The organism is Stieleria magnilauensis, from assembly GCA_007753675.1.
Lineage (GTDB): Bacteria > Planctomycetota > Planctomycetia > Pirellulales > Pirellulaceae > Stieleria > Stieleria magnilauensis.
Map to the genome: position 1 here is coordinate 7,855,802 of CP036432.1, position 115,343 is coordinate 7,971,144.

The following is a 115,343-nucleotide window of genomic DNA, read 5'->3' on the forward strand; positions in this document are numbered from 1 at the left end:
GATGGCGGCCGGCAATCAAGTGGCGGTTTGGAATCTCCAGTCCGCCGGTATAGAGATGGAGGAAACCGTCGAAACGCCGATCGGGCGGTTGGTCGGCTGGGTGGGTGACGATGCGTTGCTCAGCCAGTTCGCGTTGATCGATCTGGAGATGGCCCAGGCGGTCTGGAAATATCACCTGCCCTCCGGCGGGAAAGAAATGACCGTTCCCGGCGGATTCGTTTGCATCGACAAAAATGCGCGCCCGGCCATGATCACCAGTCTTCCGCTGCCGCATGGTGCGATCGCCAAGGTCAAGCAACAGCTGAAGAATGCCGGCAACGACATGTTGCTGCTTGGACCCGGCGGCAAAGTCTCCTTGGAAGTCAGCGGCATCAAGGGCGTCGACGAACAAGTGATGGAAGACGCGCTTCGAGAGGCGGTGGAAAAAGCAGGCTGGAACGTGGTTCCCGACGCCGACATCAAAGTCGTTGCGACGATCACGCGCGGTGAAAAACAAGTGCTCAATTACCGCCCCATCGGAGCCTCGTTCCGCAGCGAAGGCGAAACGGTCAATCTGAAACCCTATCGCGCCAGTTTGAAAGTGGTCCAAGGCGACACCACGCTGTGGCAGCGCAGTTCAGAAAACATGGTCCCTTTCATCATCCGCTTGAATGCGGGCGAGTCGATCAAGCATGCCGTGAAACGTTATGAAAAGGCCGATCCGGAGTATTTCAAACGCGTCAACATTCCGCCCAAGATCATCAAACCGGAACACCGCAGCATCGTTGGAACCAGCCGCATCCAAAACGGACGCTGGGTCGATTTCTGAAGCTCTGCCCTATCGTCTTGCCCCTATCGTCTTGCCCCTATCATTCTGCCTTCCCTCCCCTAATTCCTCACCGACGCGACAAACCGTGCGATCTGCTCGGCAATCTCGCCGGCGCCGGGGGATTTCACCATGCTGTGATGATACCCGCTGACCGTGCCCACGGTGACGTCGCCGGTCCAATGCCCCCAACCACGATCGGGACGCTCATCGGCTTTTCCGGGAACATCACGCGGTCGCAACAGCAGCACCGGGACGTCCATCGGTCGGATCTGATACCCTTGGCACAGCTCGACGTGGTGGGCGAACAAACGCCGTAGATCGGCGATGGCTTTCTGCACGACCGCCGTCGGAGTGTCTTCTTGCAGCACCCCCAAGCGTTCGGCGTGCTCGTACAGGAACGGCAACTGGTCGTCTTCGGACAGTTCACTCAGCTGCTCCAGCGATAATTCGATCCCGTACTCCAGTCCGGCTGCGGGCGCGTCGGAATCACTGCGCTCTGGTACCGTGGAATCCAACAGAATCAATCCCGCCACGTCCCCGCCGTCGGCGGCAAGCCGCCGTGCGACTTCGAAGGCGATGACGCCGCCGAGTGACCAACCGCCGATGAAATAACGCCCCGACGGCTGGCGACGCCGGATCGACCGGACATAGTCGCTGGCCATTTCACTCAACGTGCTCGGCAATCGTTCATCACCGTGTAGTCCCCGCGAACGAATCGCGACCAGCGGCTGATCGTCGGGAAGCATCCCCGCCAGTTCGCGGTAACAGACGACGATCCCGCCCGGCGGATGGATCATGAACACGGGGGCAGCATCGCCGGCGCGTTTCAGTTCCACCAACAACGCTTCGGCATCCTTCGTCGATTCATTTTCCGTTTCCGAAACGGCAGCGCGACATCCGTCGATCGCCGCGTCTCCGAATCGGGCTCGAAGGCTCGGTTCATGCAGATCCACCAACCGGATTGCGACCGAACGGACGTCGCCCAAATCAAACAGCAACGCGGTGGGGATCGCGAAACCAAGCTCATCGGACAACTCAGACGTCAACACCGCAGCCTGCAACGACGTTCCCCCGGCTTCGAAAAAATTGACATCGATTCCGATGGATTCCTGCTCCAACGCAGCGGCGAAGCGCAGCTCCAAAAACTGTTCCAAGTCGTTACGCGGCGGCAACACATTCTCGGTCGATGCGTCCTTGGACACCGGTTCGGGTAACCGCTGGCGATCAATCTTGCCGCTCGTGTTGAGCGAAAGTTGATCCACAAGATGGATCGACGCGGGGCGTTTGTACGGGGGCAGGCTGGCTGTGAGATGACGGGTCAGCGCGTCGTGTTGCGAAGCGTCGACCCCGGCAACGAAAGCGGCAAGTCGTTCTCCTGGCGTTCCGGACTGGATCACTTTGACCGCCGCACGCTCGACGCCTGGGAAGCACTCGATCGTCCGCTCGATCTCTTCCAATTCGATGCGATAACCCCGCATTTTGACTTGGTGATCGACGCGGCCGAGAAACTCGATCGTGCCATCGCCGCGCCGCCGACCGAGATCACCCGTCAGATAGACTCGGCTCGGCTTGCCCTCGCCGTCGAGGATCTGTTGCGAGGTGATGAAGGCTTGCTCGGTCAATTCAGGTTGATTGAGATAGCCGTCGGCCAAACCGCGACCGCTGATCACGATCTGTCCAGGAACGCCCACGGGAACCGGGGCCAGCAGCGGGTCGACCAGATGAATATGCACCCCATCAATCTCACGGCCGATCGGAATGCGACTCCCCGGTAGGACTTTCGTCACACGATGCGCCGTGACTTGGCAAGCGGCCTCGGTCGGGCCATAAAAATTCCAAAGTTCGCCATCGACTTGGGAACGAATTAATTCGGGCAACTCCGTCGGCATCGTTTCGCCGCCCGTCCAGATTTGCCGCACCGAAGTGCACTCGGCAAATCGGGGATGCGCTGCGAGCGCCCGCAAGACGCTCGGGACGGCTTGCAGAATCGTGACGCGATCGCGAATGATTTGTGTGATCAATTGGTCCAGATCCAGACGTCCCGGATCATCGGGCCACACCAGTGACGCGTTCTGTTGGGCGGTGGTCACGACCAGTGGCAACGTCGCATCGAACTGATGGGACAACACGATGAGCGCACGGTCGGATTGTGAAAAGGGCGTCGCACGCTGTTGCCATCGCATCGCATTGGTGATCGCGGCGTGGGAAACCATGACGCCTTTCGGACGTCCGGTCGAACCCGAGGTGTAGATCACGTAGGCAAGGTCGTCGGGCGAACAATGATGACAGGTCGGCGTCGCCTGGTGGTCCAATTCGTCCACTGAAATGACGGCCACGTCGAGAGCGTTTGCCCATGGATCGTTCGCTGTGGCCACGACGAATTCAATCGCCGCATCGCGTTGCAGCATCTCGGGCGCGACCGCCGGTTGTTCGGCGTCGATCGGAATCGGCGTCGCTCCGCAATACATCACGCCCAGGATACCGACCCAGGCATCGCGGCCACGTTTCATACAGACCGGGACCATCGCGCCGGGTTTGACGCCGCATTGTTGCAGACTTGTTGCGAAGCGTTGTGCGTCGGCGACAATTTCGTGTTCCGAATCCCCGAGCAAGTCGATCAACGTTTCACGCGGCTCGTTCAAATCGTCTGAATCGAATCGATGACCATCAGCCCAGCGGACATGCTTCACCGGACATTTTGGATCGGCGACCAGCTGACCAGACAATGCAACAAATTGATGGGCCATCGAGTCGATCGTGTCAGCGGCAAACAGGTCGCGGCAATAACAGATCATGCCGCGGAGTTCATCGCCATGCAGTTCAAAGACAAACTCAACGTCGTAATGACAGCTCGTGTGCTGGACCGGAAAACTTTCTTGCCGCATGCCGGCGAAGTCGTCAAAGACGTGTTCGTTGCCGATGACAAATCCCGCTCGTCCCTGTTCGCTGGCGATCTGTGATTTTTCAAACGTGCAGGAGACTTGAAACAGCGGATGGCGACGTGGGTCACGCCCGACGCCACTCTCGCGAACGATTTCAGCCAGCGGCAGGCCTTCGCCCGCCAAGGCATCGATCATGTTTCGCCCGACCGTCGCGATCAGTTCTTCCAGCGTCGGATTGTTGGACAGATCAACGGTGATCGGAAGCAGATTGACGAAGAATCCAACTGTCTTTTCGAACTCCCGCTGGCTGCGACCCGAAAACGGGGTCCCGATCGAGAACGAATCCTGACCTGCGAACCGTCCGACCAGCACCTGTAGCAACGCCATCACCACGACGTTGGCGGTCACGCCCAATCGACGCGCCAGCGCGGAAACCTTTGCCCCCATCTGGGGCGGAAACTTCAGCGGAACCACCGACGCACGATGCGTGAACGCTGCGGGGCGAACAAAATCCGTCGGCCATTCGATCACCGGCGGGACATCGGCCAATTGACGTTGCCAATACGCAGCGATCTGCTTTCCCCGGTCGCTGGACACCAGGTCGGCTTGGGCACGCACGAAACGTTCGTAGTTGCACGGCGCAGGCGGCAGATTCGGTTTCCGGCCGCTCGCCAGCGCTGGATACAACTGGCGGATTTCATCCATGATCAAGACCAACGACCAGAAATCGACCACGATGTGATGTGTGGTGGCAACCATGACGACATCATCGGCGGCGATTCGAAAGGCTGCCAGACGAAGCAGCGGGCCACGCGTCAAATCGAACGGGCGGTTGATCTCTTCGGTCACCCGTGCGGCCAGTTCGGTTTGGCTTGCCGACGGCGTCTCCACCACACGAAACTCCGGCGTCAACGTCGTCTGAATCCGCTGGACGGGCTGATGGGTTGAATCTGATTCGGCAAACACCGTCCGCAACGCACTGTGCCGATCGACCAACGCTTCGACGGAGCGTCGCATCGCGTCGAGGTCGATCGCCGAGCGAATCCGAGATGGCAGCGAGACGTTGTACGCAGTGACCTGTGGGGCCCGCTGGTACGCGTACCACAACGCTTGTTGCCCCGCCGAAAGCGGGAACTCGTCAGCGGAATGTTGCTGCCGTTCGCCCTGCGCGGCCGCCTTTTCCTTTAACAAGCGGGCCAGCAACTCGCGTTTTTCTTGGCCTGACAGACCATCCAACGCATCATTCACGGGGCTGTCCGGGGACCGTGCCATCGAGCAGTTGTGCCAACAGCGCGTCGACGTTGGCATCGGACATCGCCGGCAATTGCTCCAGCAATTCCGCCGCCGTTGCGCCGTTCTTCTCCGCGTCATCGGTCTCCGCATCGGGCGTCGCCGCCTGGTTCGGCTGCGATGTACCCGCGTCGATGATCGTGGTGACGTTGCGACAGACTTCTCGCAAGCTTTCGCTCCGCATCAATTCGGAAATCGGCAAATCAATCTCCAGTCGGCTTTCGATCCAGTTTCGCATCTCCACGGCCATCAGGGAATCCAGCCCCATCGACAACAGGGGCCGGTCCCAAGGCATTTTTTCAAGGGCGATCCCCAGCAACGAGGCCGCCTTGAATCCGATGATTTTAGCAACCATTGCGTTCTTTGCGTCGGCCGTCGCCTCGCGGACTTCCGTCGCGGTGGCCAAGCGGTCGCCGTCGGTCGTTTCCTCCGGCATTCCACGCAACAAATGCACAAATCGTGGAGACACTTCTCCGGTGATGCCCAGCCCCCGCCAACGCATCCAATCCATCCTCAAGACACTTTGTTGGACGGCGTCGGTTTGCATCGCCTGTTCCAAACAACGCATCGCCTCGTCGGCGGAGAACGTCAACACGCCCTGCCGCTCCAGGCGCTCGCTCAGCTCACTGCGCTGGGCCAGGTAGCCGACCTGACCGACATGTCCCCAATTGACCGCCAAGCCGGGCATGCCGAGAGATCGCCGGTAATGGGCCAGCGAATCCAGGAACGCGTTCGCCGCAGCGTAATTTGCCTGTCCGGCGTGCCCGAAGACACTCGACAGCGACGAGAACAACACGAAGTGATCCAGATCATGACCGCAGGTCGCCGCGTGCAGGTTCCATCCGCCCAAGACCTTCGGACCGAGGACCCGCTGCAACGTCGCACGGTCCAGATCGACCAACAGGCGGTCTTCAAGAATCATCGCCGTGTGAAAAACTCCGGCAAGTGGCGGACAATCGCGATCGATTTGATCGACCACCGATTGCACCGAAGCGGTCGACGTCAGGTCCACCGGCATCACCCGCACATCAATCCCGGCCTTCGTCCACTCATCCAAAACCGATTGCGTGTCCGCCGCAACGACCGCGCTGCGTCCTCCCAGCACCAAGTGCTTGGCACCGCAATCGACCAGCCATTGAGCCACACGCAATCCGAATCCGCCCAATCCGCCGGCGATCCAGTACGTCCGTTCGGCGGACAAGCGAACAGGTTCGTACTGTCCGGCAAACACGTCCGACGGGGCTTGGCGGTAATCCACGACGACCTTGCCGATGTGTTTTCCCTGTTGCATGAATCGAAACGCATCGCGTGTTTCATCGGCATCAAACGTCGTGACCGGCAGCGGCGACAGTTCACCGGTTTCGAAACGCGTGACCAGATGGCGAAGCAGCTGGCCCATCCGTTCGGGCTGTTCGCGAAACAGTTGATCCAGGTCGATGGCGAACAGCGCAAGGTTGTTTTTGAAAATCTCCAACCCCAACGAGGCGTCCGAATAGATGTCGCGTTTGCCGATCTCCAAAAAGCGTCCGCCCGTTTTCAGAATCGACAATCCTTTCGTGATCGCTTCACCGGGAAGCGAATTCAAAATCGCATCGACACCTTCGCCATCGGTCTGTTCCAGCGTCTCGCGTGCGAATTGTAGATCGCGTGAATTCATCACCACTTCGGCGCCCAACTGGCGAACAAACTCTCGCTTCTCATCTGTACCGGCCGTGGCCAATGTCACCGCACCGGCCAGTTTCGCCAACTGCATCGCGGCGATGCCCACACCGCCGCTGGCCGAATGAATCAAAACGCGTTCTCCCGACCGAATGCGGGCACACTCGCCCAGTGCATACTCGGCCGTCAAGAAAGCGATCGGGATCGTTGCCGCTTGCGGGTGTGACAGCGCTCGGGGTTTCGGCGCGACCAAGTGTTGGTTGACGATGACGTGGGTCGCGAACGAGCCCGGCGCGACGGCGATCACTTCATCGCCGACGTTGAACTCGGTGACATCGTGTCCGACACGACTGATTCGCCCGCTGCATTCGGCACCCAGCAAGACGGGACCATCGGGTAATCCCGGGTACAAATCCAGCGACTTCATCACGTCACTGAAATTCAATCCTGTGGCTAAAATCTCGATCTCAACCTGTCCATCGGCGGGACCGACCGAAGGAACCGATTCGTATCGCAATTGATCGATCGACGACGAATCACCCAGCCGCAGTACGCTCGGAGTACGGCGGCGGCTCTCGGGATGAAGCGGTTGTTCCTCGACCGGGACAAACCGCCGGACCCAACGAATCGAATCGCGAATCAGCACTTCGTCTTCGTCGTCGATTCGCCCCACCAGCTCTGCCAGCAAGTCGTCGGCAATCGGTGAAGCGACATTCGGCGTCTCCGTGGGGGCCAAGTCAATCAGCTTGGTCTTGAAACGACTGCATTCACTCGCGATCACTCGTCCAAAACCGATCAGTGGACCGGCCGCGACCGAAATCGGCAGCATCGTTTCATCCGGCGGCTGAGCTCCGCGGGTCACGAGGGACAGTCGAGCGATCTTGGATTGCCGGTTCGAATCCGCGGCCGATTGCCAGGCGGCGACCAGGTGCAGCGGTGCCAACGTCGTCAGCACGGTCGACTTGTTCAGTGTGTCGCCAGAGAGTTCGACGTTGTCGGGCGAATCCAGACCCCATAGATAGACCGCGTCGGTCACGCCATCCCCGATGTCCGTCAACAAGCGATCGAACTCGTCCCGGTTCTCGGGATCGATGATGAATGATTTGTCACGCAACCGTTTGAAATTGGCGCCGTGCTGGACGGTGACGATTTTCTCGCCGGCCGGCAATCGCTCCAGCAGTTCATCGGCAAGTCCGCTTTGGTCGCAAAAGACCAGCCATTTTCGATTGTCAGTGTCGGCATCGTTCGGCTGCGCCGGGGCTGCCGGCTTCCAAACGTATCGGTACAACAATTCGTCCACGGAACCTTCCAGGTTCATTCGCGTCACCGAAACCGATTCGAATCCGCGGATCGCAACGCAGTGGTTTTGATCGGCGTCATAGATGTCGATATCGGCGACCATCCGATAGTCGTCTTTCGAGATCAAACGCACATGCGCCGTCAACGGCGAACACGCTTTGCGAAAGACGTCGAACGATGCGATCTGTTGGGGCAGGTACAAGCCGTCGATGACGTCGTCAAAATTGGGACTGGCGATGATCATGCCGTGAAAGCAACTGTCCAAGAGCGCCGAGCCGAATCCGAGCGGATCCGCGGCATCGCCAAAATTCTCCGCGTCCGGGAATTCGACCGCGACGATGGCTTCGTACGGTCCACGCCAGGCTGCATTGACGCCGCGGAAACGTGGCCCGTAGTTCAGCCCCAACTGATTGCAATAGCGGTACAGCCGGTCGGCGGAAACCGATTCGGTGGCTCGTCGTCGGGCGTCATCCAGCGCCGAGCGATCTGACAGGCGTGCGCTGGCGATACTGCTCAAGTCCGCCACGGCCAACGGTTGCCAATTGGATTGATCGATTCCGCTGCAGGTGAGCGAAATCTGTCGACGCTGTGGTGCATAGTCGATTTGAATTCGTACCGGCGAGTCTTCGCCCAGCAGGCAAGGGTTTTGCAATCGGAATCGTTTCAGCGAGACTGCATCCTCGTCGCCGACGACTGCGCCCGCCGCGATGGCCAATTCCAACATCGCTGCGGCCGGCATCATGCACGCGTTGCGAACACGGTGATCGGCCAACGATTCCTGCAAGCGAAGGTCGATGCGAGTCTGCCAACTGGGGTCCGGGCCATCGAGCCTTTGACCCAGAATTGGTTCACCCGGGTTTGACTGGCGACTCAGTTTCGATTCGTGAGATTCGAACCAGAGCGATTGACGGTTCATCGCCATGTCTGGCAGTTTGACGTACTGGGCATCGGCCGGTGCGTTCAAATTCCAGTCGATCGGATAACCCCAGGCATACAGTTGGCCGACGGATTCGGCCATCACGGTCGCATCGTCTTTCTTTCGATTCAGCGACGCGACTGCCAAAATCGATTGTTGATGTTTGGCAAAGCACTCGGCGATCGCGTAACGCAACACCGGGTGCGGTCCGATTTCGATGGCCAACTCGATGCCTTCAGTCGCCAGCACATCCATCGCGTCGGAAAACAGCACGCTTTTGCGAACGTTCTGCCACCAATACTCTCCGTCGACTTCCGTGCCCGCCATCACAGCGCCGGTCACCGTGGACACAAACGGCGTGTGCGTCGGCTTCGGCTGAATCGTCGCCAACGATCGTAACAGTTCGTCGCGGACGGGATCCATCTGGGCGCTATGGAACGCGTATTCCACTTCCAGACGCCGACAGAAGATGCCTGCCTGGTCCAGGCGGTGAACCAGCGTCTCGATCTCGACGGCGCATCCCGACACGGTCAGCGACGCGGGGCCATTGATCGCGGCGATGGAAACACGGTCACCGAGCGGCGCAATCCAGGGTTCAATTTCCTGAGGCGACAGCCCGACCGCGATCATCGCGCCCTTGCTGGTCGCGGCGTCCATCGTGCGGCCGCGATGGATCGCGACCAAACAGGCGTCGGCAAAGTCGAGGGCGCCGGCGACGTGGGCCGCAGCGATCTCGCCCACGCTGTGCCCCACGATGATTGAGGGGCGAATGCCTTTGGATTGCCAAACCGCTGCCAATGCGACTTGCAAGGCAAACAAACTCGGTTGAGCGATCGCGGTTTCATTCAGTCGCGATTCGTCTTCGCCACGACACAGTTCGTCGATCAACGACCACGCGACGTGCTTGGAAAATTCGCGATCACAACGTTCAATCGTGTCGCGAAAAATTGAGTTGGATTCCAGCAAGCCGCGTCCCATCGCCCACCACTGCGGACCCTGGCCGCTGCACACGAATGCGACCGGAGGCGACGACGCGTCGGTTCGGCTGGAGACATTTAAACGCACTCTTTGGGCATGCGTGTCGCAATCGCTGGCGATTTCACGAAGCCGGCGAGCCCAATCGTGACGATTGCGTCCCACCACCACGCCGCGCCAATCATGATGGCTGCGTCGTCGCGCCGCGGTTGCGGCAACGTCGGCACAGGCAACATCATGTTCGTCCATCCAATCGGCCAGACGTGACGCGGTTTCGGCCAACGCGGTCTTGTCGTGCGCCGAAATCGGCAGCAACATCGGTGGGTGGTCGACCGCTGGCGCTGAACGTTTCGCTACTTCTTGGGGCGGTTGTCCCAGAATCACGTGGGCGTTCGCCCCGCCGTAGCCGAAACCATTGACTCCCGCCAACCGTGGTCCGTCGCAATCCCACGGTTCGGTCGAACGGGGAACCCGCAATCCGTTGGCGTCGAAATGAATGTCCGGGTTGGGCGTTTCGAAATTCAAATGCGCGGGGATGGTTTGATGCTTCAAGGACAGTGCGACCTTGATCACACTGGCGATCCCGGCACCCGCTTCGAGGTGTCCGATATTGGTTTTCACGCTGCCGATGCGGCAGGCGTCTGAGCCGCTGCGGCCGTAGCAATGGGAGATCGCGCGGGCTTCGATCGGATCGCCGATCGGCGTGCCGGTCCCGTGGGCTTCGACGTAGCTGATGTCGTCACCTGCCAAGCCCGCCGATTGCAGTGCGGATTCGATCAAGGCTTGTTGGGCTGATTGACTGGGCACGGTCAATCCGTCCGTGCGGCCGTCTTGATTGGTCGCCGAACCATGAATCACCGCGTAGATCGAATCGCCATCGGCAATGGCGTCTTCGAGTCGCTTTAGCAGCACCATGCCGGCGCCTTCGCTGCGCACGTAGCCATTGGCCGAGGCGTCAAAGGTCTTGCAGCGTCCGTCCGGTGAAAGTACCCCGAGCTGGCTGAAGGCGACGAAGAAGTCCGGCAGAATCAACGCGTTGACGCCGCCGGCTAACGCCATTTGATTGGCACTCGATTGCAGGTTCTGGCAAGCCATGTGGACCGCGATCAGCGACGAGGAACACGCCGTATCGATCGCGACGCTTTCGCCACGCAAGTCAAAACAATACGAAATGCGATTGGCGGCGATGCTGCTGCTGCCGCCGGTATTGCTGTAGGGGCCGACCACACCGCGGTCACGATAGCTGAGCGCACCGACGGCATAGTCAAAACTGGAGATCCCGACGTGGACGGAAATCGGCCGGCCGGCCATCGATTCGAGCGGCACCCCGGCGTCCTCGGTTGCCCGATACGCCGTCTCCAGCAACATCCGCTGCTGGGGATCCATCGAGGCCGCTTCGCGCGGCGAAATCCCAAACAGCTGCGGATCAAATTGGTCGATCCCGTCGACGTATCCCCCCCAGCGACTTTGGGTTTTTCCCGGTCGGGCGTGTCCCGGGGCGTAAAACTTCTCCAGGCTCCAACGGTCTTGTGGAGTCAAAGTGATGGCATCGCGTCCCAATTCGAGCAACTGCCAATAGCTCTCGGGGGAATCGCAGCCACCTGGAAATCGGCATCCCATTCCGATGATGGCGATCGGGCGAAAATCTGTCGTCACGGGTTTATTCAAGGGTGCAGAGTCAAGAAATCGTAAGGGGCCGAACTCGTCGGGGCATGCCGTCGCGACCACAAAATACCTTCATGCGAGGTGGATTGCCGCGTCGGCCGCATCACTCCCTGCGTCGAAAGCGGGGGAATCGCTCAAGTCATACAGACAAAATTGAAGCGATTGGGGAAGCGAGAGGCGCCGCGATGCTTGACGAACCCAGGCTCAAGAAACCCTGGCTCAAAAAATCCCGTGCCTACCCACCCCCGTTGCGGACCGCAAGTGCCGTTCCACTCGCCCGAAATTCGGGCCACCGATCCGCCGGTGACGCCCTTCAGGAGTTTCGCAGTGCTTCGGTCGGCATTACCGAAGCGGCACGTTTGGCTGGCAACAGCGCCCCGAGCAGCCCGATAAAGACCGCCAAAACCGTACCTTCCAACAACGTCGCTGCGTCGATTGCGGGCACCAGCACCCCGCGAACCGCGGGATGTCGGCTCATTGCATCGGTGGCAAGGATTGCGAGGCCGCCGCCAAAAAAACTGGCCAGCAACGCCAGCATGATCGATTCGGAGACGATCATCCGGATCACACGCCGCCGCGGCCAGCCGACAGCGCGGAGCACGCCGATCTCACGCGTCCGCTCCAAAACACTGGTCATCATCGTGTTGAGTGTCCCGATCGCTCCGATCGCCAGGGCGATGATCGACGTCATCCAGGCCATCGCCGACGCGAGTTGCATCCGTGTGTCGGTCCCCACGAATTCATCGGTCGTCATCGCGTGCAGGCGGCTGTCGACCGCGTGAATTTGGTCGACAATCGATCGCGCGTCCTTGCCGCCGACCGCCCGATCCAGCACCACGTTGATGTACGTTACTTGCCCACTGCGGTCGGAAATCGCCTGAAGCCGCTCCAGCGGCATGATCATCGAGCCGTTTTCCCAAACACTGGAACTTTCGAAAATCCCGTCCACGACGTATGGCTCTTCGAAAATCATTACGTTCTGGCCGACCGAAATCCCCGCGCGATCGGCCAGATGGATCCCCAGCGAAAGCTGCTTCGGGGGCGTTTCCGCCGAGCCGGCCGCCACCGCCGAACCTCGCTCGCGCCAGCGGAAATCCTCTCGCAGCCAACTGTCCGCTGCGATGCCCATCGTGGGGACGCCGAAAATCTGTTGGTCTTCCAGCGAAAGTGTGTCCAGCAGAACGCCGGCGGCCCGGGCTACGCCGTCGAGTCGTTCGATCTGCCCGACCGCCTCTTCGCTGACACTGCTGCTCAATCGGTCCGCGGTGCCCTGGCGGGAAACCACGATGTCGATCGAGTGGGATTCATAGATGGCCGCAAACGACTCGGTGAACCCCTTGGCGATCCCCCGCAGTGCGACGACTGACGCGACCGCCATCGTCAATGCGATCAGGGTCAACGCGGCCCGCAGCGGGCGGCGAGTCAGGTTTTTCAGGATTAACGCGCTAAATCGCATCGTGCCAGGCAAAATCGGGAGATTGGTGTTGCAGCGGACGGTCCGCAACCGGCAAAAGCAAAGTTTGGCCGACGGGAGCCAGTTTCACCGATTTCAACCCAGCTGTCGATTCACCCGACCCATGAACCTGCATCCGACCACCGACATGGAAAGGCCCCAGCAGGTCGCTACCGGCAACAAGGAAACCGACACGATACCGCTATGGCGGTGCGATTCCACGCTGTTCCTATTGCTTTTTGTCGTGTTGCTTTCCAGCGGTTGCGGAAGCAAAGTGTTTCGCCACAACGGAGCGGTCAACATGGCTGGCGGTTTCAACATGACCGGCGACATGACCGTCGACGGCAAGATGGACATGGGCGAGTTAAAAACGACGGTCAGTCTCAGCCCCAACAGCCGCGTGACACCGCTGACATCAGTCGTCGTCTCCGGCCAGGCGACGCGGAATGGGAAACTTGCGGTCTTGGACGTGGACGACTTCCTGGTCGATCGCAACGTCGGCGGGATCGGTTCGATGGGCGAAAACCCGGTCGCCCTGTTCCATGAAAAGATCGACGCGATACGCAACGACAAAGACGTCAAAGCCGTCGTGCTGCGAATCAACTCGCCCGGCGGCGGCGTCACGGCGTCGGACATGATGTGCCATGAATTGGCGAGGCTGAAGCAGGACCGCCAGCTGCCGATCATCGCCAACATCATGACCGTCGGAACCGGCGGTGCCTATTATCTAGCCAATCACTGTGACGCCATCATCGCGCACCCGACCAGCATCGTCGGTGGAATCGGCGTGATCTTGAATCTCTACAACCTGCAAGACACGATGGGGCAGTTCAACGTTTTGTCGATGCCGATCAAGAGCGGCGAAAAAATCGACGCCGGAACGCCTGAACGCCCGATCGAAGCGGACGAACTGGTGATGTTGCAGCGAATCGCCGATGGGTTCCACCAGCGTTTGATTGATCAAATCAAATCGAAGCGGCCCAAGCTGGCCGAGTCGCAAGACCAATGGTCCGACGGCAGGGTGATGAGCGGTAGCGACGCCCAGTCGATGGGGTTGGTCGATGGCGTCGGCTACATCGACACCGCAATCGAATGGGCCAAACAGCAAGCCGGCTTAAAACCTGACGACCGCGTCGTGATGTATCGACGCGAAAACGACCCCGCCTACACGCCGTTGGATGTCTCGCCCAATCAGCCCGTCTTCAGCTCGCTGATCCCGCTCCGCGTGCCCGGCCTCGACCGCAGCACCATGCCGACGTTCCTGTACCTGTGGCAAAGCGACCCCGCGATGGCGACCCTGGCGCGACCCTAACGGCGACCGGCTGCGTACCAAGCGGTTATGTCTGATTCCGAACGCCATCATTCGAGCCAACCGTCGCGCGATCCATCGCTGTTGGGCGACATTCAAAACCCCAACTTGATCTGGGCAAAGGGCACGCTTTTTCTCGCGCTGGGAATGCTTGCCGCCGGGATTCTGATTTCCCGGATGCCGGGGCTGCCAGAGATTGCATTGTTGTGCATCTGCATCTGGGCATTTTGCCGAGCCTACTACTTCGCGTTCTACGTGATCGAGCACTACGTCGACCCGACGTACCACTTTGCCGGGCTCAGTTCATTCGCCAAGTACGCCTGGACCCGCTGGCGATCAGGTGACCGCGATTCATGAGCCCCCGCATTCGTTCGCGCCGCCAGTGTCCCGTCTCACCAAGCGTCTGAATTAGACCGTAGTGGATGAGGCGACGAGTCCTCGCTTAGCGACTGGCGTAGACGGTCGTGGACGAGGCGACGAGTCCTCGCCCAGCGACTGTCGCAGACGGTAGTGGACGAGGCGACGAGTCCTTCCCTTACTGCCGACGGCAGAAAACGCGTTGCCTCGCCCACGACCTGAAATCTGAGCAGGCGATGTTGTCATGGACCAACTCTTCTCCGTTGGTTCCGTGAATGCCCAACGCCTGACATCCCGACCATAAAATGGGATTCTCAGTTTTCACACGGCGTTTCGGATGGAGTAGATTGGCCATCAACAGCGATGACTCCAACTGTCGTCGTGGCCGGACGCGAGAACCATCCGCCCGCACGCGCAGCCGCGGAGTCGGTGTCCATCGAAAACACAATGTCGTTCACCGTGCCGCGGTGACCCCGGTGGACGTTACCCGTCAAATCCTTAGGTCGACTCCTACGCAATGTCGTTTCCTGGACGCATTCTATTCTATCTCGGTACGGGCGCGCTCCTCATGGGCGGCTACAAATCGTCACTGCTGCTACGCGGTAGCGTTATCCCCGAGCGCGCTATGCTCACCAGCATTGGAAAAGTCAACGGAACGTCAAATGTCCACCTGACAGTTACGGACTTCGAGTTCGGCAAACACATTGTCACCTTAAAAGACGATGGCACTTGGCAACGCGTCTGGATACCGTTGCTGTTGCCCGATGGCTCTTGGCCCGATCGCAAAGTTGTTCTCCATTCACAACACATCAAGAATCCTGCACAACTAAATGCTGTTTTGAAACGAAAGACTGTCACGGGTGTCGCAACAAATTTCTTTCAAAGCCTCGGCAAGAATCAGCAAGAACAGTTTGCACCTCTCTACCCGAATGTAAATCTGAGCGGTGCCATCGCGCTGGAACTCGATGGTGCGATGCCGTCACCGTGGGTGGCTTACCCGCTTTTGATTTTTGGGCTCGTGGGATTTCCATGGGGCATCAAACTAATGTTTTTCCCACGACGAGAGTCGCCAGAGGTACTCACAGCAGACGATGGCCAAGCGGTAAACGGGCCCCGCCGATGACGCGAGTTTTGAAACCCAGTGTTTTGTCGGCGGCCCCGTTACCGCTGTCGTTCTGTGACAAAGAATTGAAAAACGCGAGAAGATGGCGAACGTCGAAAACCGTGACCGCGACGCACCGATGTTTGTGATCTACTGCAACGAGCGACGCGTCGCCACGATGTTTGATCCTCAATTCGAAGACATGTTTTGGTGTTCTTACCGACTTGAGCCAATAGACGAGTTTGGCGACCGAGTGATACACGACGTGACGATCTGGGAACATGTCGCGTTCGTTGTGAAGGACATGCAAGGCAATCTGCCCAATTCAAACACATTCTCGGGTGGCTTTGCAGATTTTTGTGATCGCAAAACCGACCGACTCTCGTTTCGTTCATTGTGGCCTCCGAGACCGTCACTTACCTCACGAGTCTTTGCCGCGTTCGCCGGACTAGTCGGATGCAATTCACAGACCCGAAAAAACACTGAACCAGAAACTGCACGTGGGTCGCGGGGTTGAGTTTGTTGAAGTGGCGAGTGGTCCGCGGCGACTGCGTGATCGTCAACGTTGAACACAATCGAACTGCTTGCCGCTTCGACGGTTGATCTGGGGTGTTGGGCGGCGACGGTGCATTACGTGGGACTCCGGAGCGTCAGGCTGGCGCCGGCTTCTTGAATCCTCTGGCCGCAGGGCGTCAGCGTTTTGATACGGCCGCCGTCTTGATCTCTTGTGGCCCATTGAGTGATCCGCAGGCGCATGACTCCCCCGTGACTCGCGTCGTGTGGCTGAAGGGTGTTGTTCTTTTACTCAAAGACGATTCCATCCAATCGCACGACGCGTCGATCGTTGCGAGTCGAGCGGCTTTGGATGCCGGAAGTGACGATGGACTGGAACTCGCTGCGCCCCCGTCCGGCAACGCTGTGAAGCATTTATTCCCTGCGTTTTTCGAGGTGTTAGCGGCAGGGCGCAAGCCCTCCGGTCCCTCATCGTTCCTGAAATACCGGAGGGCTCGCGCCCTACCGCTAAAAAAATGCTTCGCAGCGTTGCCGTCCGGGGTCGTGGGGGGACGTGGACGCGTGGTCCGGAGGTGGCGCTGCGCCTTAGGTTTGACCACATCTTTTTACAATCTTCATTGCGTCAACGCCGCAGAGCATCGCTTGGAGGTCGTTCCAGCCTCGCCAAATCGTTTGCCATCCCGGTGGGTGATCGGATTTGCGGTTCTGATGACCGCCGAGTCTCGCCAGTGCATAGAAGAAATCGTGAATTGACCAGTCGGGTTTGATTTGGCCATGTCGCCAAGCGCTCAGCACACTCACGTAGTCGCTGCAGATAACTTCGGTCGCTTTGCGTTTCTTTGCGTCCCAACGACGACTGGCATCACGCATTTGCAGCAGAGTCAACGCCACCACTGAAATCAAAGCGATCGCTGGCTGCAAACGTTCTTCGCTAGTGAATTGCGGGCTCTCAATGCTACATCCTGTTTTCATCCCTTTGTGATACTCTTCAATGATCCAGCGACATTCGTACCAACCGACAACCTGATAGGCATCTTCAAAATCAAGTACGGGTTGGTTTGTAATCAAAAACCATTCCAGACGCTCTTCTCCGGCGGGCGGATCTTCTTCCCAGACTCGAACAACCCAGACGGCAAGCGGATCGTTGCCGTGTTCTCCTAGTTTCTTCGCGGGTGGTTTGATTTGAACCGGGGCAAATGAGACAGCCATCTTCGCCTCACGAGCCCGTCGATTGGCTGATTTCTTTTTGCCTTTGCGAACCCGTACTTTCTTGTCGACTTTGCTCGTTACCGATAACGTCCAGTGTCCTGCTGGCGGAAGGCTGGCAGCATAGTTGCGAAGGTAACAGGCTTGATCGCTACTGCCTTGATCGCCATGTCCAGGAATGATCGCCCGATTATGAGAGGCACGAATGACGAACCTACGGCCGCTGGCCAATTCATGTTCGAGGAACTCGAACGTGTCAGCTCCTCGATCACAAACATCAACGAGTTTCTCGCTGTTAGCCAGTGGATCGGCACCGCGCAACCACAATCGACTCTCTCGTGATTCACGCTTGCGTTTCTGAGCGGTCAGTTCGTCTTTGGGAGCATCCTCCCGATGGTGCAAAACCTGATTGCACAATCCAATTACTTGCCGTGTTTTCGGGTTCACGGCCAAGCTGTTTTGCGCGATGTACCCACGGCGATTGCCGTTGCCAATTTGGCCCATGTCATCGGAAAGTGACTTGTGATTGGTAAAATCCAGCTCGGTGGCATCATGAAGAATCAGGACTGGGCCTCTGATTTGCTTGATCTTGTGCCAGGTTGCCTCACGATGAGATGCGAGAATTGCCTCATGCGTCACCTGGTCACGGTCCATCAACCGGTAGAAAGCCCTGAGGTCTTTGGGGCTATTGAATTTCTGTGGCAATGTTCCACTTGGTCGTCGAGCCATTGAGTCAGCAAGTTGTACGAGACGATTTGTTCTACGTTTGTCGCCGAGTTGAGCGTTGGCAAAGTTGACTTGTCCAAATGTTTGCAGGGGCAAAACCATGGGGGGCCTTCCGTGATACGAGTGCTGGTAGCCATTCCGTCACCAGCAACCATCTCAACCCGCCGTCGCGAATCAATCGCAGCGTGTGTTCCACGCCACGGTTCCCACAGGGAAAAAACTCCAGGCATCGCCAAATTACCAGATCAACCTTACCAAGCTTGACTCATTTACAAAGATCAACAATTGGTTTCACAGCCGCGCCAACTCGACACATCCGCCGGCAAACAAAAAGATGTGGTCAAACCTAAGCGCTGCGCTGACCTCCGGCTACTGGCTGGGATCCCTTCGGGATGTCGAGTCCCATCACCGGCCTACGTGAGGTTCGGCAAAGTTCTGGCGCCCGATGGATCCTCGTTCCTGCGCATGTGCGGATAGATCGCAATTCGTTCCCCGGCACTAATTGTCCCCACGGAAAGACAGCAAGACCAACAATGATTGCTCTATGATTTTGAGACGCTAGAATAGGTTCGTCCACGAAGTCACAGGGATCCTGATGTCAACGTCTTCAATACCGCCGCTTTCAGACAAAGACGCCGCTGCCGATATCATCGCTCGCCAACCGTCAGACGCTAGCTTTCAATCGATCTTGCGAGAGCTCGCTTATGCAGAAATGGTTCGTCGCGGACTTGCTGATAGCGACGCCGATCGAACTGTTTCCAGCGCCGAGCTTCGCGAACGCATCGACTCATGGCAGAAGTAGAGTGGACTGACGAAGCAGAGCGTCGGTTGCGTTCTGTTTACGACTACATTGCTGAACACAATCCCACAGCTGCCAGCAAGGTTGTGGTCGAGATTTATGAAAAGGTTCAGTTGCTCGCGTCGTATCCTCAACTTGGGCAACGGTACGAACCCATTGCCGACCGCGAAATTCGCGAGATCCTCTATGGACACTATCGAATTCCGTATTTGGTGGTCTCAGAGGACTTGATTCGAGTGCTTGGAGTTTTTCATTCGGCTATGGATCTCGGCCGCTACCTGGAATAAGGCAGAGCCAAGTGGTGCGCTGCAGTCGGCGAGTTAAATTTATTTTTGACTTCCGATCCATCGTGGCGACGCGGTGACCACCGACGTTGAACTTCATCGAACTGCTTGCCGCTTCGGCGGTTGATCTGCGGTGATGGCCGGCGACGGTGCTTTACGTGGGACTCCATCCCGGAAGGCTGACGACGGCGTTTGGAACCCTCTGGCCGTCCGTCGTCAGCGTTTTGATACGGTCGCCGTCTTGATCTCTTGTGGCCCGTTGAGTGATCCGCAGGCGCATGACTCCCCCGTAACTCGCGTCGTGTGGTCGGAGGGTGTTGTTCTTCTACTCAAAGACGATTCCGTCGAATCGAACGACGCATCGATCGTTGCGAGTCGAGCGGCTTTGGATGTCGGAAGTGACAGGGGACAGGAACTCGCTGCGACCCCATCCGGCAACGCTGTGAAGCATCTATTTCCTGCGTTTTAAGAGGTGTTAGCGGCAGGGCGCAAGCCCAATACTGCTAAATCGAGAAGGTGATTGACCAGCGCAGGGCCCGTATGCTCGCGCCAAACGGCTGATCATCAACTGACATCAGCCGGTTCGCGCCAACGCTAGCGGCGCCCATCAATGTCGATTTAGCGGTATTGGGCTCACGCCCTACCGCTAAAAAAATGCTTCATAGCGTTGCCCGTCCGGGGTCGTGGGGTGGATCGGGCGTCTGTTCCGGAGGTGGCGCTGCGCCTTAGGTTTGACCACATCTTTTTACAATCTTCATTGCGTCAACGCCGCAGAGCATCGCTTGGAGGTCGTTCCAGCCTCGCCAAATCGTTTGCCATCCCGGTGGGTGATCGGATTTGCGGTTCTGATGACCGCCGAGTCTCGCCAGTGCATAGTAGAAATCGTGAATTGACCAGTCGGGTTTGATTTGGCCATGTCGCCAAGCGCTCAGCACACTCACGTAGTCGCTGCAGATAACTTCGGTCGCTTTGCGTTTCTTTGCGTCCCAACGACGACTGGCATCACGCATTTGCAGCAGAGTCAACGCCACCACTGAAATCAAAGCGATCGCTGGCTGCAAACGTTCTTCGCTAGTGAATTGCGGGCTCTCAATGCTACATCCTGTTTTCATCCCTTTGTGATACTCTTCAATGATCCAGCGACATTCGTACCAACCGACAACCTGATAGGCATCTTCAAAATCAAGTACGGGTTGGTTTGTAATCAAAAACCATTCCAGACGCTCTTCTCCGGCGGGCGGATCTTCTTCCCAGACTCGAACAACCCAGACGGCAAGCGGATCGTTGCCGTGTTCTCCTAGTTTCTTCGCGGGTGGTTTGATTTGAACCGGGGCAAATGAGACAGCCATCTTCGCCTCACGAGCCCGTCGATTGGCTGATTTCTTTTTGCCTTTGCGAACCCGTACTTTCTTGTCGACTTTGCTCGTTACCGATAACGTCCAGTGTCCTGCTGGCGGAAGGCTGGCAGCATAGTTGCGAAGGTAACAGGCTTGATCGCTACTGCCTTGATCGCCATGTCCAGGAATGATCGCCCGATTATGAGAGGCACGAATGACGAACCTACGGCCGCTGGCCAATTCATGTTCGAGGAACTCGAACGTGTCAGCTCCTCGATCACAAACATCAACGAGTTTCTCGCTGTTAGCCAGTGGATCGGCACCGCGCAACCACAATCGACTCTCTCGTGATTCACGCTTGCGTTTCTGAGCGGTCAGTTCGTCTTTGGGAGCATCCTCCCGATGGTGCAAAACCTGATTGCACAATCCAATTACTTGCCGTGTTTTCGGGTTCACGGCCAAGCTGTTTTGCGCGATGTACCCACGGCGATTGCCGTTGCCAATTTGGCCCATGTCATCGGAAAGTGACTTGTGATTGGTAAAATCCAGCTCGGTGGCATCATGAAGAATCAGGACTGGGCCTCTGATTTGCTTGATCTTGTGACAGGTTGCCTCACGATGAGATGCGAGAATTGCCTCATGCGTCACCTGGTCACGGTCCATCAACCGGTAGAAAGCCCTGAGGTCTTTGGGGCTATTGAATTTCTGTGGCAATGTTCCACTTGGTCGTCGAGCCATTGAGTCAGCAAGTTGTACGAGACGATTTGTTCTACGTTTGTCGCCGAGTTGAGCGTTGGCAAAGTTGACTTGTCCAAATGTTTGCAGGGGCAAAACCATGGGGGGCCTTCCGTGATACGAGTGCTGGTAGCCATTCCGTCACCAGCAACCATCTCAACCCGCCGTCGCGAATCAATCGCAGCGTGTGTTCCACGCCACGGTTCCCACAGGGAAAAAACTCCAGGCATCGCCAAATTACCAGATCAACCTTACCAAGCTTGACTCATTTACAAAGATCAACAATTGGTTTCACAGCCGCGCCAACTCGACACATCCGCTGGCAAACAAAAAGATGTGGTCAAACCTAAGCGCTGCGCTGACCTCCGGCTACTGGCTGGGATCCCTCCGGGATGGAGACCTCGCTTCGGCGGATTGGAGTGGCATCACGTCGATCCTCGTAGGGTTGGCGGGCGGTCGACGTGGCTGCGCTGGTTCGGCGCCCGACGATGTCAACGACGACTGACGACGGCATGTCGGCTGCAGATGGGGAGGCTGGAATTTCCCTCAGCGATAGCGATCGAGTACAGTGTTCGTCACTGACAATCGATTCGACCGTTGAGCGACCAACAAAATTTGAGGCGCCGAGCGGATCGCGTTTGTCCGTGCTGGTGTTACGTCGTAAAAGCGATGACGACAGTCCGCGTTCCGAACCAGCAGATGCACGCTAGCCGCAAGGTTGATTTCTGTGGAAGTGGTGCGTCGTTCGCGGCGACCACGTGATCGTTACCGTTCTGTCTTCTATTGCAGCCAGGAATCTTTCGATGTCGATCGCATCAATGAATGGCCAATGGCAACTCGAGCGGTACCACCATCTCGTCGATGAGATTCCCTGGGGTGACGACGAGGATACCGCTTGTTTGGCCAAGATTCAGGCGTGGCTCCGCGGCAACGGCGATGCACAGATTCCTGATGCCGTTCCGATGGCCGGGTTGGTGATGAAAATACAAGGCAGCGCGTTTTCTGAGGAGACGATCGAATTCGATGCCTTGATGTTCGACGTCAGCGGCGTTCAAGTAAACGCTTACGTCCCCATGATAGGCACAGTCGTCGACCGTGATGGACTAACGATCCTTGAACCCGCAGGCGTACCGGACTGGGCAACGCCGAATGCAATGGACGCGTCCGCATTGCGATATGACGACGGAGACACCAAGGTTTGTGACAACCTGAGGCTGATCGATGACAAACTGGTACGACAGGTCTCGGTGGTGACAGATGAAATTTATCTGGAGCGAATGGTTCTTGTGTACGGTCGCGTCCGCTGAGGGAATGACACAGAACCATGTCGTGGACCGGGCCCTGATCGAGTTCGCTTGGGATGAAAACGCTGGCACCCTCTGTCGGGATCCGTTCTAATCGAGATCCATCATTGGCCCGCCTGAGGCTGAAAGCGTTTTGCATCGTGATCCATTCCCGATCCTCCGGGGACGCGGATAGATCGCAATTCGTTGCAAAATTCGAACACGGGGCCTTCTATTCGTTTGAAACTTCTCCGGAGAAGAGACGATGAAAACCTTGTCACTCCCTGCGAAACTGAGCCAAGCAATCCTATCAAGTCTCGGCAAGCTAAGCGGGGTGACCGAAGTCAAGTCTGAGTTGTTTGAGCTGTTTGCGGACAAGCGTTAACCTATGATGCGACCAATACTGACCCTATTCGTCCTGCTCACATCGCTGACGCTTGCGCAATCGCAGGACGCGGATCCATTTGGTTCCGACCAAGACGATGCCAACACTGAATCGGAATGGACGCCGACCCATCCTGATGGTGACACGCCGCATGAGCGGATGTTGTCGCTTGCCCACACCGATTCGCTTCCGCGGTTTGATCGTGTCGAGTTGTATGCGGTATCCTTACCCAAACGAGATCCTTTCAGCGACGAGGCACCGAAACGCAAGCCGACTGGCGACACGTTTCCGGTGCACCCCTACGGCGTACACGCGGATATTCATGCGCACGTTTCAATCACGGGCCGCGACTGCGACAAACTGCGGATGGCATGGCAGTCAATGACCTTCGATCGTCTTGGTGGTGCGTTCTGCCACCTCCCCGTTTACGGCTTCCGACTGTACCGCGGTGATGATTTGCTGTTCGAAACAACCGTTTGCTGGGAATGCCAGAACTTCTACGTTCCTCGGTACGATTCCGAGAAAAAACAGCATGCTCATGGCTGGTACGGATTTGTCAGCGATGACCACGCGAAGTCGCTACTGAAGCTGTTTCGGTTGCACCTGCCGCATCCCAAATTGTAGATGCGGCGAACCATCTACTTGTCGTGCAGTCAGCGGGACGTCGATTGTATTACTGAGCGACTCTTGGGCAGGCACCGCTCTGCGGTGCACACCGCAGAGCGGTGCCACAACAAAGCCCGGAGTCGCGAAGCGCACTCCGGGTGGGAGCTTTGATGTGGCACGCCGCTGGCGTGCGGGCCGCAGGAGCGGTTGCCGCTCGCGAGTCGTTCCCACAACGCGGTACGGCGAGTCATTCGTCAGTAATACAATCGACGTCCCCTGGGCATTTGTATCCTGGGGTAGCGGTCACTTTGCTTCGCTCGCTGACCCGTGCGACGGGTTTGCTGGAATTTGCTGCGACCCCGTCCGGGGTCGTGGGGTGGATCGGGTGCCTGGTCCGGAGGTGGCACTGCGCTGACCTCCGGCTACTCGCTGTGATCCCTGCGGGATGTCGGTCTAACTACTCTGGAGAGTGAGCCAGAACGTGCAATGGAGGAGACGGCGCAGGGGCTTGTCTTTCCGTCAGTCTGCTTGGGATGTAGTGGTCAGATCTTTCGCCCCTGCCAGCGCATCGTTATCGTTAGTTGGAAACCATGAATGACACATTGGATCTAAGACATGATCGACGAGGCGAACCCATCGCAAACGCCTGTGCCCCGACGATTTCAATTTTCAATCGGTACTTTGTTGCTGTGGATCGCGATTGGCGCGCTCGCGGCCAATACCGTGATCATGAATCGTCAGGTCACACGGTTGAAACAAGACCTCGCATCGCAGCAGCCCTTGTCTCCCAAGGAAGTCGCTCGGCAATTTGAGAAGAGCACCACACTCGGGACGATGACGACCACGGTGAAAGATGTTCGCTATTCGGCTAAGGCTGATGCCTACCGAGTCGATTTCTCATGGGTTGACTCGGCGAGCGGGAAAACGTGGCATTCGGATGTTCGACTGAACCATGACGGTTTCGGGGTGTACTACGGTCAAATTCGAAACGGACCGTTCATTCAACCACTGGGATACAAGGAAGCATTCCCAGTTGCCGTTACCACTCCGTCGTCTTTTGAGGACTAGCCGTCCAGAAGCCGACGAAACGATAGGCGCCTCTCAAGATGCAGATAGAAGCGAGTTGTTACCTTGCGATTGTCGCCTTGGCGAGCGTTCTTGAGCGTCCATTTGTGACCTGCTCGGGAGTCGAGAAACACGCGTTGCGGACTTCCGTGTTTTCCAATGTCATCGCATCACCGACTTGGCTTGTCTTCGGCAGTTTTATCGAGCTTTCGATGAGCCTCAATTCCTTTCGCATGCATGGCAACTTGTTGGCGGTGCTCTTGTTCGCATTCGCCTTCCAAGTCGCCGCAAAGGTGCTCGTCGTTCGGGTCTCGGCGAGAAAGCCGATCAACGTGGGGTGCGTCTTCGCGGGCAACGGCTTCGGCTTGGTTTTGATCTGGGCCCTGTATGTTTCGCTCGTGTCGTTCAACGATCAGCACCCGCATGTTTGGGTCAAAATGGTGCGTTATGTTCCACTTTTTTCCATGCTCTCGTACGCCGTGTTCTTTGGGATCGCGGTGCTGATCGCGATCGAATCCCTGTCTGCTTTCGTGGGAAGGAGGAGGATTCCGGATGACAGCGACGAATCGAGCCGTGAGAGCGACCAATAGTTCTGCGATGCAATGCAACGCTGGTGGGAGAGGATTTTTGGTGATGGGGCGAGCGGGAGGTGTGGCCGCTGTTGCGCGGGGGTGGGGGCGAGTGCTTCGCGACTCGGGGGTGGCAAGCAGGATGCTTACCCCACTTTAGATGGCGAGTGGGATGCTTAGGCCGCTTGTGAAGATGACGGGAATGTTAGCGCTGTTTTAGCGTCGTTAACTTCAGTTTGTGATTCGGGGCGGTTGAGATGTCGGCGTTTGGTGTCCGGCTGCGGAGTTTCGTCCAAACCGCGCCGGCGAGGATCAGGACCACGGGCGCTGCGGCCAACTTGCGAACGGGGAAGCGGGACGCCGAGATGTCTGTCGTGCTCGAGGGCTGAAGTGCGACGGCGGCCGACGCGGCGTGCGGCAGCGTCGTTTCAGCAACACCTTGATCCGTCGGGCGATCCCACTGCGACAGCGTCGCGAAGTCGGTCGTCTGGACATCGGGAAACGCTCCGATCTCGAACACCAAGGCAACTTCGAGCGACGTGATGGCCGCAAACAGCGGCGGTTCCGGTTGTCTGGCGTCCAACACACCGGTCGCGGAAACATCATGCGGTCGTGTGTTGGAATCGACGATCCCTGTCTCCGACGGGCCCGTCGGCTGATCGTCTTCCGTCCCGGTTTCGGCATCCACCGCTGATGATGAAACGCGTTGAATACTCGTCACGATGTATTCCGAATCCGACTGCAGTTGACCGTCCATCCAATCCGACTGGGATGCAACCCATGCGGATGTCGTCGCCAAGCGGATCACTTCGCCTTCACCCGGCAGCTGATCGGTCAATCGATCGATCGTCGCGTCGCTGCCGGCATGTGGTTCGGGATTCGATACGGTTTTAAATGACTTCGGTATGACCGTTTCCAAGGCGGGCTCGGTCACATCGCGGCGGTCCGCTTCGTCGTCGATTGAAAACGGATCGATCGGCGGTACGTGCGCGAGGGTTGGCATCACGGGCGTGGGGATGACTTCCGCCGGTGACAATTGATGGTCCGTGTCATCGGGGTAGTGGAAATACTCAACATCACCATTGCCGCGATCGACCGCGATGGTGATCGGATCATGGGATCCGGAGGAAAATTCCGCATCGATGGCGGCACCGAACAGGTCGTCCGTCAAGATGGCATCGACCATCGCGGACCTGAGCAACACACCGCGTTGGTCTGACAGATCGCTGGCGGCGAGGTATTCGTCGTTCGACACGTCCGAGATCTGCCGGGCGCTCAAACGCAGTGTATTGTCGGCTCCGTCGCGGACCGGTTCCAGTCGCAGCAGTACGGTTTGGTGATTGGCGCTGGACAGGTTGCTGATTTCCAGGTTCACCAAAAAATCCACCGCCTCGAACTCGGGACCGGCGAGCAGGTTTCGCTGTTCAAAACGTTCCATCGTCAGCCGTCGGCCGCCGCGATGATGGCGGCGCTGACGGAGACGGCGGATGTGATGATTGGAATTCGAAGGTACTTTGATCATTCTGGTGGTTCGACAGATGTGGACGGATCAGCCAACCGCATGACCTTTTGCAAGGTCGGATCCTTTCGTTTGGTCTCGACGTCGGTGAGCCCCGATGCGACGGCCATCTGCCACGTTTCAAGCGTCGGAGTGATCCAACGTTGATTCAGTGCCAGCGAGGAAGCGCCGTCCCCGTTCGCCGATTCGGCAAGCTCCAGTGCGACTCGATACAAATGATTCGGATCAGCGATCCAAAGTGTTCTTCGTTGAAGCGCCAGTTCACCGGCCAAGTCATACTGCCCTTGGCGTCTTAGAAACCGACCATACTTGACATAACTGGCACTCAGCCAGACTCGGAAGTCTTGGATTTGTGGCGCTTTTTCCGAGGCCCACGTTTGATGCTCGATAGCATCATGATAGTGTTTCCGGGCTGCTTCGGCATCCGATTTTTCCAAAAGTGGAGCCAGATTCGAAAGCACGCCGCCGAGTTGAGCTCGGTAGTGGGGCGATAATGGTGATGTGTCCACCAGTTCAGTCAGCAGCGACTCGGCTTTCTCGAAATGGGAGAGCGCATCGGCGGAAGCGGCTTCGCCAGAAGAAGGGTCGGCTGACGACTCGTTGGCTGACGTCTCTGTAGCTAACGAGTTGTCCAGCGATAGCAAGACCTGTCCCATGTTGTTGTGGGCGACGGCCAGTTGTTCTTTGAATCGGGGCGATGTCGGGGCACGCAGGACCAGCGTTTGTTGGACATCGATCGCGTCTTGGTAGGCCTGGAGTGCTTCGGCCGTTCGTCCGCGGCGGTTGAAGATGGCGCCGCGATGGTTGTAACAGGTCGCCAGTTCCGAGAGCGCGGCCAAGTCGTGGGGGCGATCTTCGACGATCGTCTTGTGCAAACCGATTGCCAAACGGTTGTATCGATCTGCCGCGTCCAAGTCATTGCCGGCAAACAGGAATGACAACTGTGCGTAGGAGACCGCCAGTTCACGTTGGTATTGCAGGTTGTCTGGATCGACTTTCAGCAGTGCGGATTGCATTTCGATGGCTTGTTCGTAGGTCCGTCGCGACTGTGCGGTTTTGCCGGCGGCGCGTTCCAGGTTGCCGACGTTCACCAGCGCCGCGATCCGCAAATGCTTGATCTGCGTTTCTTCTTTTGCTTCGCCGCCAAGCTTGTCGATGATCTGTTGCGCCTGTTGGTATTCGGATTCGGCGGTTGGGAAGTCGCCCTGCTGGAAGGCGAGTTCGCCCAGGTTGTTGTGGCAGACGGCTAAGTCATGGACGATCCGCGCATGATTGGGATCCGGATCGTGTTCGTCGTCAGCGAGTAAGTCTTGGTAGAGATTGATCGCGGTTTGGTAACAGTCGACGGACTCGGGAAACCGTCCCAATTGACGATGCATCGATGCCATTTGGGTGTTGCAAAGGGCCAACGCGAAACGCATCGAGGCGTCACCGTCCATCTGATCGGCGAAGGACTGGTAGTCAGCCAACGTCTCCTGCATGATGGCTTGCCGGACGGTCTCGGTACCGGGTACGCCGGCGAGTTTTGTTGCCAACCGCATTCCAAACCGATCGACGACGTCGATTGCGGTTTGAAGGTTCAGCTGGGATTGTTCGAAGTTGGATTCGGCGGTTTTCAATGCCGCCTCGGTTCGGCTTTTTTCTTGCGACAGCAGCATGGTGGCGGTGCCGGCGGCGAGCGAAGTCAGGATCAACACGCCGACGATCGAGGCGACCAGGGTACGGTGCCGCGTGGCCCATTGGGAAAGACGATCGATCGCGGAGGGGCGTTTGGCGAGCGGCGGTTTGCCGGCCAGGAATCGGGCCAGATCTTCCGCCATGGCGGCCGCCGATTGATAGCGATCATCGCGCGGTTTTTGGATCGCTTTGAGCACGATGGTTTCCAAGTCGATCGGGATAGCGGGATTCAGTCGTCGGGGCCGTTCGGGTTGTTGGCGTTGGATCTGATCGAGCAACGTCACACGATCGGTCGCGGCGTGGGGTGGTTCCAGGGTGAGGAGTTCGTAGAGCGTGACGCCCAACGAATACACGTCGCTGATGTGGTCGACCAAGCTGCCGCGACCCGCGGCGGCTTCAGGACTCATGTAGCGAATCGTTCCCAATAGATCTCCCGTCATGGTGATCGTGATACTGTTTTGGCAGCGTGCCAGTCCAAAGTCGGTCACCCAAAGTTTTCCTTGCTGGTCGATGAGGAGGTTGGAGGGTTTGATGTCGCGGTGCACGACGCCAAATTCATGAGCGTGCTCGATCGCGGTGGCCGCTTGTCGAATCAGCTCGGCGACGGAGTTGATATGGTTTTGGGAGCGAACGCTGCGCTGTGTGGAGAACGCTTCGTCGGGAAGGGTGCTGCCGGACGCGTTGGTGGCATTTTCGCCCGTGCCGTCACGCAGGTTTCTTAGTTGGTCGATCGCTCGGTCCAACGCCTGGCCGTCGATAAACTGCATGCTGTAATAGTGGACGCCGCGATCACATCCGACCGAATGAACGGGAACGATGTGGGGATGGTGCAGCTGGGCGGCGGCCTGGGCTTCGTTCTTGAAGCGAATGATCTGTCGTCGATCCAGGACGGCAGCGAACGGCAAGACCTTGAGCGCGACCCGACGACCGAGTGATTTCTGTCTGGCTTCATAGACCACGCCCATGCCGCCGCGTCCGACTTCACGAAGGATCTCGAAATCGCCCAGCTCGTTGTGGCTGACCAATCCCACGTCATCCGGATGCTCTTTCGGTCCCAGTTCGGCGGTGGCTTGGTGCACGAAGTCCAAACCGCGCAGATACCATCGCAGCGGTTCGGCCAATTCCGCGTGGCGTTGAATCAACGATTCCGGATCGGCCGGTCGCCCCTGTTCCAGATCGTCGAGGTAGGTTTCCAGGATTTTGGAAAGCTGTTCCTGTTGTTGCGGCGTGAGCGCGTCCAACGGGTTGGCCGCAAGCGTGGCGACGTCTTCACGTGGCACGGCAGAGGATGGTGACGGCCGGTCGTTGGTGACGACGTCGTTCATAGTACGCCTCGCGATTCAAGCCGGACCCGCAATTGTGCGATCGCCCGCATCCACAGCATCCGCACTGCACCCGCCGTGCGTTCCATCCGCGCCGCGACGTCGGGGAACGCGAGCCCTTCGATGTGCCGCAGCAGAATCACCTCGCGGTAGTCGTCGGGCAGTTCGGCCAACGCATCGGCCAGCAACAGACTGGCTTCGTGTTTTTGCGCGTCGGCACTCGGTGATTGGCCTCGGTCGGCGATGATTGCTACCAGCCGCGCGGTCGATCGTTCCAGCGTCGCACCGATGTCATCGATCGAGACTTCGCGTCGAACGTCGCGTTTTTCTGCCAGTACGTGTCGCTGGATGATGTGTCCCAGGTTGTTCACCAGTATCGTTTTCAGCCAGGCGAGGAATTGCTCGGGGCAGTTGCCTCGAAACTGGGCGAAATCTCGGTGGGCTTCCAGCAACGTGTCTTGGACCACGTCGGACGCACTGGTTCTGGCCTGGAGTTTTCGGTCCAGTTGGGTGCGGGCCAGCAGTTTCAGGTAGTTCAAATACATCTGCAACAACTGGCCCAGGCAATCGTCTTGGCCGTTTTGTGCAGCCGCCAGCAATCGATTCGCTTCACTGGTCGTGATACTGGACATGGGGGGCACACGCGATGGGGGCGATCGGCGATTGGCGATTGGCCGGGAAAACGCAAGCTGGAAGCGTACGCCACTTTAGATTTTGGCCGGGCGAGATTCCTGGCGTCACGCGGATTCTGAATTTTTTGCTTCGAAGTAGCCGCCGGCAATGGTCTGGGGACACGAATCGACGGTCAGACCGCGAATTTTGGATATTTCCTCCAATACGAGTGCGTTTTGAAGGAATCTGGACTCGTTTTACGCTTCTAAGGGTATGGTTCTGTTAGGAGACGACAGACCGGGGCCTGAACGTCTTCTTCATTTTCCCTTCTCCGAGTGCCACTTGTGATCGCTGATTCCACCTCCGACAACCTCTGCCGACGCATCGAGGCTTCGATTCAACGTGTCGTCGAAGTCCGTGATTTCTCGTGTTCGGTCGAAGACGGGAAACTGATCCTACGTGGGCAGGTTGAATCACGCGACGATGCCCTGATGTGTGTCGTCGTCGCTCGCAGCGTCCCGGGCGTCGAGACGATCGTCAGCGACATCAAGGTGCTCGGCTGAACCATTGATGTGAATCGAGCGGTATTGACCGCGAGCCGAGTGCTCCTGGTCACCTTGCGTTTCGGGTCGGAGGTAGTGGACGAGGCGACGAGTCCTTGCCAAGATGCCGACTGCAGAGGACTCGTCGCCTCGTCCACTACCGGAAAGTCGCCTCGTCCACTACCGGAAAGTCAATCGTAGCCAGGGCGCTAGGGGCTCGTGGACGCTGTTGAGGGGACGACCGACAGGATCTGCTCGGGCGCGATGACGACCAGGTAGTGATTGCGTCCGTCTTCGATCGTGACGCTGTGTCGTTGCGGCGGGGCGAACGACTGGCCGGTGAAAGCCAAGGGCGACAATTGGATCTCCTGGGTTCCGACCGGCAGCTCGGCGCGGAGGACTTGGATTTCTCGTGGTAGCAAGCCCCAGCAACGGGTGTCGGCCTTTTCCGTGGCGCTCCAGGCGTTGATCGCCGCGAATTCAAACGCCGCGGCCGCGTTGCCGCTGAGTCCGAGTGATTGGGCGGTGGCCACGACACTGGCCTCTTTGAGCACCCGCCGCGCGACGGCACGGGCGATCGTCCACGGCATTTCGGCTTCGACCTTTTCCGCCGCCAATTGCCCGATGTCGGTGATCGTTTGCGTCGCGCCGAGCAGTTGCCCGCCGAACGAAACCCCGATCGCCGCGAGGTCGCAGGGCGGGATTTCGACTTGCGGAACTTTCACACTGACCACGTTGGGTAGCACCGGTTCGTCGTCATCGCCCTGTTCGTGATTGTGGATCGATCGCAACAAAGTCGATGCGATTTGCAGTGACGTGGTGGTCGTCGGCGCGACCGTCTCCACCAGTCGTGGTCCGTGGCCGACCATCGCAAACACGTACAGCACGCCGTGGCCTGCGGCACTGTGGGCACCGCGATTGGCCCTGGCGATATCGTCGACTGCCGGAGCGAATTCGGGTTGAATGCTGCTGACGAGTCGAAAGGCGCGCTCGGCGTCGTCGTAGTTCTGGTGCGTGGCCTCGCGCAGCGTGCCTTGCAGATAAGGTGCCAGCGCGAGTTGTTGCTTGGGCGTTGGCGAGTCCGCGTCTTCGGCTTGCCGGTTCAATTCGGCTTGGCGGGTTTGGGCCTGCAAACAATAGGCTTCGGCGTCGGTGGCATCGCCGGCCAGGGAGCAGATCGCCAACATCGACCGCAACAGGACTTGTTCGTAGCCGGCCAACTGAAACGGCCGGACCCGATCATCGGCCGCCAACGAAGCGGCGTCGTTGACCGGCGCAGTGTCGGGCAACGCGTCGAAGTGGTCGCGGAGTTCACGCATCCGAGACTCGGCCGCGGAGACGTCGCCACGCGCCAGTTCGACCATCGCCAGATCCAGCTGGCTTTGGTGCCGGGTCCGTTTGGGACCCTCGGCCAGTTCGCTCAGTAGCTTGTCGGCCGATTCCAGATCGCCGAAGGCAAACGCGTCTCGGGCTTGCACGATCGAGACCTTGTTGGATCGACAGCCCGATGAGACGACGAGGACGGCAAGGACTAAGATCGCTGCCAGTGGGGCTCGCCGTCGGTTTGCTCGAGCAGCTGAGACGCAGCGCTGCACGATCACCCGTCGGCCTGATCGAAGATGCCGTAGTTCCACCATTTGCCGGCGCGTGATTTCGAGTATCCCTTGCGGATCTTGGCGGACTCTTTCAAGAAGTCACCGGTGTGCACGTTGACCATTTCCAACGTCAACGTGTAGTCCCGCTGGCTGGTTTTGTTGCGGTCGGTGGTTCCGGTGGTGATGTTGGCGAACAGCAAGTAGTCGACCGGGGTGCCCGCTTTGCCCAAGACGGCGGCGAAGGCTTCGCGGTTGGCGGGCAGGAACAAGGCATCGGGCCGCAGTCGTGTTTCGCGGAGTGCGGTTTGGACCATCCGCCGGCTGATGCCACGAAAATCGGCATTCGAGTTGATCTGGGAATCGATCTGTTCGTAGAGCTGTTCTTTGAAATCGCCCAATTCTTCGGCGCTCTTGTTTTCGATTCCGACAAAGCAGACGCTGGCCGGCCCGCCGCTGAGGGTGGATGGGACGATGACGCCGTCGAGGGAAAGGTCGGATTGCGATTCAAACGCCACCGGCTGGACGGTGGGGGGGCAGCGGGAGAGCAGTTTGGCGACCGATTCTTCCACCAGCGGATTCCACGTCGCGGCGCCGGCGGCGTGGCTGCCGACCAGATCCTTGTCGTCGCTGGCTAGCAAATGCCCGTATTGTCGACCGGCACATCCCGACGTTGTGGTCAGAATCGCGGCCAAGACGACCGCGGCGGCGGCTTTGGAAGCCCGCCGCGATGGGGTGGTAGGTTGCATGCTGAGTTGATTTGCTGGGGGCGTTTGGTCGCGATGCACTTTGGAAATCCCGTTTTCGGGGCCAGAAATGCCATCGGGGCCAAGAAAATTCGCTTGAGGCGACTTGTCCGATAGTCTGGACCTATCAAAATGTGCGTCCGCCGGACCAGATGGATCCGCTGCCGAGGTCTGTTGCCAAGCGATTTTGCGAGGCGGCAAACGCAGCGGGAACCGTCACTCCGGCGGCGCCCTGTCACTATCGGCACCGCAAGGTCCGCTGGTTGACCTGTTGCGGCCGTAAATTTTCTGACGCGTCGATGCCCGACAGGCCTAACATCCCCAGTTACCCACGCTTTACGTCATCGTGGCCTGTCGGTTATGAATCCCCTGACGGAAGCCCGCTCCCCATTTTTCTTCGCATTTCCGGTTTCATCTATGAGTGTCGCTCTCGCCGTTCCATCGGTCGCCAGTTCCGAAATCGTGTCCACGATTTCCCCCACCGCGGCTGAGAATCGACCCCATGACCGGTCGGAATCGCCGCTGACCACCATTCCCGTCGCAGCGGACGACGATGACGACGACGATCTGGACGACGACGACGATGATGATGAGGACGGCTTCGGCGACGACGATGCCAATACCGACGAAGTCGACGACGGCTTCAACGACGGGCTCGACGAAGACGACGATCTGGATGACTTCGACGACATCGACGAAGACGACTTCGATGATGACTTCGACGACGATTTCGAAGAAGAATTGAACGACGATTACGAAATCGAGATCGATGACGAAATCAGCGACGAGTTCGGCTTGAGCACCGGCAAAGACGAAGACGAAGAAGAAGACGTCGACCTGGAAGATTTCGACGATTTCGAAAACATTTGACGCGGTGGCGCGGTCATCGGAAAGAAGACCCGCGGATAGCAGCGCGAACCCACCGATGACAGGGTGCAAAAAATCAGTCGGTTCGCGCTGCCATCCGTGGGCCCAGTGATCGGCTCATCGTTCGGCATTCTAAAATCACTTGACGCCCATGCCGGGCAGCAGGGCGACGGCGTCAACGCGGCGATTCTTTCAAAAACGCCGATCGCCCCAGCCCACGCAGTCCCTGATGCATCTGCTGGTGCGTTGCTTCGTCTTTGAACAGCCACAGGATCCGCGTGCGAGTGTTCTGTGGCGTTGGCGGCACCGGGGCGTAACCGTCGGTGAAAATGATCAGCCCGTCGTAGTCGCGGTGTTGGTCGATGTAGTCGATGACCGGGGCGAAATTGGTTCCCCCACGACCGCTGACTTCAAACGCGCTGCGGGCCCGACGCAGCGTCAGCGGTTCACACCGGATGTCTTCGTCGAACCAGATTACGTCGACCGATTCGACACCGTAGCGAAAGAAGTGACTGACGACTGAAAAGCCCAGTTGCAGATCGCGGTGACCCATCGATCCGGAGACATCGACGGCGAACAACAGTTTGGTCGTGAAGTCGTAGCGGCTGCCCATCTGCGCAAACCCATAGCGTCGACTCGGTTTCATCCGCGTCAGACGCCGACGCACCGAGAGCACGCTTTGGCGAAAGTTGCGCAGCACACCGCGATAGTCTAGTTTCGGATGCAGGGTCGCCATCAACTGCTCTTTGGCCTGTCCGCCGACTGTGCCCCAGCCATCGGATTCGGCGGCTTCGCGGACCGCCGCGTTGATCTCGTCCCGCTTCAGATCGTCGTTGTCCCACTGGGTCGTGTTTTCCATGCCGACCTGATCGGGATCGCTGTAGGCGTCCAGTGTGCTCGCCGCGTCGTCGGCCCCGTTCGATGGGCCGTCTGCCTCCTCCGAAGCGTTTGTTTCTGAATCAGTCGTTTCTGCATCGTCGTGATGTGGATCCGAGCCGTCGTCGGAAGACTCTTGATTTGACGGATCGGCGCCCGATGAATCCGCTGCGGCTTGATCCTCGGGATCGTCCTCTGGCGGTTCGTCGTGAGTGGCCCGCTCGGCGAGTTCCCGGTAATAGAATTCGAAGTACTGATTGTCAAAACGATCGTCGCCCCAAAGATCGCGGGGCCGCGGGATCGGCAATTTGGTACGCAGACATTCCTGCACGGTCAGATTGCTCGCCTGGTACGACAATTCGGCCTTCGGTTGCTGTCTGGCGTAGGGATGGCCCAGCAGGATTCGCATCGCTTCGAAGCCCAGCACGGATCGCAACTGGTCGCGTCGTAGCGAACGGATAAAGTCCGGGTTGAATTCGATCTTACCGCGTCCGACACGAATCGTTGCCAGACCCGGTCGCTCGACGACGTCGTGCATCGTCCAGGCGGCAAACAATAGCGGTTCGGTGAGAAACCAGCTTTCCACCACCTGTGTGATCCGCTCGCGAGCGCTCGACTTGACGAACGACTGACTCATTCGATCCGAATGCCTTCCATGTAGCCGGTCAACAATTCGGTCAGCTCGATCGATTCGGAAATGAACTCCATCACGGATTCGAACTTGGGTTTGCCGAGCATCGAAACCAGATGGGCGACGGCTTCATCGAGTTTTCGTTTTCGCAACAAATTCAAGTAGCTCAGCAAGCCCGAGCGAGCTTTGTCTTCTCGAGCGGCCGGGCATTTTCCGCTGCTGATCCAAACGAGAATCTGTTCGTTGAGCAACAGCAATTCGCCGAGCGACATTTTGCCCAGCGTCTTGCGTTGTTTACTGAACTCCAGCAGAACGTCGGCCGGGGTCACGGGCAGCGGAGTTGCCAGACTGCGGCGGAACGCGTTGGCGGAGGTTGATCCCACGATTCCGGCGATCAGTTTGATGTGATCGGCATCGAGGCGTTCGATCGGTTCGATCAGTTTCGAGACCCGTGCCCAACCGCGTCGATCCTGCGTCTTGACCAGCCCCGAGAGCGTCTGGTCGGATTCGTCGCCGATCCCGTGTCCATCGAGGAATTGGGGCTGTTTTTGGATGAAGCTGGTGATCCGGGCGTCGACGTTTTCACGCTCGGCCCACAACAGCCAGTCTTCGACCGTCGGGGCAAATTCGTACAGATTGAATCGCGAGACCAAGGCCGGGTCCAAGTCGGTCAATTGGTATTCGTCGCCTTCGTTCACCGCCGAAACGATCACGCTGCCGGCGGGCAAGCGTTTTCCCGCCAAGGTTTTGTTGAGGGCCAATTCCATAACCGATTGCAGAATCTCTGGACGCGCCCGGTTGAGTTCATCGAGGAACAGCACGATCGGCTGGTCGTCCTGGGGCCACCAGAACGGCGGCAGAAACTCGCTGCGGCCGGTGTGCTCGTCCTTGTGCAGCAGGCCGATCAGGTCCCCGGGATCACTCATTTGGCCCAAGAAGAACGGCACGACGGTCATGCCACGTTCGCGAAAATGATCTGCGATGATTTGAGATTTGCCGATGCCATGACGCCCCACCAGCATCACATTTTGATCCGACGGCGTCAGTTCCAACAGCTGAATCAACTCACGAGCATCAACACGAACGGCCAAGGGGATCTCTCCGATGAAATGACGAAAACGGGACGGTGGGCAATGATACAGGAAAGAGTAGTGTCTAGCCTTGAGGGGGTTTTTTGTTTCGCTGCGGAGCAGCGAAATGGCGGCTAAAGCCTGCACACCAGCGCAGGTTGGTGTCCAGCCTTTAGGCGCATCCCACTCGCTGCGGAGCAGCGAAATGAGCGGCTAAAGCCTGCACACCAGCGCAGGTTGGTGTCCAGCCTTTAGGCGCATCCCACTCGCTGCGGAGCAGCGAAACGGGCGGCTGAAGCCTGCACACCAGCGCAGGTTGGTGTCCAGCCTTTAGGCGCATCCCACTCGCTGCGGAGCAGCGAAACGGGCGGCTGAAGCCTGCACACCAGCGCAGGTTGGTGTCCAGCCTTGAGGCGCATCCCGCTCGCTGCGGAGCAGCGAAATGGGCGGCTAAAGCCTGCACACCAGCGCACGTTGGTGTCCAGCCTTTAGGCGCATCCCACTCGCTGCGGAGCAGCGAAATGGGGCGGCTGAAGCCTGCACACCAGCGCAGGTTGGTGTCCAGCCTTTAGGCGCATCCCACTCGCTGCGGAGCAGCGAAATGAGCGGCTAAAGCCTGCACACCAGCGCAGGTTGGTGTCCAGCCTTTAGGCGCATCCCACTCGCTGCGGAGCAGCGAAATGGGCGGCTAAAGCCTGCACACCAGCGCAGGTTGGTGTCCAGCCTTGAGGCGATTCCCGGCTCGCTGCGGAGCAGCGAAATGGCGGCTAAAGCCTGCACACCAGCGCGGGTGACCAACCCAACGGTGGTACGGTACGCGTCAGGGCAATCGGAACCCGTCGTCGGTGTCAAAGCGTCTCGTGCTTGACCCACTGGACGTTCCACGGCAGCCGGCCGACCGGCATGATTTTGAAACGCAACCCTTCGGCGTACAACTCGCGCAGCGACTGGATCGTCACGCGTAGCTTGGGCAGCATCTTTTCGAATTGTTTGAACGGCACGCTGATTTCGATCAAATCGTGTTTCGACAACTTGACGAACAGTTTTAATTTGACGGTGTCGCCGCTGGTCGCAAAATCAAACTTCTCCTCCTTGGCCAGTTTTTTGACCTGGGCGACGATCGCTTTGGATTTGAACTCGCGGACTTTTTCGCGTTTCTTCGCACCGGCGTGACGACGGGCATAACGCTCCAGCACATGCCGGACGAACGTCTTGATCTCGTCCAGATCGCTGACCACGGCGCTGTGTTGGCTCTCGCGGAACCGATAGGAATGGATCGTCAATCGACTTTCGCTGTCGTATTCCAGCCGCAGCTCATCGCTTCGCCAATACTGTCCGTCGGTATTGGGCTCGGGGATCGTGAATCGACACAGTGTTTTCGAACGCGAATCCTTGTCGCCGGGATGCCGCGTCACGTGAACGCCTTCGATTTGCCCGAGCAGCGATTGCCAATGTTTGGATTCTTTGGAAAGATTCGCGCGGTCGACCACGATCGCAGACTGACCGGAAAAGTCTTCGCGAAACAGCTTTCGAATCGATGGCGGTGGAAGTTTCATCGCCGGTATCCTACGAAATTGATGCGGGCCTGGACACAACGGCTCCCTGGCGACTTCCAAGCGAACCGAAAAACGGCGACACTACGCCGATGAGCGAACTTTCAGACCAATTTGACGCCCCGAGCAAACGGTTCCAGCCCGGTGGTCATGCGATGGCCTATCGAGACGTCCGCCCGAGTGCAGCCGGCGAGGACGCGGGGTCGGCTGTGGAGGCACGGCCGACGATACTGTGTGTCCACGGCAACCCGACGTGGAGCTATTACTACCGCGCGGTGGCCCAGCGTTTCGGGGCGGACCATCGAGTGATCGCCGTCGACCACATCGGCTGCGGCAACAGCGACAAGCCCAGCCAGGCCGAGTATGCGTACACGCTGGCCAGCCACCAATCCAATCTGGTCGCGTTGATCGAACATTTGGATTTGGACAACGTCGTGCTGCTCGCCCATGACTGGGGGGGCGCGATCGGCCTGGGGGCGGTCGTCCGCTGCAAACCGCGGTTCCGAGGCATCATGCTGCTCAACACGGCTGCCTTCCCGCCACCCTATGTCCCGTGGCGAATCGCCGCGTGCCGGATTCCGGTCCTCGGCACGCTGGGCGTCCGCGGATTGAACCTGTTTGCCAGAGCGGCGATCACGATGGCGATGAGTCGCAATCGGATGCGTCCGGAGGTGGCCGGGAATCTTTTGAAACCCTATGACAGTTGGGCCAACCGCGTCGCGATCGACGCCTTCGTCCGCGACATCCCGTTTTCCAAGCGGGCGCCGACTTATCAAACGTTGGTCGATTTGGAAAACGCGTTGCCGTCGCTTGCCGATCTGCCCTCGCTGTTGGTCTGGGGGATGAAGGACTGGTGCTTTCGGCCGGAGTGTTTGCGACGGTTCCAAGCGGTTTGGCCGGCGGCGACGGCTGTCGAGATTGCCGACGCCGGGCACTACGTCATCGAAGACGCTGCCGAAGAAACGCTCGACGCGATCGGTCAATTTTTGGCCGACAAGATCCAGTGACCGGCGGCTTGCCCGCGATCCGTCGGGCGTGCACGCGACCGGTCGACGCGATCCGTTGGGCCTGTGTTCTGGAAGCGACCGCGCCGAAGGTCGGCAATGTTTATCCGGGCCGCGACTTTGACGATTTGACGTACCTGGATTTTGTCACCGCCGCCGAACTGACCGCGTCGGCCTTTGAACCGCCGCCCCCGTCGTTCAGCCACGGCGTGCTCGCTGCCTGCAACGCGTCGAAGAAACAGCTCGGCACGAACGTCAACTTGGGGATTTTGTTGCTGTTGGGGCCACTGGTCCAAGTCGATGCGGCCGATGAACGCGTCCGGTTGGATCGGTCGACCTGGAGCCGTGGCGTGACTGCGGTCTTGGACTCGATGACCGCCGACGATTCGAAACGGCTGTATGCAGCGATCAACGTCGCCAAACCGGGCGGGATGGGCCAGTCGGATGAAATGGATCTAAGCGGTCCGCCGCCGCAAGAGTTTTTGGCCGCGATGCGACATGCCGCATCGCGTGATCGAATTGCAAGGAACTACTCGGACGGGTTCGCCGACTTGTTTGATCATGTCCTGCCCGTCGTCCAGCAAAGCGTGCTCGATGAACACGATCTGCTGAGCGGACTGGTGCTGGCGCAGTTGCGGTTGCTTGCCGCGGAACCCGACACCTTGATCGCCAGGAAGTTCGGCGACGGTGTCGCCCGCGAGGTTCAGCAGCGGGCGCGGTTTGACCACCGCGACGCCGAGCAACGCGACGCCTTCGATCGCTATTTGCGAACCGGTACACTTGATCTGGCGGGACAATCCAACCGAATCAACCCCGGCACGACCGCCGATCTGATCGCAGCGGCCGTGTACGTGCTGTTGCGCGAGGCGGTGTAGCGCGTCATCGTTCCTCTTTCCCAATTACGTTTCCAACCAGGATCACTTCATGAGCCAGCCCACCTACCGTGTCGATGTGTCCAAGGAGCAGTTCGTGTTTTCGGCCGCCCATTTTATCACCTTCGCCGGTGACATCTGCGAACGCATCCACGGACACAACTACGGCGTCCGGGCATCGGTGGAAGGCCCGTTGGATGAAAACCGTTACGTCGTCGATTTCATCGCTCTCCGCGACGCCGTGTTGGAGCAGACCCAAGCGCTGGACCACCACGTGATCCTGCCCAGCGACCATGCGGAAATCCGAATCCGCAGCGATGACAAGGAGACGACGGCGAAGTTCCGGGACCGCCGTTGGGTGTTCCCCAATGAGGACTGTGTGATCTTGCCGGTGATCAACACCACGGCCGAAGAAATCGCTCGGGTGATCGCCGAACGAGTACGAGATAAAACCAAATCGCAATTCGGCGATGCGCTCAATTGGATCGAAGTCGCCGTGGATGAAAACCAAGGCCAGTGGGGCGTGTGTCGATTGCCATGGAAGTGAGTGGTCGATTGCTCGGCGTTTTCCCGTCTTTAATTTTCGACTCCGGTGTCGGCAAGGAGAATGGTCAAAAGATGAGGTGGTCAAAAAATGTTGGCGACGGACGAGCGGTTGTTGCGTGGTGACTCCATTTTTTGACCAATCCATTTTTTGACCCCACAGTCCGTCTGCTCGATCTCCGTCTGCATGCGGAAGAAGGCAAATCTGGGGAGATACTTGTTGAGTGGATGGATAGACGGGCATACGTGTTGGTGTCTAGGCTTCAGCCGATCCTCGGCGCTGACGGACGCCGCAAGGCGGCGTGGAGGGACGCCTGCAGGCTGCACCCCAACGATTGCCAACTCGGCGCTCGTTTGGCACCATCGATGACGATCGAGTACGCTAAGCGATGTCGATCGATTGTCGTCCGGCCCTTGAAACGCGAATCATCGGGTCAATCAGACCGGTGATGTCCGATGGAGAATCTTCGCATGTTTGACGTCTTGTTCCTCATGGGTGGGATTGCCCTGATTCTTGCTTGGGTGCTGGCGTTGGAAGCCAAACGCAGTCGCGAGTTTCGGCGACGGTGGCCGCCGATTTCGGAGGATGAATTCGTCGCAAACTGTTCGCCGGGGACGAATCGTGAGCGGGCGCTAAAGGTGCGCCGCATCATCTCCGAACAACTCGGCGTCCCCTACGAACGGATCCATCCCGACCAGCGTTTCGTCGAGGACTTGGACTGCTGCAATTGACTCGTTTCCGCAGAGGACGCATGTTGTTTACTGAGGGATCTTGACCGTGATTCGGCGGACGATGACGCAAACGCTTCGATGGATTGCGATGGCGATGATTCCCTATGTCGCCGTCACGATGGTTGTCTTTCTCTGCCAACGGTTCTTGCTGTTTCTTCCCACGCACCGCGATGTGCCCACGCTGCTCCAGCCGTGGTTGGTCGAAAACCGTACCCTTGGCTATTGTCGAGAAGTGCCCGGGGCACGGACTGTTTGGTTGATGACGCATGGAAACGGTGGTCAAGCGGCTGATCGTGATTATGTGCTCAGCCGAATGTCCGACCAGGATGCGCTCTATGTGCTGGAGTATCCGGGTTACGGGGCGCGGGATGGAAAATCGTGTCGAGACTCGTTCAATCAATCCACGGCGGAGGCCTATCGGATTTTGAAGTCACAGTACCCGGACACGCCCGTCTGTGTCCTCGGTGAATCGATCGGTAGCGGCCCAGCGTGTGAGCTTGCCTGGGAAGAAACGCCGCCGGACAAGATCGTGCTGGTCGTGCCCTTCGACTCCCTGGCGAGCGTGGCGTCAAACCGGTTTTTCTTTTTGCCGGTGCGTCTGTTGCTGCTGGATGATTGGGACAACGTGGACGCACTGAAAGACTATGCGGGGCCGGTCGAGATCTTTGCAGCCACCGGCGACGAGATCATCCCCATCAAACACGCCCAAGCGTTGGCCAAGCAAATCCCCCACGCCCGCTTCACCGCGATTTCGGGAGGGCACAACGATTGGGCTTTGAGTGACGACGTGAGGATCAGCCGATGACCGAGCGCGATAAAAAATCCCCCGTCGCGGATGATATAAGTGGCAGAATGATACGGGGCAGAATGATGTACAGACTGTTTAGATCGCGGAGCGAGAATCAGACGGCCACCCCATCATTCTGCCACCCCATCATTCTGCCATCGCCGTCTCGTCAAGGCCGCCGTCTGGCGACGGCAGCTACGCGACGTTATTCAGTCGTTGCTTCGCAGCTGTTTCGATCAATCGGCCGGAGAGCCGTCGCTTTGCCGCTGCGACAGCAAGTCACGCAGCTCTTGATCCAAGCGATCGGTGGCGCCGTCGGGATCGTACCACCAGTCGCGCGACCAGACTCGGACGATGTTCCAGCCCAGGTTTTCCAGCACCCACTGACGCGTCTTGTCTCGGTCGCGTGCGGTGGCGGAGTTGCGGTAGGTGGCGCCGTCGCACTCGATGCCGGCCAGGTAGGTGCGTTTGTCGTGGGGGTCGCGGATCGCCAACGCGATGCGAAAACCAGAAACGCCGACCTGCGGTGTGACGTCCCAGCCCCGCGATTGCAGTCGATCAGCGATCGCCGCTTCCAATGCCGATCCGAACTTCGGCGTCGCGTCGGATTCTGGTTCCGGACGATGAAATTCCGCGGCGCCTTTTTCGGCGAAGGCCAAGAACGACTTGAGGTCCCGCACGCCGCGTGATTTGGAATTTTCCGCGGGCAATTGATCGGCTTTAAACGACGAGAAAACAATCAGCTCTTCGCGTGCCCGGGTCACGGCGACGTTCAAGCGTCGTTCGCCACCGTCACGGTTGAGCGCTCCGAAGGTCAGCGGGACCTTGCCGGATTTCCCCGGACCAAACGTGATCGAAAATAGCATCAAGTCTCGCTCGTCGCCCTGGACGTTTTCCAGGTTCTTGACGACGGTCGGTTCGATTCGATCGTCGCTGAAAAACCATTCCAGCGTCGGGTCATCACGCTGGGCCTGGTCAAACAAATCCTGGATCAACGTTTGTTGCTGGCTATTGAACGTGACCACGCCGAGCGTCTTGCGATCCTGTTCGGGCAATTCCAACCATTGTTTCATCCGCGCGACAGACTCGGCGACGATCGCTTCGGCTTCGATCGGGTTGGTGCGTGTCTTCCCGCGGTCGTACTGCGAATACGGTAGGTGCCGAAGCGTGACGGCGCTGTCGGTGGTTTCGGGCGACGGAAACGTGACCAGTTTGTTTTCGTAATAGTGATGATTGGAGAACGCGATCAACGATTCGTGTCGACTGCGGTAGTGCCAATTCAACTGCAAGGTCGGCAATCCGGACGCTTTCGCTTCGTCGAGAATGCTTTCCAAATCACGCTCGTAGTCCTCCAGTTCCTCGTCGTCTTCGTCATCGTTGGATTTGCCAAAGAAATTGGTCGGCGGCAACTGGTTCGGGTCACCAACAATGATGGTTTGGCGGCCACGGGCAATCGCTCCGATCGCATCCCAAGTGGTGATCTGGGACGCTTCGTCAAAGATCACGACGTCGAAGGGCGGTTGATCGGCAGGCAAATACTGCGCGATCGAAAGCGGCGACATCAACAGGCACGGGGCCAGCGAGGCGAAGTGCTCGGGCATCATCGAGACGAGTTCGCGGATCGATTTGCTGGGACGTTTCAATCCGATCTGGTGGCGAAGCATTCCCAATTCTGACTTGCGCGGCACGTCGCTTTGATCGGGTAAACGATGAGCCACCGATTTTCGCACGCGACCGGCCGCGGCACTGCGGGCCTTGGCATCCAGTTCGATGAATTCACGGATCGTGTTCTCGTGTTGAAATCGTTGGAACTCGCGCAGCACTTGATCGGAATCGATCATCCGCGGCAGCCACCAGCGGACGTAGGCCAGACGAAATCGATCGGCAACATCGTCACAGGGGATTCTGCGCTCTTCCGTCGCGGAAACGATGGGCTCCAAGCCGACTTCACACGCGCGTCCGCGAACGGATTGCCACGCCGTCCAACGCTGCAGTTTGGTGCGGTTCGCTTGGATCCGTCGTGTCATCTCGACGGAATCGGTTAAGCAGTTGGTCGATTCGGTCGGGTGCGCGCGGCTTCCGGCGACGTGTTCGAATCGGCCTGCCGCGGTGTCAAAGGCTACGAAGTCGTCCGCGTATTGTTTCACCACTTCAAACAGCGGAACGTCAGAAGATCGCTTACGCAAAAACGGTTCCACGGTCTGACGCAGTGTCTCGAATTGTGAATCCGTTTCCGCGTTGGGCTTGGCAACTCGACGAATGACTTGCAGCAAGGCCTGACAACGTTGCAGGTGCTGGCCGATCGATGCGGTTGCCGAGTGTCGGTGCTGCCAGAGGTGGTCGCGGCTGGCGAGCGGGTTCCGGTCAATACGCGTGATGGCACGTTGCATGTCGCGGATGGGCGCGAAATCGTTCGGCGGATCCGCAACACCGAGTTTGGCAACACTCTGCAGCGATTTGATGACGGCGCGTTTTCGCAGGTACGACATCGGCCAGTACGATGCGACGGCGGTGTTCCAGTCCTGTTCCAGTTGGTCGACGGGGATGCGTCGTAGGTCGTCATCGTCGAAGGTCAGGGCACACTGGGCGGCGGCGCGATCAAAGGCGTTGATCGCATCGTCCAACTCATTGAGGTGTTCGGGCAATTCATCCAGCTGGTCGTCAAAGACGGTGCGGAAGTCATCGTTGACCGTGTCGGTCAACTCGATCGCGAGCCGATGTAGATCGCGGAGGTACGAGAATGATGTGTCGGCGGGGAGCTTCGTGTCCTGCAGTCCCAACGCTGCGCAAAAACGCTGCAATTCTGGCCGGAAATCGTCGATGGCCTCGATCAATGTTTGGCATTGATCGAGCAGTTCGCGTTCCCACTGCATCGACCATTCGGTTCTCGTGACCGCGTCGAGCGGGTCCATGTCGATGACGGCGGCGTAGTGGAGCGAGATTTCATTGGCCAGCGTTTCCAGATGCCGATAGGCGTGTTGGTCATGCTGGTCAGGGTCGGGCCAAGACAAGTCCGCCGTTTCGAGTGACTGGCCGGCGACGGAGACCCCGATGGCTTGGTAGGCGGTCCAGCCATTGGATGCCTGGCGATGAAGTGCTTGGACGTAGGCGTTGAGCTGGTCGCGGGAGCATTGCAGATCTTCGTTGATCTTTTTCCACGCCGTTCGACGTTTGATTCCACCGTTTTGCCATGCCTGATCCAGTTGGTGCAGAAAACGTTTGCGTTCGGCTTTGTTGCTGTGCAGTTCGACACAAAAATCACCCAGGCCATTTTGTTCCAAACGACGCTGGACGACGTCCAATGCCGCCGTTTTCTCGGCGACAAACAGGACGGTTTTTCCACTGGCCAGACACTGTGCGATCATGTTGGCGATCGTTTGGCTCTTTCCCGTCCCCGGCGGACCGACCAGCACAAAATCGTGACCTTGGGCCGCAGCCATCACGGCGGCCAACTGTGACGAATCGGCATCCAACGGGTGAATCAACTCACGCGGTTCAAAACGCCCGTCCATTTCGCCCTGGTCCGGAATCGACGTTTCCACTTCGGGTTGGAACGCGATTTCAGGATTGCGGACCAAGTGACGGACGACGCGGTTCTTTTCCAATTGGTCGCTGCGATCGACCAGGTCCTTCCACATCAGGTACTTGGCGAACGAGAACGATGCCAGTGCGGATTCGTCCACGACTTCGAATCCGGGCAACTCACGGATCGCGCGTCGAACCGAATCAAAGACTTGTTGGACATCCACCCCGTTTTTGTCGGTGGGCAATTCCGATTCGAATCGGGACAGGTCGCAATTGAAATCCCGTTTCAGCTTTTGAATCAGCGTCGCGTTGAAACGAACGTCGTCTTCATGATGTGCCAGTCGGTAGGCCGAATTGGCGTTTCGACGAAGCAGCTTGGCGGGAACGAGCAACAACGGGGCACGAAAACTGCGTGAATCGCTGGGGCGTTCTTTCCAGCGCAGGAATCCGACGGCCAGGTAAAGCGTATTCGATCCGCCTTCGGCCAGATCGTTGCGTGAACTTCGGTAAAGGGTGACCAGGCGTTTGGCCAGTTCTTCGCCGCCGATCGTCGCGCAGACTTCGTTGCGTGCCAGGGCGGCGTTGGCGTACTCCAGTTCCAGGTCTTCGAGATTGGTTTTTTGGTGATGGGCGGTGTCACGGCCCGCCGCGACGTTGGCGTCGGGCAACGAAACGAGTTTCAGCTTTTTTCCGCTGGAGAGCCGGTCTTCCAGCTTTGAAACCTCGGGACACAAGAACGGAATCGTCTGCTTGGTGGACTTGAAATTCAGCAGTCGATTTCGCAGCGTCAGGTCCAGCAGTTTTCGATGCCAGCGATCGATGCGTCCTTCCGGTGTCGTCGGTTTCGGTTCGAGCGGTTCGTCGATCGTTGAAAGAACAGACGGTGCTGCAGTCGACGGGGGCAGCGAGAGCGTCGGTGCGGAGGGGGCGTCGCTCGTCTCGGTGGAATCGGCCAGATCGGTGGTGGAAGGCAGATCGGTGGTGGAAGGCAGATCGGTGGTGGAAGGCAGCGGCTGGATCTTGACCATCCGCGCCCGTTCCACATCGATCGCCGCGACGAAGCGGTCTTCGTCGGATTCGGCAAGCTGTTGCATGGCGGCTTTGATCGCATCGTCGAACGATCGGGCCGGTCGGTGTGTGACGAGCGTGGTTTCAAAGACGATCAGTTCTCCCGCGGCGATCGCCTTGCGGACTTCGCAGCAGTCCGGTTCGATCAGTTGACCGAAGCAGGTTTCGACCAGCCAGGCGCCGACGAAACAGTGGTCGTGTTTCATCACGATGACCGGATGAAGTCCGACGGCTTCGATCGCCGATGCAAACAGCAGGGAACTGTCCAAGCAAGTCGCCAGTCCGTCGCGTAAGACCGTCGACGGGGGACGCGTCTTCTGGCCGCGTGATTCAAAACTCTTGGGTGGATTGGCGTATGTCAATTGTTTGGCCGCGATGGCCGACCAAAGCGACGAGACCAACAAATGGGCTCGCGCGGGATCGTGATCTTGGTAGCCGTTCATCGACGGCGAAAACCCATTCCCGGCGAGGATTTCACCGGCTTGTTTGAGCAACCCCGCAACGGCGGGATCGTTGGGCATGACGAAGGCCGACAGCAATTCGCCCATCGCCCGCACGCCACCCCATTCATCGCGGGCCAGTACACGGAGTTCCGCCTCACGTTGGCACAGCACCGTGTTTGCATCGCACAAGGTGAATCGAAGTTCGCCTCGCTCGGCTTCATTGAGTCGGTTCAGATAGCCCGCGTCCAGATGGATCTCGTTGTCATCGAGCGTCAACGTCGTGCCGGGATCGATGCGGTCGATGATCCAGGTTTTCGGCTTGACGAAACCAGGCTCGGAACTTAGTTCCAACCGTAACTGAGCCAGCGGAGTTTGGGACCGATTGCGGACACGCAGCTGACGCAGAACCGGGACGGAATTTTGGTAGCTGGCGAAGTTGACGCTGCGGGACAGTTCGAACTCGATCGACGTCGACTGGTCCGTGTGCGGTAAATCATCATCACTGACATCCAGCGAAGACGCTGGGTCGGTCGAGGAGGGAGTCATCGAAAAAGCCCGTGCGAGGGTCCTGAATCAATTGATTCGCGGCCGAAATGCACTGCCGCGGCCGAATTCTACGCTTTCAGGATGTCGGGACGAGGATCCGGAGACAAGGATCCGCACCGTTTTATCACCGCGAGCGGGTTCTATCGATTAGGGGGATTGCACGCGGACACTTAGAGACGGCAGCCCAGTTGGCCAGGTTCGTCGATCGATGACCATTCTCGGTGAGGAGAGTTTTATTGTCGGCGGGCACCCGACCAGATTTAAATTTCGAATTGCGTTTGTCGAGCGGAAATGGGGGCAGGCTGCAGTTTGCGGAGCGATGGAATGACCACTTAGCCCACGGATGGCAGCGCGAACCCACGGATCTTTTGCAGCCTGTCATCCGCGGGTTCGCGCTGCCATCGGTGGGGCTTATTTCCGATAGACAGTCCGGTGAAATTGCCGGAGTGCTTAGTCCAACGGTTGCTTCTCGAAATCGTCCGGGTTGACCCATCCGGCGGGAAGTTTTTCGCCGGACATGTAACGCTCGTAAAAGCCTGCGGTGCTGGGGGACGTGTACTCGTAGGCGTCGAAGATGTCACCGTTGCCGAACATCCGTGGATCGCCTTGCGCTTTCAGCTCGGATTCCATCTGTTGGCGAAGTTCGGCGAGTCGATCGGCGAACTTCGGACTGGTCGCCAGGTTGTTGATGCAATCGGGGTCCGCGGCGACGTCGTAGAGTTCTTCGGCGGGTCGTTTGCCGAAACAGAGATTCCAGAACGTGGTCGCGGTCCCGCTGCGACGCAGTTGCAAGACTTCTGTTTTCGTCGCCCCGCCGTCACAGTTCAGGTAACCCGTTTCGGGATTGCCGCCCGGCCATCGATCGGTGGCGTAGTTGTGCAAGTACAACAAGTCGCCTTTTCGAATCCCGCGAATCGGGTAACCGCCGCGGTTGGGGCGCCCGATGTCGTGGCGTTCTTTACCGACCAACACGTGATCGCGACCGGCGACGGGCCCGGAGGCTTCGAAGACGTCGAACAAGTCGCGACCGCTGGTGGGTTGCATGATGGGGCCGAGCGAAGTGACGCCGGCTGCCTTCAAAAAGGTTGGCGCCAGACCGGCGAAATCGACGAAGTCCTCGACCGCACGTCCGGGCGTCTTGATCCCAGCAGGCCAACGGATCGCCAGCGGAATGTGATTGGACTCGTCATAAGCTTGGCCCTTGGCACGCGGGAACGGCATGCCGTGGTCGCTGGTCGCAACGATCAGCGTGTTGTCCAACTGACCGGCGGCTTGGAGCGCATCGAGAATGCGTCCGAGATGATGATCGTAGTGTTCGACTTCGACGGCGTAGTCCAACATGTCGTTGCGGACGGTTTCGTTGTCGGGCCAGTAACCGGGCACGTTGTCGATGTCGGTCAGTTTCTTTCCCAGTCGCACACCCGACCCGTATTCATACGCCCGGTGCGGTTCAGTGGTCCCGTACCAGAACACCCAGGGTTTCCCTTCGGGTGCATCGGACAAGAAGGCTTCGAAGTTTCCGGCGTAGTCATTGTTGGAGATTTTCGAAGTCGGCGGTTTGGCCTTTTTCTTGGAATAGGCTTTGCCGGTGATCGCGCGGCGGTTTCCGTCGGCATCGTTGGCGATTCCCGGTCCCCAGCCTTTGCCGGTGAATCCGGCGAAGTAGCCGTCGGCGGCCAAGCGTTCGACGTAGCCACCAAATTTTGCCGGGAAGTAACACATGTGGTTGCCGGCTTCTTCGAGTTGCCACGAATAGCGGCCGGTCAAGATGATCGCCCGCGAGGGAGCGCACTTGGCGTTGGGGGTGTAGGCGTTGTGGAACAGCAATCCCTCGCGTGCGATGCGATCGAAGTTCGGTGTCTGGACCCACGGGCATCCGTAGGCGCTGGCGTGGCCGTAGGACCAGTCGTCGGCGATCGCCAACAGGATGTTGGGGCGGGGAGCGGATTCAGCATGGACTGGGGGCAGCACGCCGAACAAGCATGCGGCCAGCGCAAAATGACAATGAACGAAAATGCAATGACGCATAAAAGATCCGGTCGGAACGAAAGTCAAAGTGGAAACTGTTTGTCGGTCATGGCTAAGTCGACGAACGAGAGGATTTCTTCTCCGCCGTTTTCCCAAACCATGTTGCCAAGCTGACGGAGCATGTCGCGATCGACAACTCCGTTGTGAAACTTGATCATTTTGCGAAAGTCTGCCGCGTCCTGGGCTTTCCGTTCAAATTGTCGATACGGTGAAACCATCGGTGCGTATTTACATGCCAGTGCGGCTTCAAAACTCGGAATCTGATGTCCCGATTTTGGATCGACGAGCACATGATTTTGAAGGACAAACTCGTGTAGCTTTCCCCACGGCAACATCAGATCGATCACGACCTTGGGTTGGTCTTTCTCGTCCAAGTCGTCGGGATCTTTGAAGCGGACGACGAACTCCATTTCTCCGACGATCAGTGTTGGCCAGCGCTGCAAGATCGCTTTGACCGCTTTCTTTTTTTGGCTGTAGGGCACCAGCACGTCGACGTCCTGGGTCGCGCGCGGGTCACTCATGTAGCCGACGTATCCGTGCAGTCCCATCAGGACCCAGTTCTTGACGCCGCCCTGCTGCAGCGCCGCGCAGACTTCGCTTGGTTTGACATCCATGGAATCTGGCCGGTGAAGTTCGCGGTAATCGGACGTGATTTTTTCGCTGATCCGCAAGGCGTCGGCATACGACGGCGGACGCCAGGGTGGGGCGTCGGGCGGCGCCGGCATGGCCCGCATCGCGGCTTCGCGGGCCGCGAGAAACGCCGGATCGGTGAAGTCAGAAGGGGCCGGATCGGCCATGAATACGACTCGGTTCGGGGCTTGAAACGTCAGACACCATTCTACCAGAATCAGCTGGTTCGCGCTCGTGTCTGAGCGGTCTCACTCGATCGTCGAATCGCCGTCGTCATGGGATTTTCGTTCGCGGCGTTTTTGCACGATCGTCTTGATCTTGGCTTCCCGCTCACGCAGCTTTTTGACCCGTGCCTCGTACTTTTCTTCACGTTTTTTGAGCGCTCGATAGCGGCGTTTCACGCGGGCGGCCGCGGCGCGAATCTTGTCGCGTTTCTCTTTCAGCCGAGCCCGTTCGCTGGCCGACAGGTCTGGATTCTGAAGTTGCTGTGTCAATTCCTGTTCGGCCGCTTCGACGTCTGCCACTTCGTCGTTTTCGATCAGCGCCGCGGTCTCGTCGTCGGCCTGTCGTTGTGCTTTGCTTTGGAACAGGCGTGGTGAGAGAAAAATCCCGTTGGCAATGATCATCATCGAGCCGAACGTGATCATGCCCAAAAACAGGGCGATGGAGGCATGGACGCCGACGGCAACGGCCAACACAAACGGACGCGTCACCCGTGGCCAGACGAGCGCGCAATAGAAGACTTCCCAAAACAGCGTCGCGTTGGACAGCGCCGAGATGATCGCCGGGTAGCGCGACATCCATGTCATGTCCATCGACTGGTATTCATAGTTCGACACGGCGTACCAGACGGCCGTTCCGTTCCACCAGGTTTCACCACGCGCCTTGGACAATCCGCCGAACAGATAGATCACGCAGAGATGCAGTTGCAGCAACCGTGTGCCGATGTTGGCCGCGACGCTGGGCGAATCATCGGGCAACATGAACCGCCAAAACGCGGAGGTCGCACATTTGTCGAGCCATCGTTTTCGAATCAAGGCGTCGATCGAGAACCGGCTTCCGCACGGCGTCAGCGCCAAGTACATCGTCGTGTAGGTGACGATCTGGTCGAGTCCGAACAACGCGCCGGTCAATCGATGCAGGTACATCAACTGCAAGAACAGGGCCAGCGGAATGGTGATCCGGGTTCCCAGTCCGATCATGTACATTGCCGTCACCAGCAGGGTGACGCCGTGGTGCAGCCAGATCACCGTGGGGCTGTCGAAGTACCAGAGATAGCTGCGTGCCCAGTCGCTGGTGCCGAAGGCGCCGTCGTGCAACTGACGCGCCATGTCGTTGCTCATCCAGGCGTCGGGCCCGACAAACGCCAACAAGTCGCTGGCCAAGACGACGTGACAGTACAGCAACATCGCTCCGGTCAGGATTCGCAGCACGCACAAGGTGTGGGGGCGCGTCGGGGTAAACCAAAACCGATCCCAGGCTTCGGCCCACCGGCCTAGCGCGTCGCCGAACGTTTCGTCTGTGGAGCCTGCCGTCGCCGAAGGACCGCTCATGACTGGGGCTCCGGTTTGGTGGTGGTCGGCTCGGTCGATGCGGCGTCTGAAGCCGGCGAATCTGAAGCCGGCGAATCTGAAGCCGGCGAATCGGGCGATTGGCCCTCGAGCGAGTTGGATGTGGCGTCACCGTCACCGTCAGCGCCGCCGTTGACTTCGGGGGCGGGGATCACTTCCGTGGTCACCGGGGCCGGGGCGATTTCGTCACTGAAGATCGGCTGGTCGAGCAAGACGTTGTACAGCCGGGGATCGTCGAGCGCGATCGGTTCTTCGGTGTACTCTTGCAGTCCAGGCAATCCGTGCTCCAGGCGACGGATGGCGACTTCGCGACCCTCGTTGACGCTCTTTAAATGATCGACCATCGATTGACGAATCCATTCGTAGCGTCCGCGGCGTTGTTGCCAGAGTTCGGCGGCGGGGCGATCCGATTCGAACATTTCATTGGGAGGGCCGGGAGGCCAGTACGAATCATTCAGAAACTCTGCCAACATGAAATGTCGGTGATAGAGCAATCGCGGCCATTGATCATTCCGGTCGGGATACATCCGCTCGGTCAGCGTTCCGTCGGCGTTGGTCGATGCCGCTTGAATCAGGTGACTCGGTCCCGGATCGGGGGCGAAGAACGCATAGCCGCGGTCCATGTGCAGAAACTGACCGTAACCGGCGAACGGCCGGATCAACGTGCCGACCAGCGGCGAAGGTCCATCCAGGCTGAAGGTCTGAAACGCAAGCGGTGGCAGCACCACCGCCAACAGATGGAACAGGATCAGCCCGCTGGCAATCAGTTTCCAGCGTCGCGGAGCGGCTTCGTCGGCCGGCTGATCGAGCGGCCCGTCAGCCTCGTCGTGGCCGGCCAGGGGCTCAGGGCCCGACGAAGCGTCTCGTTGGGTGCGGTTGCTCGGACTGCGTCGCTTGGACATCCGGATCATGAAAACTAGAGAAGACGGGAGCGTCCCGAGGGGAAGGGGACGTCGAAAAACACGATACAGACTAACCAAGCCGGCACGGATTTGTAGAGACGCCGGGCTTGGCGGGGGGAGTAATCTACATAAAAAAACGCCTGATCGGACGGGGCCGATCAGGCGCTGAGAAAACTTGTCGTTGATTTCGAAGCCGCGTCTAGCGTTTCGCGACCGTCGACGTATCGAAGTCGAATGTCAATTCGTTCGTGCTACCGGCGACGACGTCAATCGTTCGCTCACGCGAAACCAGTTGACCGTTGACTTCAGCGGTGACACGCACGGTGTAGTCGCTCCAACGATCGCCCGACTTCAGTTGAGTCGTGCGGAACGTTCGGATCGAGCCTTTTCCGTTGGTGTCGTTGCCGGCCAGATTGACTTTCGCGCCCGAGGGCACGTGCAATTTGACGACGGTGACCGTGGTCGGCTGAACCGGAGCAACGCTGGCGCTCAAGTCATCCGCGGCGGGTTGGGCCTTGGTCGGCGGCTCGAACACGATGCGTTCGTTGTCGCCGGGGCGAAGTTTCACTTCACGGCTTTCCGTTTTCGTTTGGCCGTCGTGGTCATAGGAGACCTCGACGACGTACGTGTACAGGTAGCCTTCTTTCAGACCACGCGACATGAATTGGCGAACCATTCCATCGCTGGTCGTCTTGTGGCCGTTGACCAGCACGCTGGCTGCGTCGTTGGGCACGGCGACGGTCAGCAAGGCTGCATCGTCGTCGAGTGCCGGTTTGACCGATTCGTAGCGAGCTTCATCCGCGGCCGTCGTTGCCGGCTCGTTGTGCGACTGGGTGTTCGCGACCGAGTTGTTCAGCGGCGTGTACTGCTGATAGGACGACTCAATGGACGAGGACTCGTATCCGGCCATTGCGACGGAGCTTGAACGGAGGCGGGTCAAGGGGACGGAGTAGCCGACCGCGGGCGACGCGTAGGCGACGCCACCGCTGCTGCCACCGGACGAACCACCGCTGCTGCCACCGGACGAACCGCCGCTGCTGCCGCCGGACGAACCACCGCTGCTGCCGCCGGACGAACCACCGCTGCTGCCACCGGCACGCCGAGCGTCGCGGTTGGCTTGGATGCGGGCCGCAAGACGGCGCAAGGGACCGACGTAGCCGCCGGAGGAACCGCCGCTGCTGGCGTAACCGCCCGAAGATCCGTAGCTGCCACCGGACGACGCAGCACCGTACAGGGCCACTTGCCCTCCGCTGCTACCGCCCGAACTCGCGTAACCTCCGGAAGAGCCTCCCGAAGATCCGCCGGCCGCGGCAAGGTCAGAAAAGCCCGCCGCAGCGATCAACACTGCCAAACAGACCGAAAATCGAAAACGCGTCATAGTTGTATATACCCTCCGATCCCGCTGATATGAGTTTGCCGGACTCTCCGGCAGACTGTGGTAGGATAGCGGTACAAATGGGGCAATCAAGCAGATAAGGTAAAATTTGACGACTGCGTGCTTTTTGACGCGATCGCACATCGGCCGCGACGCAAACCCGCCGTCGGCGGCGGTTGGGAAACGCCACTTGGAATGGGACGGGTGTTCAGTTGCCGGGCGCTGGATTTAAAAATCACGGGCCCTTCTTCAAAGGATTCACCCAATCGAACACAATCCTGCCGGCATTCCTTTTGGACGTGATTTTCCCGCCCCAGTTTTCTCCGACGGATTCTTTTCGATGACCGATGTTGCAACACCCAAACGCGTGCTTTCGGGGATTCAGCCCACCGGCCGTCCGCACTGGGGCAATTACTTTGGTGCCATCCGTCAGTACATCCAACTGCAGGACGAGAACGACGGTTTCTATTTCATTGCCGACCTACACGCATTGACGTCGGTCCGCGATGCGGCGCAGTTGCGGCAAAACGTGATGGACATCGCGCTCGATCTGTTGGCCCTCGGATTGGATCCAAAGCAGGCGACGTTATTTGTCCAGTCGCATGTTCCCGAAGTCAGCGAGCTGTGTTGGATTTTGCTCAGCGGCACCCCGATGGGGCTGCTGCAGCGCTGCGTGGCCTACAAGGAGAAGGTCGACAAGGGGATTCCCGCCGACGCCGGTTTATTCACGTACCCGGTTCTGCAGGCGGCCGACATCTTGGCCTATGACAGCCAACTCGTGCCCGTCGGCGCCGACCAGGTCCAGCACATCGAAGTCTGCCGGGACATCGCCGGCCGGTTCAACCACCAGTACGGCGAAACGTTTGTGATGCCCAAGGCCAACGTGCTCGATGACAGCGCCAAAGTGCCGGGTACCGATGGCGAAAAGATGAGCAAGAGTTACGACAATACGTTGCCGTTGTTTGGTGAAGTCAAACCGATTCGCAAACAGATCATGCGGATCACCACCGACAGTCGGCCGATGGAAGAGCCTAAGGAACCGGCCGGACACCACTTGTTTCAGCTGTACAGCTTGTTCGCCGACTCGGGGCAGCGGGACGAGATGGCGGCGATGTATCGTCGCGGCGGTTTCGGTTACGGCGAGGTGAAAAAGGCGATCGCCGAAGCGAGCGAGGCTTATTTTGCCGACGCCCGCGCGCGGCGAGTCGATTTGGAGAAAAACTTGGACTACGTCGGCGAAGTGCTGCAGGCCGGTGCGGAGCGTGCCCGATCGGTGGCCGCCGAGGTCTTGTTGCGGGCCCAACAGGCATCCGGGCTGAAGTAAACTACAAGGGTGTCTATACGCCGGAGTTTCGTCCGGACATCCCTTTGTCGCCTGGATAGCCATCACCATGTCGATCGTTGCCACCGGCACTGAAATCGTCGAAACGGTGCGGATCGCAAAAATGATTGAAACGCACGGTGAGCAGTTTCTCGAACGCGTTTATACCGCCGATGAAATTGAGTACTGTGTCCAAACCGCCGACGCGCCCGGCCACTTTGCGACACGTTGGGCGGCCAAAGAAGCGGTGATGAAAGCACTGCATTGCCGACGACGTGGTGTCCGCTGGAATGAGATCGAAGTGATTGTTCGCCCCGGCGCCGGACACGAGATCGTGTTGAGCGGAAACGCGCTGCAGTGCGCCAACGAAAACGACATCGCACTGTTGCACTTGAGCGTCTCGGCCTGTCGCACCCACGCGGTGGCCCACGTGATCGCCGAATCGTGATCCGTTCGATGTCGATGGGATCGACCGTCAGTTCTTGCGATCAGGCTGTAGCAGTTTTCGATACTTTTCGATTTGCTCGTGCAGGTGCCATTCGTCGGGTTCGTCCAGCAAACAAGCCGACTCGATCGCCAACGCCTCTTCGGTTCGACCCAACAGATACAGCACTTCGGCGAGCGTGTCGCGATAGATCACGCTGTCGGGTTCCAGCAGGACGGCGCGCTCGGACAGTTCCAGGGCTTCGTCGAGGCGTCGCTCGTTCATCGCCGCCGCCCACGCCAAGTTGTTCAACGTCGTGGCATCGGTGCGGTACCGTCGGATCTGTTCGAGTCCGTGATCCATCAGGCGATCAAATGCCGAATCGGCGAGTTGATCCAAGCCCGCTTTTCGGAGTTCGGGCAGCATCCGTTCGCCGTAATCGATGTTCATCGGATCGTACGATTCGATTTGATCGATCGCATGACGCGCCAATGTTTCGTCCGCGGTTTCGATCGCGTGTTGCAGGAATGTCTTGCGCACACTCAGCGGGACGGAGATGAACGCGGTGTCGTGGTACCGGGACGTTTTTAATAATCCCAAGACAGCCAGGTCGCTCCATTTGACCGCATCGTATGAATCGATCTGCAACTCGTCCAAGGCGACCGGGTGAGTTTCTTTCAGATCATCGATCAAGCCGACGTAGGTGACCGCGACGCGAAAGAAATCGGGCGCGTCGTCACCGCCGAAACTTGCCGACACGGCAAGATCGCGGAGCGCTTCGACGGCCAGTTCGTGCTGTCCGGTATCTCGTAAATGGTCCGCCAGTTCTTTGCGAAAGTTCATCGAGGGAGACGTCAGCATCAGACGCAATCGGCTTTCCAATTGCTCGGCGATCTCGCGATGGCCGGCGCGTTTGGCCAGGATCCAACTGCCGACGATCGATTTGGCGTAAGACAGTCCGTGATCGACGGTGATCAATGCATTGGTCGGCGTGTACTGGGCGGATTGGCGGGCGACTTGTTGCCAGAGTCCTTCGGCGGCCCGATTGTCGCCCTGTTCGGATTCTGTTTCGGCAGACGAAATCAACGCGTCCAATTCTCGGGCACGCGTCAACGCGGCCAGGCCTTCGCGGGCGAGTTCCACCCGGCCTTGGCGGATGAACATGTCGACGATGTCGAGATCCAGTGAGATCTGTTCGACTTGCAACGTGCGACCGCCGCTGCGTTTGCTCTGTTCGTCGTGCAGCAACAATTCCAGCAACGATTCAAAGTCGTCCGAGTCACCAAACCCGTCCGGTTGTTTGCCCCGGAACAATTGGAATGTGATTCGGAATCGTTTGCGGAAATCATGTGCCGGTCGGATCAGTTTGATCCGATCGAGTACCTTGCGGAATGCCTCCGATTCGGTGTTGAGGGCTTGGGCGATGATGTACTGGCTTCGCTGGGTCATCGCATTTTCCCCGGCTGCGACCGCGATGTCGAGCATCCAGTCAAAGCGATTGATCAGATCGAGTTCGACAAGGGTTTGCTCTCGCAGCGAAGCACCGTAGGGAGAAATGATCACTTGGCGGGGCGTCAAGCGACGGTAAATTCGCTGCGCGTTGTCTGTGTCACCGATGTTGACCAGCAGTCGCGCCAAGGAATACAGACGCTCGATCGAGGGCGCGATGGACCCGGCCGGCAAGTTGGCTTGATCGATGTACGCGTCCTTGATCCAGCCGTCCAGGTCGCTGGCGATTTGTTCCAGCGGGTAACCACAGAGCTGCTCGGCGCGTCGGAATCGGGATGCGGCGCAAGCGATCTTGGCCGCGGCGGCCGGGTCGCGCGCGGCCATCACGTCGATCGCTTCGTCGATGCGGGCGTGCATGGCCAACGCCCGCCAGCGGAGATCATCGATGGCGTCCGGCTCGTCCGGCTGGATCGCCAACAGTTGCGATTGGGCTCGGTCAAAGCGGACTTGATCACCCGTGCGTGCGGTGGCGGCCAAGGCCCACGCGTAGGCCTCGATCCGTGCGTCCGGGGTCGCGGCGGAAGCGGCGCTTTCAAAGGCGTCGTCTGCGATCTCCTGCCAGCGGTCGCCCAGCATGCGAGCGATCCGCAACACGACAGGATCACCGGCCGCTCGGGCATGGGCGATCGATTGTTCCACGTCGCCACGCAGCATCGCGAACTGTGCGAGACAGGTTGCTCGTTCGGCCGGACTCCAGAGCGATGCGGCCGAGGGCAGCTGGTCAGCCGAGGGCAGTGGTTCAATGTCGTTGGTGGACTTGGGTTGGGCCGGGTGCAGGTAGCGTTTCAAGTCGTGCCAGGCGGTCGCGACGTTGCGATCGATGGCGACCGCGTCGAGCAGGTTCAACAGGTCCGCTTCGGTCCCCGCGGCAAACGCTTTGTCGCAGTAAAACGGATAGCGCTGGGACAACAAGGTGACGACCCGTTGTTTGATTTGATCGAACTCAATCGTCCCGGCTGATTCTTCGACGGCGACCAAGACGGCATCAAAGGCACCTTGTTCCATGACCGATGCCAACGCCGACGGGCTGCCTCGATCGAGTAGCAGTTCGGCGGGACCTTGGGCGACGCCGGGCAGCGAGGCACTGCGCCATTGTTTCAGGATCCAGGCGGCACGCTCGGCGACTTCGGGGTCCGGGTGGCGGGCCGCATCCTGGACCGCTTGGCGAGATTGTTTTCGCAGTCGCCACATCTCCAGGGTCGCCCGTTGGCGATCGACGTAACGATCCCGGGCCAAGTTGCGGGGCTGGTCGAGCGATTCGGGAAACCGTGTCCCGCGGTCCGCGTCGGATGGTGTTTCGGTGGCCGTGGGTGGCGCCGGGGTTGTGTCTTGCGATTGAGTCGGCATCGGTGCCCACGCGATGGCCAGGGCGAGCAGGCCGATGGCCGGCCCCGACGGTCCACTAAACCGCTTTGAATTTCGCAAACGCTGGAGTCTCATTTCGACGATCGTCATCAATTGGGAGTGGATGAGCCGAGTTTGCGGCCCGCTTCGGTCGACTGCTCCGCCTGGAATGGACCGCGACCCGCGGTTCCTCTGGTATTATTTCGCGACGTCCATCATAACAGATGGATCCCTGATCTCTCAGGCGATCACCCCACCCCCATCTCCGCTTTCCCAGCTGTTTAGAGGAATCCCGCCATGCGGTCGTTTCGAATCGCGTTCGTCCTGTTTGCCACTGCGGCCGTTTCGCTCGGTGTCCCATCCTATTCAATGGCCGAAGACGACAGTCCGTGGCCGCAATGGCGTGGCGGCAATCAAAATGGCGTCGCCGCGGGGGAGTCTTATCCGATCAAGTGGGGCGAGAAATCGAACATCGCGTGGACGACGGCACTATCGGGTCTGGGCGGCAGCACACCTGTCCTGGCCGATTCCAAGGCCTTTCTGACCGAAGGGGCCGAGGGGCAGAACACGCTGCTGGCGATTGATGTTCACAGCGGCCAGCGACTGTGGACGACCGCCTTGGGCAGCGATCGCGGAAACAAGCATCGCAAGGGCGGCGGCAGCAACCCGTCGGCGGTCACCGATGGCAAGGCCGTGTACGCTTATTTCCGCAGCGGAGATCTGGCCTGTGTTGACCTGGACGGCGAGATTCAATGGCAAGTCAATTTGCAGAAAAAGTATGGGGAGGACACGCTGTGGTGGGACTTGGGTTCCAGTCCGACCTTGATCAACGATTTGGTCGTCGTCGCGGTGATGCAGTCCGGTCCCAGCTATCTGGTGGCCTTTGATCGGGCGACCGGTGACGTGGCCTGGAAGGTCGATCGCCGATTGGGAGCCCCCGAAGAGGCGGCGCAAAGTTATGCCACGCCGATCGCGTTGGAAGACCGAAATCTGATCGCCGTGATGGGGGCCGACCACTTGACCATCCACGCGGCCAGCGACGGTCGTGAACTGGGACGCGTCGGCGGATTCAATCCCGACCAAGAGAAATTTTTTCGCTCCATCGCCTCGCCCGCGGTGCAAGGTGATTTGATCGTTTGTCCGTACTCACGCGGGGCCACCGTCACGACCTGTCGAATCAGTGACGTTGTCGCCGGCAAGGGACGCGAAAGCATCGTGTGGCACCGCGACGATCTTGGCAGCGACGTGCCGACACCCGCGATCGATGGCGATCGCGTCTACATCATCGCCGACGGCAAGACCGCCAAGGGCACCGTCTCGGCGGTGGAACTGGAGACCGGAAAGACAATCTGGACGGTGCAGTTGCCGAAGTCCCGGATCGGGTTCAGCAGCTCACCGCTGGTGGCCGGAAAACATTTGTACGTGACCAGCGAAGACGCCACGACGTACGTCGTCGGTCCGTTGGATTCCAGCAGCCCCGACGTCGTCCAAACCAACCGCTTGGCCGACAACGAACCGTTTACCGTGGCCAGCCCGGTGCCCGTCGAGGGTGGCTTGCTGCAACGCACCCGCCACGCGCTGTATCGCATCGGCGAGTGATCGTAACGAGCGGACTCGTCGCCTCGTCCACTACCCGAAAATTTGGCAGAGGACTCGTCGCCTCGTCCGCTACCCGAAAATTTGGCAGAGGACTCGTCGCCTCGTCCACTACCCGAGAATTTTGCTGACACGGAATACTAGTTTGAACGGGCTGCCTGACGTTGACGTTGGGCTTCGTACAGCAACACGGCGGCGGACACGGAGGCGTTCAAGCTGTCGACGTTTCCCGCCATCGGGATTCGAATCGCATCGACGGTCACGTCGTCGTCGCTCTGCCAGTGATCGCCGAGCCCGTGCGCTTCGCTGCCGATCACCATCGCCAGACGTCCCGTCAAATCCGCTTGCCACAAGGGACGCGACGATTCAACGCGCGCGGCGCAGATGCGGTACCCGTGCTCGGCCAGCCATGCTTTGGCGTGCGGTTCGTCTGCCGTGGCCGAGGGCACCGAAAACACCGCGCCCAGGCTGTTGCGAATCGCATTCGGATTGAAGCGGTCGGCTGCGGCGGGGCACAAGATGACGGCATCGGCGCCGGCCGCGTCGGCACAGCGAAAGGCGGCGCCGATGTTGCCTGGTTTTTCGATCTGGTCCAGGATCAACACCAATCCAGCATCCGGCAGCTGTAATTCGGACAGGCCCCACTCGGGGGCGGCGAATTCGGCGACCACGCCGCGCTCGGATTGGCCATAAGCGATTTTTTGCATCACCGCGGGGCTGACTTCGACCAACGCCCCGGCCGCCGATTCGGTGACGAAGCGTTCGGCGTCGGATTGCGGGTGAGTCGGCGCCGCATCGCCGCGACCTGCGACCACGTAGATGCCGATCGGATCAAGTCCCGCTTCGATTGCCCGCTGTGTCTCGCGCCAGCCGTCGACCAGCACCCGCCCGGCTCTCCGCCGCGCGCGGTTGTCCCGCATCTTGACCAGGTGTTTGACGGTCGGGTTACTGGTGCTGGACAGCAAGAGTCGAGGCAGGGGCAAAAAGAAAAACGGATCGAATCGGGGGCCGGGACCGAGGCATCCGGGTGTGCCCGACCGCGCCGGGAAGATAGTATCACGGATCCGGCGCGACGACAGGGCCATGCCACTGAGCGGTCAGGACCTTGTCCCCGGGCGATCAGGACCTTGTCGCCGGGCGGTACCGAGCGGAACGATTTACGGGATGGATGATGAACGATTCAACAGCGACGCCTTCCACAGCGAATTCCTCTTCAGCGATTCAGTGCACGCCGGTGCGGAGTTGGTTCGACCGCCGGGCGTTTTTGAAACTGGAACGTGAGCTTTATAAGGGCGATCCGAATTGGGTGACGCCGCTCTGGAGTGAACGCAAGCAGCTTTGCGGATTCGGTTCGCACCCGTTTTACAAGGATGCGGACAGCCAGGCGTTCTTGGCACGCAAGGATGGCCGGGTGGTCGGGCGTGTGGTCGCCATCGTCAACCATGCCCACAACCGGCACCACAATGAACAGCGGGGGTTTTTCGGCTTCTTTGAATGCATCGATGACGTCGATGTCAGTCGCTGTCTGTTTGACGCCGCGGCCGATTGGTTGCGCGGGCAAGGGATGACGGACGTGCGTGGCCCGGTCAATCCGAGTCTGAATTACGAAGTCGGATTGCTGGTCGACGGTTTCGACACGCCGCCGACGTTTCTGATCCCCTACAACCACGCCTACTACGGAAAGTTGATCGAAGCGTGTGGATTCGAAAAGTGCCAGGATGTGTTTTGTTACGACGCTACGATGGACCAACTGGCGACCATCGATCCCAAGTTGAAGTTCGTCATCGAGGAATCGACGCGGCGTTTCAATGTCAAGTGCCGACCCATCGATCGCGCCCGATTTGACGAAGACGTTCAGGCGTTTCTGAAGATTTACAATGAGTCGCTGCAACGGACCTGGGGCTACGTTCCGATGAGCCAGGAGGAACTGGAGCATCAATCCAAGCAGTTGAAACTGTTGATCGTTCCCGAGCTGACGAGTATCGCGGAGATTGACGGCGAGCCGGTCGGGGCGGGATTCGGATTGTTGGACTACAACCAGTTGCTGATTCATATGAACGGGCACTTGTTGCCGTTCGGATGGCTCAAGCTGATGCTGGGAAAACGCAAGATCGACCGCTTGCGGCTGGTCAGCACCAACGTCTTGCCCAAATACCAAAGTTGGGGGCTGGGGTTGGTGACGTTGGCTCGGATTTTGCCCGACGCGATCGAGTTCGGCATCCACACCGGCGAATTCTCCTGGGTTCTGGAGAGCAATCGCCTGTCCCGGGGCACGATCGAGCGCGGCGGGGCGCACAAGATGAAGACTCAGCGGATCTACGACCGAAAACTCTAACCTGCCGTAAGCTTCCAGCTTGCGAGTCGGCTCCATGGCAAGCAGGATGCTCACCTGACTTTCTGGGGATGGCAAGCAGGATGCTTACCTGACTTTCTGGGGATGGCAAGCAGGATGCTTACCCCACGTCTAGCCATCGAGTGGAGGACAAATCATACTCGCGGCTCGATTTGTGCCTTCCACCCGCTTCTCCTCGAATGCCACCTTCCACTGCTATGCCGCACGAACCCATCGTGATCACCGGGGTTGGGATTGTTAGCGCGATCGGCATCGGGCAAGCAAAGTTCTTTGAGGCACTGCTGGACGGCCGCAGCGGGGTCCGGTCGCTGGCCGACAGGACCGATGGGGAGGCGACACCGGGGCCTGACGATGCGATCGATGGCGTTTGGGTCGGGGCGCCGATCGTCGATTTCCAGCCCAAGCAATACGTCAAGCCGCGTAAGGCACTCAAGGTGATGTGCCGCGAAATTCAAACGGCGTTCGCTTCGGCCCAGTTGGCGATCGAGCACGCCGGGCTTTCCGACGCCATCCCCGCGACGGACTCCGGCGAGGTTTCTCCCCAGCGACTCGGTGCGGTCTATGGGAGCGAGATTTTTTTCAACCCGCCGGAAGAATTGGCCGATTCGATCCGCGGTTGCCTGGATGAATCGGGGCAGCTGCATCCGGAGCGATTTGGTGAAGTGGCGCGGCGCGAGGTGATGCCGCTGTGGATGTTGAAGTACCTGCCCAACATGCCGGCTTGCCAAGTCGGGATTTCGATCAATTCTCAAGGTCCCAATAACTCGCTGGTCCTGGGCGACGTCTCCGGTCCGGCGGCGCTGCTGGAGGCGGAATCGTACTTGCAGCGGGGGATTGCCGACGTGGTGCTGGTCGGTGCCACCGGGACCCGGATCGGCTCGACCCGCATGCTGTACCATCGCGATTCACCCGTCCCGGTCCGCGGCGAACTGGCGATTGAAGAGCTGTCTCGGCCGCATGATCCCGACGCCCCCGGCGTCGTCGGTGGCGAAGGCGCCGCGTCGTTGGTGGTGGAAACCCGCCGCCACGCGGAGCGTCGCGGTGCCGACGTGCTGGCCACCGTGCTCGCGACGGCTTCGCGGTTCAGTGCCACCGACGCCGTTCGCAGCGGCCACCGTGAATCGGAGCTCGATCCAGCCAACTCGCGGCAGGCCGGCCCTGCGATCCGCTTGGCGATTCAGGCCGTGTTGGACCAATCGGGGGTGACGCCCGACCAGATCGGGCTGGTCGCCAGCCATGCGGTCGGGGACCGACAGGTCGATGCGGGCGAAGCGGCCGCGCTGGCCGAAGTCGGGGTGACGTGCCCACTGGTGGCGGTTTCGGCGTCCATCGGTCACACCGGCGCGGCGTCGGGAGTGATCGAGCTGGCGACCGGCGTGCTGTCATTGGCCGGGAAGACGATTCCCCCGACGCGGCACGACCGCACGCATCCGGAAATTCAATTTCGTCAGATGCCGGGGCCGCTGACGTCGCCTTACGTGCTGTGCCTGTCCCACACCACCGACGGCAGTGCGATGGCGGTGCTGTTGGGGGCGCCCGACGCGGTGACGCGGTAACGCATCGTTTTGCGGAAGATCACGAGCCTACGGGCGCTGCGACGCTTGACTTAGCGATGTTGGGTTTGAGCCCCTGTCGGCAACGCTGTGAAGCATTGATTCCCAGCGTTTTGCGAGGTGTTAGCGGCAGGGCGCAAGCCCTCCGGTTCCTCATCGTTCCCGAAACACCGGAGGGCTCGCGCCCTACCGCTAAAAAATGCTTCACAGCGTTACCCAATCGGGGTAACCCACGACGCGCCGCCACATCGATGTTGGCCACATGAATTCTGGCCGGAAGAGCCACTCGCGTCACGAAACCGTCGAGCGTTTCGCGACCGCGGGGCAAACAAAGTGAGAGTGCTGGGACTTGAACCCAGGACCATTCGATTAAAAGTCGAATGCTCTACCAACTGAGCTACACTCTCATCGCGACGTGGGGTGTAGCCCGCGTCTGTCGTCGATGACCGCAAGACCGCCAAGGATCTAACGGCCACCGAATTCATTTTTTTGAGTGTCTCCGTGGGAGACGCTCAAGCGGAGCGGACAGGATTTGAACCTGCGGAACGGTTTGACCCGTTCACCGATTTAGCAAACCGGCGCTTTCGACCACTCAGCCACCGCTCCGTACCCACCGTTTTTCGGTGACTCGGTGGGTCTTTCTTGAGGCGAGATTGTGCGGGATAGATCAATTCTTGACAACCCATCGTTTTGCCTTCCCCGGGCGGAAATAATAGAGATTCAATCGGCCGGCCGGGTTCGGGCCATTTTGGGACGTCCGAGCCCGTGTTTGGACGGTTTTTGCTTGGCCTCGTTGGAGCTGGCCTTGACCGGTTCGGGCAATCGCCGACAGTCTTGACGACCTGAATCCCACACTTGCCGCGTTTTTGCCGCTGACGACCGACGCCACGATGCTGACCACGATTTCACACCACGCGATGGCGGCAGAATTCTCGGTGTTGCTGGCTGAATCCGACGCGCATCTGGTCGAGGCTGCCTTCGAAGCCTTGGAATTGCTCGACCGGATCGAAGCTGATTTGACGGTCTATCGCGAAGACAGCGAGATTTCTCAAATCAACGCCGTCGCCAGTGAGCGACCGGTCTCGGTTTCCGAAAGCACGTACCGTTTGATCCAGCGGTCGATCGCATGGAGCGAAAAGACGGCCGGTGCGTTTGATATCACCGCCGGCCCGCTGGTGCGGGTTTGGGGCTTCACCGAACGGCGGGGAAGAAAACCGACCGCTGCGGAGGTCCAAGCCGCGGTAGACCGGGTGGGTTACACCGCCGTCCGGCTCGACGACGAACATCGCTCGGTCGCCTTCGAGCGGCCGGGGATGGAAATCAATCTGGGAGCGATCGGCAAAGGATTCGCACTCGACGAACTCGCCGAAACTCTCACCGCGCGGGGGCTGCAAAACTTTCTGATTCACGGCGGCGGCAGCAGTGTGATCGCCCGCGGCGACCAGCTCGCCGACACCCGGCAGGGCTGGGCGGTCGGCATTTCGCATCCGACCAAGCCCAAGCAGCGATTGGCCGGCATTCGTCTCCGCGACGAGGCGCTTTCGACCAGCGGTTCGGGCAAACAATTCTTTCACCACCGCGGGCGACGTTACGGGCACGTGATTGACCCCAGAAGCGGGTATCCGGCTGGCGAACTGCTGTCGTTGACGGCGATTGCCGACAACGCCACCGACGCCGAAGCGTGCAGCACCGCCTTTTTTGTTTGCGGCATCGATGCGATCCGGGCGGCCGCCGAAAGCGATCCCGATTTGCCGCGGATGATCGGTGTTCGCTCGGAAAACCGTCAGGATAGCGTCCGTGTGCTGCCCTTTGCGGAGTTCGAGTGGGTTGACCCGCCCACCGACGACCCGTCGCACTGAAATCAGTCTGGACGCCGCCGACGCCGGGATCTTAGAAGGCAAACAAGAGAGTCAAGACCGGCGTGACGCGATGCCGATGAAGCGATCGTCAGCCGCCCGCGCGGTCCCCCTTTTTTGAATAATGAACGGATTCAACTCATGAATATGAATTTTTTTCAGTGGCTTCGAGAAGGAGTGCGCCAGTCGGTGGTTCTCGGCGTCAGCGATGCGGTCGAGCAAATCGGTCTGCCGGAGACGGAACAGGAAGTCCAGCCCACCCTTGCCGCGTTGCTGGGAAATGATTCCGCCACCACAACCACCCCGCGGCGAAAAACGACCGCAGCCGGCCGCAAACGGCTAGGCAAATCGCTCAAGGAAATGAACCCGAGCAAGTAGTGTATCGCTCGCTTGGCCCGGTCACAGGCGACCGTTCGACCATTCCGCGCAAGCAGTGATGCAGCCGAGTCGCAATCGCCCGAAGCGATCGTCATTTCAGCGGCACGTACAACTGCGTCACCAACGCCTCGGGCGGAGTGTTCTCGGGGCTATTGGCGTAGAGTTCCACGCCGGGCAGTTTTTTGTGGACCTTGCGTTTGCAGGCTCGCAAATTCTGATAGGCCGCTGCCCAGGCGTTGCCCAGATGTTCGTAGCGTCCGGTATGGGTGACGTGCATGGCACTGAAGCCTGGCAGGGAGCGCGCGGTCAAGCCCGGCGGCGTTGCCGTGCCTTCGTCGACCACCATGCCACTGGTGTATGACAGCGTTTGTGTCTTGAGGTCCATGTCGTCGTAAACCGACAACCACTGGCCATCGGTCGCGATGCCGGCGTCCTCAAGTGATTGATGGACCTGTTTGATCGTGTCGTCCATCGAGGGCCCGATGTCGGCCAGCGTCGACCGGCCGGATTTTCCGACGATGAAGTAGGGCTGTGATTGAGCGATTCCGTTGACCACGGTTTGTGTTGCGACGTCACCGGTCTCGACCCGTTCTTTCAGCATCCGCAGCCCGCGGTCGAAATCCATGCTCATCAAGCTCACCATCATCGATTTCATCCAGAACATGAAAAACGGCAGCGCTCCCTGCATCTCCCAGCGGACCAGCGTCCCGTTTTGGCCGTCTTCGTCCCGAGCTTTCTTGACTTCGAAATGAACCTTGGATTGCGACCGCCAAGGACGCGTGAAACGCAGCTGCGCGTCGATGGTGCCGATCGATTGCGTCGCGGTCGGTCGATGCAGTTCCTGGTGCTCCATCTCGCCCGCGCCCACGACGGGGCCGTCCCAGCTGTATCCGCCACCCACCGCGGTCGGATCGCCCTGCAGCGTGACCTTGGCGTCCTTGTCGGTGAGCAACCAGGGAGACCAGGTTTTCCACGTCGCGAAATCGCTGAGGATGGAAAACACGGTCTCGGGATCGGATTGGATGTGCGTCGTTCGTGAAACGGTGAAAGCCGGCATGGCGTGGACCTCTCGGACGTAGCTGGGACAATCGTGGCGGCGAGTGTCAGTTTAGCACGGCGGCGGCGTTCCGATCGGGTTACGCAACGGGCGGCTTGCGTCGGCTTTTGAACCACTCGGCAAAGCGGGTCCAAAACTTCTTGGGCATCCGTCCGGTGATCAATTCTTCGGTCCAGGTTTCGCGGCTGGAATCAAAGTTATGCCAGGCGGCCTCCAGATAGGGCTCCGACGACGCCGACAGGGTTTCGTAGAAACCTTTCTCGGAGATCTCCGTCAACGCGTCGCCGTAGTGGGAAAAGAAATGTTCATCGAGCAGGCTTCCGGCGACGCGGACGGTCGACAACGCGCCCCGCGTGGACAACGACAAGCGATCGATGGCGAACATCGTCATCGTCGTGCTCACGTCCCAGATCCCGACGTGCGCTTGGCCGGCGGCGGCTTCCATTTCGTTCCACAACCGTTTGATCTCGCTTTGCGGAATCAACTTGCGCGGGTCCACGTTCTGGATCTCAAGCGTGAGTTGCGAGATCGTTTCCGTCATCGCGTCGACACTCAACGGCGGCGCGTTGGCCGCGCCCGACGCTCGGGCGCCGGTTTTTTCGAGTGCATCGACCAGATCCGAGACATGATCGATGCTGGATGATTCGTCGATGATCCCTTCACGTTTGAGTTCGTCGCTGAGCCGTTTCAGGTAGTGGCTTGAGCCATAGGCAACGTCGTTGAACACCGCCAGGACCGTGATCGGCGAGAGGTGCAGCGTCGCAGCGCCGGCCAAATCCAACAGCCCGCCGACCGCCTTCTGTGCCAACTGGGCTTCTTCGTCGGCCGCGACCGCGTTCGGATTTTCGACGCCGCCGACGTCATGGATCATCATGTCCAACGCTTGCTGGACGAATGCCGAGTAGGTCTTGGACGATCGGAACGCGGCCGGGATCAACCAGCCTGCCGTCTCGTTGACCAATCCTCCGACGACCGCTGACGCGCTCCGCGCGGTCCGCTCCGGCAGCGACAACCCATACGTCAATGTGCCGAACAAGGAAGCGGTTTCGGCGGCCTCGGGAACACTCGCGGTTTCGACAGTCTGGGGCACGGTCGGTGGTTGGGGATCCGGCATGACAAGTCCACGCGAGGCAGTGATTGGGTGGTGGAAAGTGGATTAAGGTACCACCACGCCTGCCAACAGCTGGACCAGTGGTATGTCTTCGGTGGAAATGATTCTACCGATCGCCACACAACGTGACTCGGTCGGCACGTGGATTTCCTTTGACGATCGGATTCGAAGTTGCGACCCGTCGGCGAGTTCAAAAAACGATTCGGTTTCCCCTGTTTTCAATCGCCCGATCAGTAACATTCCATCAGTCTGACGACGCCCCCAGTTGATCCATTCGCTGCACAGTGGCTCCAACGTTTGCAACGCGTCGGACTCCATCAGTGTCTTCAGAAGTTTCGCCACACTCGGGCTGTCCGACGCAAACTCCAAGCTTCCGATCCGTGAAACCGAACGATAGGCCTGCAACTGCGCCAGCATCCGTTGCCGCGCCGATTGGTCTTTCGAATCGTCAGCCTGCCAGCGGCTGATCGCCCGGATCGCCTCGGCACAGGCTTCGGTCAATACGGCGGTGTCGAGTTCAGGGGCGGGGATTGTCGGCGTCTGGGGCGCTTCGGCTGCCAAGTTTTTCGATTTCGTTTCCGCCGTCTGGGTTGGTTCAGGAGCAGTCGGTTCAGGAGCAGTCGGTTCAGGAGCAGTCGGTTCGGGAGCGATGTTTGACTGGGCGCTGGTTTGCAACACTGAATCGGCCGAGGGAGGTTCACTGGGAAAGGTAAGCGTGGCACCGTTGAGCAACGCCCTTTCCTGCTCGGCCGCATCCGGCTGCCGTTGCGGTTGTTGATGACGCTCTTTCCACTGCTGTTTGGCCCGCATCGCAATCGTCAACGCGGACGGCTCCTCCGCGGTCGTCGACTGTTCCTCCGCGATCGCTTCCCCGGTTCGTTTGATGCTTTGGATCACCTGGTCGACGTCCATGACTTCGACGTCGGTGCGATTGGTGGTGGTGAGATCAGGGGTGGGCGTTTCCGCCGACGGTCCATCGGATGAAACCAGTTCGGCATCGGCTTCCGCTGGCGTGATGGGATCGTCGCTTTGGTCTGAGTTTGTGTGTGCCGCCGCGTCATCGTCAGCGACGACGGTGACTGGATCCATGGCACTGGTTGAATCCTCGCCGGATGAATCCTCACCGGTTGCATCGTCGCTGGTTGAATCGTCGCTGGTTGAATCGTCGCTGGGGGAGCCCGTCGCGTCCGGGGCGACGCGTCCGCCGCCGGCCGACTGCTGCGTCTTGGGGGACGCCGGAGCGGGTTTGGCAGCGCGGTCTCGGTTTTGATCGGTCTCGGATTGTTCTCGGGCCGCGACCGGGTCGGTTGATTGTCCCAAGAGATCAAACAAGGCATTGGCGCCTGACGCGTACAGAATCACCGCGATGATCGGGACCGCGATCAGGGTCGGCGAAGCGATCTTCAGCAGCCGGATCGAGTTCCGCTGCCGACGTCCCCAATGGTGTCGCTCGAAGAACGATTGATCGTCGTTGGCCAGCGGAACCGTCTGCGTCGGGGGCTGATCATCAATGACATTGAATTCGTCGTCGTCGTGATCGCCAAAGACGTCCGCATCGGAGATCGGATCTTGGGGCTCCCAGGCATCGGGCGATTCCCAAGCGTGTTCGATCTGATCGATCGACGGCCGCGGTTGGGGCCGGTCAGTCGGAAATTCATCGTCTTCGATGCCGATCATCGAGACGCCGGAAGGGGACGCGACCTCGTCGAGATCGATTTCCGCATCCAAGTCGATTTCATTGCCGTCGGGGTCACTGCCCTCGGGTTCACTGCCCTCGGGTTCACTGCCCTCGGGTTCACTGCCCTTGGGCGAAAGCACAATCGCCATCGGCGGCAGCTGTTCCAGCCATCGCTCAGCCGGCAGGGTCGCGCCGCACGACGGACACTGAACCGAACAGTCGTGAGGGAGGCATGTGGCCGGCAGACGAGCGGGGTCGCCGCAGCTGGGACATGAGACTGTGAGCATGGGGTACCCGGGTGAGATAAGACGACCGCATAGTCTAACCCGATCCCGGGCGATTCCCACCTCGTGACGAACCAGAGGCGTGTTTCATGTCCCCCCTGATGGCCGGCGGTGTCTGTCGATACCGCCAACTTTCTATCAATCTGTTCGCAATCTCTGTCTGCAATGCGAAAAACCTTTCTGGCAGGACACCCGAACAGTCGGCAACGGGCCGCCATCCTGTTCTACTCGCCGGACCGAAGATTGCGTTTTTCGTTGAACCAAGGCACAGCAAGAGACTCGGCGTGGAGATTGAAGGCAAATTTGATCTGATTGTGGTCGGGGCAGGCGTTCTCGGGACGTTTCATGCCTATCAAGCACTGCTTCGTGGCATGCGGGTGGTGTTGGTCGACAAGAACCTGCAGCCTCAAGGGGCGACCGTTCGCAACTTTGGACAAGTCGTTCCGTCCGGCATGGACGCGACCTGGCAACGGTTGGGCCGAGAGAGCTTGGAGATCTACAAGTCGATCCAAGCGGAATTTGATCTGTCGGTTCGGCAAGAAGGAAGCGTCTACCTGGCTTCGGATGCCGAGGAGGTCGCGTTGATCGAGGAACTGCACGCGATCAATCGTCAGGAAGGCTATCGATCCGAGTTGTGGACCAAAGATCAATGCAAGCGGCGATACCCGTTGTTGAACGACGGATATTGTTTGGCGGGGCTGTTTTTTCCCGAGGAGATTTCCGTTGACCCACGCAAGATGATTCTTCGCTTGCACGACTACTTGCGAGAAACGTTCGGCTTGGCGATTGCCTTGGGAACCTGCGTGCAGCGTTTGGATCGGCAGTCCGCCTCGACGGTCACGGCCCACTGCACCGACGGCCGCATGCTGCACGCCGAAAAAGCGATCGTCTGTTCGGGCGTGGAATTTCGATTGCTGTTTCCCGAATTGTTTCAAACCAGCGACATCGAAGCGGTCAAATTGCAGATGGTGATGCTCGCGGCACAATCGGTCGGGGCGTTGCCGGGCAACGTTTTGACCGGGCAGTCGATTCGACGCTATGAAAGTTTTGCCGCCTGTCCGTCGTATCGTTCCATCAAACAACGTGAAGATCCGGAAAGCTTTTGGAAAAAATGGGGCGTCCACATCCTGTTCAAACAAGAGGTCGACGGACACATCATCTTAGGGGATTCGCACGAGTATGCCCCGGCGGCTCGATCGGATGAGCTGAGTGACGAGATTCAGATGCCGATCAATCGGTTCTTCGTTTGCGAAGGGCGACAGATCATGGATCTGCCGAACTGGGAGATCGAACGGACTTGGTCGGGGATGTATTGCCAATCAAAACACCCCAAGGGTATTTTTCAACACACATTGGATCGAGACATCCATGTCGCAACCGCGATCGGCGGCAAAGGCATGACCGGAAGCGCTGGATTCGCCAAGCAACACCTTCAGGAAATTTACGGTGATTGAATTAGTCGTCTTTGACATGGCAGGAACAACGGTGGACGAGGACAACGTGGTCTACAAGACTGTTCGTGCCGCGATCAATGCTGCCGGATATCAGTTCACGCAAGCTCAAGTGCAAGCGACAGGGGCCGGGAAAGAGAAGTCACAAGCCATTCGCGATGTCCTGGCACTCGACGGCAACGCCCACGACGAAGAAGAGATCGCCGCGATCTTTGCCGATTTCAAAGTGCGTTTGCGGAGCGCCTATGACGAGTTGGATGTGAAGGAGCAGCCGGGCGCGAGTGAGTTGTTTCGACAGCTTCGTCAACGTGGGGTCCGCGTCGTGTTGAACACCGGTTATGACCGTGACACCGCGAGCAACTTGATCCGCAAGATCGGCTGGAGTGTCGGCGAGGATTTCGACGGTCTGGTTACGGCATCGGATGTCAGCCGCGGTCGGCCTCACGGCGACATGATCATCAAGGCGATGAAGGATCTGTCGATTCAGTCTGCCGAGAACGTGGCGAAAGTCGGTGACTCTCAAATCGACATTCATGAAGGCCAAGACGCCGGCTGTGCGATGTGCATCGGGATCACGACAGGCGCTCAGTCACGCGAGTTGCTCGCCCAGGCGAAACCGACACACATTATCGACCGGTTGATGGATCTGCCTCCATTGCTCGATGCGTCCGCCGGATGAGGATACGCCGAGTCGCCGTAACGCAGAGTGATCTTGTTTTCTCGTGAATTGCGTTCGCCAATGCCACGCGTTTTCGACTCCACGAAAATCGGAGAAAGCCGCAACGACGCCGCAAACCTGCTTCGGTTTGTCGTTGTTGCGACTGCGACGTCTCCAAGATGTCTATAGTGGTTGGAGACGACTGTGCAAACCGGCAATCGAGGAGTTGAGATGAACGTACGCATTCCTGCTACCTGTTGTGTGTTGTTCTGCCTGATGATGCCGCTAAGGATGCAAGCGGAGGATGGGGAGGAATCGGAAACGCACTCTGTTCGAGTTCAGGTGCTGTTAGTCGAGTCCAACGGTAAACTTGATCATGACGATCGTCTCCGGTTGTCAGGACCAATCGAAGAGGTGATGGATGCGGTCAGTGACCTCACCGCTCAGGGCAAGGCGACGATCGCCAATCACGCTGAGCTGACGGTCTTGGAAGGGCAGCAGACCATGCTTCAGGTAGGCGAAACGGTGGCGATTCGAACCGGCACCGTGCGAACCGGCACCGTGCGAACGGGTACCGTGCGAACCGGCAGCGGCCGTGAATCGAATGTCTACCAGGACGTCAGTATTGGAACGTTGATCAAGCTGACGACCGAGGTCGTGGACAACCAGGTGCTCATTGAACTGGACTTCTCAAAGTCGTTTGTGGCGCCCCGTGGCGATGACGATCAATCCGAGCGACCTCAAGGCACGTCGCAGCTGACTCATCAAACCACACTGCGAATCAAGAACGGCACTGCGCAAATGATCGGCAGAATCATGTCGCGAGAATCCGACGATCGGAGCGCTGCGGTTCAGCTGATCGTATCCGCCGATATCCTGGAGTCTTCGGAAATGGGCCAAATAACAAGATTCAGGACCAACCCCCGGCAACCCGCACGCAGTTTCTCTGCCAACAGTCGTTTCGCTGATCGGTCGAGTCGCGGAGCTTCCTCACGGACGCCGCCGGAGGAGGTCCTTCGCCGAATCGCCACGGCAATGTTTGATAGGGCGGACGCCGATCAAGATGGGATGATTTCAGAAAGCGAATTGCCTCGCCTTTCCCCGCGCGACGACAGCGCAGAGCCTCCGATCAAAAAGGAGCAGTACCAGGACTGGTTTTCGTCCCACTATCCGCGAAGCCGCAGCGGCGGGGCTCCGTCGAGCTTGGGACGCCGCCCGAGTTCATTGCAACCGCAAGCTCGGCCGCAAGAGTCGCAGCCCAAAGGGGAATTTGACGAAGAAAGCAGCGTCGAAGGCCCAGAGTCTGGCGACGAATGAAGCTAGTGCTCCTTGTCACCTTGCGTTTCAGGTAGGCGGTAGTGGACGAGGCGACGAGTCCCTGGCACCGTGCCGACTGCAGAGGACTCGTCGCCTCGTCCACTACCCGAAAACAGATAGGCTGGTTTCGATCGCGCATGAACGTCGATCTCAGCGTCGGATGGCGCGGTCGGCCAGGATGCAGAGGACTCGTCGCCTCGTCCACTACCCGAAAACAGATAGGCTGGTTTCGATCGCGGTTGAACGTCGATCTCAGCGTCGGATGGCGCGGTCGGCCAGGATGCAGAGGACTCGTCGCCTCGTCCACTACCCGAAAACAGATAGGCTGGTTTCGATCGCGGTTGAACGTCGATCTCAGCGTCGGATGGCGCGGTCGGCCAGGATGCAGAGGACTCGTCGCCTCGTCCACTACCCGAAAACAGATAGGCTGGTTTCGATCGCGGTTGAACGTCGATCTCAGCGTCGGATGGCGCGGTCGGCCAGGATGTGTGGGGTGCTCATGCCTTCGAGCAGTTTCTCGTTGCCGCTGACGGCGACTTTGCTGTTGAGATGGTTGCGAAGGTTCACGCCTGGATAGGGCGTGACGTAGGCGATCGTCAGTCCCGCGTCGTCGGTCAATGCATACGGCGGGCTGTTGGCACGCGACGAATAGACTTGGACCAGGTAGCCGGTCGCGGTGCCGGTGGCCGAATCGAGTGACGACTGGGTCGGCAGCGATGCGGCGGCCGGCGACGGACTGAACGGTGTTTGAGAGACATCGGACGGCTGGGATGCGGTGGTCGCGAGCGAGCCGGCTTGTTGCACCGCCGTGTCGATCGGTTGAACGTTGCCGGCCAGCGACGCGGATTGAATGGTTGTCGCGCCATCACGCCGGGCGGCGACGTTGCGATAGCGTTGTGCGAGGTTGAGCACCTCACGCGTCCGCGTCGCGTTGTTGACGTCGCCGGAACGGAGTAGCCGTTCGGTGTGGCGGATCAGCGGATCCAGTTCGTCCGCGGACGCGCCCTCGGCCATCAATTTGGAAAGGATTTGGCTGATCGCGTCCACGTCGGCACCGGCCACCGCATCTTCGACACGTGCGATTTGATCCACCGTCACGATCCGCGACGGCACGGCGGGTCGGGGTGGGATGGGCGCCAACGTTGTGGCCTGGAGTGCTCCGGTTTGCATCACGCCCGACGGTGCCACGGCGGGGGACTGCATTGCCAGAGACTGGTCCTGCCCGGACAGCGTGTGCGGAGCCGGCGGGGCCGGGTATTGGGCTTGGGGCAAGTGCGCCAAGCTACCCGGCTGCGCGGACGCGAGCGACGCCGGCGGCGTGTCGAGCGAACGTCCCGAGCCGACCATCCAGCGGCGATCGGCCGGCGAGTTCGGTTGAAACGCGTTGGCGTGGGAGGAATCGATTTCGACCAACCGGGGCGGGCTGATGAAGTTCGCCACGACATCGGTCATGCGGCGCAGGGGTTCCGCGATGGCCGAGGCGGCTGCCGCGGCACCGTTGGCCGGCAGTTCAGTCAATCGGTCGGCGCTGAGGATGGATTGGGAATCCGCGTCGGCGGAAAATCCGGCGTCGGCTGTTTCGACCGAATCGTCTTTCCACCCCGCCTTCAAGCCGCTTCCGATCACGGCGCCGCGGTCTTCAAAGTCCTCGGCTTGTGCACCTCGATGAAATTGGATCGCGCGATCGGCGACCGTCCGCGGTTGTGGCCGCCGGGGATCGCTGTTGTCCGCCATGCTGTTGGCTGCAACGCTGTTTTCCGGCGCCGGTTTCAATTCGGGAATCACATCGGTTTCGCGGAGTGCATCGGTCTGTGTCCCACGGCGTGTGGACTTCGCCAACGGTTGCAGGGAAGACGGCGAGCCGTCGGCGGCATGGAGCCTTGCAGGTTTGGGATCCGCGTCGGTGCTGTTTTCGGTGTCGGTGTTCAATGCGACGGCGGCGACGTCGCTGCGAGGTTGCAAGTCGGGTTCGGCACGGGCCACGCGTTCGGCCAATTGTTCGGCGCTCTCGACGACGTCACCGCGGTGAATCCAGCGGAATTCGCCCGAGGGTGGAACGATTCGCAGCCAGGTTTTGCTGCCCGTTGATCCTTCGCGTTCATTTTTTCCCAACACAAAAACGACTTCGCCGGCATCGAGCTGGACTTGCCAGCGATAACGTCGTGCTTTTCCCAGCCGGGTTCCAATCCAAGCGACCGTTTTGTCTTCGCGGATGGTCGCCGTTGTTTCGTCTGCGGACAGTTCCACCGCGTCGGCCGGCATCCAGCAAAAACTATTCTCCGGCGGCCGGACACCCAGCCAGCCATCGGCGGTCTCGACATAGACCTCCAGTTCTTGCCCGCGGCGCAGGGGTTCGGTGCGATAGTGGTCGTTGCCGGGGCCGCATCGGGTGAACGCAGCGGGCTCGGCAACAAACACGATGTAGGGAGCCGCGTCTTCGTTCTCGGCCGCGGCGGCTGCGGGTTCCTGTGCCCGTGATTCGGGGGCCAGGGCGATGGGAACGACGAAGCCGAGCGTCAGTGGAAACAGCAGGGGCAGCGCGGCTAGCGTGCCGCGGGCGCAAAATCGTTTCGTGTGTGACAAGACATCCATGTCGAGTGTGTTCCGTCGCGAGTGATGGTGTTCCAGGCGACCCGTCGGCCGGCAGAGCTGCAATCAAGCCTGGGACATAACCGACTTTGGGGTGTGGAATCAAGATAGAACCGAAACCGGCCGGTTAGTCGACCGGCGACTGAGCGATCCGCTGTTGGGGGTGATCCGCTGTTGGGGGCACCTCAGTCCTGGGAGCCTTCCGGGTGCCGGGGCAGATAGATGTCGATTTGGTTTTCCTGGAAGATTCGAAATTTGACGCCATGGGCCCAGAGCGTGAAATAGCTTTCAAACGGGTCGGTCAGCCCCGTTTGCTCGGCATAGAACGGCCACATCAGGTAGTCGCGAAGCATCGCATCGCAGGCGATGAAGTAGTAGGCCGGACGTAGCAATTCGGCGTGCGGGTCGACTCCCGCGACTTTTTCGGTCAGGGCGGGGGCGTGATCCAAGAACACGTTCAGCAGTTCGGTGCGTTCGTGTGGCTGTTTGGGGTGTTTCGGGGGGATGCCTTCCAGGACCCGGATTTTGGGTGGCGAGGTGAGTCGCAGGGCGACATGCGTGTCGCCGACGGCCTCGGCGAGTTGCTGCAAACCTTGGATCCAGGTCACGGCGTGGTGCTCGGCCAGTTCGGGCGACAGGGGGGCCGGGGAGCGGACGATGAAAAACGCGTCGCGTCCGCCTTGGGGGCGTCGATCATCACCGGCGGCCTGGTAGGCGCTCTGCAATCGGTCGGAAAGTTGGTCTCCTTGCCGCAGGGCATCAAAAAGGCCGTTGAGGTCGCCGCCGTCTGGCCGAAAGAGCTGGAAGAATCCGATCAATGATTCCGATTCGCTCAATTCCGGTCCGGGGCTGCATGGGGTTTGTTCGCCACACCCGGATCCGGCGGCAAGTTCGCGGCAACGTTCAACAAAAGCGGTGGTGGTCATGATGATCAAACACACGAGGTGCAAAGAAAGTTCATGAGAGTTGTAGCAAAGGGTCCAGCATCAAGCGTCCCCGGTGAAACCTGAAACCTGAAACCTGAAACCTGAAACCTGAGCCATCCCGCCCCTTACTCTTGTCGCGGGGCTGGCGTTCGGCTACCCTCTCCGCCCCGGCGGAAAACACGTCGTTTTTCTGCTTTGTCTACCTTTTTTGTCCGCGTGATTCGGGATGAAGGGCCCCGCTGGTCGGGGGTGTGCTGTGGATCGCTGTTGATCTGCCCCGCACATCTGTCCCTGGGAACGGTCTTTTGCCGTTTCGTGATGCCCACGCCGACACTCCACCTGGAGAAACTGTCTCGATGTCTAATCCGATCGTTCAAGAGATGATTGAAGCTGGTGTCCATTTTGGTCACCGGACGAGTTTGTGGAACCCGAAGATGAAGCCTTACATCTTCGGCAGCAAGAACCAGATCCACATTTTGGATATCCGGGAAACGCTTCGCGGGATGCTCCGTGCGAAGAAGTACCTCGGGCAAGTCGCCTCGGGCGGTTCCTTGATTCTGTTCGTCGGAACCAAGCGTCAGGCCGGCGAAGCGATCGAAGAGCAGGCGAGTCGCTGCGGAATGCCGTTCGTCAGCGAGCGTTGGTTGGGCGGCACGTTGACCAACTTCCGTACCATTCGCAGCCGACTGGGGCGTTTGGAAGAACTGGAATCGATTCGCGGAAGTGACGCGATCAACAGTTACAGCAAGAAGATGCAATCGGCGCTCAACCGCGAGTACCGAAAGATGTATCGCAACTTGAACGGTCTGCGGACGATGAACCGCTTGCCCGAATGTTTGTTCATTGTCGATCCGGGCAAAGAGCGAAACGCGGTTCGTGAAGCGAAACGGTTGGGCATCACCACGGTGGGCTTGATTGATACCGACAGTGACCCGTCCCTGATCGATCTTCCGATCCCCGGCAACGACGACGGGATTCGAAGCATCGAATTGATCCTGAAACAACTGGCGGACGCCGTCAACAGCGGCAAGGGACAAGCCGACATCGGGGCTCCCCCGGCACCGGCCGAAGCGGCGCCCGCTGCAGCCGAGGCTCCTGCGGCCGAAGCCGCCGCGCCGGCGGAACCCGCCGCCGAGGCGACCGCCGAACCCGGAGCAGCCGAAGCGGCTCCTGAAGCCTAGGCACATCCCCACTCAAACGACACAAAACACTTAGTCGAATAACGACTTATCTGGAGGAAACAATGGCGATTTCAGCCAAAGACGTAAGCGAACTGCGCAAGTCCACCGGTGCCGGCATGATGGACTGCAAGAAAGCATTGCAAGAGTCCGGTGGCGACATCGAAGGCGCGTTGGACTATCTGCGCAAGAAAGGCCAAAAGGTTGCCGCCAAGCGTGCCGACCGCGAAGCCAACGAAGGCGTCGTGGTTGCGTTGGTCGAAGGCGGCAAGGGCGTGTTGTTGTCGCTCAGCTGCGAAACGGATTTCGTGGCAAAGAACGATGACTTCATCGTGTTTGCCGAAAAGCTGGCCAAGCTTGCCTTGGACAACGGTGCCTCGACCAAAGAAGAAATCGGCGCGCTGGAATTGGACGGCCAAACCGTCGCCGAGAAACTGGTCGAACGCACCGGAACGATCGGCGAGAAGATCGAGATCGCGGATTTCCAAACGATCGAAGGCGACAATCTGGCGTCGTACATTCACGCCGGAAGCAAGATCGGCGTGTTGTTGTCCTACAAGGACGGCGGCAAGGACGATGCCGGCGATTTCTTCCGCAAGGTCGCGATGCACGTCGCCGCAATGAAGCCTTCGATCCTGACGCCCGACGAGTTCGACGAAGAACTGGTCGCCAAGGAAACCGAGGCGCTGCAAGGACAGATCAAGGTCGAAAACGAAGACCGTGCTCGGTTGGGCAAGACGCTCAAGACGGTGCCCCAGTACGCGAGCCGTTCGCAACTGACACCGGAAGTCATGCAAAAGGTCGAAGACGACATCAAGGCTGAGCTGAAGGCCGAAGGCAAACCGGAAAAGATCTGGGACAAGATCATCCCCGGCAAGCTGGAACGCTTCATCGCCGACAACACGCTGCTGGATCAAGAGCGGTGCCTGTTGAGCCAGTTCTACGCACTCGACGACACCAAGACCGTCGAAGCGGCCGTGAAAGAGTTCAGCCCCGAAGCCGAAGTGGTCGCGTTCAAACGCGTCGCCGTCGGTTCGGCGTCCTGATTCGATCGCAATCGAAAACGACATTCTCGGAAACCTCGTCGTTCCCCCTCGGGAACGACGAGGTTTTTTCGTATCATCTGGCCATTCACCTGTGATCCTCACCACCAGGACCGATCGAGCATGTCTGACGACTCCAACCCCACCCCACTCCGTTATCAACGCGTCGTCCTGAAGTTAAGCGGGGAAAGCCTGGCTGATTCCGGGGGCCGAGGGATCAGCAGCCAGGAAATGTCGGATATCGCCGAACAGATCCGCGAGGCGCACAGCAGCGGTTGTCAGATCGCGATCGTCGTCGGCGGCGGCAATATCTTGCGAGGCGCGCAGTTTTCCGGCAGCAACGCGTTGGTTCAAGAGGCGACGGCGCATTACATGGGCATGTTGGCGACGGTGATCAATTCGCTCGCCATGCAAGATGCCTTGGAAACACTCGGATTGTCGACGCGGGTGATGTCCGCCGTCCCGATGGACAAGATTGCCGAGACATTCATCCGCCGCCGTGCGATTCGGCATCTGACCAAGGGCCGGGTGATCATTTTGGCCGCCGGGATTGGCAACCCGTTCGTCACGACCGACACCGCCGCGGCCCAGCGCGCCTTGGAAATCGATGCCGACGTCGTCTTGAAGGCGACGCGTGTCGACGGCGTGTACAGCGACGACCCAGAGAAAAACCCCCACGCGGTGCTGTACGATCAGCTGACCTATCGCGATGTCACCGAAAAACAGCTCCGCGTCATGGACGCCACCGCGATCGCCCTCTGCCAGGAGCACAGCAAACCCATTCTTGTCTTCAACTTCAAGAAGCCGGGCAGTATCGTGCGGGCAATTAGCGGCGAAACGGTGGGAACCTGGATCGGATCGGAGAAGTGATTTCCCCGCTTTCGCACTTCACATGCACGTTTCGAAGCCACACTCCTGGCAGCAGGGTCGAGCGTAGCGAGAGGCATGCGCATCACGTCAAGAAGTAACCCTCCCGTGTGCGGGAGGGGCGAGCGCAGCGAGGGGAGGGTTTCCGCGGCCCCGCGCCCACCGATGCCAACAACGACGCCAAAGCACCCTCCCCGCTCCGAGCGCAAACTCCTCCGCGACCCTCCCAAAGGGAGGGTGACTTCAATTCAGTGACGAACCGACGGCATCACTTGATGCGTATGGGGTCGATCGCAGTGAGGGGAGGGCCGAACGTTGAATCGCTGCGTTCACTCCGATAAAGATGAGCCGCCCGCGGGCGATCCAATTCGACACCGGGGCGGTATCTTGTTCCAGACGGACGACGCCACACGCCGATCTAAAAAAAGCTAGACTCATAATCTGTCGACACCACTCTAACCCCAAGGATGCTCAACATGTCCGCCGAAGAAACCTTGATGGACGCCGAAGAACGTATGGAAAAGGCGATCAGCGTACTGGGCACACAGCTTTCCGGAATTCGTACCGGTCGAGCCACGCCCGGATTGGTTGATTCGCTCAAAGTCGAAGCGTACGGTTCGACGTCGCCGCTGAAGCAACTCGCTTCGATCGGGACCCCCGAACCGCAGCAAATTCTGATCCGCCCGTACGATGCCGGCACGATCAAGGATATCGAAAAAGCGATCGTTGGCAGTGACCTGGGGCTGAACCCGCAAAACGACGGTCGCGTCATTCGGCTGAACATCCCCGCGCTCTCAACCGATGTCCGCAAGAAAATGGTTTCGCGGATCAAAGAGCTGGCCGAGGACTCCAAAATCTCCATCCGCAACATTCGTCGCGACGCCAACAAGACGGCGGACCAATTGGAGAAAGACAAGGAGCTGACCGAAGACGATCGCGACAAGCTGAAGAGCGATGTTCAAGATTTGCTGAAAAAGTTCGAAGAGCAAATCAACGAAATGGCCAAAGCACGCGAAGCGGAAGTGATGGAAGCCTAAAGTGGGGTAAGCATCCTGCTTGCCTTCACGCGCCACGTCGCAAGCTGGAAGCTTACGCCACGTCGCAAGCTTGGGGGCAGGGTTACAGCGCCCCGGATTTCTTGGGCGCGAGGTCTTTGATCAATCGGCGAATCAGATCGTCGACGGTGATCCCATCGGCCTCGGCGGTGAATGTCGGGACGATGCGATGGCGGAGCACCGGGAACGCCAGTTTCTGCACGTCATCGAGCGTGACGTGGGGGCGGCCGTGCATCAACGCGCGGGCCTTGGACGCCAGCACCAATTGCTGACTGGCCCGCGGTCCCGGCCCCCACTCGATCAATTCTTTGGCCCAGGGGGCGCAGTTCGGATCGCTGGGCCGCACCGCGCGGACGGCATCGAGCACCCATTCTTTGACGTGCGGCGGCAAAGGGACACGTCGCACCGTTTTTTGGAACGCGATGATCTGTTCGCCCGTGACCACGGCTTGCACGGTTGCATCAAAGGTTGACGTGGTGCGGTCGACGATCTCGGACTCTTCTTCGCGACTGGGGTAGTCGACCACCACGTGGAACAAGAATCGGTCGCGTTGGGCTTCGGGCAGGGGATACGTCCCCTCCTGTTCGATCGGGTTCTGCGTCGCCAAGACGAAGAACGGTTCGTCCAGTTTGTACGTTTTGCCGCCCGCGGTGACCTCGTGTTCCTGCATCGCTTCGAGCAGTGCGGCTTGCGTCTTTGGCGGCGTGCGGTTGATCTCGTCGGCCAACAACATTTGGGTGAACACGGGGCCGCGTTCGAACAACAATTCACGGCGGCCGGTTTCCGGGTCTTCTTGAATGATGTCGGTACCCGTGATATCGCCGGGCATCAGATCGGGCGTGAACTGAATGCGGTGAAATTTCAGGTGCATCGATTCGGCGAGCGTGCGAATCATCAGCGTTTTCGCCAGTCCCGGCACACCCTCGAGCAGGCAGTGACCGCGGGAGAGGATTGCGATCAACAATTGCTCAATGACGTCTTCCTGGCCGACGACGACACGTCCGACTTGCTGCCGGACCGCCTGGCAGGATTTGACCAATTCGGCGGCTTTTGCGGCGTCATCTGCGGGCTCGGATGCGGTGCCGGATTCGATCGGTGGCGGTTGGACCATAAAACTCACTTTTCACGAACAGGGATGGGCCCGGATGGACGACATTATTTTAACCGCTGGGGCGACCGTGTGGCTCGGTTGCGACAAACCCGAAACAAATCTTGCCAGGGGGCACGAATTGGCCGCGCCGGGGTTAAACCGGCATCGGAACACGTTATCTTTGGGATATGGCATCGCTTTACGTTGTTCGCGGACGAGATCAGGGAAAGCACTTTGTGCTCGACGGGGATGTCGTGCGCATCGGCCGCGACACGCAAAACGATGTCCAGTTGCTCGACAGCGAAGCCTCGCGTCTGCACGCGGAAATTCGCATCGATGCATCCAGTGATTGCCACCTGGTGGATTTGCAGAGCAGCAACGGAACCCAAGTCAACGGAAAGCGGATCCGCGACCAAAAACTGCTCAGCGGTGATCGCATCGAGATTGGCAGCACGCTGTTGATTTTTACCGGCACGGGACAACCCACGGCGATCGAAGCCGCACACGGTGTTGATATTGTGCGGCAAAGCAGCGGCGCCGACGCCAGCCGGATCATTTCATCGCTGGTCCGTCCCACATCGCGAACCAGCGGCATCCGCTTGGACCCGGTGCGGCTGACCGATCACGTCGCCGAGGCGGTGGTGCCGTTCGAAACCGAACTCTCCTCGTCGTCGGATACGTCGTCCGATACATCGGACTCCTCGGTCGACTCGGTTGAACCGGTGATGAACACGATCACCGATAGCGATCGCTCACTGGAGGTCATGTATTTGACCGCGCTGGCGGTCGGCCGGACCGACGATCTGGATGAGTTGCTCGATCGGATCTTGCGGTTGGTGTTTGATTGGGTCGATGCCGATCGCGGATGCATCATGCTGCGAGACAACGAAACCAACCAGTTGCGACCGGCCGCACGATGCGATCGCCAATCGGCCGACGGGCAGCGACATGATGAAGCACCGATCAGCATCAGCAGCACGATTTTGGATTACGTTTTGGACCGTGCCGAGGGAGTTCGAACGAGTGACGCGACCGACGACGCGCGGTTTGACGCCGCGGCATCGATCGTCCAGGGCGGTGTCCGCGAGGCGCTGTGCGTGCCGTTGCAGGGACGCTACGACATCGTCGGCGCCCTGTACATCGATACCTACACCTCTCCCGGCCAGATCGTTCGCCGCGGCAAGACCCACCGCTTCACTGACGAGCACCTGCGGCTGATCACGGCCATCGGGCATCAAGCGGCCTTGGCGATCGAGGACACGTTCTACTACTCCGCGCTGTTGCAAAGCGAACGCCTGGCCGCCATGGGGCAAACCATCGCCACGCTCTCGCATCACGTGAAGAACATCCTGCAAGGCATTCGCGGCGGAAGTTATCTGATCGAAGCAGGGCTGAAACGAGACGACACCGATGCCGTCCGCCGGGGCTGGGGCATGGTCGATCGCAATCAAGAACGGATCTCCAATCTCGTGATGGACATGTTGACGTTTTCCAAAGAACGTCAGCCACAAAAGGTCGAAGCCGACTTGAACGAGACCGCGGCCGATGTGGTCGAGTTGATGGCCAGCCGGGCCGGTGAATCCGGTGTCGAATTGACCTTGCAGACCGGTGCCGAGATGCCTCCCGCGTTTTTTGATCCCGACGCGATGCATCAGGCGATTTTGAATCTGGTCACCAATGCGATCGATGCCGTCAAAGGTGACCATGAACCGGAATTGCAGGAGCAGAACGAGAATGATCCGCCGGCAGAGGTGGGCAAGGTCAAAGTCGAAACCGGGTACGACGATCAAGCGGGATGGTACATCGACGTGATCGACAACGGACCCGGAGTCTCGCCCGAGGATCGGCAAAAGATTTTTTCGCTGTTCGAATCGAGAAAAGGCGCGCGGGGGACAGGGCTGGGGTTGCCCGTCAGCGCGAAAATCCTCAAAGAGCACGGCGGAGCGATCGTGATCCTGGATCCGCCCAGCGGCAGCGGATGTTGTTTTCGTTTGCAGTTGCCGCGACAGCTAGTCGCCGAATGATTGTCGGCGGCTTTGTTTTTTCTGGCTGAGTTTGGTTTTGGCTTCCTTGCGGCGACGTTTGCTGCCCAGCGTCGGCCGGGTTTTCTTTCGCTTCTTGGCCGGTTCTCGGCATTCCAGCAGCATTTCGACCAGCCGAAACCGAGCGTCGGCCAAATTCCGCGGTTGGTCGCGGTAGCGTTCGCTGTGCAAGACCAGCTCACCGTCTTTGGTGATCCGGTTGGCGTGGCGGGCGATGAAGCGGTTTCGCCAACCCGGATCGATCGCGGTGCATTTTTCCGGTGACCAACGCAGCGTGATCTTGGAATTCACCTTGTTCACGTTTTGTCCGCCCGGACCACTGCTTCGCGCAGCGCTGATCGCCAATTCCGACGACGGAATCGTCAACCGTTGGTTCACATACAAATCACTCATCAAGCACTCGCATTGGGGGCGTGCGTAAAAACGTCCAGGGAAGAAGTGCGGACACAAAAACCTGCCATCGGGCTCGCGCGTTCGCCCGCGACATTTAAGTTTAGCTCGGTGGCGTCACTTTGAACACGAAACGTCATCAAGGGCCGATCAGACGTGGCGGCCTTCGCCAATCATCCGCTCACGCATCGCCCAGGGGCGCCGGCGTTGGCCGGTGCTTGCGGCACGCCGCTCGGTTCTGAGGTAAGATGCGTGCTTCCTGCCTGCGTTTTCGCCTTCCTTTCCCCGCCTAGAAAATGCAATTGAATCGCTTCGCTCTATCGCTCGTCGTCCTCGCTGCTGTCGTTCCGTCGCGATTGTCAGGGGCCGATGCGTTGACGTTTGAAAAGGACGTTCGTCCGATTCTAAAGACTCATTGCTTTCACTGCCACGGTGAAAGCGGGGTCAAGGAAGGATCGCTCGACGTGAGGTTGCGGCGTTGGATGATCGCCGGTGGCGATTCCGGCGAAGCGATTTTGCCTGGCCAGCCCGATCAGTCACGGTTGCTGGACCGAATCACGAGCGGCGAAATGCCGCCGGGTGATAAACAGCTCTCCTCTGATGAGATTGCTGTGATTGCAGATTGGATTCTCCAGGGAGCAGCGACGGCCCGTGCCGAACCGGAAACGCTCGATCACGGCGACTACATCACCGAAGAAGAACGAAAGTTTTGGTCGTTCCAACCGATTCGACGCCCGAGCCCTCCGGTGGTCAACGAGACCACGATCAACCATCCGATCGATGCGTTTATCCATGATCGGTTGGCTCAATCCGGATTGACTTTTTCGCCGATCGCTGATCGCTACACCTTGATCCGTCGTGCGACGTTTGATCTGTGGGGATTGCCGCCCGATCCCCAAATGGTCGATCGATTCATTGACGACGATGATCCGCTGGCCTATCAACGGCTGATCGATCGCTTGTTGGCCTCTCCACGCTACGGCGAGCGCTGGGGACGTCACTGGTTGGACGTCGCCGGCTACGCCGATTCGGACGGATACACCAACAAAGATGTGGAGCGTGAGTTCGCTTATTTCTATCGCGACTACGTCATCGACAGTTTCAACGATGACAAGCCGTTGGACCAAATCATTTGCGAACAACTCGCCGGCGATGAAATGAACGGGGGCCCGTCGGCACTGGCGAAGTTGACACGCGAGCGGATCACCCGGCTGGCGGCAACCGGGTTTCTACGCATGGCACCCGACGGCAGCGCTTCGGGTGAAGTCGATCGCGGGCTGGCTGTCAATGCAACGATCGCGGACACGATCGACATCGTCACGACTTCGCTGTTGGGTTTGACCGTCGGTTGTGCTCGCTGTCACGACCATCGCTATGACCCGATCAGCCAAGCCGACTACTATCGCTTTCGAGCGATCTTTGAACCGGCGTTGGATTCGAAGCAGTGGAAGCTGCCGATGCAACGCCGCGTGTCCTTGTACACGGCCGAGGACAAGCGTCAACGCGCCGCAATTGAAGCAACAGCGAAACAGGCCGAAGCCGCACGCTCGAAACGCCAGCAGGAACACATCGCCCGCACGCTCGCCGAAGAATTACTGGTCGCGCCCGATGACCGTCGCGAACAGCTGAAACAGGCCTTCGAGACTGAAAAAGCAAAACGCACCGCGGAACAAGTCGCTTTGTTGGAAGAGTTTCCTAATATCGGAAACATCTCCCCCGGTTCTCTCTATCTGTACGCCGAACAACGGGGCCGGCGGGCGGGCGAAATCGAACAGGCGGCCAAGGACCGCGAAGCACGCTACGTCGCAGACGTCCGACTCGATCAACTCGCCAACGTTCCGGCGGAGAAACGTGACACGCTGCGGCGGATCATCGAAACCGAAGAAGCAGCTTGGTCGAAAGACCAGCGCGCCTTGGCGGCCGAGTACCCAAACGTTTTTGTGGCCGCCACGTCACTGGAAACGCTCCGACCGGATGCCTTTGCCGAAGTCCGACGCTATCGCGAGGCGGCACGGATCTGTCGCGAGCAAGACGCCAAGACAGAGCTTGCCAAGATGCAGGAAGCCATCCTGGCGATCCGCAACACCGCACCCCAAGAGAAATTCGTTCGCGTGTTGATGGAGCCTGCCAACCATGCGCCGCCGACGCATCTGTTCATTCGTGGAGACCACAATCAGCCCGATCGTCAACTCGAACCCGCCGAACTGACCGTGCTGCAATCCTTTGCCCCGGTGCAGATTGACTCCAATGACCCCGATCGCTCCACCACGGGCCGGCGGCTCGCTTACGCTCGTCATCTGACCGACGGCGAACATCCCCTGTTGGCTCGGGTGTTGATCAACCGTGTCTGGATGCACCATTTCGGTCGCGGGATCGTCGCCACGCCCGGGGATTTCGGTTTTTTGGGGGCTCAACCCACGCATCCGGAACTGCTCGACTGGCTGGCCGACGAACTGATGCGGGGTGGCTGGAGCCTGAAACGCATGCACCGCATGATCATGTTGTCACGCACCTATCAGCAAATCTCCCTGCGCACCGAGCAGCTTGACCGCATGGACGCCGACAATCGGCTGTACGCGCGGATGTCCGTGCGGCGGCTGGAATCCGAGGCGATCCGAGACGCGGTGCTGGCCGCCAGCGGCGCGCTGATCCATCACATGCATGGTCCGCCGGTGCCCGTCAAAGAAGATGCCGTCGGCCAAATTGTGCTCGGCAAAGAAATGTTGGATGGTGAACGCAAGCCGAAAGGAGAGCAAGCGAACTTTGACGGGGTCGCTCGACGCAGCGTCTACGTTCAAGTCCGCCGCAGTCGTCCGTTGGCGGTCTTGGAAACGTTTGACATTGCCGGAGTCGTCCCGAATTGCACCAGCCGAAACTATTCCAATGTCGCGCCGCAGTCTCTGCTGCTGATGAACAGCCCGTTTGCGATTGATCACGCCGACCAACTCGCCGGACACGTGATCGACGCCGAAAAGGAATTGCCCCAGCAGCTCGCTGTCGCCTGGAAACGTTGTTTCGCAAGGCCGGTATCGAACTCGGTGCTGGTGGAACTGATGCAGTTTGTTCGGCAACAGACGGCGGTGTTTCAATCACGCGACTCAAACCTGACGCCTCCGGCTGCGCACCGACTGGCTCTCGCCAGCGCTTGCCACGCGATGTTGAGTTCGAATCAATTCCTGTACGTGGACTAGCCGATGACCATGCCCCATCAAAACTCGATCCAACGTTCCAACCGTCGACATTTTTTGGCGACCTCGGCGATGCGCGGCGGACCACTGGCCCTGGCTTGTTTGCTCGCACAGCAGTCACAGGCCAATCCCAAGAAACCGGTCATCGGGCCGCAGCAGTTTGATCTCCAGCCCAAGCAGCCACCCCGGCAACCTCGTGCCACGGCAATGATCTCCATGTTCATGCAGGGTGGTCCGAGCCAGATCGATTTGCTGGATCCGAAACCGCTGCTGAACCAAATGCATCTGCAGAAGTTTCCCGGCAAGATCAAGTATGACAATGCCGCGCAGGCAAGTTCCAAGGTGTTTGGTTCGCCCTGGACGTTTCAGAAGTACGGCGAAGCGGGAACGGACGTCTCGGAGCTACTGCCCCATTTCTCGAGCATCGTCGACGACGCGCTGGTGATTCGTTCGATGCACACCGGTGTCAACAATCATGGCCAGTCGATCCACGCCATGAACGGCGGCCGCCCCCAAGCAGGCCGACCCGCGCTGGGGAGTTGGTTGACCTACGGTCTGGGCGCCGAAAGCGACAGTTTGCCCGCCTACATCGCCATGACCGATCCAGCGGGGCTGCCGGTCGAGGGAGTCCTGAACTGGTCCAACGGATGGCTGCCCTCGCTGTTTCAGGGAACCGTCATCCGCCCGGTCGAGCCGCGGATTCTGAATCTGCAACCGCCGCCACTGTGGGACGGCGAAGTCCAAACCAACTACCTTAACTTGCTGGAATCCCTCAACCGCAGACACGCCCAACAGCGCTCAGGCGAGCATGAACTCCAAGCCCGTAACACGAATTTCCAGCTGGCTCAGCGGATGCAATTTGCCGCCGAAGAGGCAACCGATCTGAGTCGTGAATCGAAAGCGACGCACGAGATGTACGGGATCAATGACGACGCAACGCGGGAATTCGGTGAGCGTTGCTTGATCGCGCGGCGTCTGATCGAACGCGGTGTGCGATTCGTGCAACTGTTCACGCGAAACCAATATTGGGACCATCACGGTGGGATCGTCAAGTCGCTACCGGCATCCTGTCGCAAGGTCGACAAACCCGCCGCGGCGCTCGTGCGTGATCTCAAGCAGCGTGGGCTGTTGGACACAACCGTGGTCCACTGGGGCGGAGAGATGGGGCGTTTGCCGGTGATTCAAAACGAAGCCAACATCGGGCGGGATCACAACACCGACGGATTTTCGATGTGGGTTGCCGGCGGCGGATTTCGGACCGGCACGCATGGCGCGACCGACGAGTTCGGCCATCACGCCGTCGAGGACGTCGTCAATCACTTCGACTATCACGCGACCTTGCTGCACCTGTTCGGACTCGACGCCGAGCAACTGACCTACGAGCAAAACGGTCGCGAACAGACCTTGGTCGACGGGCAACCGGCCAAGGTCATCAAAGGGCTGTTGGCTTAGCGGTCCGTCCGTCGCTTAAGGCAACAGGGTCAATGTGACCCGGCGGACGTCCATCACGGATTGGCCGGGGATGTCGGTCGCGCGCAAGGTCAGCGGCCCGGTGCCGGCGGGCAGGTCGATCTGGCCCAGCTCAAGCGTTCGGAATTCTTTCATCTGGCTTTCGCCTTTGGGCCGTTCCAACGTGTCCTGGTTGGTGTACAGCGGCGGATCCCAGCCGGGCGCGACTTTGCCCGTCAGCTTCGCGCCGCTGAAGCTCAGTTCGATCGTCGAGCCGGCATCGGGAACCTTGCAGGTGTAATCGATCGTGACACCATAACGGCCCGTCGTGTTCACCTCGATCAGCCAAACCATGCTGTCGTCGGTGCTGGTCCAGTTGACGAAGTACGAGCAGTTGGGGGCGCCGCTGCTGCGTCGGACGCCGCCGCGCGGTTCACCGTCACGGGCGGGCAACATCGTGATCGGAAATTCGCGATAGCCGACGGTGAACGGACGAGGATCAATCGATTGGGCACCCTTCTTTCTGTTCGCCGGCTGCCGCGGTGCCGGCGCATCGGTTCCGAACATCTCTTGACGCCAGGCTTTGACCGCTGCGGTCAGTTCCGCCGCGAGTTCGGGGTGCTGTGCATTCATTGGAGTCGTTTGTCCCGGGTCGGCGATCATGTCAAACAAGTTGCCTTGGTGGTCCAAACGATGCGTTTGAGTTCGCACGCTGACCTTGTTCGCCCAGTGGGAGAAGTGCCGATGTTCGGTCCAGTCGGTGTTTTGCTGATCCGCCGTCGGTTGCATCAACAAGGGTGTCAGGTCGCGCCCATCGAGCGGTTTGTCACCGACTCGTTTCACGCCGGCCAGCGATGTCAGGGTCGGCATCAGGTCGATCGCGCCGCAGATCGGTGTGACGGTGTGCCCGGCCGGCAACTTGGCGGGCCATCGGAGGTAGCAGACCGATCGCAGGCCGCCTTCGTCGGTGGTGCCTTTGCGGCCCTTCATGCCGCCGGTCCAGCGGTGGCTGTTGGGGCCGTTGTCGGAGAAATAAACGACGATGGTGTTGTCATCGATGTCGTGTTGGGCAAGTCGATCGAGCACCCGGCCGACGTTCCAATCTTGGTTTTCGACCATCGCCAACGCGCAGCGCGTGTGGTCGTCGACCTCCGCCTTGGTGTCGGTGGCACGCTGCGTGATCGGTTTGTCTTTGAAACGCTGCCAGTCCTTTTCCGGTGCCGTCCAGGGGGAGTGTGGCGTGGTGAAGGGGACGTAACAAACGAACGGATGGGCTTTGTTTCGATCGATGAAATCCAGGGCGCGATCGGTGCAGACATCGACGATGTAGCCTTGAGTGCGGACCATGCGTCCGTTTTCTTCCAACGGCGCGTCAAAGTACTCGCCCCAATGTCCGGCGGTGTGGCCGAAGTATTCATCGAAACCGCGGGCCATGGGATGGTAAGGCCATTGGCTGCCGTTGTGCCACTTTCCGAACGCACCGGTCGCGTAGCCTGCTGCGTGGAAGGCATCGGCGATGGTTTTTTCGTCGGGGTCGAGCCGCTCCTTGCCCGTCGACACGCCGCTAACGCCGCCACGTGGGTGGTAGCGCCCGGTCAGAAATTCCGCCCGTGTCGGGGCGCACACCGAGCACACGTAAAATCGGTCCAGCGACACACCGCCCTTGGCGATCGAGTCGATGTTGGGGGTGGAGACTTGTCGATTGCCGGACCAGCTGAAATCACCCCAGCCCGCGTCGTCGGCGAGAAACACGACCAGATTCGGCGGGGCCGCCAACGAGCCGACTGGCAAACAGAGCAGCGAAACGAGAAACAGCAAGGCGGGCGTGATGATGGACTTCATGGGGATCCTCGGGGTGAAAGGCAACGAGGATCATACCAGCGGCCGAATCGTCCGTGGCAGGCTGATGCGTCCGTGACAGGTTGGCTCGATCTCGTCGAGGGGCCGTCTGGATGTTCCGCTCACCGCATTAGCCGTGCTCGCGACGGACGTCGCCGATCGGCGCAAAAAAAATCCCCGGATGGCGTTTGGAAACACCATCCGGGGATTGTTGCAGGTGACCCCTACACGACTCGACAAACGACCGTCAGAACCGGACTGAGCAACATACGGCGGCGCAAAAGGACAAGGAGTAGCAGGTGGATTGCCTGGGATAACCTGGATGACGATCTACTCTTGCCCCATCAACGGAGGGCGAAAATGCTACTTATCGACTTTTTCGAAACAATCTACATTCCCGCAAGGTTGCGGGGGAAATCGCCGAACACGAGCCGGTTGTACCGGTTGTGCATTCGGCAATTCGGTCGAACACTCTGCAAATCAGCGGAAGTGTCTGACTTGACCGAAATCAATGTCTTGCGTCACTTGGCGAGGCGATCCGGCGTTTCGCCCGCCACTCGCAACAAGGAGCTAACTGAATTGCTTGCGATGTGGCGGCTGGCGAACCAGAAGGGCTTGATCGAAACCTGGCCGGACATCCGAGAAGAGTCGGAGCCGCAGCGTGATCCGATTGCGTGGATGCCCGACGAAATCCAAAGCTTGCTAGCTGCCATCAACCGGCAATCGGGCGAGATCGACGGGATACCCGCTTGGCTCTGGTGGGGCGGTGTTGTCCGGGTCATACTCGATACTGGAGAGCGAATCAGCGCCGTCATGGCGGCCGAGAGCACCTGGATGCAAGGGGGATGGTTGCGTGTGCCAGCGGAAGCACGCAAGGGCAAAACCCGCGACCGATCCTATCGTCTCGCGCCGCAAACTGTCGCCGGGATTGCGATGATTCGCCAGCATTCGCGGCATAAGAAATTGTTTCCGTGGCCGTATAATCGGAATTACCTATGGCAGCGATTTCGCCAGATCGTCGCAGATGCTGGCCTGCCCACTGGGCGGAAATACCAATTCCACGCACTACGAAAAACTGTCGGATCTGCCGTCTACGCCGCTGGGATGGACCCGCAAGACACGCTCGACCACTCAGATCGGCGGACCACGCAGCGGTACATCGACCCCCGTTTTTCGCGGGAAAAGCAGACCTGTGACGTGCTGGCGGAGTTTTTGGCGAACCCTGGGAAGGCGAAAAAGAGGGGGACAGCGTGATGCGTCGTTGATGTTGACATCCCGTTCCATTTCCGTAACATGCGGGAATGATCACAAAACAAATACGCGAAAGCCTCGCATCCGCCATCCAGTCCGGCGACATCACACAGGCCGCCCTGTCTCGCGCGTCCGGCGTCTCCAAACGTGCCGTCTGTGACTTTCTCGCCGGGAGGCATGTCAACTCCGACTCGCTCGATGCGATTGCCGACGCGATGCGGTGCAAGCTGACGGTCCCGAAATCTTTTGCGCGAAATGTGAAAAAATTGAGTGGTGACGCTTGACCCTTCGTTCCGATAGTGTAACATAGGGACATCGAAGCAACCAACCGCCAACCGCCAACCGGAGCAGAACGATGACGACCACGCAAAAAGCTGACGCAATTCTGGCCGCCCTGAAAAGCACAGAAGATCGCTGGGGAGACCGCAAGTTTCCCAAGGCTCGCATCTGGACCGGTGGCGACACCGTCCGCATCTACACCGGCCACGCCAGCGAATACATCACCGTTACCGACGACGGTTGCGAACGATGCAAGGCAAACATGAGCTGGGGCGGAGACATTGACGACGCAGTCGAAAGCGTGGAGGGCTGAGCAATGGACGCTGGAAAGATCAACGCTGAGTGGATGCGAAACGCTCAGAACAACGAAACGACCGGCAGTACGATCGCCGACTGGTTCATCGAGCGAACGAACTCATCTGTCGAGATCGACGAAGACGGCAGCGTGTGGGTTTACGATTCGCAGTCATGGTTGAGCCAGGAGCGGATCGACGAAATCTGCCGAGAAATTGACGCAGCAAACTAACCCGCCAATCCCGCCAATCCCGGCATTCCCACCCCGCCCCGGCGATTGCGGGGCATTTCACACGAGCGAACCAATGACGACTGAAACGAAAGCGAAACTGTTTGCCGTTCGAGCGACCTACGGCAACCAATCAGGGATGATTTCGCATGACTACATTTTCGGCTACGACCCCACCGTGTTTCGAAATCGCGCCGACGCAGAAAATCATGCCGAGTCACTCAAGGAGACTGCTGCCGGATGCAATTGGGGCGACGACGACGCGCCGGAATACTACGTGCAAGAAATCGGACAGGATGAAATGTGGGCGTCTGAGGAGATCGCCCAATGACCCCCACCCTGCACCCCGCCGGCCGCAAGTGCCGCTGCCACGAATGCCGGCACGAGATCCCCCGCGGCGAGCCGGTCGCGAAAGTCAATGGGCGGCTGACGTGCGGGGCCTGTGCCGATCGGTGGGAGTGGGATGGGCTGCGGCTGGAGTGGGTGCGGCGGGAGGTGCGCAAGTGAACGCGGACCCTGAAAAAGTATTTGAGGCATGCGCAGAGTTCGCCCTGTCGTTTAACACTGCCGCCGATCCGCTCGGAGTGTTTGACACGCTGGCAGATTTCTTTGGTCGAGACAAAGAGCTTCGCCAATCGGTCGCGGAAGTTTGGATCCGCAGGCGAAACGAATTTCCGTTCTATTGTCCAGTTGAATTGCTGCGGCGGGATTTTCAACAAGCGGGAGGAACGAAGTGAGACCAGCAAGAGAAATAACCGACGCGGAAGACAACTGGCGAACCGTGCCACTCATCGAGGGCGACCCGCGATTCGTCACGTCTCGTCGTGATTTCGTCGATCCCGAGCCGGTCGGATCGATTGTGCTGATCCCGTTCCGGGTGACTGGGTACGACCGCGACTGCGACGGGTCCGCAATGGCGAGACTGGAGGCGATCGACAAGGACGGGGGCGCTACGGGGTGGACAGAGAGCCACATCGGACTGTTCCCCGATTCCACCCTGGTCACTTCGCCGGGCGAGCTTTTGCAGCTTTTTGAGAATCCACCCACCGAGTCCCCCGATCGTGTACAGTGAATGGCTAGGCCATCCGGCCGAGTGGGCCATACTCGCCGTGATTGTGGCGGTGGGAGTTAGGTGGTTGCGGGTTACTGATTTAGGGGATGAGTGATGCGGAGTGCGGTGCTGTTTGCGTTGGCGTTGTTGGTTGCTGGGTGTGCGAAACCGCAGCCGCTGGATCCAGAGACTGTCGAATACATGGGCCAGTGGGCGCAGGGCGTCGTAAACACCCGGCCATTTATCGACGGTTATGATTGCAGCGAAAAGGGTGTCGCGTTCATCGTCAACCGCTCGTGGCTCACGATGAGCGACGGCGAGAAGGAAAAGGCGGTCGCTGAGGTTTGGGACTATTTCAAGCCGATCGTGGGCACCAATAGGTCCGCCCAAATGTACTTCGGCGACAAGGACGGCAACATCCTGGCGTTCGCAACCGCCGAAATGTACACGGTGCACTAAAACCCAACAGGAAAGACCAACTAAAGGTGCAGGGATGCCAGCGAAATTAACCACCGAGGAGTTCATCCGCCGTGCAAGAGTTGTGCATGGTGATTTCTTTGACTACTCGGAAGTTGAATACACGGGCGCAATGGATCACGTAACGATCATTTGCCCAGTTCATGGCAGGTACAAGCAGTCGCCCAATAATCACTACAGGCAGCAAGGGTGCCCTGCATGCGAGAAGAAGGGCCGGCAATTGCAGCGAGGAGACTTTTTTCGTAAGGCTAGGGCGAAATACGGAGATGACTACGACTATCCGGTGCAAGAATTCTTTGGCGCAAAGACCCCGGTCAAAGTAGTGTGCAAGAAGCATGGGGAATTCACCGCGACTGCTGGCGAACACGTCAGTTGGCGTGGGTGCCCAGAATGCCTGAGGATCAAAAGGGTCGTGCTTTCAGATCACGTTGCTGTGGCAAGAGAATGCAAAACGCCGGTGCTTGGCTTATCAGCGGCGCCGCATGTAAAGGATCTGCTTTTTCTGTGCAAGTCTTGTTTCTCGCGAATCGATCCTCGCTACCGCAGCGGACTCTGTGGTCAGTGCAGGGCGGGCTGGAACATAACCCCGTTCTCGCAGGTTGTTGCACAGGCAAGGCGAATTCATGGAGACACGTTTACCTATGATGAAGAGACGTATGTCTCAACTGTCAAGCCAATGGCGATCAAATGCAGCGCCCACGGAACGTTCCGGCAGACGCCGCAGGATCATCTCAAAGGGCAGGGGTGCCCGGTGTGCAAATCACCAAAAGGCGAAAGGAGGATAGCGAACTGGCTGGCAAAGCACGGAGTTGCATTTAAGCACCAGCACAGGATCCGAGCAGACGGCCGTACCGTTGTTGTCGATTTTTTTGTGCCAGAAGAAAATGCGTTTATCGAATTTGACGGACAGCAGCACAGGAAGCCAGTGAAGCGGTTTGGCGGCAAGGAGGCGTTCTTTAGGCAGGTGGAGCGAGACCAGTGGCTGGACCGTTACGCCGAAATCCAAGGGATTTACCTGGTTCGATTACAGTCACTTGGCGAGATAGAGCCGACCCTTGAAAACTCATTTTGAAGCACGCACCACTAATCACGGGGGCGATAGGTCGTGCCATTATGGCACATCAGAAAAAACCCGCCCCCCGTGGTAGGGGGGGGGCGTCTCGCCGGGGCACAGCACAGCGACGCTTGGGGCAATCCCTGCGATGCGACGCGACTGCTCTGGGCATGACTCGATATAGATTTGCGTGTTGCTCTCAATGCACTGTTGGGCCTTCCATGCGGCCACGTCACCGGCCTCTCGCTCTTGCTTGGTTGACCACGGTCCCATCGTCAATCGATCGTACTTGACACGTCGCCTGCTGAGCCAGTGCTCTGTCAGCCCACGGTATTTCTCAAGCCTCGCTGTGATGATGTGCGGTAGCGTGGCCACGCCTGGGTGCCTGATGATTGGCATGGACCGCATCCGCTGCCGATACATCTTTCCGTCATCGTCTTCGGCGGGGGTGAAATCTGGGCAGAGGATGCCGTCGAAGTCGATCGCAATTCTGATGTCACGCATTAATGCAGGGTTACCCAGCATGTTCCATTCGAACCAATGAGGCAGTGGCAGGATTCGATGGTGCAGGTCCACGCTTCGCGTGCCCTGCGGTGTGGCATAGATCGCACCAAACAGAACGTTGAGTCCAACTAGCCTTGACCTCGCCTCCTTGATTGATCGACCACTCGCCGTTGAGTCCTCCATCACAAGTATCGGACCATCCAAGTTCGGGGCGTTCCGCAGACGCAACCCAGTATCCAGCTTGGTCAGCCCACTGTCGCTGACCGCGTAAAGCGGCAGGCCAAGCCGCACGGCGATGTCTGACGCGACAATCATTCCGCTACGTGGGATTCCAGCGACGCCGGACAGGGGCATCGTCGCGAGTCGTGACGAGAATGCGGCTACATCCGCGCGCAATTCGCTCCAGCTAATCCATGGCGCGTCAAACCAATTGTTTCCGTGTTCTGGCTGCGTGTACTCATCGCGTGACGGATACTTCGGCGGGTTGGCCAAGCACGGCAGCCCCTTGGCGTGGAAATACGATCTGATGTCACACGGTTTTTTGTTCGGGTGCAATTCGGGAATCAGCACACACCCCTTCGATCCATTGACGCTGCCCCAGTGCTCGCAAGATTCGTTGCAGGCGGACTTCACAACCTGCCGCCAAGTAACTTCGCTTCTGGTCGTCCTGGGTCGATCACCCTTGCATTGGTGCGCCCCAAAATAGATCCGGTGGCATTTGTCGCAAACGCTTTGGCTAGTTGATTGTGATCGTCGTTGAAGCATTGTTGGGCGAAGTGAGCGAATTGGCGTCATTCAAAACCGTGTTTGGGATGTCAACGGGGTCAGTGATGCTATCCGCTAAGTCAATTTCCCACTCTCCGCCGTCAGCTTCAATCGTCAAAATAACGTCGCCACTATCACATGTCAGTTCTGCCGCGATTCGATAGATTGAATTGCTGCCGTAGGGATCACAAACGTTCAATCCCTGTTGGGTTGCCTTGCAGAAACCATCCAGAAAGATGTAGCCGCCAATGCACCACATCTCCTCGTCAATGTTGTTGCCGTAGCCATCCCAATTAGTGATCTGCAACCTCGCTTTCAGCCAAAGCGGTTTCCTTGCTTCAAGTACGTTGCAGCTATCCGTCGGCGAAAGACAATTGCCGTCCTCTGCTTGCGGATCGGCGTTCACGCACTCTTCATCACCCGGATCGTTGACCGATTGCAGCGTGAATGATGTATCGGTTGCAGTACAGTCACCGCTTGTTTGGTATCGGATATAGACCCTCTGTGCTGAGCAACTCGGCCGGTCAAGCACCAGTCTGGTTGCCCCCAGCGACTCCACGTTTGCAACCGTTGGCCCGCCCTTCCACCAAATACTCTGGGTGACTATTCCGGCCGTCTCGATCATTACACTATCGGCGAATGTCTCGATTTGAAGCCCGTCAAAATTCGTTCTTGCGTGGTTCGCCGTGACTGGCGTCCCCATCCCCCAATCGTCGACATCGATCTCGACTGTGCCATAGGTTCGCGTTGAGTGGTCGACATTAAATGGTGACGAATTGCAGCCCCATGTTTGCCAATCTTCCCAGTAGAAATAGCTGATGTTTTTGTCGTAATAGAGCCCCGGCGTTCCGTTGTAATCAAGTGCATTTTCGTTCGTGTATGTGATCACTCCAATCGCATCAACGTCGTCGTCGCTGGGATCTTCAAGGAAATATATCTTTGCCGTTCCGTCAAAGGAATAGTCCGCCGGCGGATTTGGGTTTGGGTCCGGTTGCTCGCCCTCAAACGAAAAACGGAAATTACAAATGTCAATCGGCACCAAAATCGTCACCGTCGTGACGCCGCTAACGTCCGTTCGCTCCCACTTGTCAGTGTTGTCACCCCCAGTAACGGTCAGGTCAACGCAGCAGCAACCACAGCCCGGCGAAAATCGCATTACGAGCACGCCTCATTGAGGACGACCAGAAGCTCACCCGCGTAGCCGACCCAGACGAATGTTTCGGCGGTGATGGCAACCGGAGCCCAATTAAAGACCGTTGCAGTGATGTCACTACCGCTGGTGTCCTGCGCGACCTCTTCGTCAACGTCGGTCCCGTCGTAGGATGGGTGATAGAGCGTGCATGTGGCCTTCCCCCACGTCGTGCCGCTCTTGGCCGGGATGCCGCCGACGGGTGTCTTGAAATAGAGCAGTTCGGAGTACCGATCAGCCTGCGGGCCGATGCGAACGCCGGCCGCCATCTGCTTGAGACGCTTGGCAACGTTGCGGTCTGAAAATCCGTAAGTTGCCATCGATCAAGCCTGCAAGAATGCGCTAAAGTCCGTTTCGTCGTACACGATGAAATCGCGATAATCGGGGCTGACTTGCGATCCCTTTTTTATTCCGTCATCGTCAACAAACACGAGCGATCGAATGGGCGGCTTGCTGTCGTCGACGTAAGGCTCCCACACCGGTGCCATTGCCGTACCGGTGTTGACCTTGTTGTCGATCAGCGCAAGAGACTTTTTCCAGCCCTCATCAAGAGGGCTGTGGACGAGGGTGTACGTCACGAGTGCCGCAGTGGTCGCACCGCCGGATAGCTGAACGCTCACCGTCGACGCTTCCACGTCCTCAATCAGCCACGTTCCGGCCGCCTTCGTGCGGTACGTGTCGTCGTTGACCTTGAATTTGCGATCGAGCATCTGTTGATAGGTAATGCTCGATTCGTACTGCGTCAACTTGATCGTCAGAACAGGGATCCGCTCCATCACCGGTTCGGCGAACCATGCACCCGATGGCAGCGTGACCTTCTGCGGGGTCGTCGGCGTCTTGTCCTCGTAGAGCACCTTTTCGATTTCGCCGAGACTCGGCTGCTCTGCTGTCCCGAGATTCGTGATAGCCGCCGGCGGAGCCATCGGTGCGTTCTCGGCCTCCGTCTGGTTGCCGGTGAACGTCTTGTAGGAGCACTTGACTTTCCACTCGCCAAGGTGCTTCGGGTCCATCGTTGCCGTTTTGTTTCGGCAGATCACGAACGGGATCACCTGCCCGCCGAAATAGTAGATCGACGAATTGACCGTCGGCAGCCCCGATGCCGTGATCACGTTGTACGGGTCCACGTCCGCCAGCGAATCACCACCAGACGCCTCAACCGCCACGCGGTATTCCGTCGTCCATGTGATCGAGACGCTATCGCCCTTCCCGGCAAACGACATTTGCCGACCGGTTCGCAGTTCGTGTGGTGTGTAGGTGTACGCCATCAGACCGCTTCGGCTCCCTCCAAATTCTCAATCGCGTCTCGCGTTTGCTCTGACGCTTCCGCAATTCGCTCCGATGCTTCGGCCGTCTTCTCCGCCGCCAGCTTCTGCGCGATCAGTGCGGCCATTCGTTCCTGATGCTGTCGCAATGCTTCCTGGGCCGTCTTGTTTTGACGCTCGGCCAGGAGTTTGTATTCTTCGCGGCTGCCCTTCGTGATCGACGGCGGCAGCTCGATCGACTTGGGCTGCGTTGCGTCGTTGAACCGGTTCGCGGCACCTTTGATTGCCTGGTCACGAACGCCAGACGTCAGTTCCATCTCGTTGATTTCTTTTAGTTCCTCGATCATCTTTTGGAACGGCGACTTGAATTGCTCCTTCAACTCGTCGGTCTTGCGGGCCAGTTCCTCAGCAGCCCGTTCGGCGGCGTTCTTTCGCTCCTCTTCCAATCGCAACTGCTCTTTCAGTGCGTCGTTTTGCTTTTGCGTTGCATCGAGCGACCGCAGTTTGTCCTCGGTCGCGCCCTTGAAGAACAATTGACGCCGCTCGTACTCGCGATTGCCGTACAGAATCCGCTGGTTCTCTTCGTCCAGCTTCATGATCATTTCTTGCACCGCACGGTTGGCCGTCACCCACCGTTTCTCCGGTGGTTCGCCCACGTTCGCCCCTGCCTCCATCGCCGCGTTCAATCGCTCCTGGGCTTTCGTCGCGTTGTTGATCGCCTTTTCCTGGTCCACGACCCCGCCTTGCACCTTGCGGACGTTCTCCCGCATGGTTGCGAATAGATCATTGATCTTGTTGAGCGGCGTCGTGATCAGCGTCGAGAACTCCGCCAGCGGTCCCGTGACGATCGACGTAAGGTTGCGGCGAAGCCGAGAGAATGAATCTGATAGCTGATTCAGCTTGCCCTCGTTCGACTCGCCGAACTTGTCGAGAGCCCCGCCATACAGACCGGTCTTTTCCGTTAGCTGCCGAATGATCTCAGTGACCTCTGCCGCGGCGACACCGCCGCTTCGGATCCGGTCCCGCAATCCGGCAACACTTTCCCCCGTCTGCTCGGCCATCAGTGACAGCAGCGGGAACCCAGCGTCGGCCATCTGGTTGGCTTCTTCCTGCATCAGCCGGCCATTGGACAAGACCTGGCTGTACGCCAGCGAGAGACGCTTGAACGTCTCATCGTTGCCTTGTGCGATGTCGCCAAGTCGCTTCATCGTGTCCATCAGGTCTTCGGATGCGACCTTGGCCCCGAGCAGCCGACCGGATGCCGTAGACAACGCCTCAAACGTCAGCGGCGACTGTGCGGCCAGCCGCTCCATCTCTCGCACAAGTTTGCCGGCGGCGGCACTGCTGCCAGTAAAGACCTCCGCTTGCCGCTGGGCTTTGTCGAGTTGGAATTGGTCCCGCATCCCCTCTTGGGCCTGCCGGAACAATCCGTAGGCGGCAACAGCGGGCACGATCCGTCGCGAGAGCATCCCGAACGCAGACGCCTGCTTCGTTACGCCATCGGTCGCCTTGCCCCGCATCCCGTCATAGATTTCCTCATTCAGTTGTCGCTGCGAGAGCGTGGCCTGAATGGTCTTGGCCCGGAGTTTTGTATGCTGATCGGTCAGGATCCGCATCGTGCGATAAAACTCAGTCGCGGCAACGTTTCCGTTCTTGAACTCCTGCTTCAGCTCCGACATCTGCCGTTCAAGTCGATCGACTTCCGGCGTATGGGATGAAACCAACGCCTTCACGCGGGCCAGACGCTCGGCGGTCTTGGGGAACTTGTTGTTGATCGCCTCAAGTCCACGAGCGTACTCCTGAGCGCTCAGCGCACCGGTCAGGTAAACCCGGTTCAGCGCCGCCGTAGAATCCGCCGCCAGTTCGGTATCCGATGCAGTGGAACGCATCAACCGATTGATCTTGTTGACATCCCGCTGCACCGCACGCACGCCGGCGGTAACGCCCTCGGTGTTGGCGTTGATCTTGAGCGTTAATGCGTTGAGCGTTGTTGCCACTTACTTGACCCGTATCTTGTCGGCCGTCGGGAACATGCCCGAAAGGGCCTTTACCGACTGATTAACCGCTTGCTTCGTTCGCTTCTTTCGCTTCGATTCCCCGATCCAGTCCGATGGCATGAACGACCCGAACTCTTGAATCTCGATCTTCTGCCCGTTCGCCGCGGCGGCCATCGAAATAGCCGCACTGGCGAGCGATGCTTGTGTTGCCGATCGGTGGAACTCAGCGCCCCACGGTTCGATCCGATAGAACGCCTGCCACAGAGCCAACTGACGCTCCGATGCTGAATCAAGCCACGCCTCGGGGTCATCGATCCCGAGAGCCAAGCACAACCGGCAAGCCAGCATCAACCGCCAGTTGTGCTTTAGTTTCCCAACAGCCCTTCGACTTCCTTCCCTTCGTTCAGCTTGTCGATTTCGGTGATCAGTTTGACGGTGATCGATGAATCAACGTCTCCCCACACCTCCCACTCGCTCACCTGGAACAGCGGTTCCTTGTCGTCGGGATCGACCACGCATCGGCACAGCAAATCGCACTTCTGCCGGTGCAGCTTCTTGCTATCGAATGCTCCGGTCTTTGCGTTGACCAAGATCGTTTCGTTCTCCCCCTTTTCCCGAAGGGTCAGGGATCTGATCGTGTACGTCTCGCCGCCGGCCTCGACCACTGCAAACAATCGCTTGCCGCCGCCCTGGATCTTTGCCCGCAATTCGTCTCGCTTGCTCATTCGTCCTCGTCGTCCTCTGGTTCGTCGTCGTCTTCTTCTGGCTCATCCGGCGGTGCCGTCACTCGCTCGAACTCCTGGCCGGTCAATTCCTCAACCAGCCGCTTGACTGTCGCCTTGTCCTCGTCCGTCGCGCCTCGCACCGTGTCGAACGAGATAAATCGCGACGGGCGAAACCACGCATACCCGATTTGACGCATCCGCCCCGTGCCGTCCCAGTCGCACAATAGGACTTGCAGGTCAGGGTTGAACACGTCCTCGGTTTCACCGTCAACGAGCCGATAGCCCATCTTGATCGGCTGTAGCGCGACCTTCGTGATCTTCGCGTCACTCATTAGCTGCCCGCCGTGAATGTGGGTCCGGTTTGCCCGTCGAACTTGATCTTGGCCGATCCCATTTGGACGGCGTTGTTTTCAAAGTCCGGGTACTTCGTTCCGGTGTAGAACGCGGTGCCGGTCAGGTTGGCCGCCGTGGTCAGTCCGCCCTGCGGGTGCGTAATCACGACCGATGCCGCCGCAGCGGTGATGTCGGGCACGCCGACCTCGTCGTCAAAGACGTACTCCACTTCGACTTCGCTCCATGCCGTCAAATCGCCCTGGATCGCCTCTTCGTTATTCGTTGACGCAAGGTCCGAGATGTCCAGCGATGGGCGGGATAACTCCGTGCCCGTGATGCGAGTGATGTTTGCGGAGACTGCCGAGCCCCCAAATGTGATTGTGGCACCGTTGCCAGTGTTCTTTGCCATCTAAACAGTCTCCCTGTATGTGATTGAATAATCAGTCGCCGTGATGTAGCGCAGTTCGTGACTGCCCTCGCTGTTTTGCTCGCTCAGGTACTCCGCCCCTGAATCGATCTCGATCGCACGAACATCGACGCCGTTGTCATCGCCTTCCCAATCGAGAATGCCCGAAAGGCGGACAAGCTCGGCCAGTGCGTTTGCGGCAACCCTCGTCGACGCATAGCACTCGATCGCAATGCGAGCGGTTGCCAGTCCGACCTTGGGGCCGTTAATGTCGTGTTCGTGTGTGGTCGAGATGACGCGGTAAGTGATCGCCGGCAAGGTTTCGCCTTGCGCGAGTGAATCCGGGATGACGCGAGAGCCGACCTGTGCGACAACGCTTGCATCATCCAGCAGTAAATCCCGTAGCGATTGGCCAACATCAGCCACGTCCCAGCGTCCTTAGTTGGTTGTCAACGTCTCGCGAAACCGCCGCCACCCATGCGGCGGCGGCTGCTTTCTTGGATTCGTCAAATGCCCGCTTGAGCACGTCTTGCTTGCGTCGTCGCTCGACCATCGTCATGTTGCCCCATAGCACATGACGCGAGAGCGTGTTCTTACTTTCGATGACGACGTGCCCAATGTTTCCATCCGGCCACGTAAAGCCGACCATCCCCACGCCAAAGCCCGCCGACCCCCGCCACAGCTTGATCTTGGTCGTTTTCCAAAGCGGTTTATCGTTTGCCCGCCGCAGTTTCTCCTTGGCGCTTCGCTTGTCCCTGTCCGTCTTCTTACTTCGCGGCGTCAGTTCCTTCACCCGCTTCTGCACCACCCTTGCAGCGGGTCGCAAACCTTTGCCGAACGATGCGGCCTGCATCAGGCCCGGCAGCTTTTCAAGTTCTTTGTTCAATGCGGCAACCTGCATGTCCATCGCTTTGACTTGCGACTGCATGCGCTTTTGGCCTTGCTGGTTGGTTCGTGCTGCTTCGCTCATGCTGCCCTCGCCTTGCAATGCAACGCCAGATACCGCCGCCCACCGTCCACCGGCTCGACCCGAGTGATCCCGTATGTCACACCGTCGTAAATGACGTTTTGCGTTGTGTCGTACCCGCTGCGGTATCGCACCTCGAACACCGCGATCACGTTTTCTTCCAGCTGCCGGCCCCGGTAAGTCGTCCCGCCGCCGGTCATCAGGTAGCGTGCCGGTTCATTCGTCAGCCGATCCGCCCACGTCGAAACAGCCTGCCCCGCGGCGTCTCGCGTGTCCGCGTGCGACTGGACGGTGATGCGTTGCCGCATCGCTCCGACTCGGAATGATTTACCGGGACGCCAGATCATTCGTCGCCCTCGTCCATCGAGACAATCAGCTCAGTTTTGATTGACACCAATTCCCCAACCGCAATTCGCGCAGTCCATTCGCGGATCCCAAACGTCCGGCCTGTCTCTGGACACACAAGCCGCTTCGGCATCTGGATCGCGTCATTTGCTCGCTCGTCACGCCAGTCGACGTATTCCGTCATGGGTAGCTACTCCTTCCCAACTTCCGAGCGATCCGCTCATAAGCAATGTCAAAATTCGCTTCCGTTTGCCCCAGCATCATGTCGCGATCCTCGAACCATTTCGCGACCTGCAACAAGATCGCGCGGCGGATGAATCGCGGGCACTGGCTCGCCGCGTACCCCGCCTCGAACGTGATCACGATCGCGTCCGTTTGCGTGGTGATCGACGGCCACTCTTGCTCATACTTGAGCGCTAAAAAATCCTTCTTGCGGTCCAAGTCCGCGACGGTCGTCGCGAGTGTTTCGCTACTCGACCCGTCCAAGTACGTCACCGATGTCAGCGATGTCACCGGACGCACTGGCAACCGGATTGCCCGCGAGCCGGCCGGGAAACAATCGAGCAGGTATTCGTAGGTGGACGACACACAGACATACTGCGTGTCGTGCTCCCACTGCTCGGTTGCCGCCGCGATCAGCTCGGTTAGCTGGTCATCGTGTGCCGTGTCGTCGGTCGCAATTTCAAGTTGCTTTTTTGCGTCCGCGACGCTTACCGGATAAGCCGCCGGGGCCACGGTTCTCCGCAGCCTGCCGTTGATCATTCCGGTCGTTGTCGTCGTCGACATACTCAGCCACCCTCATTCGATTGACCCAGAGATCAGCAACGCCTGGGCCGTGTGAAAACACGCGACCCTTTTTCCAGCCCTGCCAATCCCTGCTCAGCCTCACACGCAAAACCGTCATCGGAAACGCCCCCTAGACTCGGCAGACGCCACCGTCCGCCGCTTCGGTTGATGTGGTCGGGTCGCTTCGCAGTTCGCTCAAACGAGCGATGCCCGCGATGAAACCGCCCGACGTTCCATCGCCGAACGTGGCGACGACTTTCAGATACCGCTTCGTGCCGTCCAGGTTGAGCTGGAAAACACAGGTCTGGTTGTCATCGGTCGCGCTCGGCAGTGCGAGGGCGGTGCCGTCGATGTCGGTGCCGCCGTCAAAGGTCGCACCAGACACGTCGGTGTAACTGCCGCCGCTGGTGTCGCACTCTTGAACCTTCAACGCCGTGACGGCGATGTCGGTTGCCCCGAGTTGCAAAACAATCTCGGCGTAGCGTGCGTCTTTCGTATCGATCGCGGTCGCAGCCGCCGACGTGTTGTCGAGGATCGCCGCCGGTGCAATGGCTACCGCGTAGGTAGCTCGCTGTGCATTGTGCATTTCAAAACCTTGAAAAAAGGATCACGAACGTTTGAAAACCAGAGCGATCAGGAGCCCGGCGTTTGAAGAACCAAGATTGCCCCGGCTTCGGTTGCCGTACCGGTGCTGTGAACGTTGATGTCAAACCGCTCGGTTGCTTTGATGCCGATCTGGTCTTCGTCCCAGTAGCGTTGATCCGACAAGCTCAGCGACATCATGCGACGGTCGCCGAACTTGGCACCCATTCGCAAGTCGCCGAGCACGGCCAGTTTGGTGCTGGTCTGTGCTGTCAACGTCTTGTTGAGCACGTTCGTGAACCGAACGGGCAAACCAAGGAAGCGAGGCCCGCCGCCGTTCTCGAAGTTCGTGGTGGTGTTGCCGCCGGCCGCCATCATCAAGCGGTGCATCGAGGCGTAATAACCCTCTTTGCTGATGTACCACGTCGGGTTGATGCCGGGGTAATCGGGCAACTGACCAACCATCGTCTCAAAGTCGCTCAGGTCGAGCGAACTGAACGCGGTGTTGCCGGTCGCTGCGGTGTAGATGCTGCCTGCCTTGGCCGCCGACAGGATGCCGGTGATGCCGTGGTAGGCGCTCGTGCTGTCACCGTTGAACCCGGCGTTGTCTTCCGCGTAGGCGAACGCCAGGGCGGATTCCTCGGCGATCTTGTCGCCCATCGAAACGAACGAATCCTCGTTCAGTTCGTCGGACATCTTGCACCAGGTCTTCCACTTGCGGGCGACCAGTTCGATGTTTTTCCACGTTGGCGACGACTTGGTTCCGGTGTTACTGCCTTCGTTGCCGGTGGTGGTTTCAGCAACGGGATAGGCGGTCATGCCGGACACGCGAACGGGAACGACCTTGCGATCGCTGCCCATCGGCTCAACGTCCATCGCACTGCGAATGATGCCGTAGTTTTCGACGAGCCGGATGATAGCCCGGCTCATTTCGACCGGCACGAACAATCCGCCGCCGTCGTTGTCGCCGCTGCTCAGTGCGTTGGAAAAGCCGTGCTCTTCCAGCCACTTTTTGGACGCCCGATGCCCTCGGGTTCCGTCGCCGTTTTCGCCCAAGAAATGGGCGGCGAACCATCGACCAGCGACGTAGGCGTTCTTTTCGCCCTCGTCGGAATCGTCGAAGGCTTTCAGCTTGCCGTGTAGGCGGGCCTTGGCTGGAACCGCGAAATCCTTAGGTGCGTCGACTTCGGCCGGTGCGTCCGACACGCGGACTTCGCCGCTCTTGATGCGACCCGCGAGAATCTTGGCCTGGATCTCTTGCCGTTTTTCGGCACGCTCGAGCTGCTCTTCCAGGTCGTCAATTTCGCCGGGGGCGTAGCCCTCGGTTCCTTTCTTGCCCTTGCCGACGATGGAATCAAATTCCTTTTGCTCGTCGTCGGTCAGCTCTCGCCCTTCGGCTTCGGCAAGTTCGCCGATCGCCAGGGCTGCCGCCTGCTTTTCCGCGATCTCTTCGCGGATTTCCTTTGCGTTTAGCACTCGAATCATGTGGTCGCGTCTCCTGCCGGCGGCAAGGGTTCGCGCATGAAAAAAGCGGCTATGGCTTGCCGCTCGGCGCTTTGAGTCTGTTAAAAGTCAAAACGTCCGAGCAGTGAGCCACGCCGCTAATGAGTTGCGTGAGATCACAAATCGGTGATGTCGTGTGCGGGTCTTTCTCCCGCGTGTGTCCGAATCCTAGCGAATAATCGCGAGGTGTCAAGTATAAAGATAGACGGTGATCGGAGGAGGAAACCGCACCCTCAAGCGGAGGATTTCCGTTCCGCACTCCGCGACGAGAAGCCGGCCATCGTGCCTCACGCACTTCTCGCACTCGCCAGACTCTGTGTCGATTGACGTAATCAATTCTGGTAGCTTCTTGCCAGTTGCGTCATACGCCTCGCCTGGTGGCACATTGCCCCTTGACCAATCAATGAACATTTCGCAGCCTCTGTAAAGCCATTTTGTTCCGCGCCGACATCTGCCGCCGGGCGTTCTTCACCTTCGCATCTTTCGCCTTGCTGTCGGCCTTTGGGTCGATCAGTTCATCGGCCAATCCGATCTCGACCGCTTCGGTCGCACTGAACACCGTCCCGTCAGACTTGCCAACGAGCCAGCCGCGAATCTCCGATTCCTCTCGCCCAGTCTTGTCCTTGTAGATGTCGACCAGGTGACTGTCGATCGTCCGCAACCAGTCGCCCACAGACTCCATTTCTGCCTCATTGCCCCACGCCAGCGTTGACGCCCGGTGAACCCCCAGGTCGCTCGCCTTGTACATCTGCAGCTTGTCGCCGGCCAGTGCGATGTAGGACGCCGCCGAGAACGCGATACCCTCGACCGTGATCGTCACTTCCCCGTCGTGGCTTGCCAGTGCATTGTGGATCACGAACCCGTCATACACATCGCCGCCGAACGAGTTGATGCGGACGTTGACCGGCTTCCCTTTCTGCCCTGCCAGGAACGACGAGACACTTTTGGCCGAAACGCCTTCGCCGAACCAATCCTCCCCGATCTGGTCGAAAATCAGAAGCTCCGCCGGTTCGTCGCCTTCGCCCTTGTTGACGAACACCTTGAAATCGCTGCCGTCGTTGGCGTCAACGATCGCCTTGGGTGCGGCGCGATTGAATGGTTTGACTTTCACGATACTGTCTCCGCTAAAAGGATGTCGTCCACCAATTGCTCCACGCATTGGCTCAGGTCTTCGGTTGCTTCGTCCACCGCTGCGGACAATTGCTCAGGCTGCACGCTGTCGAGCACCGACAGCATCGCATCGAAACGGTCGCTGCAGTGCCGCTTGGCTGATTCTGGATCCCCGCCGAGCTGCTCGACCGCGCGGGCCAGCGTTCTCGGCCAGGTGTCGATGTAGAACTTGTCGGCCCAGTTCAAAAAGTTCTTCTGGCTCGCCGCCGCTTTGCGAACGTGCTTCTGCTCGACGCTCATCAGGTGCTCGATCCGGCCCGCGTAGGCCTTCCGCTTCGCATCCTCGGCGGAATCCGTCTCGTCGCCTTCGTCTGTGTCGTCGCCGGTTTCTGTTGCCGAGCCCGGCGAGATCGCGGGGTTCTGGTACTCGTCGCCGCCTTCGTAGGGGTTCATGTCCAGTTTCTGGCGTGCTTCGTTCGGACTGTAAATCCGATGCACAATCCCCATGCCTAGCGTTTCCATCGACGTCTTCGAGTCCGTCCGCAGCAGTGCCTTAACTTCCATCTTGAAAAAGTGCGTGCGTCGCTCTTTCTGCCGGTTGCTCAGCAACTTTCGATCGCACTCCTGCTCCCACTTCGTCACCCATCGCATCAGCGAGTTGACCAGGTAGGCCAAGTTTTTTTGCTCGATCGAGTTGTAGGACACGCTGTCATCATCGCCAAGGATGCTTTCAAGCATGAACGTCAACGCTGCTTCCTGCCGCTGGAAAAGCCGCTGCTGCACCCACTCGTTATCCTTCGCCCCCGACCCTTCGAACGCCTGGGCCTCCATCTCGCCACGCAACAGGCCCCACTTGCCGGCGTTGTCGACGCCTTGGTGATGCCGGTTCCAGTCGGCCAGGAACTCGCGGGCCTTCGTTTCGTTTTTCAGTTCGTTGCGAGGGTCGCGGACAAACCCGCCCGGATTCGCTCCGCTGCTGAAATGCTTATTGGCCGCTTTCTCGCTCGCCAGACCCAGCCCCCACGAGTTACGGAATAACTTCATCGCATACAGTCCGGCCAGTCCGTCGCACGAAAGCCCCGGAATGTGCAACACGTATTCGTCAGGGATCATAAACGTGCGGCCTTCGACCTCGATGTAGTCAAGATCCTTGAACCGCATCAGCCGGTCATCCTCGTCGACCTCCGTTGCGTGCCACTTGTCGCCCTTGATCATCTTCGTCGTGCTGCGGTCGGGATGGATCGGCAAAAGTTCCTCCACCCGGCCCGCTCCCTGGATCATCACCGCGCGACCGTTGCCGCCGAGCAATGAATGTACCATCAGTTCCTCACGGAACACCGCTGGCATCTGGTATTTGTTCGGCTCGACGTTCATCAGGTAGTCGCCACGCTCACGTAACGCGACTTCTGCCCCACGAGGCAAGCGGCGGTGAACGTGCAACGGCATTTGGCTCATGTGTCCGCACAGCTTGCTGACGCCGTACCAAACGGGCGGATAGCCAAGGGCGGTTTCCCAGTTGACCTTGACGCCGCTCTCGGACGTGCTGCCTCCGCCGACCCAATTGATAAACCACTCCGCCGGATCGGATAACCCGGTGACAATGCCCGCTGCGTCGGTCGGCTTGCTTTGCCGAAAGATACCTTTAATCCAGTCAAACATTGTACATCCTATGTAATGAACAGCTTGCCCTTCGTGCCGGGCGGAGCAATCGACGCCAGCCGATACGCCATGATCACCGCGACGATGGGGTCAATTTTGTCGGGGCTGTTGGCTTTATCGGGGATGCAGAAATAACCCGCCGAACGCTTGCCATTAACCAGCACCATGTTTCCCGCCGCCCACGTCAGCAGCCCGTTGCCTTCGTGGCGAACCCGCCCCAGTTTCAAGTCGGCCAGGAACTTCGTAATCGGTTCGGTCCACATGCCGGCGTTTTGGAAAAACTTCACCGTCTCGATGCCCTCGGGTTCCAGCGACTGCGCGAAGTCTCGCGAGTTTGCCGGGTCATACGCCCACGATCGAATCTGGTTGTCCTGGTACTCGCGGATCACTTCCTGACGCATCTCATTGATTTCCATCGACGACACACGCAGCAGTTTTTGATCGACCCAATCGGACCACGGTTCCTTTGACAGATCACGCTCGGCGGAGGTGTTGATAAACCCGACGCTATCGACCTCATACCGGTAGAGCGGCCGGCCAGTCGGCTCGCCGGTCTTGGTGTCAATCTCATCTTCGCCCGTGTCGAACCGGGCACAGAACCCCAGCGCCGCCAAGTCGTCTTGGCCGCCCATGTCCCACGCGCCGCAGATCGCGTCTGCGTCAGACCAGTCCGAAAACTCGCCCTGTGCCGCTCGCCAGGTCTCATCATGGATTGCTTTTTCCAGCGACGAAACCAAGACGTTGCAGTGATAGCGTTTGAAGACGTGCAAGCCGGCGGGGCTTAGCTGTGCATCGTCGGCCTGCTCCTGCATAAATTCCCGCTTTGGCGTCACCGGATAGTTCGGGTTGGCCTTGGCCCAATTCTTCTCGTCGAACGGGTCATCCTCTGGGATCTCGCCCGTGCCCTCGCACTTGGGACATCCCTTGATGGCTCCGCAATCACACGGGCGTTTTTCGTCCAGTCGAGCGATGAAGCAAAAGCGGTGATCGCCCGGCGGGTTATCCAGTTTGTAGCCGTCCAGCACGCGACAGGACAGCGTATCAACTTCAATCCACAGCTTCGACTGATCGTCTCCCGCCGTCGTGATCGTGATGATCAGCGGCTGACGACGTGACCCGTGAGCGGTATTTAATTTGTCCCAAAGCCCCTTGTGATGGGTGCCCCATTCGTGGATTTCATCGAGCACCGCAGCGTGAACGTTGAACCCGTCCGACGTTCGCGAATCGGACCCGAGTGGTTTGAAGAAACTGTTTGGCTGATAGGCCCCCTTCTTCGTCACGATCGACTTGGCCAAGACCGTGACTTGCTTACGGACCTCTGGCGACCCGTCAGCCATCGCTTTGGCCAGCCCGTGGACAATCTTGGCCTGATCCTCTTTCGTGGCGGCACAATAAATCTGTGCCCCCTTTTCCAGCGGATCGTCGCACGTCAGCAGCAGCAGCCCGATACCCGCCGCCACGGTTGACTTGCCCCACTTTCTGCCGCAAGTGATGTAAGCGTGGCGAAACCGCCGGCAACCGTCCGCACGTCTCCAACCCATCAGGCACCAGACGATGAAAGCCTGGTTGTCCGTCAGTTCGACCGGCTTGTCGGCCCACTCGCCCTCGACGTGACGCAGGCAAGCCGGAAACCACATGATCGCGAGCGACGCCTTTTGTTCGTCGAAGTAGTGCCCGCGAGTGTGTGCGTGCTCCAAGTCGTAGACGTGTCGCTCGACCGCTTGGCGAACCCGTCGCCCGGTGACGATTGACCCGTCCAAAACCCCGTCGATGTATCGCTGAACTTGCTGCTTAGGTGCTTCCATCTCGCGCCGCGATAAGATCGGCCATTGATGGGGCACCGTCGCCGCTTGGCTTGCTTTGCTCCGACTCGTCCTTGGGTGCTTCGCGGGCAAGATCGGCCGCGAGTCGGTACAGCCGGTCCCAGTAGGCAGTAAAAGACAGCCGGGCCTCTTTGTCGGTTGGCTCGCCTTCGATCGCGGCAAGCAGTGTTTCGCAGACGCTAGACAGTCGCCCGGCAACGTTGCCAGCATCAATGCCAAGATCAGCCAAAGACGTGACCACCGACCCGGTAGCGTGCTCAGCCGCATCGCTGCGACACGCCTGTAGCGTCCCGAGCATCTCTTTCTCTGCGTCTGTTTTTTTGTTGTGGCCACCGCTCCGCTGCCCTTTTCGTCCTGCCATCCCTCTGGCCTCATTGATGTTCAGTTCTCTTGACGCAAAGCTTGACATTCATGTCAAAGCACGGCTTCGCGCCCATGTAGACGTGATTCCCGAAGACGTTTATCAGGCTCCACATTTGCCATTTCGACCATCCGTCATCGTCTTCCACTGGCTTCGTGTATCCCGCATCCCAAAGATTGCCGCTCATTACTGACTCAAACCATTCGCGATGCACTTGGCGTCCGTGTTCGGTCAATCGCACATAGACGTAATCGTTCAGGTTGAAGGGAACGCCGCGCTCTGACGTGTATTCCTTGGGTCGCTCGTTTTCTCTAGCCCATTCTGAAAACCGCTCCACCGCCTCAGCAGCCTCCGCAAATGCCTTGCGAATGCCGATGGTGGGGTCATGGCTACCAAGCTGGACCTTTTTTCCAGTTGGCGTTATCCATGTGTCCGATGCACTCTTTCCGGTGTGTACCGCCATTACTCTGCCTCTTTTCTCAACTGTTCCAAAAAACCGTCCAGCTCCATCCGCCCCATGCCCTCAATCTCAACGTGGCACCGCTGGCAAACCGGCACCAAGTTCGCCCGATCAAGCCGCAAGTGTTCCGCATCTTCGAACCGCTCGATGTGGTGCATGTGCTCGGCTACGCTCGTGAGCTTGCCCCGCGCGACGCACACCACGCACTCTTCCAATTCGTCCCTCAGTCGTTCGCTCAGTGTTCGCCATCGGTGATCATAGCCCCGCTCTTTCGTCGTCCGTCGGTGTGTCGGTGCCGGCGGCTTGCACTCGTCGCAAACCTTCCGGCCTTGCACGATCGCCCCGCATCGGCAAAGTCTCGCGCTAGTCACCGAGCCAGCCCACGCCCAATTCATCCGGTGGCACAAACGTCCCTGCCATGATCGCGATCGAATCCCCTGCCGCCATCGTGAAGATGCCCGGATCCGCCGTCAGCGTGACCGTCTTGGTATCACCGACATAGTTCTTGATTCGCCCGACTGCCTTTTGTGTGCTCGTGGTTTGATCCGTCACAACAATAATTGCGTTGTTGTAGGCGTCGTTATCTGACGACCCGGCGGTGAGCGTGAACACCGTCTGGCTGGTCAGCGTCGCGATCGTCGTGCTTTGCAACAGTTGCGGAGGCGACCCGCCCGCCCCAGTCGTCCATGCCGCATCACCGCGGTCGCGGATCTCTTCCAGCGTGTCGGTCGACGATGACCACCCCGCGCCCTTGATGTCGGTCAGGTGCGTAATGATCGTTGATTGATTCGCCGCAGTTGCGTCACCGCCACCACCTCCGCCGCTTGGGCCGTTTTCGAGTGCCAGCGTCGTAAACTGCCATCCGCTCGACCCGTCGTCCTCGATCGACGTGGCGAGCTTGTCAGTCACAACCTGGATCGCATCGACCACCGTGTCCACTGTCGCCAGTGCCGCAACAGTCGCCGGTGCATAGTTCGCCTGCGCGGTTGCGAGCGTCACGCCGTCGCTGCCCGTGATCGTGTCCAGATCCGCTTGGGCTGTCGCAAGTGCCGAAGCCGTCGCAAGGGCACTGGTTGCCGTTGCCAGCTTTGTATCCAAATCCAACCCGCCCGCATCACTCACGGGCAATCCACCTGCGGCGTCGGCGGCTGCGTTGGGGAGTGCGGTGCCAGCGAGTCCGCGCGTCGTCGACCACGGCGATTCGATCAGGGCATCATTGAGTGCCGACGCCCTGAAACAAAACGTCTCCGATCGCCATGCCAAAACCCCGGTGCAAATGCCAGTAAAGTAGCCATAGCCCTCGGTGTCGTTGTTGATCGACGCACCACCGGTTGCCGGGATCTCGATCTTGTACATGCCGTCGCCAACATGTGTCCAATCGTAATCGCCTGCCGTTGTCGGCGTGACTGCGGTTTGCGTAATCACCCCCGCGGGCGTGACGAAATTCCACACGAGATCCATGCCCGCCGCGTTGTAAGCAATCGCCGTTTCGCGGGTCTTGAAATCCGTGTCGTCAGTCAGCGGCAAAATATTGACCGGCACTTCAACCGCTGTGTCTACGTCTAGGTACATCATCCGATTATCGCCGCCATTTGGTTGTAGTAGTAATCTGCGCCGCCCGGCGCATCGCTAGACAATCCCGTTGCGTAGCCAAGTTTTTCTGTTCCAGTCACATCAGCGGCACCGGTGTGATAGAGAACAAAGTTCTCGCCATCGTCCCAGAGGTATGGATCGCTCTTGTATTCCCCATCAAACGCACCCACGCCGTGCCCATTGGTTAGCAGTGGATTTTTGTTGACGCGACTGAATGAAATCAGGTCAAAGGACTCCGCCATCGCTAATTCGTGCGGGTATGTACTGGCGTTGGAAACCGCGAAGTGGTGCAGCTTGTTGTATCCAGCGTACAGCAACAGATAGTGCGACTCGCCTAGCTTGTATATCTGCGGGTGCGTCAAATCCGAGCCTTCGAACCCGACCCCCGTCGGCGACATGACCGGCGAGTTAAACGAGTCATACGTCCACGAAATGCCGTCTGATGACGTGTAACGAACTAGATCGCCCTCCAGCCCCGCGATCGAGTCAGTTCGCCGATCAACAATCATCACCCATTCGCCAGACTCCTCGATCAC

At 59.1% G+C, this 115,343-nt stretch carries 96 protein-coding genes and 2 tRNA genes (2 of these 98 running past the window's edge); 43 read left to right on the forward strand and 55 right to left on the reverse strand.

Annotation, left to right across the window (positions count from 1 at the left end):
- Positions 1-808, forward strand: the 3' portion of a protein-coding gene (locus tag TBK1r_RS27950; protein WP_145218258.1) for an SHD1 domain-containing protein. 1,109 nt of this gene lie to the left of the window's left edge; only the last 808 of its 1,917 coding nucleotides appear in the window; its start codon lies beyond the left edge, outside the window; its stop codon occupies positions 806-808.
- A gap of 59 nt (positions 809-867) precedes the next feature.
- Here the strand turns inward: TBK1r_RS27950 and TBK1r_RS27955 are convergent, their stop codons facing one another.
- The 3 genes from TBK1r_RS27955 to TBK1r_RS27965 all read right to left on the reverse strand — a co-directional run bounded on the left by TBK1r_RS27955 (position 868) and on the right by TBK1r_RS27965 (position 12,950).
- Positions 868-4,938, reverse strand: coding sequence for a non-ribosomal peptide synthetase (locus TBK1r_RS27955; RefSeq protein ID WP_419580470.1), 4,071 nt, complete (start codon positions 4,936-4,938; stop codon positions 868-870).
- Entirely contained in the window at positions 4,931-11,485 is a 6,555-nt protein-coding gene (locus tag TBK1r_RS27960; protein ID WP_145218262.1) for a type I polyketide synthase, read from the reverse strand. The genes TBK1r_RS27955 and TBK1r_RS27960 overlap by 8 nt, the downstream gene beginning before the upstream one ends.
- 322 nt (positions 11,486-11,807) lie before the next feature.
- Entirely contained in the window at positions 11,808-12,950 is a 1,143-nt protein-coding gene (locus TBK1r_RS27965) for an ABC transporter permease (RefSeq protein ID WP_145218264.1), read from the reverse strand.
- 121 nt (positions 12,951-13,071) lie between these two features.
- Between TBK1r_RS27965 and TBK1r_RS27970 the strand changes: the two genes are divergently transcribed.
- From TBK1r_RS27970 to TBK1r_RS27980, 3 genes are all read left to right on the forward strand, one after another.
- Entirely contained in the window at positions 13,072-14,259 is a 1,188-nt protein-coding gene (locus tag TBK1r_RS27970; RefSeq protein ID WP_145218266.1) for a S49 family peptidase, read from the forward strand.
- Positions 14,260-14,286: 27 nt separating this feature from the next.
- Entirely contained in the window at positions 14,287-14,613 is a 327-nt protein-coding gene (locus tag TBK1r_RS27975) for a hypothetical protein (RefSeq protein WP_419580471.1), read from the forward strand.
- A 517-nt stretch (positions 14,614-15,130) separates the two neighbouring features.
- The gene (locus TBK1r_RS27980; RefSeq protein ID WP_145218268.1) at positions 15,131-15,736 is read left to right on the forward strand and encodes a hypothetical protein; all 606 of its coding nucleotides are present in this window, start codon (positions 15,131-15,133) and stop codon (positions 15,734-15,736) included.
- Positions 15,737-16,516: 780 nt separating this feature from the next.
- On the opposite strand, the gene TBK1r_RS39150 is transcribed toward TBK1r_RS27980, so the two are convergent.
- Positions 16,517-16,642, reverse strand: coding sequence for a hypothetical protein (locus TBK1r_RS39150; RefSeq protein ID WP_419580472.1), 126 nt, complete (start codon positions 16,640-16,642; stop codon positions 16,517-16,519).
- Positions 16,643-16,813: 171 nt separating this feature from the next.
- Positions 16,814-18,262 (reverse strand): IS4 family transposase, encoded by a 1,449-nt coding sequence (locus tag TBK1r_RS27985; protein ID WP_145211934.1) that lies wholly within the window; start codon positions 18,260-18,262, stop codon positions 16,814-16,816.
- Between the two features lie 493 nt (positions 18,263-18,755).
- Between TBK1r_RS27985 and TBK1r_RS27990 the strand changes: the two genes are divergently transcribed.
- Positions 18,756-18,962, forward strand: a complete 207-nt coding sequence (locus TBK1r_RS27990) for a hypothetical protein (RefSeq protein WP_145218270.1) — start codon at positions 18,756-18,758, stop codon at positions 18,960-18,962.
- Positions 18,950-19,246 (forward strand): type II toxin-antitoxin system RelE/ParE family toxin, encoded by a 297-nt coding sequence (locus TBK1r_RS27995; protein WP_145218272.1) that lies wholly within the window; start codon positions 18,950-18,952, stop codon positions 19,244-19,246. Before TBK1r_RS27990 ends, TBK1r_RS27995 begins: the two co-directional genes overlap by 13 nt.
- Positions 19,247-19,968: 722 nt before the next feature.
- Here TBK1r_RS27995 and TBK1r_RS28000 read toward each other — a convergent pair.
- Positions 19,969-21,417 carry an IS4 family transposase gene (locus TBK1r_RS28000; RefSeq protein WP_145208643.1) on the reverse strand — a complete coding sequence of 483 codons (1,449 nt, stop codon included), beginning with the start codon at positions 21,415-21,417 and terminating at the stop codon, positions 19,969-19,971.
- A 701-nt stretch (positions 21,418-22,118) separates the two neighbouring features.
- Here TBK1r_RS28000 and TBK1r_RS28010 point away from each other — a divergent pair.
- The 4 genes from TBK1r_RS28010 to TBK1r_RS28025 all read left to right on the forward strand — a co-directional run bounded on the left by TBK1r_RS28010 (position 22,119) and on the right by TBK1r_RS28025 (position 25,244).
- Entirely contained in the window at positions 22,119-22,622 is a 504-nt protein-coding gene (locus TBK1r_RS28010; RefSeq protein WP_145218276.1) for a hypothetical protein, read from the forward strand.
- Between the two features lie 364 nt (positions 22,623-22,986).
- Positions 22,987-23,607 (forward strand): hypothetical protein, encoded by a 621-nt coding sequence (locus TBK1r_RS28015; protein ID WP_145218278.1) that lies wholly within the window; start codon positions 22,987-22,989, stop codon positions 23,605-23,607.
- Positions 23,608-24,204: 597 nt separating this feature from the next.
- On the forward strand, positions 24,205-24,657 hold the full coding sequence (locus TBK1r_RS28020; protein WP_145218280.1) for a hypothetical protein: 453 nt from the start codon (positions 24,205-24,207) through the stop codon (positions 24,655-24,657).
- Between the two features lie 209 nt (positions 24,658-24,866).
- A complete protein-coding gene (locus TBK1r_RS28025; protein WP_145218282.1) occupies positions 24,867-25,244 on the forward strand; it encodes a hypothetical protein in 378 nt (125 codons plus the stop codon).
- Between the two features lie 184 nt (positions 25,245-25,428).
- On the opposite strand, the gene TBK1r_RS28030 is transcribed toward TBK1r_RS28025, so the two are convergent.
- Genes TBK1r_RS28030 through TBK1r_RS28040 form a run of 3 tightly spaced genes read right to left on the reverse strand, consistent with a single transcriptional unit; the run spans position 25,429 to position 30,373 of the window.
- Positions 25,429-26,745 carry a hypothetical protein gene (locus TBK1r_RS28030; RefSeq protein ID WP_145218284.1) on the reverse strand — a complete coding sequence of 439 codons (1,317 nt, stop codon included), beginning with the start codon at positions 26,743-26,745 and terminating at the stop codon, positions 25,429-25,431.
- Positions 26,742-29,744, reverse strand: coding sequence for a serine/threonine-protein kinase (locus TBK1r_RS28035; protein ID WP_145218286.1), 3,003 nt, complete (start codon positions 29,742-29,744; stop codon positions 26,742-26,744). Before TBK1r_RS28035 ends, TBK1r_RS28030 begins: the two co-directional genes overlap by 4 nt.
- Positions 29,741-30,373, reverse strand: a complete 633-nt coding sequence (locus TBK1r_RS28040; RefSeq protein ID WP_145218288.1) for a sigma-70 family RNA polymerase sigma factor — start codon at positions 30,371-30,373, stop codon at positions 29,741-29,743. The genes TBK1r_RS28035 and TBK1r_RS28040 overlap by 4 nt, the downstream gene beginning before the upstream one ends.
- A gap of 324 nt (positions 30,374-30,697) precedes the next feature.
- Between TBK1r_RS28040 and TBK1r_RS28045 the strand changes: the two genes are divergently transcribed.
- Positions 30,698-30,916, forward strand: coding sequence for a BON domain-containing protein (locus TBK1r_RS28045; protein ID WP_419580473.1), 219 nt, complete (start codon positions 30,698-30,700; stop codon positions 30,914-30,916).
- A gap of 188 nt (positions 30,917-31,104) precedes the next feature.
- On the opposite strand, the gene TBK1r_RS28050 is transcribed toward TBK1r_RS28045, so the two are convergent.
- On the reverse strand, positions 31,105-32,373 hold the full coding sequence (locus TBK1r_RS28050; protein WP_419580474.1) for a COG3014 family protein: 1,269 nt from the start codon (positions 32,371-32,373) through the stop codon (positions 31,105-31,107).
- Between the two features lie 119 nt (positions 32,374-32,492).
- The gene (locus TBK1r_RS28055; protein WP_145218292.1) at positions 32,493-33,236 is read right to left on the reverse strand and encodes a penicillin-binding protein activator LpoB; all 744 of its coding nucleotides are present in this window, start codon (positions 33,234-33,236) and stop codon (positions 32,493-32,495) included.
- Between the two features lie 414 nt (positions 33,237-33,650).
- Between TBK1r_RS28055 and TBK1r_RS28060 the strand changes: the two genes are divergently transcribed.
- The gene (locus TBK1r_RS28060; RefSeq protein ID WP_419580475.1) at positions 33,651-34,103 is read left to right on the forward strand and encodes a hypothetical protein; all 453 of its coding nucleotides are present in this window, start codon (positions 33,651-33,653) and stop codon (positions 34,101-34,103) included.
- A 172-nt stretch (positions 34,104-34,275) separates the two neighbouring features.
- On the opposite strand, the gene TBK1r_RS28065 is transcribed toward TBK1r_RS28060, so the two are convergent.
- The 3 genes from TBK1r_RS28065 to TBK1r_RS28075 form a co-directional block, all read right to left on the reverse strand.
- Positions 34,276-35,613: a DUF2201 family putative metallopeptidase gene (locus TBK1r_RS28065; protein WP_145218294.1), complete on the reverse strand. Its 1,338-nt coding sequence runs from the start codon at positions 35,611-35,613 to the stop codon at positions 34,276-34,278.
- Positions 35,610-36,698, reverse strand: a complete 1,089-nt coding sequence (locus TBK1r_RS28070; RefSeq protein ID WP_145218296.1) for an AAA family ATPase — start codon at positions 36,696-36,698, stop codon at positions 35,610-35,612. The genes TBK1r_RS28065 and TBK1r_RS28070 overlap by 4 nt, the downstream gene beginning before the upstream one ends.
- Before the next feature lie 827 nt (positions 36,699-37,525).
- Positions 37,526-38,233 carry a hypothetical protein gene (locus TBK1r_RS28075; RefSeq protein WP_145218298.1) on the reverse strand — a complete coding sequence of 236 codons (708 nt, stop codon included), beginning with the start codon at positions 38,231-38,233 and terminating at the stop codon, positions 37,526-37,528.
- A gap of 89 nt (positions 38,234-38,322) precedes the next feature.
- Between TBK1r_RS28075 and TBK1r_RS28080 the strand changes: the two genes are divergently transcribed.
- The 5 genes from TBK1r_RS28080 to TBK1r_RS28100 all read left to right on the forward strand — a co-directional run bounded on the left by TBK1r_RS28080 (position 38,323) and on the right by TBK1r_RS28100 (position 42,186).
- Entirely contained in the window at positions 38,323-39,237 is a 915-nt protein-coding gene (locus tag TBK1r_RS28080) for an alpha/beta fold hydrolase (protein WP_145218300.1), read from the forward strand.
- Positions 39,234-40,109, forward strand: a complete 876-nt coding sequence (locus TBK1r_RS28085; protein ID WP_419580476.1) for a triphosphoribosyl-dephospho-CoA synthase — start codon at positions 39,234-39,236, stop codon at positions 40,107-40,109. The genes TBK1r_RS28080 and TBK1r_RS28085 overlap by 4 nt, the downstream gene beginning before the upstream one ends.
- Before the next feature lie 49 nt (positions 40,110-40,158).
- A complete protein-coding gene (locus TBK1r_RS28090; protein WP_145218304.1) occupies positions 40,159-40,653 on the forward strand; it encodes a 6-pyruvoyl trahydropterin synthase family protein in 495 nt (164 codons plus the stop codon).
- Between the two features lie 467 nt (positions 40,654-41,120).
- Positions 41,121-41,381, forward strand: a complete 261-nt coding sequence (locus TBK1r_RS28095; protein ID WP_419580477.1) for an acyl carrier protein — start codon at positions 41,121-41,123, stop codon at positions 41,379-41,381.
- Between the two features lie 46 nt (positions 41,382-41,427).
- A complete protein-coding gene (locus TBK1r_RS28100; RefSeq protein WP_419580478.1) occupies positions 41,428-42,186 on the forward strand; it encodes an alpha/beta hydrolase in 759 nt (252 codons plus the stop codon).
- Positions 42,187-42,404: 218 nt separating this feature from the next.
- Here the strand turns inward: TBK1r_RS28100 and TBK1r_RS28105 are convergent, their stop codons facing one another.
- From TBK1r_RS28105 to TBK1r_RS28130, 6 genes are all read right to left on the reverse strand, one after another.
- A complete protein-coding gene (locus TBK1r_RS28105; protein WP_145218305.1) occupies positions 42,405-47,750 on the reverse strand; it encodes a DUF4011 domain-containing protein in 5,346 nt (1,781 codons plus the stop codon).
- Between the two features lie 450 nt (positions 47,751-48,200).
- Positions 48,201-49,778, reverse strand: coding sequence for a sulfatase family protein (locus TBK1r_RS28110; RefSeq protein WP_145218307.1), 1,578 nt, complete (start codon positions 49,776-49,778; stop codon positions 48,201-48,203).
- 23 nt (positions 49,779-49,801) lie between these two features.
- On the reverse strand, positions 49,802-50,575 hold the full coding sequence (locus TBK1r_RS28115) for a hypothetical protein (protein ID WP_145218309.1): 774 nt from the start codon (positions 50,573-50,575) through the stop codon (positions 49,802-49,804).
- An 81-nt stretch (positions 50,576-50,656) separates the two neighbouring features.
- Positions 50,657-51,961, reverse strand: a complete 1,305-nt coding sequence (locus tag TBK1r_RS28120) for an HTTM domain-containing protein (RefSeq protein WP_145218312.1) — start codon at positions 51,959-51,961, stop codon at positions 50,657-50,659.
- A complete protein-coding gene (locus TBK1r_RS28125; protein ID WP_145218314.1) occupies positions 51,958-52,881 on the reverse strand; it encodes a hypothetical protein in 924 nt (307 codons plus the stop codon). The genes TBK1r_RS28120 and TBK1r_RS28125 overlap by 4 nt, the downstream gene beginning before the upstream one ends.
- 199 nt (positions 52,882-53,080) lie before the next feature.
- Positions 53,081-54,259 carry a TIGR03000 domain-containing protein gene (locus tag TBK1r_RS28130; RefSeq protein ID WP_145218316.1) on the reverse strand — a complete coding sequence of 393 codons (1,179 nt, stop codon included), beginning with the start codon at positions 54,257-54,259 and terminating at the stop codon, positions 53,081-53,083.
- A gap of 337 nt (positions 54,260-54,596) precedes the next feature.
- On the opposite strand from TBK1r_RS28130, the gene trpS reads away from it, so the two are divergent.
- Positions 54,597-55,580 carry a tryptophan--tRNA ligase gene (gene trpS / locus TBK1r_RS28135; protein WP_145218318.1) on the forward strand — a complete coding sequence of 328 codons (984 nt, stop codon included), beginning with the start codon at positions 54,597-54,599 and terminating at the stop codon, positions 55,578-55,580.
- Positions 55,581-55,647: 67 nt separating this feature from the next.
- Positions 55,648-56,025 carry a holo-ACP synthase gene (gene acpS, locus TBK1r_RS28140; RefSeq protein ID WP_145218320.1) on the forward strand — a complete coding sequence of 126 codons (378 nt, stop codon included), beginning with the start codon at positions 55,648-55,650 and terminating at the stop codon, positions 56,023-56,025.
- 27 nt (positions 56,026-56,052) lie between these two features.
- Here acpS and TBK1r_RS28145 read toward each other — a convergent pair whose 3' ends face one another.
- A complete protein-coding gene (locus tag TBK1r_RS28145; protein ID WP_145218321.1) occupies positions 56,053-58,950 on the reverse strand; it encodes a tetratricopeptide repeat protein in 2,898 nt (965 codons plus the stop codon).
- 201 nt (positions 58,951-59,151) lie between these two features.
- On the opposite strand from TBK1r_RS28145, the gene TBK1r_RS28150 reads away from it, so the two are divergent.
- Positions 59,152-60,453, forward strand: coding sequence for an outer membrane protein assembly factor BamB family protein (locus TBK1r_RS28150; RefSeq protein WP_145218323.1), 1,302 nt, complete (start codon positions 59,152-59,154; stop codon positions 60,451-60,453).
- Positions 60,454-60,590: 137 nt separating this feature from the next.
- On the opposite strand, the gene TBK1r_RS28155 is transcribed toward TBK1r_RS28150, so the two are convergent.
- Positions 60,591-61,433, reverse strand: a complete 843-nt coding sequence (locus tag TBK1r_RS28155; RefSeq protein ID WP_419580479.1) for a TrmH family RNA methyltransferase — start codon at positions 61,431-61,433, stop codon at positions 60,591-60,593.
- 185 nt (positions 61,434-61,618) lie between these two features.
- Between TBK1r_RS28155 and TBK1r_RS28160 the strand changes: the two genes are divergently transcribed.
- On the forward strand, positions 61,619-62,785 hold the full coding sequence (locus tag TBK1r_RS28160) for an N-acetyltransferase (protein ID WP_419580480.1): 1,167 nt from the start codon (positions 61,619-61,621) through the stop codon (positions 62,783-62,785).
- Positions 62,786-63,000: 215 nt separating this feature from the next.
- Entirely contained in the window at positions 63,001-64,359 is a 1,359-nt protein-coding gene (locus TBK1r_RS28165) for a beta-ketoacyl-[acyl-carrier-protein] synthase family protein (RefSeq protein ID WP_419580481.1), read from the forward strand.
- A 331-nt stretch (positions 64,360-64,690) separates the two neighbouring features.
- On the opposite strand, the gene TBK1r_RS28170 is transcribed toward TBK1r_RS28165, so the two are convergent.
- Together TBK1r_RS28170 and TBK1r_RS28175 are read right to left on the reverse strand one after the other, a co-directional pair.
- Positions 64,691-64,763 (reverse strand) — tRNA-Lys (locus TBK1r_RS28170).
- Between the two features lie 110 nt (positions 64,764-64,873).
- Positions 64,874-64,962 (reverse strand) — tRNA-Ser (locus tag TBK1r_RS28175).
- Positions 64,963-65,246: 284 nt separating this feature from the next.
- On the opposite strand from TBK1r_RS28175, the gene TBK1r_RS28180 reads away from it, so the two are divergent.
- Positions 65,247-66,215: an FAD:protein FMN transferase gene (locus TBK1r_RS28180; protein ID WP_145218328.1), complete on the forward strand. Its 969-nt coding sequence runs from the start codon at positions 65,247-65,249 to the stop codon at positions 66,213-66,215.
- A gap of 138 nt (positions 66,216-66,353) precedes the next feature.
- Positions 66,354-66,590 (forward strand): hypothetical protein, encoded by a 237-nt coding sequence (locus TBK1r_RS28185; RefSeq protein ID WP_095738876.1) that lies wholly within the window; start codon positions 66,354-66,356, stop codon positions 66,588-66,590.
- A 91-nt stretch (positions 66,591-66,681) separates the two neighbouring features.
- On the opposite strand, the gene TBK1r_RS28190 is transcribed toward TBK1r_RS28185, so the two are convergent.
- From TBK1r_RS28190 to TBK1r_RS39155, 3 genes are all read right to left on the reverse strand, one after another.
- Positions 66,682-67,647, reverse strand: coding sequence for an SRPBCC family protein (locus TBK1r_RS28190; protein WP_145218329.1), 966 nt, complete (start codon positions 67,645-67,647; stop codon positions 66,682-66,684).
- Between the two features lie 79 nt (positions 67,648-67,726).
- Complete coding sequence (locus tag TBK1r_RS28195) at positions 67,727-68,737, reverse strand: hypothetical protein (RefSeq protein ID WP_145218331.1); 1,011 nt, start codon at positions 68,735-68,737, stop codon at positions 67,727-67,729.
- Between the two features lie 66 nt (positions 68,738-68,803).
- Entirely contained in the window at positions 68,804-70,585 is a 1,782-nt protein-coding gene (locus TBK1r_RS39155; RefSeq protein WP_419580482.1) for a hypothetical protein, read from the reverse strand.
- Between the two features lie 224 nt (positions 70,586-70,809).
- On the opposite strand from TBK1r_RS39155, the gene TBK1r_RS28205 reads away from it, so the two are divergent.
- From TBK1r_RS28205 to TBK1r_RS28215, 3 genes are all read left to right on the forward strand, one after another.
- Positions 70,810-72,174: a TIGR03364 family FAD-dependent oxidoreductase gene (locus TBK1r_RS28205; protein ID WP_473772465.1), complete on the forward strand. Its 1,365-nt coding sequence runs from the start codon at positions 70,810-70,812 to the stop codon at positions 72,172-72,174.
- Entirely contained in the window at positions 72,167-72,850 is a 684-nt protein-coding gene (locus TBK1r_RS28210) for a phosphonatase-like hydrolase (protein ID WP_145218335.1), read from the forward strand. The genes TBK1r_RS28205 and TBK1r_RS28210 overlap by 8 nt, the downstream gene beginning before the upstream one ends.
- A 210-nt stretch (positions 72,851-73,060) precedes the next feature.
- Positions 73,061-74,146 (forward strand): hypothetical protein, encoded by a 1,086-nt coding sequence (locus TBK1r_RS28215; protein WP_145218337.1) that lies wholly within the window; start codon positions 73,061-73,063, stop codon positions 74,144-74,146.
- 456 nt (positions 74,147-74,602) lie between these two features.
- On the opposite strand, the gene TBK1r_RS28220 is transcribed toward TBK1r_RS28215, so the two are convergent.
- Positions 74,603-76,738 (reverse strand): SH3 domain-containing protein, encoded by a 2,136-nt coding sequence (locus tag TBK1r_RS28220; protein WP_145218339.1) that lies wholly within the window; start codon positions 76,736-76,738, stop codon positions 74,603-74,605.
- A gap of 182 nt (positions 76,739-76,920) precedes the next feature.
- Positions 76,921-77,661, reverse strand: coding sequence for an apolipoprotein acyltransferase (locus tag TBK1r_RS28225; RefSeq protein WP_419580483.1), 741 nt, complete (start codon positions 77,659-77,661; stop codon positions 76,921-76,923).
- Between the two features lie 356 nt (positions 77,662-78,017).
- Here TBK1r_RS28225 and rpsB point away from each other — a divergent pair, with 356 nt between their 5' ends.
- The 4 genes from rpsB to frr all read left to right on the forward strand — a co-directional run bounded on the left by rpsB (position 78,018) and on the right by frr (position 81,786).
- Complete coding sequence (gene rpsB / locus TBK1r_RS28230; RefSeq protein WP_095742262.1) at positions 78,018-78,842, forward strand: 30S ribosomal protein S2; 825 nt, start codon at positions 78,018-78,020, stop codon at positions 78,840-78,842.
- 62 nt (positions 78,843-78,904) lie between these two features.
- The gene (tsf, locus tag TBK1r_RS28235) at positions 78,905-79,885 is read left to right on the forward strand and encodes a translation elongation factor Ts (RefSeq protein ID WP_145218341.1); all 981 of its coding nucleotides are present in this window, start codon (positions 78,905-78,907) and stop codon (positions 79,883-79,885) included.
- A gap of 120 nt (positions 79,886-80,005) precedes the next feature.
- Positions 80,006-80,752 (forward strand): UMP kinase, encoded by a 747-nt coding sequence (pyrH, locus tag TBK1r_RS28240; RefSeq protein WP_145218342.1) that lies wholly within the window; start codon positions 80,006-80,008, stop codon positions 80,750-80,752.
- A gap of 473 nt (positions 80,753-81,225) precedes the next feature.
- A complete protein-coding gene (gene frr / locus TBK1r_RS28245) occupies positions 81,226-81,786 on the forward strand; it encodes a ribosome recycling factor (protein ID WP_095742261.1) in 561 nt (186 codons plus the stop codon).
- Positions 81,787-81,868: 82 nt separating this feature from the next.
- Here the strand turns inward: frr and TBK1r_RS28250 are convergent, their stop codons facing one another.
- Positions 81,869-82,915: an AAA family ATPase gene (locus TBK1r_RS28250; RefSeq protein ID WP_145218344.1), complete on the reverse strand. Its 1,047-nt coding sequence runs from the start codon at positions 82,913-82,915 to the stop codon at positions 81,869-81,871.
- Positions 82,916-83,082: 167 nt separating this feature from the next.
- Here TBK1r_RS28250 and TBK1r_RS28255 point away from each other — a divergent pair, with 167 nt between their 5' ends.
- The gene (locus tag TBK1r_RS28255; protein ID WP_145218346.1) at positions 83,083-84,918 is read left to right on the forward strand and encodes an ATP-binding protein; all 1,836 of its coding nucleotides are present in this window, start codon (positions 83,083-83,085) and stop codon (positions 84,916-84,918) included.
- On the opposite strand, the gene arfB is transcribed toward TBK1r_RS28255, so the two are convergent.
- The gene (gene arfB / locus TBK1r_RS28260; RefSeq protein WP_145218348.1) at positions 84,904-85,329 is read right to left on the reverse strand and encodes an alternative ribosome rescue aminoacyl-tRNA hydrolase ArfB; all 426 of its coding nucleotides are present in this window, start codon (positions 85,327-85,329) and stop codon (positions 84,904-84,906) included. The genes TBK1r_RS28255 and arfB overlap by 15 nt on opposite strands.
- A 293-nt stretch (positions 85,330-85,622) precedes the next feature.
- Here arfB and TBK1r_RS28265 point away from each other — a divergent pair, with 293 nt between their 5' ends.
- Together TBK1r_RS28265 and TBK1r_RS28270 are read left to right on the forward strand one after the other, a co-directional pair.
- Positions 85,623-88,517 carry a DUF1553 domain-containing protein gene (locus TBK1r_RS28265; RefSeq protein WP_145218350.1) on the forward strand — a complete coding sequence of 965 codons (2,895 nt, stop codon included), beginning with the start codon at positions 85,623-85,625 and terminating at the stop codon, positions 88,515-88,517.
- 9 nt (positions 88,518-88,526) lie between these two features.
- The gene (locus tag TBK1r_RS28270) at positions 88,527-89,966 is read left to right on the forward strand and encodes a DUF1501 domain-containing protein (RefSeq protein ID WP_145218352.1); all 1,440 of its coding nucleotides are present in this window, start codon (positions 88,527-88,529) and stop codon (positions 89,964-89,966) included.
- A 15-nt stretch (positions 89,967-89,981) separates the two neighbouring features.
- Here TBK1r_RS28270 and TBK1r_RS28275 read toward each other — a convergent pair whose 3' ends face one another.
- Positions 89,982-91,805 carry a sulfatase-like hydrolase/transferase gene (locus TBK1r_RS28275; RefSeq protein WP_145218354.1) on the reverse strand — a complete coding sequence of 608 codons (1,824 nt, stop codon included), beginning with the start codon at positions 91,803-91,805 and terminating at the stop codon, positions 89,982-89,984.
- A 585-nt stretch (positions 91,806-92,390) separates the two neighbouring features.
- Here TBK1r_RS28275 and TBK1r_RS28280 point away from each other — a divergent pair.
- The 9 genes from TBK1r_RS28280 (at position 92,391) to TBK1r_RS28320 (ending at position 96,455) form a co-directional block, all read left to right on the forward strand.
- Complete coding sequence (locus TBK1r_RS28280) at positions 92,391-93,056, forward strand: tyrosine-type recombinase/integrase (RefSeq protein ID WP_419581601.1); 666 nt, start codon at positions 92,391-92,393, stop codon at positions 93,054-93,056.
- A gap of 47 nt (positions 93,057-93,103) precedes the next feature.
- On the forward strand, positions 93,104-93,337 hold the full coding sequence (locus TBK1r_RS28285; protein WP_145218359.1) for a helix-turn-helix domain-containing protein: 234 nt from the start codon (positions 93,104-93,106) through the stop codon (positions 93,335-93,337).
- A 71-nt stretch (positions 93,338-93,408) separates the two neighbouring features.
- Positions 93,409-93,645: a hypothetical protein gene (locus tag TBK1r_RS28290; RefSeq protein ID WP_145218361.1), complete on the forward strand. Its 237-nt coding sequence runs from the start codon at positions 93,409-93,411 to the stop codon at positions 93,643-93,645.
- Between the two features lie 3 nt (positions 93,646-93,648).
- Positions 93,649-93,858 carry a hypothetical protein gene (locus tag TBK1r_RS28295; RefSeq protein ID WP_145218363.1) on the forward strand — a complete coding sequence of 70 codons (210 nt, stop codon included), beginning with the start codon at positions 93,649-93,651 and terminating at the stop codon, positions 93,856-93,858.
- Positions 93,859-93,931: 73 nt separating this feature from the next.
- Positions 93,932-94,186 (forward strand): hypothetical protein, encoded by a 255-nt coding sequence (locus tag TBK1r_RS28300; RefSeq protein ID WP_145218365.1) that lies wholly within the window; start codon positions 93,932-93,934, stop codon positions 94,184-94,186.
- Positions 94,183-94,362: a hypothetical protein gene (locus TBK1r_RS39160; RefSeq protein WP_419580484.1), complete on the forward strand. Its 180-nt coding sequence runs from the start codon at positions 94,183-94,185 to the stop codon at positions 94,360-94,362. The genes TBK1r_RS28300 and TBK1r_RS39160 overlap by 4 nt, the downstream gene beginning before the upstream one ends.
- Before the next feature lie 226 nt (positions 94,363-94,588).
- Entirely contained in the window at positions 94,589-94,927 is a 339-nt protein-coding gene (locus TBK1r_RS28310; protein ID WP_145218369.1) for a hypothetical protein, read from the forward strand.
- Positions 94,928-95,020: 93 nt separating this feature from the next.
- A complete protein-coding gene (locus TBK1r_RS28315) occupies positions 95,021-95,365 on the forward strand; it encodes a hypothetical protein (RefSeq protein WP_145218371.1) in 345 nt (114 codons plus the stop codon).
- Between the two features lie 34 nt (positions 95,366-95,399).
- Positions 95,400-96,455 (forward strand): PDDEXK family nuclease, encoded by a 1,056-nt coding sequence (locus TBK1r_RS28320; RefSeq protein WP_145218373.1) that lies wholly within the window; start codon positions 95,400-95,402, stop codon positions 96,453-96,455.
- A 39-nt stretch (positions 96,456-96,494) separates the two neighbouring features.
- Here TBK1r_RS28320 and TBK1r_RS28325 read toward each other — a convergent pair whose 3' ends face one another.
- The 23 genes from TBK1r_RS28325 to TBK1r_RS28430 form a co-directional block, all read right to left on the reverse strand.
- The gene (locus TBK1r_RS28325; protein WP_145218375.1) at positions 96,495-97,511 is read right to left on the reverse strand and encodes a hypothetical protein; all 1,017 of its coding nucleotides are present in this window, start codon (positions 97,509-97,511) and stop codon (positions 96,495-96,497) included.
- Between the two features lie 166 nt (positions 97,512-97,677).
- Positions 97,678-98,862, reverse strand: a complete 1,185-nt coding sequence (locus TBK1r_RS28330) for a hypothetical protein (protein WP_145218377.1) — start codon at positions 98,860-98,862, stop codon at positions 97,678-97,680.
- Positions 98,862-99,215 (reverse strand): hypothetical protein, encoded by a 354-nt coding sequence (locus TBK1r_RS28335; RefSeq protein ID WP_145218379.1) that lies wholly within the window; start codon positions 99,213-99,215, stop codon positions 98,862-98,864. Before TBK1r_RS28335 ends, TBK1r_RS28330 begins: the two co-directional genes overlap by 1 nt.
- Positions 99,216-99,218: 3 nt before the next feature.
- Positions 99,219-100,160, reverse strand: a complete 942-nt coding sequence (locus tag TBK1r_RS28340) for a hypothetical protein (protein ID WP_145218382.1) — start codon at positions 100,158-100,160, stop codon at positions 99,219-99,221.
- Positions 100,160-102,154 carry a tape measure protein gene (locus tag TBK1r_RS28345; RefSeq protein WP_145218384.1) on the reverse strand — a complete coding sequence of 665 codons (1,995 nt, stop codon included), beginning with the start codon at positions 102,152-102,154 and terminating at the stop codon, positions 100,160-100,162. Before TBK1r_RS28345 ends, TBK1r_RS28340 begins: the two co-directional genes overlap by 1 nt.
- Positions 102,155-102,502, reverse strand: coding sequence for a phage tail assembly protein T (locus TBK1r_RS28350; protein ID WP_419580485.1), 348 nt, complete (start codon positions 102,500-102,502; stop codon positions 102,155-102,157). It abuts the gene before it with no gap.
- 17 nt (positions 102,503-102,519) lie between these two features.
- Positions 102,520-102,879 carry a hypothetical protein gene (locus tag TBK1r_RS28355; protein ID WP_145218388.1) on the reverse strand — a complete coding sequence of 120 codons (360 nt, stop codon included), beginning with the start codon at positions 102,877-102,879 and terminating at the stop codon, positions 102,520-102,522.
- A complete protein-coding gene (locus TBK1r_RS28360; protein WP_145218390.1) occupies positions 102,876-103,211 on the reverse strand; it encodes a hypothetical protein in 336 nt (111 codons plus the stop codon). Before TBK1r_RS28360 ends, TBK1r_RS28355 begins: the two co-directional genes overlap by 4 nt.
- Entirely contained in the window at positions 103,211-103,621 is a 411-nt protein-coding gene (locus TBK1r_RS28365; RefSeq protein WP_145218392.1) for a hypothetical protein, read from the reverse strand. The genes TBK1r_RS28360 and TBK1r_RS28365 overlap by 1 nt, the downstream gene beginning before the upstream one ends.
- The gene (gene gp17, locus TBK1r_RS28370; protein WP_145218395.1) at positions 103,622-104,044 is read right to left on the reverse strand and encodes a tail completion protein gp17; all 423 of its coding nucleotides are present in this window, start codon (positions 104,042-104,044) and stop codon (positions 103,622-103,624) included.
- Positions 104,037-104,588 (reverse strand): hypothetical protein, encoded by a 552-nt coding sequence (locus tag TBK1r_RS28375; protein ID WP_145218397.1) that lies wholly within the window; start codon positions 104,586-104,588, stop codon positions 104,037-104,039. Before TBK1r_RS28375 ends, gp17 begins: the two co-directional genes overlap by 8 nt.
- Positions 104,585-104,932, reverse strand: coding sequence for a phage head closure protein (locus TBK1r_RS28380; protein ID WP_145218399.1), 348 nt, complete (start codon positions 104,930-104,932; stop codon positions 104,585-104,587). Before TBK1r_RS28380 ends, TBK1r_RS28375 begins: the two co-directional genes overlap by 4 nt.
- 178 nt (positions 104,933-105,110) lie before the next feature.
- Positions 105,111-105,716 (reverse strand): head-tail connector protein, encoded by a 606-nt coding sequence (locus TBK1r_RS28385; protein ID WP_145218401.1) that lies wholly within the window; start codon positions 105,714-105,716, stop codon positions 105,111-105,113.
- 130 nt (positions 105,717-105,846) lie between these two features.
- The gene (locus TBK1r_RS28390) at positions 105,847-106,302 is read right to left on the reverse strand and encodes a hypothetical protein (RefSeq protein ID WP_145218403.1); all 456 of its coding nucleotides are present in this window, start codon (positions 106,300-106,302) and stop codon (positions 105,847-105,849) included.
- 47 nt (positions 106,303-106,349) lie between these two features.
- Complete coding sequence (locus TBK1r_RS28395) at positions 106,350-107,783, reverse strand: phage major capsid protein (RefSeq protein ID WP_145218405.1); 1,434 nt, start codon at positions 107,781-107,783, stop codon at positions 106,350-106,352.
- A 418-nt stretch (positions 107,784-108,201) separates the two neighbouring features.
- Positions 108,202-108,912 (reverse strand): head maturation protease, ClpP-related, encoded by a 711-nt coding sequence (locus tag TBK1r_RS28400; RefSeq protein WP_419580486.1) that lies wholly within the window; start codon positions 108,910-108,912, stop codon positions 108,202-108,204.
- Positions 108,909-110,570, reverse strand: a complete 1,662-nt coding sequence (locus tag TBK1r_RS28405) for a phage portal protein (RefSeq protein ID WP_145218409.1) — start codon at positions 110,568-110,570, stop codon at positions 108,909-108,911. Before TBK1r_RS28405 ends, TBK1r_RS28400 begins: the two co-directional genes overlap by 4 nt.
- Positions 110,571-110,578: 8 nt before the next feature.
- Positions 110,579-112,375: a terminase large subunit gene (locus tag TBK1r_RS28410; protein WP_419580487.1), complete on the reverse strand. Its 1,797-nt coding sequence runs from the start codon at positions 112,373-112,375 to the stop codon at positions 110,579-110,581.
- Positions 112,362-112,754, reverse strand: a complete 393-nt coding sequence (locus TBK1r_RS39165) for a hypothetical protein (protein ID WP_419580488.1) — start codon at positions 112,752-112,754, stop codon at positions 112,362-112,364. The genes TBK1r_RS28410 and TBK1r_RS39165 overlap by 14 nt, the downstream gene beginning before the upstream one ends.
- Before the next feature lie 10 nt (positions 112,755-112,764).
- Complete coding sequence (locus tag TBK1r_RS28415) at positions 112,765-113,217, reverse strand: hypothetical protein (protein WP_145218413.1); 453 nt, start codon at positions 113,215-113,217, stop codon at positions 112,765-112,767.
- Positions 113,217-113,549 carry an HNH endonuclease gene (locus TBK1r_RS28420; RefSeq protein WP_419580489.1) on the reverse strand — a complete coding sequence of 111 codons (333 nt, stop codon included), beginning with the start codon at positions 113,547-113,549 and terminating at the stop codon, positions 113,217-113,219. Before TBK1r_RS28420 ends, TBK1r_RS28415 begins: the two co-directional genes overlap by 1 nt.
- Positions 113,550-113,577: 28 nt before the next feature.
- Positions 113,578-114,789 carry a hypothetical protein gene (locus TBK1r_RS28425; protein ID WP_145218417.1) on the reverse strand — a complete coding sequence of 404 codons (1,212 nt, stop codon included), beginning with the start codon at positions 114,787-114,789 and terminating at the stop codon, positions 113,578-113,580.
- Positions 114,786-115,343, reverse strand: the 3' portion of a protein-coding gene (locus tag TBK1r_RS28430; RefSeq protein WP_145218419.1) for a LamG-like jellyroll fold domain-containing protein. The gene runs 1,083 nt beyond the window's last position; the window shows 558 of its 1,641 coding nt (coding positions 1,084-1,641); its start codon lies beyond the right edge, outside the window; it ends in the stop codon at positions 114,786-114,788. The genes TBK1r_RS28425 and TBK1r_RS28430 overlap by 4 nt, the downstream gene beginning before the upstream one ends.

Bases quoted from the DNA above. Each gene is read 5' to 3' on its own strand.
- TBK1r_RS27965 (WP_145218264.1), bottom strand. From the start codon at position 12,950: ATGCGATTTAGCGCGTTAATCCTGAAAAACCTGACTCGCCGCCCGCTG.
- TBK1r_RS27970 (WP_145218266.1), top strand. From the start codon at position 13,072: ATGAACCTGCATCCGACCACCGACATGGAAAGGCCCCAGCAGGTCGCT.
- TBK1r_RS27975 (WP_419580471.1), top strand. From the start codon at position 14,287: ATGTCTGATTCCGAACGCCATCATTCGAGCCAACCGTCGCGCGATCCA.
- TBK1r_RS27980 (WP_145218268.1), top strand. From the start codon at position 15,131: ATGTCGTTTCCTGGACGCATTCTATTCTATCTCGGTACGGGCGCGCTC.
- TBK1r_RS39150 (WP_419580472.1), bottom strand. From the start codon at position 16,642: ATGCTTCACAGCGTTGCCGGACGGGGGCGCAGCGAGTTCCAGTCCATC.
- TBK1r_RS27985 (WP_145211934.1), bottom strand. From the start codon at position 18,262: ATGGTTTTGCCCCTGCAAACATTTGGACAAGTCAACTTTGCCAACGCT.
- TBK1r_RS27990 (WP_145218270.1), top strand. From the start codon at position 18,756: ATGTCAACGTCTTCAATACCGCCGCTTTCAGACAAAGACGCCGCTGCC.
- TBK1r_RS27995 (WP_145218272.1), top strand. From the start codon at position 18,950: ATGGCAGAAGTAGAGTGGACTGACGAAGCAGAGCGTCGGTTGCGTTCT.
- TBK1r_RS28000 (WP_145208643.1), bottom strand. From the start codon at position 21,417: ATGGTTTTGCCCCTGCAAACATTTGGACAAGTCAACTTTGCCAACGCT.
- TBK1r_RS28010 (WP_145218276.1), top strand. From the start codon at position 22,119: ATGTCGATCGCATCAATGAATGGCCAATGGCAACTCGAGCGGTACCAC.
- TBK1r_RS28015 (WP_145218278.1), top strand. From the start codon at position 22,987: ATGATGCGACCAATACTGACCCTATTCGTCCTGCTCACATCGCTGACG.
- TBK1r_RS28020 (WP_145218280.1), top strand. From the start codon at position 24,205: ATGATCGACGAGGCGAACCCATCGCAAACGCCTGTGCCCCGACGATTT.
- TBK1r_RS28025 (WP_145218282.1), top strand. From the start codon at position 24,867: ATGAGCCTCAATTCCTTTCGCATGCATGGCAACTTGTTGGCGGTGCTC.
- TBK1r_RS28030 (WP_145218284.1), bottom strand. From the start codon at position 26,745: ATGATCAAAGTACCTTCGAATTCCAATCATCACATCCGCCGTCTCCGT.
- TBK1r_RS28035 (WP_145218286.1), bottom strand. From the start codon at position 29,744: ATGAACGACGTCGTCACCAACGACCGGCCGTCACCATCCTCTGCCGTG.
- TBK1r_RS28040 (WP_145218288.1), bottom strand. From the start codon at position 30,373: ATGTCCAGTATCACGACCAGTGAAGCGAATCGATTGCTGGCGGCTGCA.
- TBK1r_RS28055 (WP_145218292.1), bottom strand. From the start codon at position 33,236: ATGCAACCTACCACCCCATCGCGGCGGGCTTCCAAAGCCGCCGCCGCG.
- TBK1r_RS28060 (WP_419580475.1), top strand. From the start codon at position 33,651: ATGAGTGTCGCTCTCGCCGTTCCATCGGTCGCCAGTTCCGAAATCGTG.
- TBK1r_RS28065 (WP_145218294.1), bottom strand. From the start codon at position 35,613: ATGAGTCAGTCGTTCGTCAAGTCGAGCGCTCGCGAGCGGATCACACAG.
- TBK1r_RS28075 (WP_145218298.1), bottom strand. From the start codon at position 38,233: ATGAAACTTCCACCGCCATCGATTCGAAAGCTGTTTCGCGAAGACTTT.
- TBK1r_RS28080 (WP_145218300.1), top strand. From the start codon at position 38,323: ATGAGCGAACTTTCAGACCAATTTGACGCCCCGAGCAAACGGTTCCAG.
- TBK1r_RS28090 (WP_145218304.1), top strand. From the start codon at position 40,159: ATGAGCCAGCCCACCTACCGTGTCGATGTGTCCAAGGAGCAGTTCGTG.
- TBK1r_RS28095 (WP_419580477.1), top strand. From the start codon at position 41,121: ATGTTTGACGTCTTGTTCCTCATGGGTGGGATTGCCCTGATTCTTGCT.
- TBK1r_RS28105 (WP_145218305.1), bottom strand. From the start codon at position 47,750: ATGACTCCCTCCTCGACCGACCCAGCGTCTTCGCTGGATGTCAGTGAT.
- TBK1r_RS28110 (WP_145218307.1), bottom strand. From the start codon at position 49,778: ATGCGTCATTGCATTTTCGTTCATTGTCATTTTGCGCTGGCCGCATGC.
- TBK1r_RS28115 (WP_145218309.1), bottom strand. From the start codon at position 50,575: ATGGCCGATCCGGCCCCTTCTGACTTCACCGATCCGGCGTTTCTCGCG.
- TBK1r_RS28120 (WP_145218312.1), bottom strand. From the start codon at position 51,961: ATGAGCGGTCCTTCGGCGACGGCAGGCTCCACAGACGAAACGTTCGGC.
- TBK1r_RS28125 (WP_145218314.1), bottom strand. From the start codon at position 52,881: ATGTCCAAGCGACGCAGTCCGAGCAACCGCACCCAACGAGACGCTTCG.
- TBK1r_RS28130 (WP_145218316.1), bottom strand. From the start codon at position 54,259: ATGACGCGTTTTCGATTTTCGGTCTGTTTGGCAGTGTTGATCGCTGCG.
- trpS (WP_145218318.1), top strand. From the start codon at position 54,597: ATGACCGATGTTGCAACACCCAAACGCGTGCTTTCGGGGATTCAGCCC.
- acpS (WP_145218320.1), top strand. From the start codon at position 55,648: ATGTCGATCGTTGCCACCGGCACTGAAATCGTCGAAACGGTGCGGATC.
- TBK1r_RS28145 (WP_145218321.1), bottom strand. From the start codon at position 58,950: ATGAGACTCCAGCGTTTGCGAAATTCAAAGCGGTTTAGTGGACCGTCG.
- TBK1r_RS28150 (WP_145218323.1), top strand. From the start codon at position 59,152: ATGCGGTCGTTTCGAATCGCGTTCGTCCTGTTTGCCACTGCGGCCGTT.
- TBK1r_RS28160 (WP_419580480.1), top strand. From the start codon at position 61,619: ATGATGAACGATTCAACAGCGACGCCTTCCACAGCGAATTCCTCTTCA.
- TBK1r_RS28165 (WP_419580481.1), top strand. From the start codon at position 63,001: ATGCCGCACGAACCCATCGTGATCACCGGGGTTGGGATTGTTAGCGCG.
- TBK1r_RS28180 (WP_145218328.1), top strand. From the start codon at position 65,247: ATGCTGACCACGATTTCACACCACGCGATGGCGGCAGAATTCTCGGTG.
- TBK1r_RS28185 (WP_095738876.1), top strand. From the start codon at position 66,354: ATGAATATGAATTTTTTTCAGTGGCTTCGAGAAGGAGTGCGCCAGTCG.
- TBK1r_RS28190 (WP_145218329.1), bottom strand. From the start codon at position 67,647: ATGCCGGCTTTCACCGTTTCACGAACGACGCACATCCAATCCGATCCC.
- TBK1r_RS39155 (WP_419580482.1), bottom strand. From the start codon at position 70,585: ATGGCGATTGTGCTTTCGCCCAAGGGCAGTGAACCCGAGGGCAGTGAA.
- TBK1r_RS28205 (WP_473772465.1), top strand. From the start codon at position 70,810: ATGTCCCCCCTGATGGCCGGCGGTGTCTGTCGATACCGCCAACTTTCT.
- TBK1r_RS28215 (WP_145218337.1), top strand. From the start codon at position 73,061: ATGAACGTACGCATTCCTGCTACCTGTTGTGTGTTGTTCTGCCTGATG.
- TBK1r_RS28220 (WP_145218339.1), bottom strand. From the start codon at position 76,738: ATGGATGTCTTGTCACACACGAAACGATTTTGCGCCCGCGGCACGCTA.
- TBK1r_RS28225 (WP_419580483.1), bottom strand. From the start codon at position 77,661: ATGACCACCACCGCTTTTGTTGAACGTTGCCGCGAACTTGCCGCCGGA.
- rpsB (WP_095742262.1), top strand. From the start codon at position 78,018: ATGTCTAATCCGATCGTTCAAGAGATGATTGAAGCTGGTGTCCATTTT.
- tsf (WP_145218341.1), top strand. From the start codon at position 78,905: ATGGCGATTTCAGCCAAAGACGTAAGCGAACTGCGCAAGTCCACCGGT.
- pyrH (WP_145218342.1), top strand. From the start codon at position 80,006: ATGTCTGACGACTCCAACCCCACCCCACTCCGTTATCAACGCGTCGTC.
- frr (WP_095742261.1), top strand. From the start codon at position 81,226: ATGTCCGCCGAAGAAACCTTGATGGACGCCGAAGAACGTATGGAAAAG.
- TBK1r_RS28250 (WP_145218344.1), bottom strand. From the start codon at position 82,915: ATGGTCCAACCGCCACCGATCGAATCCGGCACCGCATCCGAGCCCGCA.
- TBK1r_RS28255 (WP_145218346.1), top strand. From the start codon at position 83,083: ATGGCATCGCTTTACGTTGTTCGCGGACGAGATCAGGGAAAGCACTTT.
- arfB (WP_145218348.1), bottom strand. From the start codon at position 85,329: ATGAGTGATTTGTATGTGAACCAACGGTTGACGATTCCGTCGTCGGAA.
- TBK1r_RS28265 (WP_145218350.1), top strand. From the start codon at position 85,623: ATGCAATTGAATCGCTTCGCTCTATCGCTCGTCGTCCTCGCTGCTGTC.
- TBK1r_RS28270 (WP_145218352.1), top strand. From the start codon at position 88,527: ATGCCCCATCAAAACTCGATCCAACGTTCCAACCGTCGACATTTTTTG.
- TBK1r_RS28275 (WP_145218354.1), bottom strand. From the start codon at position 91,805: ATGAAGTCCATCATCACGCCCGCCTTGCTGTTTCTCGTTTCGCTGCTC.
- TBK1r_RS28280 (WP_419581601.1), top strand. From the start codon at position 92,391: ATGTGGCGGCTGGCGAACCAGAAGGGCTTGATCGAAACCTGGCCGGAC.
- TBK1r_RS28285 (WP_145218359.1), top strand. From the start codon at position 93,104: ATGATCACAAAACAAATACGCGAAAGCCTCGCATCCGCCATCCAGTCC.
- TBK1r_RS28290 (WP_145218361.1), top strand. From the start codon at position 93,409: ATGACGACCACGCAAAAAGCTGACGCAATTCTGGCCGCCCTGAAAAGC.
- TBK1r_RS28295 (WP_145218363.1), top strand. From the start codon at position 93,649: ATGGACGCTGGAAAGATCAACGCTGAGTGGATGCGAAACGCTCAGAAC.
- TBK1r_RS28300 (WP_145218365.1), top strand. From the start codon at position 93,932: ATGACGACTGAAACGAAAGCGAAACTGTTTGCCGTTCGAGCGACCTAC.
- TBK1r_RS39160 (WP_419580484.1), top strand. From the start codon at position 94,183: ATGACCCCCACCCTGCACCCCGCCGGCCGCAAGTGCCGCTGCCACGAA.
- TBK1r_RS28315 (WP_145218371.1), top strand. From the start codon at position 95,021: ATGCGGAGTGCGGTGCTGTTTGCGTTGGCGTTGTTGGTTGCTGGGTGT.
- TBK1r_RS28320 (WP_145218373.1), top strand. From the start codon at position 95,400: ATGCCAGCGAAATTAACCACCGAGGAGTTCATCCGCCGTGCAAGAGTT.
- TBK1r_RS28330 (WP_145218377.1), bottom strand. From the start codon at position 98,862: ATGCGATTTTCGCCGGGCTGTGGTTGCTGCTGCGTTGACCTGACCGTT.
- TBK1r_RS28335 (WP_145218379.1), bottom strand. From the start codon at position 99,215: ATGGCAACTTACGGATTTTCAGACCGCAACGTTGCCAAGCGTCTCAAG.
- TBK1r_RS28340 (WP_145218382.1), bottom strand. From the start codon at position 100,160: ATGGCGTACACCTACACACCACACGAACTGCGAACCGGTCGGCAAATG.
- TBK1r_RS28350 (WP_419580485.1), bottom strand. From the start codon at position 102,502: ATGCTGGCTTGCCGGTTGTGCTTGGCTCTCGGGATCGATGACCCCGAG.
- TBK1r_RS28355 (WP_145218388.1), bottom strand. From the start codon at position 102,879: ATGAGCAAGCGAGACGAATTGCGGGCAAAGATCCAGGGCGGCGGCAAG.
- TBK1r_RS28360 (WP_145218390.1), bottom strand. From the start codon at position 103,211: ATGAGTGACGCGAAGATCACGAAGGTCGCGCTACAGCCGATCAAGATG.
- TBK1r_RS28365 (WP_145218392.1), bottom strand. From the start codon at position 103,621: ATGGCAAAGAACACTGGCAACGGTGCCACAATCACATTTGGGGGCTCG.
- TBK1r_RS28375 (WP_145218397.1), bottom strand. From the start codon at position 104,588: ATGAGCGAAGCAGCACGAACCAACCAGCAAGGCCAAAAGCGCATGCAG.
- TBK1r_RS28380 (WP_145218399.1), bottom strand. From the start codon at position 104,932: ATGATCTGGCGTCCCGGTAAATCATTCCGAGTCGGAGCGATGCGGCAA.
- TBK1r_RS28385 (WP_145218401.1), bottom strand. From the start codon at position 105,716: ATGTCGACGACGACAACGACCGGAATGATCAACGGCAGGCTGCGGAGA.
- TBK1r_RS28390 (WP_145218403.1), bottom strand. From the start codon at position 106,302: ATGCACAATGCACAGCGAGCTACCTACGCGGTAGCCATTGCACCGGCG.
- TBK1r_RS28395 (WP_145218405.1), bottom strand. From the start codon at position 107,783: ATGATTCGAGTGCTAAACGCAAAGGAAATCCGCGAAGAGATCGCGGAA.
- TBK1r_RS28405 (WP_145218409.1), bottom strand. From the start codon at position 110,570: ATGTTTGACTGGATTAAAGGTATCTTTCGGCAAAGCAAGCCGACCGAC.
- TBK1r_RS28410 (WP_419580487.1), bottom strand. From the start codon at position 112,375: ATGGAAGCACCTAAGCAGCAAGTTCAGCGATACATCGACGGGGTTTTG.
- TBK1r_RS39165 (WP_419580488.1), bottom strand. From the start codon at position 112,754: ATGGCAGGACGAAAAGGGCAGCGGAGCGGTGGCCACAACAAAAAAACA.
- TBK1r_RS28415 (WP_145218413.1), bottom strand. From the start codon at position 113,217: ATGGCGGTACACACCGGAAAGAGTGCATCGGACACATGGATAACGCCA.
- TBK1r_RS28425 (WP_145218417.1), bottom strand. From the start codon at position 114,789: ATGATGTACCTAGACGTAGACACAGCGGTTGAAGTGCCGGTCAATATT.